The organism is Nocardia sp. NPDC058518 (assembly GCF_042719655.1).
GTDB lineage: Bacteria > Actinomycetota > Actinomycetes > Mycobacteriales > Mycobacteriaceae > Nocardia.
In genome coordinates, this window is record NZ_JBHXNJ010000001.1 from 1 (window position 1) to 115,343 (window position 115,343).

Genomic DNA, 115,343 nt, shown 5'->3' on the forward strand with positions numbered 1-115,343 from the left:
TATAAACACCTATCTTTCGCGGGGCTTCTTCTTTTTTTAAAACGATAAGTTTCGGGGGGCGGGGGTGGCCCCCTATTTTAGGGTTTGTGGGGGGGGGGGGGGCCCCCCCCCCCCCCCCCCCGCTACCGCAGTCCTATGCGGTGGTAGTACCGCAGTCCAATGTGTGTGCGGGCCTGGGCTTCCTACCGTTCGATCATGCGTAGCCGAACCTTCACCATGCCGATCCTCATCGCCGCTCTGATCCTGTCTGCCTGCACGACGAGCGAGGCCGAGCCTGTCGCTGTAACCCGCGTGGACAGCGTGCGCGGCGACCTCGACGCGATGGTCGGTTCGGGCGCCGTCGGTGCCATTGCCACGCTCACCGAGAACGGCGCGAGCACCGTCGTCGGCTCCGGTCTGAGCGATGCGGCCGAAGCGACTCCGATCGCTACCGACGTCGCCCAGCATGTGCGGGTCGGCAGCATCACCAAGTCCTTCACCGCCGCGATCGTGCTGCAACTGGTGGCCGAACACCGCGTCGACCTCGACCGATCCATCGACACGTATCTGCCCGGACTGCTCACCGGGGACGGTGTGGACGGTCGCACGATCACCGTCCGGCAGATCCTGAGCCACCGCAGTGGCCTGCCCGAACCGGCCCGATCCCCCGAACTCGACGAACACGAAGCGGCGAAGAACGGCCGCACCTTCACCCCGGCCGAGGAGATCGCATTGGCGCTGGCGCACCCCGCGAAGTTCGCGCCCGGCAGCCGATTCGAGTACACCAACATCAATTACATCGTCGCGGGCGTGCTGATCGAGACGGTGACCGGACATCGCTACACCGACGAGCTGCGCGACCGGATCCTGACTCCGCTCGGCCTGTCGAACACCTACCTGCCTGCCACCGGCGAAACCGGTCTGCGCCACCCCCATCCGACCGGATACACCACGGTCGAAGGGACCGTCACCGACACGACACGGATGGAGCCGTCGGTGCCGTGGACATCCGGCGCCCTGGTCAGCACCGGTGCCGATGTGAATCGGTTCTTCCTCGCGCTGCTGGCCGGTCAGGTCGTGCCCGAGCCACAGCTCCGGCAGATGCTCGACGGCATCGACATGGGCAACGGTGATGGCATGTCCTACGGGCTCGGCATCGGATACACCCAACTGCCCTGCGGTGCCCAGTACGTCGGCCACATCGGCGGCGTCCACGGCTTCTCCACCGTCGCGGGCGCCACCCGATCCGGCCGCGCGGTCACCATCGTCCACACCGGCGAATCGTCCTCGGTCGATCTCGGTGGGATGCTCACTCACGCGCTCTGTGAGTAAGCATCTGGTTGACCGTCAGTGCCCTGGTGGCACAGGATGCAAATCGGCATCGGGTGCATTGACGATCGCGTCACGGCAGCGCTCGCTCACCGTCCGCAGCGCCGTGACGAGCTCCGGCGGGTCGGTGACGGTGAATTCGATGTCCAGAGCGGTGATCATCCAGGCCAGCGAGGCCGGGGTGTCGGCACCCAGGTGCAGTAGGCAGCTGATGTCGTCGACCGCTTCGAGGACACCCATTCCCGGCCAGACACGATCGGCCAGCTCGGTAGCCGACCCGTGCAGGGTGACAACGGTGCGGCACGGCCACGACGCGACCGACAGCCTGCGTGACAGATAGGTCGCCGCGTCGCCGTCGGGCACCGGGCGCGGGATGAATCGTGGGCCCGTCGGGACACGCGGCTGGAGCCGGTCGATGCGGAACGACCGCCAATCCGCCCGGTCGACATCCCAACCGACCATGTACCAGTGTCTGCTCACATTGACCAACGAATCGGGTTCGACATCGCGGCGCGACGTGTGACCGGCGTGGTCGGTGTAGTCGAACCGCAGACGCTCGTGGCGCCGGCAGGCTTCCGCGATCGTCAGCAACGTCTCGGGCGCCACCCGCGGGGCTTCAGCGGCGACCCGCACCATCGATTGCTGCAATGTTGTCAGCCGATGCCGCAGCCGAGACGGCAGCACCTGTTCCAGCTTGGCGAGCGCGCGCAACGACGCGTCCTCGATGCCGGTGACGGTGCCGCCCGAGGTGGTGCGCAAGCCGACGGCGACAGCCACGGCTTCCTCGTCGTCGAGCAGCAGCGGTGGCATCGACGCACCTGCCCCCAACCGATAGCCCGCGCTGCCCTGCAACGCGTGCACCGGATAGCCGAGGCCGCGCAGTCGCTCCACATCGCGGCGCACGGTGCGCGCGGTGACATCGAGCCTGGTCGCGAGTTCGGCACCGGACCACGCGCGATGGGTCTGCAACAGCGACAGCAAGCGGAGCAGCCGGGCGGATGTTTCGGACATCTCTTCATCATGCCGTGTACTTAGGAACGATTCTGACCTAAGTGGTCCCTAGCGTTGTCGGTATGAGCGACATCGACACTTTCCGGATCGACATCCCGCAGTCCGACCTCGACGACCTGCACGAGCGGCTAGCCCGCACCCGCTGGGCCGAGGACCTGCCCGGTACCGGCTGGACCTACGGCCTGCCCACCGCCTACCTGCGCGACCTCGCCGAGTACTGGCGAACCGGGTTCGATTGGCGTGCCGCCGAAGCCGCACGCAACGCCCACCCGCAGTTCGTCACCGAGATCGACGGACAGCGCCTGCACTTCACCCACGTCCGCTCACCCGAACCGGACGCGCTGCCGCTGGTTCTCGTCCACGGCTGGCCGTTCACCGACTTCGGTGCGACGATCGGACCGCTGACCGACCCGCGCGCGCACGGCGGCGACCCGCGCGACGCCTTCGACGTCATCATCCCGACCCTGCCCGGTTTCGGCCTCTCCGGACCCACCCACCAGCCCGGCCAGGCCGCGACCGAGCGATCCGCGGAACTGATCGCTCGGCTGATGAGTGAACTCGGCTATGAACGCTACGGCGCGCAGGGCAGCGACGCGGGCTCGTTCATCGCGCCACAGCTGGGCCGCGTCGACACCGAGCGCGTCGCGGGCGTGCACCTCAACGCCGCGATCACCATCCCCGCCTGGAACGACGACGGCGCGGGATACACCGAGCAGGATCAGGAAAAGCTTGCCGCACTCCAGGATTGGAGCAGCAACGAGACCTCCGCCTACGCGGGCGTGCACAGCACCCGCCCCCACACCCTGGCCCACGCGCTCACCGATTCGCCTGCGGGTCTGCTCGCCTGGATCGTCGATGTCGTCAACACCTACAAAGACCCCGCCGCCGCGCTGCCCGAGGACTCCCTCGACCGCGACGCCATGCTCGCCGAAACAGCGATCCTGTGGTTCACCGGCACCGCAGGCTCCTCGATGCGCCTGTACAAGGAATCCCAGCAGTGGGGCGCCGACCTGCCCAGCTCCGGAGTGCCGACCGCGGTCGCGGTCTTCCCCGGCGACACCACGATTCGCGGCATCGCCGAGAAACAGAACAACCTCGTTCGCTGGACCGAATATGACCGCGGCGGTCACTTCGCCGCGATGGAAGCGCCCGACCTGCTGATCGAGGATGTGCGCGAGTTCTTCCGTTCGTTGCGGTAGGGGCTCAGTGGCCCCCGGGTCACGGCCGGGGGCCACTGCTGACTCGATGCCACGCGGCACCGATCTCGTTCAGCCGCTCGACCGCGTAGGCGGGGTCGAGCAATGCCTCGGGGGTGTGGATGCCCGGGGCGGGCTTTTCGCCGCGCAGGCCGAGCAGCCGCTCGACGCCGAGCGCTATGCCGAGGGCAGTCAGCGGTCGCTGCCCTTCCCGATGGACGAGATGCTGTGTCCTGGCATGCGCTTCGCCGGTCCGGTCGGTTCCGTCGAGATCGATCCGGATCTCGACGGAGGCGGGTTCGCCGCGACGTCTGCTCAGGGTCTCACCGACCGCGAAGTCGACTCGGACGTTCGGTGCGCCGGTCGCCAGCGCCAGGCTCGGCACATCGAGAACCGGGATGCTCTGACCGGGCAGCGTGGTGCCGTCGAGGGTGGGTACGTCGGCTTGCGCGTCGGCTTCGGCGAGCCAGGTGAAGACGCCGTCGCGCCGCACCAGACCCGCCGACGTGACCGCCGACCAGCGCTCCAGGTCGGCGATTCCCGCGGGTCCGCCGGTGTCGGTGTCATCGAGCGCGACGCCGACGCGGACCGTGTCGACTCGGTCGAATTCGCGCGCGGAATCCAGTGCGGCGAGCACGGCGATTCCCGCCATCAAGTGGCTGGCGACCAGAACCGGTGCCGCACTCGACCTTTGCGCGCCCGCGACGATCTCCGGGCCGATGTCGAGGAGGCCGCTGGAGATGCTGAGGTAGGGCAGTCCGCGGTCCTGGGCGTAGTGCAGGCCGTTGAGCCGGTCGTCCCATAGCGTCGCGACCACCGCCGAGAAGGTGGTCTCGGCGAGACCGAGATCGCGGCGGGACAGATCGATCGTTACCGCTGTCGCGGTGCCGAGTTCGTCGGCGACCCGTTGCGCGCGACCGAGATCGCGGCCCGCGATGGTCAACGGCAGGGTCGGATACCACCGGCGCAACAGCGCGGCGGTGTCCGACCCCGCCTGTCCCGACCCGCCCATGATCAATACCGATTGCTCCATGGTGAATTCCTCTCCGGCATCTAAGCTACAAGTTGTAACTTACTCTTTGTAGCTAAACTGAGGGAATGGCGCAAGGGAGGACGATGACGACACGATCGGGCAGACTGGCGAAGCCCGCCAGACGCGAGCAACTGCTCGACACCGCGTTGACGCTGGTCCGTGAGCAAGGCACTGATGGCCTGACCTTGGCCACCCTCGCCGAGGCCGCGGGCGTGAGCAGGCCGATCGTCTACGACCACTTCGGCACCCGCCCCGAACTACTGCTCGCGCTGTACCGGCAACTCGACGAACGCCACCGCCTGGCCTCGGAACAAGCCGTCCGCGACGCCACCCCCACCGTCGACGAGATCGCCCGGGTGATGAGTGCCGCCTACTTCGCCTGCGCCACCGACATGCCCGAGTTCGACGCGATTTCCGCCGCGCTGAAAGGAAATCCGGAGGTCCAGGCGATCCAGCACGACATGCTCGACAGCTACCGAGACTGGATGGCCGCCACCTTGCAACCGTTCTCGTCCCTCACCACCGCGGCGCTCCGGCTGCGCTGCGTCGGCGTACTCGGCGCGGCCGAAACACTGGCCGCGGAACTGAACCTGGGCGCGACGTCAGCCGTGGAAGCGGTCTCGGCGCTGACCGATCTGATCGTGGGCAGCATGGGCGCGGGAAAACGGACCTGACAAGACAGGAACTCTCGGGGCCGCAGCCCCGGCTGTCGAGAGGCCTGTCACCAGTCGTCCTTGTAGCTCAGATACACAGAGATTCGGGCGTCGTCGCGAAGCGCCACCCGCAGGCACGAGTCGTGACGGTCCAACAGCCAGCCCTCCATTCGGCAGGTGCCGTTCCACGAAGCCGAGGCGCCCCTTGTCGGGGTTCCTGGAGTGAATGTCCAGGCGGCGGTGTCTTCGAGGTGAAGCCGGACCTGGGCGGCGATCTCTTCGGGTGATTGATCGCCTCTCCCCTCGATGATGAATTCCCGGTCGCAACTGTTGTTCGATGATCGGGCGGCACACCCTGCGTCGATGGTCTCGCTGAGGACGAGGCTCTCCGGTAGCGACCCGATGGCGTCCACAGGTGGTACCCACGCCCATCGCCCCATCGCGAGAACGAGGAGAGTGCCGACGGCGAGTAGGCCCCCGCTCAGAACGCAGTATCCGCCACTGAGGAGCCATCCGACAGCTATGCGTGCCTTCGTAATTCCCTGTGGGGCAACATCATCTGTCGTTCCTGCTTCGATGATCGGCGCAGTCATCAGCACGACCATGACCAGCACAGCCAGCACCGCGATCCCGGTGAGCTGGAAATCGTGCCCCAGCCGGCCTGCGCCCAGCGCGACTTGGGCCGCCCCTATAGCGGCTAGAACCATGATCCCGACGATTCGCCCCCGGACGGTTTCCGCGACGAGTGACCAGCAGACCAGCGGTGCGACAAGCATCGAACAGAGGACGAGCACACGCGTGACAGTAGATGCCGAAACCGACAGGTTTCCGATGACCTCGTCGATGCCGTCCGCAGCCACAACTCCACCAACATTCCTCGAGCCGATTCGAGGTACGGTCCGAGTGTGCCCGTGTTGATCACGCCCTCTGCCGATCTGTACAGCGCATGGGTCGAGGCGCATTCGGAGTGGGGTCCCGGTGCTCATGAGGACGGCTTCGGCTTGCTGCCGAGTGATGACGTCGACTCGGTGGCGGGGTTCGAGAGCTGGGTTGCGCGGCTCACTGCCGCGTCGGTGGAGGGTGGCGACGGGCGGTGCTCGTATCGCTGGATAGTCGAGGGTGATCGGGTTCTCGGCGCGATCGCGTTGCGGCACGGGACAAGTGACTTCGTGCAGCGGGTCGGCCACGTCGGTTACGGGATCCGGCCCTCCGCACGCCGACGCGGGGTGGCTACCTGGGCATTGGGGGAGATCATCGTCGAGGCCGGATCGGCTGGTATGAGTCGCGTGTTGGCCGTATGTGCCGCCGAATCTCGGGTCGGTGAAGACGATAGAGCACCATGGTGGTGTCCTCGAAAGCATTCAGGACACCGAACTCGGTCCGGCACGGCGGTATTGGATCAGGGTCGGTGAGTCGGGCGCTTGAGTGCGCTTGCGGATCCTAGCTGCGACCAGGTTTCGTGCCGGTGCGCAGGTCTGTGTCGATATGCCGCGGGTCGGTTTTCGGCGGCCGGGTCAGTGGCTGGTGGGTGCCGGTGCGGTCGGGCTGGATACGTCGACGCGAGTTGGTCGCTGCAGATCTCCGTGAAATCGTCATATCGGCCACATCAGCAGCGGCGAGGGTTCAGCGCGCTGGCCGATCTTGTCCTCGGCAGTCCTCGGGGGCTTGTTCGGAAGGCGGATAGGCGCCGCGCAGACGGTGCATGGTCGCCGTCACGACGGCACGGATGTCCTTCTCGCGCAACGGGGCGGAGAATAGCGCCGAACTGAACGAGAAGCCCTCGATCAGGGTGAACAACAGGAGCGCCTCGCGGTGCAGCGCCTCCTCGTCGACAGCACGGTCGGCCAGCGCATCACGCAGCAGCGAGCGGATCACCTCCGCGCCCGCGAGGGAGGTCGCAGCGATGTCTGCCGCGAGCTCGGGGTCCGTGCGCGCCATGACGCGGTACTCGACCAGGGCGATGTTCTCCTTGCACTCCTGCTCGCTGGTGGGCGCGGCGAAGGCGATGACGTCCGCGATCCGTGTGGTCGGGTCGTCGGACATCGTCGTGGCGCGGCGCACGGCGCGCTGCATGAGGACGCCCAAGGTGAAACGCATGACCTCGCGGACGGTGTCGCCGAAGTAGTACCGGATGCTCCCGATGGCCAAGCCGGTGCGTGCGGCGATCCGGGCGAGGGTCACCGAGCGGAGTCCGTGCTCGGCGATCTCGTCGATCACGGCGTCGGCGACCTGTTCCCGGCGGATATCCGGGTCAACTCTCTTGGGCACGAACCTCACCTTAGTGCTTCTAGCATGCGCATGCTATTTTTTGTTTAGCATGGTCATGCTAGAAGATCTCGTCGCGATGTTCCTTCCTGTCCCACACCCCGGACAGGACCATGACCCGCGGCTCGACAAAAGGAAACGCATGCGATCACGTCTTCGACTCCCGAATCGATCCCGGCGCCTCACGACCGGGCTCGCTGCGGCCGCCACGCTCCTACTCGCCGGCTGTACGTCCGCTTCTCCTGCACCGGGTTCCGGCGCTGATGCGGACCTCGGCGCCTACCTCGGGCAAGAGCTCGACTGGGGCGGGTGCGAGGGCACCGCGACGAGCGCGGCGGACGCCGAGCTGTTCGCGAACCCCGCGCTCGAATGCGCCTCGGTGGCGGTGCCGCGCGACTACGACGAGCCAGAGGGCGCGAAGGTGAAGGTCGCGCTCCTGCGCCTGCCCGCCACGGGCGAGGCCGAGGGCTCGTTGCTGATCGACCCGGGAGGCCCGGGAGGCTCCGGTACCAGCCTCGTCGCGTCGACCGTGCCGCTGTGGCAGGCGAGCCCCGTCCACGAGCGCTTCGACATCGTCGGCTTCGACCCTCGCGGGACCGGATCGTCGACTCCTGCCCTCGACTGCTACACCGACGAGGAATCCGACGCCGGCGACGGGCCGCGATTCGGCGCCGTGTACGACATCACGAGCGCCGAACAGGCAGTTGAGCTCGCACAGCGCTGCGCCGACGGCTCCGGTGGGGTCGCGAACCTGGTGAACGCCGGGTCGAAAAACGTTGTGCGCGATATGGACATCATGCGAGCGGTGCTCGGTGACGACCAGCTGACCTACCTCGGCTACAGCTACGGCTCCGAGCTCGGCGCCATGTACACCACGACCTACCCCGAGAAGGTCCGCGCGGTCGTCCTCGACGGAGCCGTCGCGCCCGACCTGACGGCGAGCCAATTCCGCCTGTCCCAATTCAAAGGCCTGCAGGCCCGGTTCGACGACCTCGCCGCGCTCTGCGCCGAATCGCCCGACTGCGTACTCGGCACCGATCCCGCGGCCACGAACGATCGCCTGCACGAGATCGTGCGGCCGCTCATCGAGACGCCGGCGCCGACGGCCGGCGGCCGCGCCGCCAGCGTCTGGGACGTCTACCTCGGCATCAGCGGTGGCCTGTACTCGGAGGCGAAATGGCCAGAAGTCATCTCCGCCCTGACAGCGCTCGGAGCCGGGCGCGCCGACGAAGTGCTCGCCTTGCTCGACGGCTTCCCGGACCTCGACACCAGCATCGCCGTGCGTTGCATGGACTGGCCCCGCCTGACGCCCGCTGAACACACAGCGCTCGCACGCGAGATCGGGCACGTCGCACCGATGTTCGACCTCGACGTGTTCACGGCGGGGAATTACCACAGCGAGTGCGAGGCGTGGCCCGCACCGCCCACGCGTGACGAGCCCTGGCTCGCCGATGCCGAAGGCCTCCCCGAGACACTGGTCGTGTCGACCACCGGTGATCCGGCGACGCCACACGAGGGCGGCATCGCGATGGCGCAAGCCCTCGGGGCAAGCCTGCTCACCGTCGACGGCAAGCAGCACGGCGCCTACCTCCTCGGCGGTAGCGAGTGCGTCGACGACGTGGTCAACGCGTATCTCCTCGAGCTCGAAACCCCGCCCACCGACGCCCGCTGCAGCCTCTGACACGCTCGACTCCGATAGCAGCGCATCCAGTCACACCACCGGGCGACTTCTACTACGGATTCAGGTACCAGGTGACACGATTCTTACCTGCACCCCGTCTAGCCGGAGACGCGGATCTGTTGCATCATGTCGTGGTCCTCGTGGTCGAGGTTGTGACAGTGCCAGACATAGCCGCGGATCTCGGGCTGCGCATCAGCTGCGCCGTGGCCCATGGCGGCATGTGGCGCCACCGCCTCCGCACCGGCCGGGATCCGCAGCAGCTGATCCGGGTCGAAACCGAGTTCGTCGACCGAGGGCCAGTACACGTACACGCGGGTGACGGTGTCGGCCGGGCAATGCACGGTGTCCTTCCAGCCTGCCTCCCACGGTGCGGGCGGTAGGTCGGGGCCGAAGGCGAACCTGTCGGCGGGCGGGTTCCAGCGCACGCCGAGCTGGGCGGGCGGCGGGTTCGTCGCCCAGTAGGCCGAGCTGAGGATCATTTGACGGGAGCCGATCCGCTGCCGGGCCAGGTGCACGTGAACGGGGTGGTCGAACGGGGTCACATTGACGATGTCCCAACGCTCGACAGTTCCCGCCTCCGCCACTTCGATGTCGTCGGTGAGGAACGGCAGATTGTTGATCGCCATCATCGTCGGGAAGGTCGCGGCCACGCGGTCGGAGTCGTTCAAACCCATCAGCGTCATCGTGCGTGTGCGGATTGGATCACCCAGTGGCGGAAGTGGATCGGGCAGGCCGGGTCCGCCGCGCAACACGGCGGGCACCCGAGCGGGCGGGCCCTCGCCGCCCACCGTGAATCGCATGATGGGCCGCAATTCCGGGACCATGAACACGGTGTTGCCGAAGTCGTTGAGTTCGGTGTTGATCAACTCGAACTGCTCACCGTCGCGTAGGTCGCTGAAATCAATGAGGAGGTCGGCGCGTTCGCCCGGACCCAACCGAACCAGCGCAGTCGGCACGGGGGTGTCGAGCAGTCCGAGGTCATTACCGATCACCCAGAACGGCATCCCGTTGCTCAGCCCGAAGCCGTAGGTGCGCGAATTGGATCCGTTCAGCAGCCGGAAGCGGTAAAGGGTGCGGCGCACATCGAAGTTCGGCCACGCCACCCCGTTGACACAGGCCACGTCCCCGAACTGACCGGACTGGTTGTAGCCCTGCTGGATATACGTACCGACCATCGGCTGCAGGCTGCCGTCGGGGTTGAAGGTGCGGTCCTGCACGATCAGCGGGATCTCGAACTCACCGGTCGGCAATCCCAGCGGGTTGTCTGCGGCCCCGGTGTCGTACTCGTCGCGCAGGTAGTACAGCCCAGCCAAGCCGGCCTGGACATTGAGCCGGGTGATGCCCATCGCGTGGTCGTGATACCACAGCGTGGCGGCTTCCTGCCGGTTGCTGTAGACGTTGCGCTGGCTACCGCCGTTGCGCCACGAGATCATCGGGTGCCCATCGGAGTCCGGGGCGTTGACACCTCCGTGCAGATGCACCGTCGAGCGCGGGTCGGTGCGGTCGAGTTCGGTGGTGGCGTGCATCGTGACGTCGACGTGTGGGCCGAGCACGTGGCTACCGAGGTCGTTGCGGAAGGTGATGTGCGCCGGTCGGTCCCGGTGTCCTTCCAAGATCGGACCCAGTACCGGCTGCGAATAGCCCCACGTGCGGGTTTCGGGCAGGTCGCGGTGGTATCGGTGCATGCCCGACATCGAGACCAGTTCCCCTGCGGCGGGCCGGATTTCGGGAATCGGCAGCGCGTCGACGAACGGCTCAAGCGGCGGCGAATGATAGTTGAGCGGGGTGTAGGAGGGCGGCGGTAGCGGAGGCAATGGCAACGGTGCGGGTGGGAAGGGGGTGGTGTCGGCCTGCGCGAACCCCGTGGCGCCCAGCGCGAGCGTGCCCACCGCGCCGAACAGGAAGCCTCGCCGCGAAGCTGTCGGCGAGAAATTGAGATGGTTCCTCGAAGCCATCTCGTACCCGACCTCTCTCGTGATCATGCCCGGGATGGTGTGCTGCGGGTCTTCATACATACCACCTTCTGCCGGGTTCCCGCGGTAGCCCGGGGTCAGGTCCACCTGCGTGGTGTATCGAGGTGATCGCCTCGGTCCTCGAGGTGTCAGGTGCGGCAGCTCAGGTCGGTGAGAGCGGAGGTGAGTTGGGGCAGCGTCGCCGCGGTGTGGAAGGTGCCGCCGGAAAGGCGGGCGATCTCCCGCAGGGAGTCCGGGTCGGCGGGAACCCGGACTCGTGCGCGGCCGGTGTGGTCCGGGATCTCGACAACTCCGTCTGCGGTGCCGAGGGAGATCGCGGAGACGGGGGTGTGCACGGTGTTCGCCTCGCGGGCAGCGCTGTACGCGCCGCGGGGCTCGTCGAGGTCTAGGGGGATGGTTTGTTTGCCGTCCGAGATCAGGATGATCCGGCGAGGTCCTGTAATGGGCGCGACCCTGTCGACGGAGTCGATTGCCGTCAGCCCGGTGAATATGCCTTCGCCGGTTGCCGTGCGCTCGGCGAGTCGCACGCTGTCGAGGGCCGTGGTGAACGCGGTGCGATTGGTTGTCGGAGTCGTCTGCACCGATGCGGTGCCCGCGAAAGTGGCCAGACCGAGGTGTGTGCCCGGTGCCAGCCCCTGCGCGTATTCCTTCATCGCTTGCTTGGCGACAGCGAGGCGATTCGGTGCGACGTCGGTTGCCTCCATCGACAACGACACGTCGAGCACGAACATCACGACCGCGTCGCAGAGGTCCGGGCTCGGCGCCACGGGCTCGGCCTTCCCGGAAATCACCTGCCCACACCCGGAAACGACCACGACGATGCCGATCGACAGTCCTACCATCGCGGTTTGTATCCAGGATCGAAGCACCCGGCCACGCTACCGAACTCAGGCGCTGCGGCGGTAGCGGATCGAGGTCGGTGAGTAGTGCGGTTGTGGTGCGGAGGGGCGCTGGGGAACGGACGCTAGAAGCTCAACTTCTCTTCAGGTCAAGGCCCGGAGGATCTACCTGCGCACAATGGTCGCGAGCCAGGCGGGGGTGGAATCGTGGAAACGAGTTCGGAGATGTTCCGGGGCGATGGTCGTGATCTGCCATGCGGGATTGTCTGCGAAGGGGCTGGTTAGGGCCTTCTTGCTGACCGGATGGGTGCCCGTGTCGGCTCCGATGTCGCTGAAGCACAACACATACAGGGTGGCGCCGTCGTCGGCGACCGAGGCCAGGCTCGCAACGTATTCGATGCGTTCGACCTCGTCGAAGGTGTGGAAGAGGCCGCAATCGAGGATTGTTTCGAAGCGGCGGTACAGGCGTTGCAGGTGCAGGGCGTCGGCCATGGCGAAATCGACGTCGACGTCGCGGTCATCGGCTGCTTGCCGGGCGATGGCCAGCGCCGTTTCGGCCACATCGACGCCGAACACGGGCAGGCCACGGGCGGCGATGAACAGTGCGTTGTCGCCGGTGCCGCAACCTACGTCGAGGACAGGTCCGGAAAATCCGCCCACCTCCGCCAGACGGACGACAGCCGGTTGCGGGGCGCCGATGTCCCACGGTGCTGGGCCGTCGAGATAGGACGCGTTCCACGGTTGGCCGACATGGCGTTCGTGACTGGTCGGTGGGCGGGGGTCGGGCAGGGGAGTAGACGGCATCAGCGGATGAACAGGGCGGAGCGGTCGGCGAGATCGAGAACCGGCTGGGGGAAGATGCCGAGCAGGACCGTGGCGCCCGCGCTGAAGGCCACGACCAGGGTGGTGGCGAAAGGGGCGGTCACGGTGGGTGCGTCGGCCGGGGGGTCGGTGAAGAACATCAAGACGATGACGCGGACGTAGAAGAAGGCGGCGATAGCGCTGCAGAGGACGCCGATGATGACCAGTGCGGTGTAGCCGCCACCGGAAGCGGCCGCGAAGACGGCGAACTTGCTGACGAACCCACTGGTGAGTGGCAGACCGGCGAACGACAGCAGTAACAGCGCGAATGCCGAAGCGAGCCACGGGGATCGGCGTCCGAGGCCTGCCCACTGCGACAGCGCGGTCGCTTCGTCACCGGACGCGTCGCGGACCAGACTGACCACCGCGAACGCGCCGACGGTGCCGAGGCCGTAGGCCAGCAGGTAGAACAGCACGGCCGCGACACCGGCGGTGTCGGCGGCGACAATACCGACGAGCAGGAACCCGGCGTGGGCGATCGAGGAGTAGGCCAGCATGCGCTTCACATCGGTCTGGGTGATCGCCATGATGGCACCGACGACCATCGTCGCTACCGCGACCGCGGCGATGACCGGTCGCCAATCCGAGCTCAGCGCATTCACTCCCACCATCAGCACCCGCATGGTCGCACCGACAGCGGCGATCTTGGTGGCGGCGGCCATGAAGGCGGTGATCGGTGTCGGCGCGCCCTGGTACACGTCGGGCACCCAGGCCTGGAACGGGACGGCACCGATCTTGAACAGCAGACCGACAGCGAGCATCCCGATCCCGAGCAGGGCCAGTGTCGCGTTCTCGGACTGCTTGTCCAGTGCCGCGCCGATTCCCGGCAGTGACACCGTGCCGGTCTGCCCGTAGAGCATCGCGACGCCGTAGAGGAAGAACGCGGAGGAGAACGCACCGAGCAGGAAGTACTTCATCGCCGCTTCCTGCGAGAGCAACCGCCTGCGGCGAGCCAGCCCGCACAGCAGATACAGCGGCAGCGACAGCACTTCGAGCGCGACGAACATCGTCAGCAGATCGTTCGACGCGGGAAACAGCAGCAGACCACCGACCGCGATCATCGTCAGCGGGAACACCTCGGTGGTCGAGACACCGGAACGCACCGCCGCGAGTTCGTGCGCGCTGCCGGGCACCGCGGAAGCCTGCGGAGTGAACGCGTCGACCCCTCGATCCAACGCGGCCGCCGCCCGGTTCCACGTGCCCGGCCCGCTGCGAGCCCGCGGCACCGCGCCGCGCTCGGCGATCAAGAGCAGACCCAGCAGCGCGACCAGCAGGATCGTGCCCTGCAGGAACAACGTGACCCCGTCGATGGCCACCGCACCCACCACCGCCGTGCCCTCGGATCCCGCGAGCAGCACCACGGCCACCAACGCGCCGACAACACCGGCCAACCCGAGCACCAACTGCGTCAGATACCGGTAGGGCCGTGGCACGAACGCTTCGACGAGCACACCGACCACACCGACCGCGAACACGATCAGCATCGGGGCGAGCAGGTGGTATTCGATGCTCGGTGCGGGCGCGATGGCCGCGAGCTCGGTGATGGTCACGGAGTCCGTCCTCATTTGTGGCCGCCCGCGGGCGGGGTGGCCGCACCTGCTTCGGGAGCGCGGACCGTCGGAGCGGGATCGTGCTTACCGATCGTCGACAGGGTGTGTCCCACCGCGGGATCCACCAGATCCAGGATCGGTTTCGGGTAGAACCCGAGCACCAGCAAGGCGACCAGCAGCGGCACCACCACGGCCAGCTCGCGCGGCACCAGATCACGCAGGTGCTCGTTGCCCTGCTTCAGCGGGCCGGTCATCAACCGCTGATACAGCCACAGCACGTAGATCGCGGCCAGCACCAGAGCACCTGTCGCGATCACCGCCGCCACCTGATACTTCGGGAATGTGCCGACCAGGACCAGGAATTCGCTGATGAACGGCGCCAGACCCGGCAGTGAGAGAGTGGCCAGGCCGGCGATGAGGAACGTGCCCGCCAGTACCGGCGCGACCTTCTGCACGCCGCCGTACTCGGCGATCATCCTGGTTCCACGCCGGGAGACGAGGAACCCGGCGATGAGAAACAGTGCGGCCGTGGACAATCCGTGGTTGACCATGTACAGCGTCGCCCCGGATTGGGACTGGCTGGTCATGGCGAAGATGCCGAGGATGATGAATCCGAAGTGCGAGATCGAGGTGTAGGCGATCAGGCGCATCACATCGGTTTGGCCGATCGCGAGCAGCGCGCCGTAGACGATGCCGATCACGGCCAGGGTGATCACCAAGGGCGCGAAAGTGTCCGAGGCCAGCGGGAACAACAGCACGCAGTAGCGCAGCATGCCGAAGGTGCCGACCTTGTCGACGACCGCCATCATGAGCACCGCGCTGGACGGGGTGGCCGAGACCGCCGCGTCGGGCAGCCACGTATGCAGCGGCCACAGTGGCGCTTTCACGGCGAAGGCGAACAGGAAACCAAGGAAGAGCGCGTTGAGCACCGCGGTGCTGCCCCCGAGTTCGCCATTGTTGGCCGCGGCGACCACGACACGCAGATCGAAGGTGCCCGCGGATCCCTCACCGAGGCCTGCCGTGGCGGTCAGCACGTACAGCCCGATCACCGCGGCGAGCATGATCAGCCCACCGAACAGGTTGTAGAGCAGAAACTTCACCGCGGCGCGTGAACGTTGGGCGCGGATCGCGGCGTCGGTGGTGCGGGTGCCGAAACCGCCGATGAGGAAGTACATCGGGATCAGCATCGCCTCGAAGAACACGTAGAACAGCAGGATGTCGAGGGCGAGGAACGAGATCAGCACCATCGCCTCGACCAGCAGCATCAACGCCATGTAGATGTGGGTGGTCTTGCGGCCGTCGCCGGAGGCGGTGTCGTCGTTCCAGCCCGCCAGGATCAGCAGGGGCACCAGCACCGCCGTCAGCAGGACCAATGCGGTGGCGATGCCGTCCAGGCCCAGGGTGTAGCCGACACCGAATGCCGGGATCCATTCGTGGGATTCGACGAACTGGTACTGCTCACCACCGGGTTGGAACCGGACCGTCAGAACGACGGCGAGCGCGAGCACACCGATCGACACCGCGAACGCGATACCGCGCGCCACAGTGCGGCAGGCGGCGGGCACGACGAGCACCACACCCGCCCCGATCACGGGGGCGAGCCAGAGTGTCGTCAGCCAGGGAAACGAGTTCACCAGAACCTCACCGCCAGCAGGGCAGCGGCCACCAGGGCCGCGCCGGTGAACATGGACAGGGCATAGGAGCGCACGAAACCGGTCTGCACCTTGCGGATTCGCGCCGACAGCCCACCTATCGTGGCGGCGGTCCCGTTGACGATCCCGTCGACGCCCTTCGCGTCGAGGAACACCAGCGCCCTCGTGAGATGGCGACCGGGGCGCTCGAACACGGTTTCGTTGATCTTGTCGCCGTAGAGGTCGCTCCGCGCGGCTCCGGTCAGCATGCCGACCGGGTCCGGCGCGACCTCGGGAATGGGATCTTCGGCGTACTTGCGGTAGGCGATGGCCACGCCGATCGCGACAGCCGTCAGTGCCAGCCCGGTCACCACCGCCGCGGGGATCACCGGTTCCGCGTGATGAGAGCCGACGACGGGTTCGAGCCAGTTCACCAGCGACGAACCCCACACGAACAGTCCGCCCGCGAAGACAGATCCGAACGCGAGCAGGATCATCGGCCCGGTCATCACCGTGGGTGACTCGTGCGGATGGGTGTCGGGCTTCCAGCGGCGCTCGCCGAAGAACGTCATCAGCATGACCCTGGTCATGTAGAAGGCGGTGAGTGCGGCACCGAGGAGCGTGACCACGCCGAGCAGGATCCCGGTGTACCCGCCGTGATCGAAGGCCGCCTCGATGATCTTGTCCTTGGAGAAGAACCCGGAGAACGGTGGCACTCCGATGATGGCGAGATAGCCGAGGCCGAAGGTGACGAACGTGATCGGCATCAGCGTGCGCAGGCCGCCGTATCGGCGCATATCGGTTTCGTCGTTCATCGCGTGCATCACCGAACCGGCACCGAGGAACAGTCCGGCCTTGAAGAAGCCGTGGGTGAGCAGGTGCATGATCGCGAACGCGTAGCCGGCGGGGCCGAGGCCGACGGCCAGAATCATGTACCCGATCTGGCTCATCGTCGAGGCGGCGAGTGCCTTCTTGATGTCGTCCTTGGCGCAGCCGATGATGGCGCCGAACAGCAACGTCACCGCACCGACGGCGAGCACCGCGGTGCGAGCGTTCGGGGCGAGATCGTAGATCGGGTTGGAGCGGGCGATCAGGTACACGCCCGCGGTGACCATGGTGGCGGCGTGGATGAGTGCCGACACCGGGGTGGGGCCTTCCATCGCGTCACCGAGCCACGACTGCAGCGGCACCTGCGCGGATTTACCGCAGGCGGCCAGCAACAGCAGCAGTCCGATCGCGGTGAGGGTGCCTTCGCTCGCGCCGGGGCTCGCCGCGAACACGGTCCGGAAGTCGAAGGAACCGAACGTCGCGAACATGACCATCATGGCGATGGCCAGGCCCATGTCGCCGACCCGGTTCACCACGAACGCCTTCTTGGCTGCCGTTGCGGCCGAAGGCTTTTCGTACCAGAACCCGATCAGCAGATAGGACGCAAGGCCCACACCTTCCCAGCCCAGATACAGCACGAGGAAGTTGTCGGCGAGTACCAGCACCAGCATGGCGGCCAGGAACAGGTTGAGATAGCCGAAGAACCGGCGCTTGGCGGGGTCGTGGCTCATGTAGCCCAGCGAGTAGAGGTGGATCAGCGACCCGACACCGGTGATGAGCAGCGCGAAGCAGATCGAGAGCTGGTCCAGCTGCAAGCTGAATCCGACTTGGAGATCACCGACGGGCACCCAGTTGAACAGTTCCTTGTGCACGGCGCGGTCGGCATCGGGGCGGGCGAGCATGCCGAAGAACGCCACAAGGGCGACGACGAACGAGGCCACTGCGGCCGCGGTCCCCAGATAGGGGCCCCATCGGTCGGTGCGGTGGCCGAACAGGAGCAGGACGATCGCGCCTGCGAGCGGGAGGGCGGGCAGCAGCCACAGCATCGCGGTACCCATGTCAGAACTTCAGCAGGTTGGCGTCGTCGACCGAGGTCGACCGGCGGGCGCGGAAGATCGTCATGATGATTGCCAGGCCGACGACGACCTCGGCGGCGGCGACCACCATGGTGAAGAACGCGATCACCTGACCGTCGAGGTTGTCGTGCAACCGGGCGAAGGTGACGAACGCCAGATTCACCGCGTTGAGCATCAGCTCCACGCACATGAACACCACGATCGCGTTGCGGCGCAACAACACTCCCGCGGCGCCGATCGTGAACAGCAGCGCAGACAGGAACAGGTAGTTCTGGGGGTTCACCGCTTGCCTTCCTCGTCGGCCGTCGGGTTGTCGTCGCTGATCTCGTCCTCACGCAGCGTGCCGACCGAGGCCACGGCGGCTTCGGTGTGGGCGCGGGTGCGGCGATGACGCAGGATCGTGCTCACCGAGAGTTCGGCGAAGGAGCCGTCGGGGAGTTGGGCGGGGCTGTCGACAGCGTTGTGCCGTGCGTAGACACCCGGTGTCGGCAGCGGAGTCGCCCGTTCGCCCGCGGTGCGGAAGCGGTCGCGCGACATTTCGCGCTGCCCGCGTTTGGGGGTGAACTGCTCGCGGTGGGCCAGCACCATCGCACCGATAGTGGCCGTGATCAGGAGCGCGCCGGTGAGTTCGAATGCCCACACGTAGCGCAGGAAGATCAACTCGGCGAGTTCGGCGATCACGTCCCGGTCGCCGAAACCGCGGCCGGGGAAGCTGGTTCCGCTGTCGCGCAGAGCCGCGCCGATGCCGCCGATGAACAGCATCCCGAATCCGACCCCGACGATCGCCGCGGCAATGCGCTGACCGCGCAACGTCTCCCGCAGCGATTCCGCGGAGTCGACGCCGACGAGCATCAGCACGAACAGGAACAGCATCATCACCGCGCCCGTGTACACCACGATCTGCACGACGCCGAGGAACAGCGCGCCCTGCGCGATGTAGAACACGGCGAGCGCGATCATGGTGGCGGCCAGGCACATTGCCGAATGCACGGCCTTGGCCGCGGTCACCATGCCCAGTGCGCCGAGCACCGCGATCGGGGCGAGCACCCAGAACAACACGGCCTCACCGGTGGAGGTGTCGGCGATCTCGGCGGCCAGCACAGTTGCGGTGCTCATCGCAGTACCTCCTGCTCCGACGGTGCGGGACCGACCCGGCCCAGGTAGTAGTCGGCCGCGTCCGTGCCCGGTGCCATCGGGTGTGGCGCCGGAGTCATACCCGGCTGCATCGGGGCCAGCAGCTGGTCCTTCTCGTAGATGAGGTCGGCGCGGTTGTCGTCGGTCATTTCGTATTCGTTGGTCATCGTGAGTGCGCGCGTCGGGCAGGCCTCGATGCACAGGCCGCAGCCGATGCAGCGCAGGTAGTTGATCTGGTAGACCCGTCCATACCGCTCACCGGGGGAGAAGCGTTCGTCCTCGGTGTTGTCGGCACCTTCGACGAAGATCGCGTCGGCCGGGCACGCCCACGCGCACAGCTCGCAGCCGATGCACTTCTCGAGTCCGTCCTCGTAGCGGTTGAGCTGGTGGCGGCCGTGATACCGCGGCGCGGTCGGCACCTTCTCCTCGGGGTAGGACTCGGTGTTGGGCTTCTTGAACATCGTGGCCGCGGTGACCGCGAAACCGGCGAGCGGTTCGAACAAGCCGATCTGGGGCTCGTCGTTCGCGGGCCGTGGTGGCATCGGCGGGACCGGGAATCCGAGGAACACCGACGAGGTCGAGGGCTCCTGTGGCGGCAGCGGCGGTAGACCCTTGCTGCGGCCCGCGCGCAGGAACATCGCGATCATCGCGGCGGTGATCACCAGACCCACTCCGACCAGGATCAGGTTCTGTCCGGGGAGGCCCTCGAGATCGAGTACCCGTGCGGCGGCCACGACCATCACCCACACCAGCGAGGTGGGGATGAGCAGTTTCCAGCCGAGGTTCATGAACTGGTCGTAGCGCAGCCGGGGCAGGGTGCCGCGCAGCCAGACGAACACGAACAGGAACGTCCACACCTTGAGGGTGAACCACAGCAGCGGCCACCACCCGGAGTTGGCGCCCTCCCACAGGCTGATCGGGAACGGTGCGCGCCAGCCGCCGAGGAACAGCGTGGTCGCCAGCGCCGACACCGTTGCCATGTTCACGTATTCGGCGAGCATGAACATCGCGAACTTCAGCGACGAGTACTCGGTGTGGAACCCGCCGACGAGTTCACCTTCGGCTTCGGGCAGGTCGAAAGGCGCCCGGTTGGTTTCGCCGACCATGGACACGCAGTAGATGAGGAACGAGGGCAGCAGCAGGAAGACGTACCAGGTGCCCTCCTGCGCGCCGACGATCTCGGAGGTCGCCATGGTGCCAGACAGCAGGAACACCGTGGCGAAGGTCAGTGCCATCGCGATCTCGTAGGAGATCACCTGCGCCGTCGAGCGCAGGCCGCCGAGCAGCGGATACGTCGAACCCGACGACCAGCCGGCCAGCACGATGCCGTACACGCCGATGGAGGTGATGGCGAGGATGTAGAGCACTGCGACGGGCATATCGGTGAGCTGCAACGCGGTTCGCGTCCCGAAGATCGACACCTCCGGGCCCATCGGGATCACCGCGAACGCCATGAACGCCGGGATCACCGAGATGATCGGGGCGAGCACGAAGATCGGCTTGTCCACGATGGCCGGGATGATGTCTTCCTTGAGCGCCATCTTCACACCGTCGGCGACGGACTGGAGCATGCCGCCGGGCCCGATCCGGTTGGGACCGACCCGCATCTGCATCCACGCGACGACTTTGCGCTCGGCGTACACCGCGATCAACGGCACCAGCATCAGGTAGACGAACACGCCGAGCGCCTTGACCACCACCAGCCACAGCGGGTCGGTGCCGAAGACAGGTCCGGCGTCGGCCGCAAGGAGTAGCACTCGATCACTCATGACGGTGTTCCTTCATCCTGTCGTCGGCGCGGCGCAGGCGCACGACGGCGCCGGGTGTCACACCGAGTTCGGCGGCGACCGTCGAGCCGGGTGAGTGCAGCGGCAGCCACACCACCCGGTCGGGCAGGTCCGTGATCATCAGCGGCACCGAGATCTCGCCGCGATCGGTGGAGACGATGACGTGATCGGCATCGTCGGCTTCGATCTCGGCGGCGGTCGCGGCCGACAGGCGGGCGACCGGCGGGCGGGCGACGCCGGCGAGGTTGGGTTCACCGTCCTGCATGCGACCGGCGTCGAGCAGCATTCGCCACCCCGCGAGCACCGCCGTTCCGGGGCCGGGTACGGGGCGGGTCTGGCTGGTCAGTTCCGGTGCCGGGAGGGGGGTGCCGTTCCAGGGGCCGAGCGAGTCGAGTTCGGCGCGGGCGGCGGCAGTATCGGGCAGGTTGATCGGGACGCCCATCTGTGCGGCCAGCGATTGCAGTACCCGCAGGTCCGACAGCGGGGCGGCGACGCGGCGGGTGGTGTCGAGCGAGGCCGCGGTGAAGGGGCGCGGTCGGCCTTCCCAGGTGCGGAAGGTGCCCGACTTCTCCATCGCGGTCGCCACCGGGAAGACGACGTCGGCGCGTTCGGTGACGGCGCTGTGCCGCATTTCGAGGCTGACGACGAACCGGGCCGCGTCGATGGCGGCCAGTGCGGCCGCCGGGTCCGGCATATCGACCGGGTCGACACCACCGATGACCAGCGCACCCAGCTGGGCCGCGCTCGACAGGATCGCGGTGGCATCGCGCCCCAGCGTGACGGGGAGTTCTCCGGACTGCCACCGATGTCGAACCTGTTGGCGCGCAGCGGGATCCACCACGGGCCTGCCGCCGGGCAACAGGCCGGGCAGCGCGCCCGCTTCCAGCGCGCCACGTTCGCCGGCACGACGCGGCACCCAGGCCAGCGCGGCACCGGTGACATCGGCCAGCCGGGTCACCGCCGACAACGCGCCGGGGCTGCCCGCGAGACGTTCGCCCGCCATGACGACGGCGCCCGGCGTATTCAGCATCGCCATGAGTTCGGTGGCATCGGCGGAAGTTTCGGCCATGATCGAGGTGATGACATCGGCTTCGCCGCAGGGCGGGGTTTGGATGAGCGCGCCGGACATGCGTTCGAGGCCACGGGAGGCGAACGGCGCCAGCGACACCACCCGCTGCCCGCGTGTCCGTGCGGCCTTGCGCAGCCGCAGGTAGACGATGGGCGATTCTTCTTCCGGTTCGAACCCGACCAGCAGCACGACGGGGGCTCTGTCGAGTGCGGCGAAGTCGACCTGGACACCGCGTCCGGCGATGCGGGCGGCGAGGAATCGTTCCTCCTCTTCCGAGTGCACCCGGCTGCGGAAGTCGATGTCGTTGGTAGCGAGGACCATTCGCGCGAATTTGCTGTACGCGTAGGCCTCCTCCTCGGTGACTCGTCCGCCGACGAGTACTCCGGCATTGCCGATCGCGGCGCTCAGGCCCGCGGCGGCGGCGGTGAGGGCTTCGGGCCAGGAGGCGGGGGCGAGGACGCCGTCCCAGCCGCGCACCATCGGTGTGGTGAGGCGGTCGCGTTCGGTGGCGTAGGCGAAGGCCCAGCGGCCTTTGTCGCAGTTCCATTCCTCGTTGACCTGCGGATCGTCACCGGCCAAGCGGCGCAACACTTTTCCACGGCGATGGTCGGTACGTTGCGCGCACCCCGAGGCGCAGTGCTCACAGACACTCGGTGTGGAGACCAGGTCGAACGGGCGGGCCCGGAAACGGTAGGAAGTGCCGGTGAGCGCGCCCACGGGGCAGATCTGCACGGTGTTGCCGGAGAAATAGGAGTCGAGGGGCTCGGCCTGGGCGATGCCGACCTGTTGCAGCGCACCACGATCCATCAGCTCGATGAACGGGTCACCGGCGACCTGCTGGGAGAACCGGGTGCAGCGTGCGCACAACACGCACCGCTCCCGGTCCAGCAGCACCGCCGTGGACAGCGGGATCGGCTTCGGGTACGTCCGCTTCTCCCCGTCGAAGCGGGATTCGGCGCTGCCGGTGGACATCGCCTGGTTCTGCAGCGGACACTCACCGCCCTTGTCACACACCGGGCAATCCAGCGGATGGTTGATGAGGAGCAACTCCATCACCCCACGCTGGGCCTTCTCCGCGACCGGGGAGCTGATCTGGGTGCGCACGATCATGCCGTCGGTGACGGGGATCGTGCAGGAGGCGACCGGCTTTCGCTGCCCTTCCACCTCGACGAGGCACTGTCGGCACGCGCCGACCGGGTCGAGCAGGGGATGGTCGCAGAAGCGGGGGATCTGCACACCGATCAGCTCGGCGGCGCGGATCAGCAGGGTTCCGGCGGGCACCTCGATGGTGGTGTCGTCGATGGTGACACTCACCATGTCGGTGGGCACTACACCGCTGCTGTTGCCTGGCGCGATGGCTGTCATCGGTCCTCTTTCGCTGGTGCCCACACGGTCGAGGCGGCCGGATCGAACGGGCAGCCGCCGAGTCGCTGATGCGCGAGGTATTCGTCGCGGAAGTACTTCAGCGAGGAGAAGATCGGGCTGGCCGCGCCGTCACCGAGCGCGCAGAACGATTTGCCGTTGATGTTGTCGGCGATGTCGGCGAGCTTGTCCAGGTCGGCTTCGGTGCCATGGCCCGCTTCGAGCCGGCGCAGCAATTGCACGAGCCAGTAGGTGCCCTCACGGCACGGTGTGCATTTGCCGCACGATTCGTGGGCGTAGAACTCGGTCCAGCGCAGGACCGCGCGCACCACGCACGTGGTGTCGTCGAAGATCTGTAAGGCCTTGGTGCCCAACATGGATCCGGCGGCGGCGACACCTTCGTAGTCGAGGGCGACATCGAGGTGTTCGTCGGTGAACATCGGTGTCGAGGAACCGCCGGGGGTCCAGAACTTCAGGGTGTGCCCGGCCCGCACACCGCCCGCGTAGTCGAGCAGCTCGCGCAAGGTGATGCCGAGCGGGGCCTCGTACTGGCCGGGGCGGGCGACGTGTCCCGACAGGGAGTACAGCGTGAAACCGGGTGACTTCTCGCTGCCCATCGAACGGAACCATTCGGTGCCGTGGCGCAGGATCGAGGGCACGCTGGCAATGGATTCCACGTTGTTGACCACTGTCGGGCATGCGTACAGGCCCGCGACGGCGGGGAACGGTGGGCGCAGTCGGGGCTGTCCGCGCCTGCCTTCGAGAGAGTCGAGCAGGGCGGTTTCCTCACCGCAGATGTAGGCGCCCGCGCCGGCGTGCACGATCAGCTCCAGATCGAATCCCGAGCCGAGGATGTCGTGGCCGAGCAGTCCCGCCGAATAGGCCTCGGCGACAGCGGCTTGGAGTCGGCGCAGCACCGGCACCACTTCGCCGCGGACGTAGATGAACGCGGTCGCGGCCCGGATCGCATACGCGGCGATCACGATGCCTTCGATGAGGGTGTGCGGGGTGGCCAGCATCAACGGGATGTCTTTGCAGGTGCCGGGTTCGGATTCGTCGGCGTTGACGACGAGGTAGTGCGGTTTCGTCGTGCCGTCGGGGCCGGGGCCCTGCGGGATGAACGACCACTTCATGCCGGTGGGAAAGCCCGCGCCGCCGCGACCGCGCAGACCCGCGTCCTTGACGGTTTGGATCACCTCGTCGGGCGCCTTCCGCAAGGCGGCGCGGAGGCCGTCGTAGCCGCCGGCCGCGCGGTAGCTTTCGAGGGTCCAGGACCGCGGGGTGGCCCAGTGTTCACTGAGTACCGGGGTGAGCGTCGTCATCGCGATCCCCCTGCCGAGTCATCTTCTGCGGCGATTTCGAGCCCCGCCAAGGTGGGTGCGCCCGGTGCTCCTTCGAGCACGCCGGGGCGCTCGTCGGGGAATCCGGCGAGGATGCGGGCGGTTTCACGGAACGTGCACAGTGGTGCGCCGCGGGTGGGACGGACCTGGTGACCCGCTCGCAGGGCATCGGCGATGGCGAGCGCCGATTCTGGAGTCTGGTTGTCGAAGAATTCCCAGTTCACCATCATGACCGGCGCGTAATCGCAGGCGGCGTTGCATTCGATGTGTTCGAGGGTGATGGCGCCGTCGGGGGTTGTCTGGCCGTGTCCGATTTCCAGATGTTGTTGCAGTGCTTCGTAGATGGCGTCACCGCCGAGGATGGCGCAGAGCGTGTTCGTGCACACGCCGACGTGGTAGTCGCCGGTGGGGGTGCGCCGGTACATCGAATAGAAGGTGGCGACCGCGGTGACTTCGGCGCCGGTGAGGTTCAGGTGATCGGCGCAGAAGTCGATGCCGGTACCGGTCACGCAGCCTTCCTCGGCTTGCACCAGGTGCAGCAGCGGGAGCAGCGCGGAACGGGGGTGTGGGTAGCGGGTGATGATCTCCTTCGCGTCCAGTTCGAGGCGTTCGCGCACGTGCGGTGGATACGGTTCCGGGCGCGTGCTGAGCTTCAGGAGAATCGGTGTGCTGGAAGGCTGTTCGATGTTCATCTGTCCACTCCGCCCATGACGGGGTCGATGCTGGCGACCGAGGCGATGACGTCGGCGACCATGCCGCCCTCGCACATCGCGGCCACCGCTTGGAGGTTGGTGAACGAGGGGTCGCGGTAGTGCACCCGATACGGCTGGGTGCTGCCGTCGCTGACCATGTGCACACCCAGTTCCCCGCGCGGGGACTCCACCGCCGAATACACCTGTCCCGCAGGCACCCTGATGCCCTCGGTGACGAGCTTGAAGTGGTGGATCAGCGATTCCATGGAGGTGCCCATGATCTTGCCGATGTGCTTGTTCGAGTTGCCGAGACCGTCGGGGCCCAGTTCCAGGTCGGCGGGCCAGGCGATCTTCTTGTCGTCGATCATCACCGGTCCCGGCCGCAGCTTGTCCAAGCACTGTTCGACGATCTTGATCGACTCGGCCATCTCGGCGACCCGGATGATATAGCGGCCGTAGCAGTCACAGCCGGTAGTGGTCGGGATGTCGAATTCGTAGTTCTCGTAGCCGCAGTACGGGTCTGATTTGCGCAGATCGTGCGGCAGGCCGGTGGCGCGCAGGACGGGGCCGGTGATGCCGAGGGCCATGCAGCCGGTGAGATCGAGGTAGCCGATGTCCTGGGTGCGTTTCTTCCAGATCGGGTTGGCGCTGAGCAGGTGCTCCATATCGCGGAGGCGGCCGGGCAGGAGCTCGAGGAGTTCACGGACTTTGGTGACGCCATCGTCGGGGAGATCCTGGGCCAGGCCGCCGGGGCGGATGTAGGCGTGGTTCATCCGCAGGCCGGTGATGGTTTCGAAGACGTCGAGGATGAGTTCGCGTTCACGGAAACCGAACAGCATCGGGGTGAGCGCGCCCAGCTCCATGGCGCCGGTTGCGAGAGCCACCAGGTGCGAGGAGATCCGGTTGAGCTCCATCAGCAGCACCCGCACCACGGTGGCGCGTTCGGGGATCTGCTCGGTGATGTCGAGGAGTTTCTCCACGCCGAGGCAGTAGGCGGTCTCGTTGAAGAACGGGGACAGGTAGTCCATCCGGGTCACGAAGGTGACACCCTGGGTCCAGTTGCGGAATTCCAGGTTCTTCTCGATGCCGGTGTGCAGGTAGCCGATGCCGCAGCGGGCCTCGGTGACGGTCTCGCCTTCGATCTCGAGGATCAGGCGCAACACCCCGTGCGTGGAGGGGTGCTGTGGGCCCATGTTCACCACGATGCGTTCTTCGGCGCCGCCGTCGATCACTTCGCTGACCTGGTCCCAGTCCTGGCCTGCGACAGTCACAACCGGTGGTTCGTCGCGGCGGAAGTCGGTGTCGGTCATCAGCTGTAGCTCCTCCGCTCGTCGGGCGGCGGTATGCGCGCGCCCTTGTACTCCACCGGGATCCCGCCGAGCGGGTAGTCCTTGCGCTGCGGATGGCCGCGCCAGTCGTCGGGCATGGTGATGCGGGTCAGGGAGGGGTGCCCGTCGAAGAGGATGCCGAAGAAGTCGTAGGTTTCGCGTTCGTGCCAGTCGGTTGTCGGATACACCGAGAACAGCGACGGAATGTGCGGATCGGCATCGGGCGCGGACACTTCCAGCCGCACGCGGCGGCCGTGGGTGATCGACGTCAAGTGATAGACGGCGTGCAGTTCGCGGCCTTCGTCGTCGGGATAGTGCACGCCGTTGACGCCGAGGCACAGTTCGAATCGCAGGGAGCTGTCGTCGCGCAGCGCGCTCGCGACGGCGACGAGATGTTCGCGCTTCACGTGCAGGGTGAGTTCGTCGCGGAACACCACGATCTTCTCGATTACGGTGTCGAAGGCGATGACACGTCCGACGAGTGCGGCACGCAACGTACCGACGAACGAGTCGAACCAGCCGCCGTACGGGGGCGGGGTGCCCGCGGGCAGGGCGACCGGGGTGACCAGGCCGCCGTAGCCGGAGGTGTCGCCGGTGCCGCTGACGCCGAACATACCGCGCCGCGTGCCGATCACCTCGTCCTCGGGCGGTTTCGATTGCGGCTGTACGGGCGATTCCTCCGGAATCTCTTGTCCCGCAGGGCTGTCGGTGTTGTCGGGGGAGTCGAAGGTCATCGCAGCAGCCCCTCCATCCGGATGGTCGGCGTGCTGGCCAGCGCGGCCGTTTCGGCGGCGCGGATCGCTTCCTCGCGGTTGACGCCCATCGGCATCTCGGCGATCTTCGCGTGCAGCGCCAGGATCGCGTTGAGCAGCATCTCCGGGCGCGGCGGGCAGCCGGGCAGGTAGATGTCGACCGGGACGATGTGGTCGACGCCCTGCACGATGGCGTAGTTGTTGAACATGCCACCCGAGGACGCGCAGACCCCCATGGCCAGCACCCATTTCGGCTCGGTCATCTGGTCGTAGACCTGACGCAGCACCGGCGCCATCTTCTGGCTCACCCGGCCCGCCACGATCATCAGATCGGCCTGACGTGGGGAGGCGCGGAACGCTTCCATGCCGAAGCGGGCGATGTCGAATCGTCCGGCGCCGGTGGCCATCATCTCGATCGCGCAGCACGCCAACCCGAACGTCGCGGGCCAGACCGAGCCCTTACGCAGGTAGCCGGCGAAATCCTCGACCGTGCTCAGCAGGAACCCGCTGGGCAGTTTCTCTTCGAGACCCATTATTTCCCACTCATTCCCAGCTGAGGCCGCCGCGACGCCACTCGTAGGCGTAGGCGACAGACACATTGACGATGAACAGCGCCATCGCGGCGAGACCGAACAGCCCGAGCGTGTCGAAATGCACTGCCCACGGGTAGAGGAACACGATCTCGATGTCGAAGATGATGAACAGCATCGCCGTGAGGTAGTACTTCACCGGAAAGCGCTGTCCCGCTGCATTTCCCGGGCCACCGGCGATGGCGTGCGGGGTCGGCTCGATGCCGCATTCATAGGGTTCGAGCTTGGCCCGGTTGTAGCGTTTCGGGCCGATCAGCGACGCCATGATGACGGAGAACACCGCGAACGCCGCGGCGATGGCGCCGAGTACGAGTGCGGGCACCTCGATATTCACGACTGCACTTCCCCTCCTCGCTGGAGCAGGCCGAGCCGTGTGGCCCGGCCGCGGACGGCAGCTTTCGGCGAGACGGGGCCGACAACGTTGTCCGCCGAACGGGGGCTCGCGCAAGGCTGTGCAGCGATGGCGGAGCGTTATACAAGAGCCCGTGCTCGTGTGAGCTAGAGCACAGACTACCGCCGTTTCGGGGCTCCGCCGCACGTTTCCGGGGCGGGGTTTGATCGATATCGGTACCGCGATTCATGAGCGATACGGGGGTAATCGCCAACGGGCATGCGGCAGCGAACCACTGGCATTACCAGTGGTGATAGACAGAAAGGTACGAAGCGGACTATCCGACGGTTCGGGACGATGCCCGGACGCTCCCGTCAGCGGGCGAGCAGGACCCCGGCGACCGCGTTGGTGAGCTGCATGGGGTCGATCGGGTGCGAGACGGCGGCCTCGGCACGCGACCAGTTGGCCAGCCAGGCGTCATCGGGCCGACCGGTGAGCACGACCACCGGCGGGCACTGATCGATCTCGTCCTTGAGCTGCTTGGCGATACCGAGGCCACCGGTCGGGGCGGATTCACCGTCGAGGATGGCCAGATCGATCCCACCGGCATCCATCTGCTCGATGACCACCGGCGCGGTGGCGACCTCGAAGAAATCGAGCTCGGGTAGATCGGCACGCGGCCTACGGCCCAGCGCCAGGATCACCTGTTGACGGGTATCGGCATCGTTGCTGTAGACCAGCACACGCAGCGGGGTGGAACCTTTGGATTCGGCCACGCTCGGATCGTACGTCCGAGAATGGCGCCACCGTGGCGGGTTCGCCGGATCCGGCAGTTGGCCTGCGGCGCAAGAACCTCCGCCGCAGGCTTTCGGGAGCTACCAGTTGCCGTCTCCGACGGCGTTGTCGCCCAGCGGAATCGTCGGAAGGCCGTATCCGATGGGCGGATTCGGTTGTTCGTCGGCGAGCCAGCTGCCTGTCGGTTGCACGTCGGCGAGTTGGGACGAAGGTGGTAGGTCGTCGGAGTCGGTGGCGTAGTAGTCGAACCAGGGCAGGCCGTTGGCGGCGTATGCCTGGGCGGTGATCGGGGTGGGCGGTGCCGGTTCGCCGGTGATCTGTTGCCATTCGGCGGCGGAGGTGAGGTGGATGAACACTCGGCCGTCGGCACCGGCGCGGTAGTCCTCGATGGGGCGTTTGTCGGCGTAGATCTCTTGGCGCATTGTTCCGCCTGCGCCCATACCCATCACCCCAAGCGACCGCGCCCCTGGCGACGACCGTACCGACGGTGCTGACACCCGTCTACCGGGATCAGTGGCTCGCTGCGTCGTCCAGCTCGGCGAGGAGCTTCGCCTTGGAGCGGGCACCGACGAGAGTGCGCAGGAGTTGGCCGTCGCGGAAGAGCAGCAGCGTCGGGGCCGCCATCACTTGGTAATTGCGGGCGGTGAGCGGGTTCTCGTCGGCGTTGAGGGTGCGAACGGCGAGGGTGTCCGCACGTTCGCGGGCGACTTCGGCCAGCACGGGAGCGATCATTTTGCACGAAGGGCACCATGTGGCCCAGACGTCCACGAGGACGAGGCCGGGGTGGGTGAGGACGTCGCGGTCGAATGATTCATCGGTCACCGCAACGGTGCCGGCGATCGCGGAAATCTGGGTCATCATGATTCCTTCAGTTCGGTGGGGCGGTCGCGGCCCGACAGGGGCTGCCGCGCAAAGACCGCCTCCGGCCACGGGAGCGTTCGAGTGGTGCTGTGGCGATGCGCGGCGTCGCGGAGTCGATCGGCGAGGGCGTCTCTGCGGGCGGTGAGTGCTTCGATTTCCGCGTTCAATGCGTCGATGTTCCGCTGGTATTCGGCCAGTGAGGCGGGGCAGTCGTCCACGTGTTCGCTGCCTGTCGCCAGGCAGTCCAGGAACGGACGAGTCTCCTCCACCCGGATTCCCAGACGATTCAGGGATCGGATTTCCTGCACCAGCCGGACGGTGTGGTCGTCGTATTCGCGGAAGCCGTTGGGGTGACGTTCCGGCGCGACCAGCCCCAATGCCTCGTACCGTCTGATGGCCTTGGGGCTGAGCTGAGCCAGCCGCGCAAGCTCTCCGATCCTCATACAGCGAATGTAAACGCTGCCCCCAGGGGCATGGTCAAGCACGACGGCCGATCGAGGTGCAGCCCGTGTTGCCGGGCGGGTTCACATTGATTGCGAGCGTGTTGTGAGCCATTCTGGAAAGGGCAAGGGACACACCGGATTTCATAGGGGTTGTTGCCGGATGCCGAATGGACTGAAAACGCTTACTCGCTACACGATCGAGGAAGAACATCGGCATCCCGGTTCTTCGGGGGAGTTCTCCGCGCTGGTCAATGTGGTGGCCACGGCGGCGAAGATCATTGCCAATCAGGTGACGCGTGGGGCGATCATCGGATCGGGGGTCGACGACGAGTCGTCGGTGAGTGGGCGGCTCGATGTGCTGACCGATGAGATCATGGTGGGACAGACGCAGTGGTCCGGGCATTTGTCGGGATTGTTGTCCGAGCAGCACGCGACGGTGTTACCCGCTGCTCAGCGGCGGGGCAAGTATCTCCTGGCCTATGACGCGCTTGACGGGTCGAGCAACATCGACGTGAACCTGCCTGTCGGTTCGATCTTCAGCATTCTGCGGGCGCCCGACGAGGTTATCGCCGGCGACGCGGAACCCGCCGAATCCGACTTCCTGCAACCGGGTGTGGAGCAGGTGTGTGCGGGGTTCACGCTGTACGGGCCCGCGACCATGCTGGTGCTCACCACCGGCAGTGGGGTCGACGGGTTCACCCTCGATCGGGAGATCGGGGCGTTCGTGTTGACCCACCCGCAGATGCGTATCCCGCAGGACACTTCGGGATTCGCGATCAATGCCGCCAATGAGCGGTTCTGGGAGCGGCCGGTGCGCCGGTACGTGCTCGAATGTCTGGAGGGAGTGGAGGGGCCGCGCGGGCGCGATTTCAATATGCGGTGGGTGGCGTCGCTGGTGGCCGATACGTTCCACATCCTGACCAGGGGTGGGCTGTATCTGTACCCGCGAGATACCCGCAATCCCGCACTGCCGGGCCGGGTCTCGCTGTTATACGGGGCGAATCCGATCGCGTTCATCGTCGAGCAGGCGGGTGGGGCGGCGACCACCGGGCACGAACGCATGATGGAGGTCCCCCCGGCCCAGGTGCATCAGCGGGTGCCGTTCATCTTCGGGTCCCGCAACGAGGTGTTGCGTATCGAGCGCTATCACCGGGAACCGGACGCGGGCAAGCGGTTCGACAGTTCGCTGTTCGGGACGCGATCCCTGTTCCGGCCCGCCAAGCACGACCAGCGCACGTAGATGCGCGACCGGCCCAGCACCTTTCGGTTGATCAGGCCGGGTCCTGGTCGCGTTCTTCCTGTTGCCTGCGGGCCTCTCGACGCTGCTGTTCGGCGCGTTCGCGCAGGCCGCGGAGGAAGGCCTCATCATCGTCGGGATTCGAGGCGACCCGGCGGCCGGGACGATCGTATTCACCGAACCGGGTATTCGAGGCAGGTCGTGACTCGCCGACGGGCCTACCCGCGAACAACCACAGCAGCGCGCCGATCGTAGGGATCAGGACGACGACGATGATCCATCCCATTTTCGGTAGGTGCCGGATGCCCGCGTCGGGGCTGGTAATGATGTCGACCAGGCAATACACCCACAGGGCGAGAGTCAGAAAGCCGATGACGGCGTAAGGCATTCGGCGATTATTCCACGTCGGCTCGCACGGTGGATCCGCAGTGGTCGGCGCGGAGGAGCTCGGCGGGGTCAGTCGGGCAGTAGCGGGACCGAGATCCCTTCGCCGCTGCGCAGGAGGGCGGCTCGGGTGACGGCGGTGGAGCCGAAACGGCGGCGCAAGTCGTCGAGAGTGGCGTCGAGAGTGTTCTCGGCGCGTGCCTCCAGGGGCAGGGTGAGTTGCATGGTGTCGGCGTCGTCGAGGTTGGTCAGCGACAGGCCGATCAGGGTGATGCCGCGTTCGGTGATGAGTGGTTGGGCGGTGTGCAGGAGTAGGCGGGCGGCGTGGCGGATCGTGGCGGAGGTGTCGGTGGCTTCGACGAGGGTGTGGGAGCGGGTGGCTCGGGTGAAATCGTCGAAACGTAAGCGCAGCACCACTGTTCGGCACACGCGGTCGGCGGCGCGCAGGCGGCGGCCGAGCCGGTCGGTGAGGCCGTCGAGATAGGCGGCGATTTCCTCTGGCTCGCGTGGGCGTCGGCCGAGGGCGCGTTGGGCTCCGATCGAGCGCCGCCGTTTGCCGGTTTCCACATGGCGTGGGTCGCGAGCCCACGACAGCGCGAACAGGTGACGGGCCGCGGCGGGACCGAGGATCGCGCGCAGGTGGGGTTCGCCGAGTTCGGCGAGCTGGCCGATGCGGGTGATGCCGTTGGCGTGCAAGGTCGCCGAGGTGACTTTGCCGACGCCCCATAATCGCTCCACCGGCAGTGGGTGCAGGAAGTCGAGTTCCTTGCCGGGTTCGACGAGGCGTAAACCGTCGGGTTTGGCGACGGCGGAGGCGACCTTGGCGAGGAATTTGTTGCGGGCGATACCCACGGAGATGGGCAGGCCTACGCGCTCTGCCACCTGTGCGCGGAGCCGGTGGCCGATGTCGATCGGTTCGCCGCTGATCCGGCGTAACCCGCTGACGTCGAGGAACGCCTCATCGATCGAGATCCCCTCCACCACCGGGGTGGTGTCACCGAAGACCGCGAAAACCGCCTTGCTCGCCTCGGCATAGGCCGACATCCGCGGCGGCACGACGATCGCGTGCGGGCACAAGCGCAGCGCCTGACCCGCGTTCATCGGAGTGCGGATACCGAACGCCTTGGCCTCATAACTGGCCGCCAGCACCACCCCGCCGCCCACGATGACCGGTTTGCCACGCAGCCACGGCTGATCACGCTGTTCGACCGAGGCGTAGAACGAGTCGAGGTCGGCGTGCAGGATCGAGGCCTCGGCGCGGGACTGGATACGCGGGCGACGCGGGGCGGCGGAATCGGACACGAACATATGTTCGCATCGGGGTATGACGAGTTCGGCCGATCAGGGTGTGGCGGTAGTCCTGGCCCGCAGGTTCTCGGCGAACGCGCGGGCGGCCGTGATGTCGGTGGCGTCGGGGTGGCCTTTACGGATGCCACCGATAAGGCGCAGCGGTAGCCAGGTATCGAAGCCACGGCAGTCGAAGGCATCGACCACGTCGAAACCCTTCTTTTCGATGTTCCGGGTCAGGGTGGTGACATACCGGCGAAACGGTGGTTCCGGGAATCCGCTGGTACGGAACACGAACGCCTTGCCCTGGTGCCCGGTCGGTAGCGAGGCGATGAATCGGCGCAGTTCCGGGTGGAAATCCATGTTGTAGATGCCCGAGCCGAAGCCGACGAGGTCGCAGTCGGCGAGTTCGGCCGGATCGATGTCGGCGGGGGCGACGACCCGGCCACCGAGAACTCCGCTCATGGTCTCGGCGACGCGCTGGGTGTTGCCGTGTGACACCGATTTGCACACGAGGATGACCTTCATGGGGATGGTCCTTTCGTTCCGCTGCATTGCTGGACACTCTCGGAGACACCGCTCGCAGGCTCAGCGTGACACGACTGGGGTGTGTCCTGCGTCACCGACTGTGGTCAGGGCAGGTCGGCGGCGATGTCGAGGGTGCGGAGCACATCGATGGACCGCAGTTTGTCTGGGTTGCGGATCGCGTAGAGGCCGGTGATGAGGTCGTCGGCCATCTCGACCACCAGCACCGTGTCCAGCTCGCCGTTCGTCGATCGGGCGAGTACCGCGGGCTGCGCGTTGAAACTGCCGAATTCGACTTTCGCGCCCGCCATCGAGTTCTGGGTCAGCCCGATCAGGAACCGCGCGACGGGCTCGGCGCCGATGATCGGGCGACGTGCGGCGGAGACGCGGCCGCCGCCATCGGAGATCTCGACGACATCGGGAGCGAGCACCGCCATGAGGGCGCTCACGTCACCGGTGTGGGCGGCGAGCAGGAAACGGCCGATCACCGCGCGGCTGGTGTCGGAGTCGGGTTGGAAGCGGCGGCGCCGTGACGCCACGTGCGCGCGGGCCCGGTGGGCGATCTGCCGCACGGCCGTATCGGACTTGTCGATCATCTCCGCGATCTCGCTGTGGCTGTGCCCGAACACCTCCGACAGGACGAACACCGCACGTTCGGTGGGACCGAGGGTTTCCAGCACGAGCAACATGGCCATCGACACCGACTCCGCCAGCAACACATCGTGGCCCGCGTCGGGCGTGGTGCGGATCGGTTCGGGGAGCCAGGTGCCGACGTAGTCCTCGCGGCGCCGCCGGACCGAGCGGAGATGGTTGATCGCCTGACGGGTGACGATCTGCACCAGATACGCGCGCGGATGCGTCACCTCCGTCGCGTCGCGCCAGCGAAGGTAGCTGTCCTGCAACACATCTTCGGCATCGGCGGCGCAGCCCAGGATTTCGTAGGCGATCGTGAACAGCAGTGGCCGGAAGGTGGCGAACGTGTCGAGCTCGGTCATCGGGCCACCCCTGCGAACCTCATACGCCGATGATTCCGGGAGACAGCGAGTCGGCGCAACCACGTCGGCACGCAGGCAACCCCCGCTGGTGAGTCGGATGAGATCGCTGGACACGTCAGCGCGATGTGTCGAGGTCCGGTCGGCCGAACCAGACAGGCAGGTGGGCGAGCAGATCCTGTTGGTCTTCCCCGATCCAGGCCACATGCCCGTCAGGGCGAAGGAGCACCGCGGGGGCGTCGAGTTCTTCGCTGACATCGATGATGTGGTCGACCCGGTCTGACCATCCACGCACCGACAGGCGCCCGGTCCGGTCGAGCAGGAGTCCGCGGCCCGCGTGCATCTGCGCGTAGAGGCGGCCGCGTTTCAAGGCGATGTCGCGCAGTCGCCGACCGAGCAGTGGATCGCCATGGCCGAAGTCGTAGCGGATCCCGATGGCGATGATCTTCTCTGTGAGATAGCGACTCACCTCGTCGAAGTCCATCAATTGCGACAACAGCCTGCGCACCGCCTGCGGTCCCGGGTCGAGCGACATCAGTTCCATCTGGGCGCGGGTGTTGTCGAGCACGTCGGCGGCTACGGGGTGGCGTTCGGTCTCGTAGGTGTCGAGCAGGCCCGGTGGTGCCCAGCCGTTGATCCGCGCGGCCAGTTTCCAACCGAGGTTGAACGCGTCCTGGACGCCGAGGTTGAGGCCCTGTCCACCAGCGGGCGGGTGGATGTGGGCCGCGTCGCCTGCCAGCAGCACGCGGCCGACGCGGTAGTGCTCGGCCTGGCGGGTGCCGTCGCCGAAACGCGACAGCCAGCGGGGTGAGTGCGCTCCGAAGTCGGTACCCGCGGTGGCGATGAGCTGTCGCTTCAGTTCGTCGAAGGTGGGCGCGACCGCACGGTCCTCGGCGACGCCGTCCGCGGGGGCGATCACGCGATAGACCCCGCCGGCCAGCGGCATCGCGCCGAATCGCAGCTGGGTTTTGCGGACTTCGGTCATCACCTCGGTGATCGTTTCCGGTGACGCGGTCAATTCCATTTCGCCGAGCAGCGTCTCGACCCGGCTCGGCTCACCCGGAAACGCGACGCCGAGCAGCCTGCGCACGGTGCTGCGGCCGCCGTCGCACCCGACGAGGTAGCGCGAACGCAGCTGCGTGCCGTCGGCCAGTTCGACCGTGACCGCGTCGTCGTCCTGGCTCAGCCCGGCCACTTCGGTGCCGCGCCGGATCTCGGCACCGAGCTCGGTGGCGTGCTCGCTGAGCAGCTGATCGGTGAGCGGTTGCGCGATGCCGAGTACGTACGGGTGGGCGGTGTCGAGTCGCTCGGGTGCCGGTTTGGGGATCCCGGCGAAGAACCCGCCGACCGGATGCTTGCGACCGAGCGCGAGGAACCGGTCCAGCAGGCCGCGCTGATCCATGATCTCGATACTGCGCGCGTGCAGGCCGAGCGAGCGGACGATCTTCGTCGGCTCGGTGTCCCTCTCCAGCAGGACCACACGCACCCCGTGCAGCCGCAGTTCGGCGGCCAGCATCATGCCGGTCGGGCCACCGCCGGCAACGATCACCTCGATCATCGAATACTCCCCTTCGACAAGATTTCCGCAGGTTGCGGGCTCGCCGAGAGATTGTGCGGCACGACCGGGGTCTTGCCGCAAGCCCCGGGGTGCGCTATAGATTAGAAGTGGCAAGGAGTGGGTTTCCCTCCTTGCCATTGCCATGCTCGCGACTCTCACCGAGGCCGTGCCGGTACTGTGAAGCCGGTTCGGGCAAGGTGAAGGAGTCGATCGGCGGTGCGTGGTTTCGGGGATCTCGAGGCGGTCCTGATGGATCGGCTGTGGGACCGCGATGTTGACACGACCACGGTGCGCGAACTGTTCGACGAACTCGCGGCCGAACGCGACATCGCCTACACCACCGTGATGTCGACCATGGACAATCTGCACCGCAAAGGCTGGCTGGCCAGGCAGCGCGAGGGGCGCGCGTACCGGTACTGGCCGACGGTGACCCGCGAGGAACACAGCGCCCAGCTCATGCACGAAGCGCTCGGTGTCGGCGGGCGGTCCGACCTCGTTCTCAACTATTTCGTCGACCGGATCAGTGACGACGAATTCGCGGGATTGCGCGCGGCATTGCGCCGTGTCGCCACCCGGCGCACCGAGGCGAGCTAGCTCGAAGGTGTCGGAGTGATCTGATCTGATGGGGGTCCAGCTAGATCGGTCATGGGGATGGGGACGCATGCTCAGTGTCGGATGGGATCAGGTGTTCGCCTGGCGGCTGAGCCGCCAGTTCGTCGCGGCACCGACCGCGGGCTCGGTCGAGGATGTCGCGACCAGGCTGGCCGGGGTGCAGGCGCAGGTGGCCTCGGCGGCGGAGACGGCTGTCGCCTTACGCAGTTCCGATGCCCGTTCACGCGGTGTCGGCGCGGCGTTGGGCGCGGGCACGCTGATCAAGACCTGGGCGATGCGCGGCACCTTGCACGCGATGGTGCCCGAGCAGGCCGCGGCGGCGCTGTCGCTGATCGGATCGGCGCGCACGTGGGAGAAACCCGCGTGGCAGAAGACATTCGGTGCGACTCCCGATCAGGTGACCGCCCTGGTGGAGGTGGTGTCGGGCGTCCTGGCCGATCAGGTCCTGACCCGTGACGAACTGGTCGAGGCGGTGCTCGCCGAACCCGGCTTCGCCCACCTCGGCGAGCAATTGCGGTCCGGGTGGGGTGCGGTGCTCAAACCGTTGGCCTGGCAGGGTGCGCTGTGCCATGGTCCCGCGCGCGGCGGCAAGGTCACCTTCACCGCACCGGCCGCCCTGACCGGCGGGTGGCCGGGCATACCCGAACCTGACAGCGCCGCACCGACATTGATCAGCGCCTATCTCGGCGCGTACGGTCCCGCGACGCCGGAGGCGTTCGACGCGTGGCTCAGTCGCAACAACGTCCGCAAACCCGTGGTGCGTGGCTGGTTCGCGGCAATGGGCAACGCGCTGACCGAGGTCGACGTCGAGGGTCGGATCGGCTGGATTCCGAGCGAGTTCGCCGACGATCTCGCCGCGGCGACCCTCGACGGCGGCGTCCATCTACTCGGCCCGTTCGACCAGTACGTGCTGGGGCCGGGAACCGGCGACACCGCGTTACTGCCCGCCGAGCACCGGTCGAAGGTGAGCAGGACAGCGGGCTGGATCTCCCCGCTGGTGCTGGTCGGCGGCCGGATCGCGGGCACCTGGGAACAGGTCGGCGACGAGGTCGTGGTGTCGACGTTCGGCGCGCGCAGACCCCCGAAGCGCGAGCTGTCCGCAGCGGTGAACCGGCTGGCCGAGGCCATCGGTGCGCGCCGGCTCGGCCTGCGCGCGGGCTGAGATTTCGGATACCCCGGACGCCGAACCAAGCGCTTGCTACGGTGGCTCGATGATCCCCACGATCGTCTGGGGCACCGGAAATGTCGGCCGCGCCGCTATCCGTGCCGTGGCTGCCCATCCGGCGCTGGTTCTCACCGGGGTGCTCGTGCACAATCCCGACAAGGTCGGCCGAGACGCGGGCGTGCTCGCGGGCCTCGACACCGAATTGGGGGTGGCCGCCACTGACGACATCGACGCTCTACTCGGCGCCGGTCCGCGGGCGGTGGTGTACGCGGCGTCCGGAGAAATCCGGCCCGACAACGCGCTCGCCGACATCACGCGGGCGATCCACGCCGGGGCCGTCGTCGTCACACCCGCGCTCTACGCCCTCTACGACCCGCGCAACGCACCGGCCGAAATCCGCGAGCCGGTACTGGAAGCCATTGCCGCGGGCGGTGGTTCGCTGTTCGTCTCCGGCGTGGATCCCGGCTGGGGCAACGATGTGCTGCCACTGTTGATCAGCGGGCTCGCCGCCACCATCGAGGTGGTGCGCTGCCAGGAGATCTTCGACTACTCCACCTATGACCAACCCGACTCGGTGCGCTATCTCGTCGGGATGGGGCAGCCGATGGACTACGAGCCGCCGATGCTGATGGCGAGCGTGCCGACGATGGTGTGGGGCGGCCAGATTCGGCTGATGGCCAGGGCGCTGGGTGTCGAACTCGACGAGATTCGCGAAACCGTCGAACGGCGCGCCCTCGATACGACCGTGCAGACCGCGCAGATGGGAGCGTTCGACGCGGGCACGCAGGGAGCGGTGCGATTCGAGGTGCAGGGCATCATCGATGGGCAGGCGCGCATCGTGATCGAGCATGTCACCCGCATTCATCCGAGCTGCGCACCGGACTGGCCCACACCACCCGACGGCGACGGCGCCCACCGGGTGATCATCGAGGGCTCGCCGCGCATCGAGGTCAGCGTCGAAGCGACCGACGAGGGCGGCAATCGCGCGGCAGGCGGAAACGCCACGGCGGTGGGACGTTTGGTCAATGCCATCGACTGGCTGGTCGAGGCGCCACCGGGTCTGTATGACGCACTGGATGTGCCGCTGCGTGCCGCGGTCGGCAAACTCGGAAGGACACCACAATGATCATCGACATTCCCGAGGGCAAAGATCCCATCGGTTTCGTGTGGGGCGAGATGGTGCCCGGCATCGGGGTCGCCGCCGCGGCGTTCTCGCTGTCGGTCTACGAGCACTCCACCCTCGGCCTGCGGGAATTCGAAGCGGCTCGGCTGCGGATCGCCCAGATCAACGGGTGCCTGTTCTGTCAGGACTGGCGCACCGAACGCGACGGGCAGAAGGTCGAAGCGGAATTCGCCGATGCCGTCACCCACTGGCGTGACACCGACCGGTTCGACGAACGCACCAGACTCGCCGCCGAATACGCCGAGCGTTATGCCACCGACCATCACGGCCTCGATGACGAATTCTGGGCCAGAATGTTCGCGCAGTACACCCAGGCCGAAGTGGTGGAGCTGAGCATGAGCATCGGTTCCTGGCTGGCGTTCGGCCGCCTCAATCGTGTCCTCGGGCTGGACACCGTGTGCGTGCTGCCCGGTCACTGACCGGCGGATGCCGCGGGCGAAGCACCGTCTTGCCCGCGGCCGTGTGCAAGGGACTGGGCAACGCCCTCGCGCACGTGCCGATTAAGCTCCGGGCCGTGGTGGAACCTGCGCAACAGCAGCTCGTCGATACGGTGGCCTGGGTGCTGATCGAGAACGGTCGCATCCTGTGTGCCCGCCCACGCGGTAAGGACGTGTTCTTCATTCCGGGCGGTAAACGCGAGGGTGCCGAGACCGACCTGCAGACCCTGGTCCGCGAGGTCGCCGAGGAACTGACCGTCGAACTCGCGCCCGAGAGTGCGGTCCACGTCGGCACCTACGAGGCCGCGCTCGCCGACGGGCACCACGCTGTCGTCCGGATGGCGTGCTACACCGCCGACTACCGCGGGGTGCTCACGGCCAGCAACGAGATCGAGGCGCTGGCCTGGTTCGGGTTCGGCGACCGCGATCTGGTTCCGCCTGTCGACCAGTTGCTGTTCGACGACCTCGCGGCGGCCGGGTCGCTGCGGTGATCGGCGCGGTGGCACGGTCGGCGGTCTATGAACTGCTGGCATTGCCACTGGCGTTCACCCGCGTGCGGACCCGGCTGCGGGTACCGCGACTATTGCTGCGCGAACCTGTCGGCGCCCAGAATGTTTCGCTGGCGCGGTGCCTGATCCAGTCGGTGTTGTCCGGTGGTGTCGGGCTCCTCGGCTGGTTCCTCGCAATGCTCAGCGTGCTGGTTCTTGTCCGCGGTCTGGCCTATCCGCTGGTCGCCGCCGATGGTTACGAGAACTCCTGGGGCGGGCCCACCTTGGCGGGAGCGTGGGCGGTGCACGCGGTGCTCGGCGTGCTGATCGCGCCGGTGTTCGTCGGCATGATCGCCCTGTTCGGCCGGTTGCAGCTGCGGGTGACCCGGACGGTGCTCGGCGGTGACCGATCGTGGTGGGCGATACCGATCGCCCTGGTCCTCGCGGCCTCGGGCGCGCTGTTCTTCGTCGCGTGGGTGCATCAGACCTGAGGGTGGCAGCGCCTCAGCGGGAGTTCGGTCCGGGGATCCTCACACCTGCGGCACGGAGTTTCGCTTCGACGAGCGCGGACATCTTGGCCGCGGCCGATTCCGGCTCCTCACCGTGGTGACGGATCAATTTGTAGCGTGTCGCGGCCTCGGTGCGGGCTTGCAGTCCGGTCACGATCTCGAGGTGGTCGGGGTTGGTGAGGTAGTGCTCGGCGACCGCGCCGGCGACGTCGTCGATGCGTGGGTCGTCGGGCTCCCAGCTCATGGCCTCGGAGGCGCGCCGGTACACGGCGAGGAACTCGGGGTCCCCGATGGCGTTCTCGACGTTGGCGAGGTACTCGTCGAAGCCCTCCGGGACAAGGGCTTTGGCCAGCACCCAGCCCTCTCTGGCGGCGGCGATGTCTGCCGGGCCGATACCGAGTTCGGGCAGGCGGGCGAGCAGCGCCACCGCGCGGTCGGGCAGCAGCGTGCGGTCGCCGTCAGCGAGGCGATGCAGAGTGTCACGGCGGGCGATCAACTCCTCGATCCGTTCGGTGAGGCGCCGTTCGACATCGGCGAGCTCGGTCGCGAACGAAGCCGCGTCGGCGTCGAGCAGTGTTCCGATCTCGGCCAGCGGCACCCCGGCGGCGGCCAGGGTTCTGACCTGCACCAGCCGCAGCAGCTCGGCCGAGCGGTACCGGCGGTAGCCGGAGCTGTCGCGTGCCGGTTCGTCGAGCAGACCGTTCTTCTCGTAGTGCCGCACGGTCTTGATCGTGACGCCGGCGAATGCCGCGGCCTGGCCGATTGTGACGCCGTTGTTCATCTGATCGGTCCGCCTTGCTCGGGTAGTCCTACCGGGAAAGTTGACCTTGACGATGTCGACGCGGTCAAGTCTGCGGGCCGCGCTCGGTCGGACGCGGCCCGGTTCGCCATCGCCGATGCACTCAGGCCGCGGCGCCCTGTCCGCCGAAGACCTCCTCGACGAGCCGTTGGGTCGCAGCCTGGAACGCCGCGGCCAGGGACAGGTCGGCGTCGTCGACATAGTTGAGCGCGGCCGTCATGGTCTTGGAGCCGTCGGGCGTGCTGTACATCAGTGCCGCATGGCCACCGTGGCCGCCGTTGTGGGTGATGACGGTGCCGGTCTCGGTCTTCTGGACGAACACCCCGAGCCCGTAGCCGACCTTGGCTTCGGGGGTGAGCATCTCGGCCAGCAGCGGGGCGGGCAGCAACTTGCCGCTCAGCAGCGCGGAGATAAAGGTGTGCAGGTCCTTGCTGGTCGAGATCATGTCGCCACCGCTGGAGATCCAGGAGGGGTTCTGCGCGGTGACGTCGACCGTCTTCTCCACGCCCTCGTCGTCGTAGCGGTAGTAGGCGTGGGCGTGCGGTCCGCCGATCTCGGTCGAGGTCTCCGGTACCACGGTGTCCGACAATCCGAGTGGACCCAGGATCAGCCGCTGCATCTCCTCGGCCAGCGAGTGACCGGTGACCGCCTCGATGAGCAGCTTGGCCAGCGCATAGTTGGTGTTGGAGTAGCTCCAGTCCGTGCCCGGCTCGAACCGGGCAGGCTTGGCCAGGGCCAGACGCACCAGGTCATCGGCATGGTGGGTCCGGAAACGGTTGTCCACCCATTCCTTGCCACCCCAGGCGACGACTCCCGGCGCGGTCGTCCCGTCCTCGTAGACCTCGCCGGTGAAGTTGAAGATTCCGCTGGTGTGCTGCAACAGCATCCGCACCGTGATTCGCGGGTCGAGGGCGAACCGGGGCAGGTAGTCGACGGCGGGGGTGTCAAGGGCGATCTTGCCCTCGGCCACCAGTTGCAGGACCAGGGTCGCGAGGAAGGTCTTGGTGTTGCTGCCGATCCGGACGCGCCCGTTGATCGGCGGCGCCGCGGGCTCGCCCAGCACGCTGTGCCCGGCACTGCCGACCCACGCGCCGTGTTCGTCGTCGACCCGCAGGTGCAGGCCGACCAAACCGCTGTCGACGATCTCCTTAATGGTCTGCTGCAGGTTCGGATAAGCCTGTGCGGCAGTGGTTGTGGTGGTGGTCGCTGCGTTGTTCGCGTTCGAAGTCATGACATGAGCGTCCACCTTGACCCAAGGTCAACCGCAAGAGTGATCTGGGTCACTCACCCCGCAAAGTGTCGGCGATGACGGCGAGGGCTCGGTCCTCGGTCATTCGCCAGTGGGTCGCGTCCACGGGATGGTTGTCGACCGAGCCGGTCACCGCCTCGTCCCAGGACGACGCACCGGTGGTCCCGGTCGGATCGTCTTGGGCCGCGGTGAAATAGGTGATGGTGCCGTCGAAGCGGCGGGGGCGATAGGCGGCGTCGAGGCCGACCGAGGTGATCGCCGCGTCGACGATTCGGTCGATGCGGGCGGGGTCGAGTGTCGCTTGCGGGGCGGAGAGTTCGAACAGTGTTCGGGCGAGTTGGTGCACGTCGACCGGTTCGGCGAGGTTCACCTCGTCGACGTCGGCGAACCCGCCGAGCAGGTCGGCAGCGGTCACGGTGGTCGCGACGGTCGTCGACGCCGACGACAGGGTGCTGTCCAGCATGGCCAGCACCGCGACTTCCTCGCCGTCTTCCTGTAGCTGGACGGCCATGGCGTGGGCGATGACGCCGCCGAGGGACCAGCCGAGCAGGTGGTACGGGCCTTCGGCTTGCACGGCGCGGATTTCCTTGAGGTAGAGCAGAGCCCATTCCTCGATCGAATCCGGAAGTGGCTCAGTTGAACTCAACGCGGGTGATTGGAGTCCGTAGAGCGGGCGGTCGAGGTGGGCGGCGAGGCCGCTGAAGGACCAGGCGATGCCGCTGATGGGGTGAATACAGAACAGGGGCTCGCTGGTGCCCTCGGTACGCAAGGGCAGCAGGACGTCGAAGGCGGCGTCGGAGCCCGCACTGTCGGTGCCTTCGGAGCGCAACGCCGCGACGATGCCCGCTGGGGTGGGCGTGGTGAAGATCCAGGTGACCGGAATGGTGGCGGCCGTCGCGGCGCCGAGCTGGGTGGACAGGCGGGTGGCGCTCAGGGAGGTGCCGCCGAGTTCGAAGAAGTGGTCGTCCAATCCGACGCGGTCCAGGTGCAGGATGTCGGCGAAGATGTCGCAGACCGTGTGTTCGATGGCCGTGTCCGGCGCGTGGTAGGTGCGGGTGGCGAGTTCAGGAGCGGGCAGCGCTGCCCGGTCGAGTTTGCCGGAACTGGTCAGCGGGAGTTCGTCGAGGACCATGATCGTGGTGGGGACCATATAGGCGGGCAGGGCTTGGGCGGCCACGTAGCCGACGTTGTCCACGCTGACCTCGTGACCGTGCTCGGCGACCACGTAGGCCACCAATACTGTTGCCCCCGCCTGGTTCTCGCGGCCGACAGTGACTGCGAAGCTGACGTCGGGATGTGCGGCAAGGACGGCATCGATTTCCTCGAGTTCGATGCGGAAACCGCGGATCTTCAGCTGGAAGTCGGTGCGGCCGCGGTATTCGACTTCACCGTTGCCGTTCCATACGGCGAGGTCACCGGTGCGGTACATACGGGTGCCAGGATGGAACGGGCTGGCGACGAAGCGTTCCGCGGTGAGTTCGGGGCGGGCGAGGTAGCCGGTAGCGAGTTGGACGCCTGCCAGGTACAGCTCGCCGGGAACCCCTGCGGGGACCGGTCGCAGTCGGGCGTCCAACACGTAGACCTGACTGTTCCAGACCGGTGTGCCGATCGGGACAGTGGTCGTGTCTGTGGGGCTCACCCGGTGGTTGGTGATCGAGACCGCGGCCTCGGTGGGGCCGTAGACGTTGAACAAGGCGATGTTCGGGGCTGCGGCTTCGAAACGGCGGGTCAAGGCGACCGGGAGGGCTTCGCCGAGTGCCATGACACGACGCAACGACGGTGGCAGTCCCTCGATCAGCAGGGCGTCGAGCATCGAGGGCACCACGTGCAGGGTGGTCACTTCTTCGCGGCGCATCAGGTCGGCGAGGTAGGCCGGGTCGCGGTGGCCGTCGGGTGCGGCGATGACCAGTCGACCGCCGCAGACCGCCGGAGACCAGAATTCCCAGACCGACACGTCGAACGTCGCGGGGGTCTTCAGGATTACGGAATCGGCGGCGGTGAGCCCGAATTCGTTTGCCCTCCAGCGCAACTGGTTGACGATCGCGGAGTGCGAGACTGCCACACCCTTCGGCCGGCCCGTCGAACCCGATGTGAAGATCACGTAGGCGGTATTCGCCGGACGCAAGGGTGCACGGCGGTCTCGGTCGGCGACTGGGGCAGGGCTGTATGTCGACAGGTCCATCTGCTCGACAGCAAGAACTGGGGTCGCCGTCACGGTGTCGGAGCCAGAGCTGTTGCCTGCGGCGGAGCGTGTTGCCATCGCAGGGCTGCCGAGATCGCCGGATGCTGCGGTGGTGCGGCCGTCTCCGCTACTGCAGTTGACGGGCGAATCCGTGGCGCTGAGCCAGGTGTCGGCGCTGGTGAGGATCAACAGTGGCGCCGCTGTGTCCAAGATGTACTGGGTGCGTGCCTGTGGTTGGTCGGGGTCGATGGGGACGTAGGCGCCGCCTGCTGTGCTGACCGCGTACATCGCGACGACCAGGTCGACCGACCGGCGCATGGCCAGCGCCACTCGGGTTTCCGGGCCGACGCCTGCCGCGATGAGCGCGCGCGCCAGGCGGTTCACTCGGGCGTCCAGGTCGGCATAGGTCAGGCGCACGTCATCGGCGACGAGAGCTTCGGCGTTCGGTGCCGAGGAGACGGTGGCGTCGAGCATCGAGACGAGGGTGGTGTTCGGATCCGATTGTCGCGCGGTGTGATTCCAGGTGTCGAGGATCTGGGCTCGTTCGGCGGGGGCGAGCAGGTCGATGGTGTGCAGCGGTGCGCCGGGGTCGGTGACCACCGCGGTGATGAGGCGGGTGAGCCGGGCGAGGAAGCCCTCTACCGTGGCCGCGTCGAACAGGTCGGTGGCGTAGGTGCAGTAGCCGGAGATGCCGGCGGGTGAACCCTCGGCGGTGTAGCGGTCGGCCAGGATCAGGTGCAGGTCGAATTGGGACAGCTCACGGTCGAGCTCGACCGACGACACGCTCATGCCGGGCAGGTCCATCCGTACCTCGGCCAGGTTCTGGAACGACAGACCGACCTGGAACAGGGGATGGCGGGCGGTGGAGCGGGCCGGGTTGAGCACTTCCACGAGCCGTTCGAACGGGATGTCGGCGCTGGCGAAGGCGGCCAGGTCGGTTTCGCGTTGGCGGGTCAGCTGTTGCGCGAAGCTCGCACCGGCGTCGACCCGGGTGCGGAAGACCAGGGTGTTGACGAACATGCCGATCAGGTCGTCGAGGACCGCGTCGCCGCGGCCCGCGACGGGGGTGCCGATGGCGATGTCGGTGGTGCCCGACAGCTCGGCGAGCACCACCGCGAGGGCGGTGTGCACGGCCATGAACAGGGTCGCGCCGTGGGTGCGGGACAGTTCGGCGAGAGCGGCGTGCGTGGCGGTGTCGAGAGTGAACGGCACTCGGCCGCCCGCATAGGACTGGATCGCGGGTCGTGGCCGGTCGCGGGGTAGTTCGAGCTGGTCGGGCAGGTCTGCCAGGGCTTGCTGCCAATAGGTGAGCTGGGCAGCCGACATCGAGGTGGGATCGGCTTCGTCGCCGAGCAGGGTTTGCTGCCAGATCGCGTAGTCGGCGTACTGCACGGGCAGCGGTGCCCAGGTGGGGGCATTTCCGCGCGCGCGTGCGGTGTAGGCGAGGACGAGGTCGCGGGTGAGGGGGCCACCGGAGAAGCCGTCGCCCGCGATGTGGTGGACCGCCATTGCCAGGACGTAGTCGTCGGGGCCGAGTTCGAACAGGGTGGCGCGCAGCGGGACCTCGGCGGTGACGTCGAAGACTGTCGAAACCAGTTCTGCCACTGCGGTTGTCACGTCTTCGCCGCCGGTGTCATCGGATGCCGCGCTGTCGCCTCGGGCGATCGTGGTGACCTGGAGGCGTGGCACGTCCGGGTGGTCGATCGGCAAGACGATCTGGGCCGGGGCGTGGTCGACGGTCGGATAGATCGTGCGCAGGATCTCGTGGCGTGCGACGAGATCGGTGAATGCCCGCTGCATCGCGGTGGTGTCGAGCGCGCCGTTCAGGCGGAGCACGACCGGGATGTTGTAGGCGGCGGTCCCGGTGTCGAAGCGGTTGAGGAACCACATCCGCTGCTGGGCGGGTGAGAGGGGGATGTGGGCCGGTCGCGGCCGCGCCTGCAAGGCGGGACGATGGGCCGCGCGGGTCAATCCGGCGATCTCGTGCGCGCATTCGGCGACGGTGGGTGCGGCGAACAGCACACGCACCGGCACCCGGATGTCGACGGCCGCGCCCAGGCGTGCGGTCAGGCGGGTGGCGAGCAGCGAATTGCCGCCCAGGTCGAAGAAGTTGTCGTCGGCGCCGACGCGTTCGGCACCGAGCACCTCGGCGAACACCTCGGCGACCGTCCGTTCCAGCCCGGTCGCGGGCTCGCGGTAGGTGCGCGTCACGAATTCCGGTGCGGGCAGGGCGTTTCGATCGATCTTTCCCGCCGCGGACAGTGGGACACGGTCCAAGACGACCACGGCTGCCGGGACCATGTGCGCGGGCAGCATCGATGACGACCACCGTGCGATGGCACCGGGATCGATGTCGCGGCCCGTCACATACGAGACCAGCGCGGTGTCACCGGCGGGGTTCTCGGCGCCGACGGTGAGGGCGAAACTCACCTGCGGGTGCCGCAGCAGGACAGCGTCGATCTCGCCGGGTTCGATGCGGAAACCGCGGATCTTGATCTGGAAGTCGGTGCGGCCCAGGTACTCCAGCTCATAGGTGTCGCCGTGCACCCAGCGGACGAGGTCGCCGGTGCGGTACATGCGATCGCCGGGTCCTGCCCACGGGCAGGCGACGAAACGGTCGGCGGTGGCGGCGCTGCGGCCCCGGTACCCGCGTGCGAGTGCGGGACCCGCCAGGTACAGCTCACCGGTGGCACCCACCGGTACCGGGTGCAGGCGGGCGTCGAGGACGACCGCTCGCATGCCCGGTACGGGGCGACCGATGGTGACGCGGTCTCCGGCGCGCAACGCCGAGTAGGTCGCGCCGATGGTTGCCTCGGTGGGGCCGTAGCCGTTGAGGAAGCTGCGGCCGGGTTGCCAGGCGGCCAGGAGTTCGGCAGTGGTGGCTTCGCCGCCTGCCGACACACACTGGAGGTCGGGCAGGGCGGCCGGATCCAGGGTGCTCAGCAGGGCGGGGGTGATGATCGTGTGCGTCACCTGTTCGGTGCGCAGCAGGTCGTCGAGGTCGGTGCCGCCCAGGGTGTCCGGTGGTGCGATGACCAGGGTGGCGCCGCGGTGGAAGGCGGTGCCGAGTTCCTCGATCGACTGGTCGAAGCTGGGTGAGCAGACGTGCAGCATGCGGTGGTCGTGGCGCAGACGCATCAGGGCTGCCGAGTGGGCGACAAGGGCACCTAGCCCCGCATGGGTGACCGAGACGCCCTTGGGTGTGCCGGTGGAGCCGGAGGTGTAGATCACGTAGGCGATGTTGTCGCGGCGCAGGGGCGCTCGGCGGTCGCGATCACGCACCGGGGTCGACGAACAGGCGGCGATACGGCCCCGCACGGTCGGCTCGTCGAGGATCAACCAGCGCAGGGATTCGGGGAGTCCGTTCGCCCTGGCCGCGACGGTGAGGCCGATTGTCGCGCCGGAGTCGTCGAGCATGTGACGCACACGGTCTTCGGGGTAGTTCGGATCGACCGGGAGGTACACGCCACCGGCTTTGGCGACGGCCCAGAAGACCACGATCGACTCGTAGGAGCGCGGGACGGCCGAGGCGACGACTGTTTCCGGGCCGATCCCCTCGGCGATGAGAACTCGGGCCAGGCGTGAGGAGTCGGCGTCGAGGGTGCCGTAGGTGTAGCTGTTCGCGTTGTCGCGCACGGCGATTCGACGCTGGCCGTAGCCGGTGCCACGCACGAGCAGCTCGGGCAGGGTGCACGTAGCCGAGGAGGTTGTGCCGTCGCCGATGTGGGTGAGGAAGGTGTTCTCGGCGTGGTCGGACAGAGGAAGGTCGCCCGCCGGGGTGCGCGGTTGGGCGGCGATGGCGGTGAGCAGCCGGACCAGGCGCCGGACGAAGGTACCGGCCTCGTGGTCATCGAAAAGGGTTCGGGCGAACGACATCTCGATCGTCATGCTCGACTCGGACTCGACCACCGTCACGGCGAGCTCACCGGTTGTCTCGGCGTTGCCGTCGGGCAGTTGACTGTCCGCACCCGCCGATGAGCCCGCGCCGGAGCGGATCGTCAGCGACACCTGTCCCAGCGAAACGGGCTCGACGCCGAGCAGGTCGGCGAAATCCGCGAGCGGGATGCCGGCATGGGCCAGCGCTCGGGACTCGGCCTCGTGTGCCTGGGTGAGCAGATCGAGGAACGGCGCTGTGGGGTCGATGGCGGTGCGTAGCAACAGATCAGGAGCGCCGGTTCTGATCACGATGTCGTCGGAAGCGGTGAGTCGTGCGAGCAGCACGGCCAAGGCCGTGCGGATCAGTGACTGCAGGCTCACGTTCGCGGTGTCGGCGAGTTGGCGAAGATCGCGGTGCACCGTCGCAGGGATCGCCACCTGGGTGCGATCCTGCCGATGAGTCCGGGCGTTCTCGTGGCGATCGGCCGGGCGGCCCTGTGCGAGTGAGCTCGCGGGCCAACGGTCGCGTTGGGTGGGCGACGGGTTCGGCCGGGCGAGTGGGTGGTCTGTGGGCAGGGTCAAGCGGGTGGGCAGGTCGGCCAGGGTTCGGCGCCAGAACCGGGAACGCGTGATCGGGTCGGTGGGGTCGGCGGCGAGTTGTTCGGCGATGGTGGTCGCGGGGGTGTTCGGCGTCGCGATGAGGTGGTCGATGGCGGTGTGGAGCCGGTCGGTGATCGCCTGCGCGACGGCATCGGAGACGAGGTCGCGGCGGTACTTGATCTGCACCTGGGTGCGGGCGCCGAGGAAGACCAGGACCGTGATCGGGTAGTGGGTGTGGTCGGCGCCCTGCAGGTCGTCGATGCTCAGGTTGTCGAGCGCTCCGCCTGCCTGTTGGAGGCCTTCGACGTCGACGGGGTAGGACTCGAAAGCGAGCATGGTGTCGAAGAGTTCGCCGAGTCCCGCGACGCGCTGGATCGCGCCGAGGCCGAGGTGGTGGTGGTCGAGCAGGGTGGCCTGTTCGGCCTGGACGGCGCGGATCAGGTCACCGACGTTGCCGGCGGGATCGATGCGCACGCGCACCGGGACCGCGTCGACGAACAGGCCGATCATGTCGCCGACGCCGTCGAGCTGCGGCGGGCGGCCGGACACGGTGGCGCCGAACACGACATCGTCGCGCGCGGTGCTCGCGGCGACCACCAGGCCCCAAGCCGTTTGGAACAGAGTGTTCGCGGTGACCTCGGCGGCCGCGGCGAAGCCGGTCAGTTCCGAGGTGCGCGCGGCGTCGAGTTCGAACTCGCACAGGCCGTAGCCGTTGCCGGTCGCGGGCGGCCAGGTCAGCTCGGGGGCGATCATGGTGGTGCGCACCCCGTCGAGGACCTCCGACCATGCGCGCTCGGCGGCGGGGCGGTCCTGTCGGGTGAGCCATTCGAGGTAGTCGCGGTAGGGGCGCACCGGCGGTAGCGGGGTCGCGTCGCCGTGGGTGGCGTAGAGGACGAGCAGTTCCTTCATCAGCAGCGGCATGGACCAGCCGTCGAGGAGGATGTGATGGCCGGTCAGGACGAGGTGGCTGCGCCCGGAACCGGTGGTGTACACGGTGAATCGCAGCAGCGGCGCGATCGCGGGGTCGAAGCCGGCTCGCTGATCGGCGGCGAGCAGGGCGGGCAGCTCGGCATCGGTGGCTTCGACGATCCGGAACGGCGCTTCGACGGCATCGGCGACGAGCTGGACCGGGGTGCCATCGGGTGCGGTGACGAAGGCCGAGCGCAGGTTGGCGTGCCGGTTCAGCACGGTCGCGGCCGCGTGGCGTAGCCGGTCGGTGTCGAGCTCGCCGGTCAGTTCGGCCATGAGCTGGATGACGTAGGCGTGGACCGACTCGTCCAGCATGTCGCCCAGCGCGAGCAGCGAGTGCTGCAACGGCGACAGCGGCAGCACATCCGACAGGCCCGGATGGGTTCGGCGCCAGGTGTCGAGGTCGGTTTGCGAAACCTGTACCAGCGCAACGTCGGACGGGGTGAGCCCGCCCGCGGACGGGTGGAGGGTGTGGTCGGCGAGGGCGGTGAGCCAGCTCGTCCAGTCCTCGGCCAGTTCCTCGACCGCGGACTCGGTGAGGATGCCGGTGGCGTAGCGGAAGTTCGCCCGCAGTTGCAGACCGGTGTCGGTGGTGACGGCGATCGCGTTGATGTCGAGGGCGGTGTGCGCGGGCAGGGCAGGGTCGTAGTCGACCTCGATATCGCCGAGATCGGCGGTGGGCAGCCATGCGGCGTCGTCGGTGGGCTGGGCTGCGGTGGTCGCGCGGCCCAGGTAGTTGAAACCGATCTGGCCGATGTTGCCGGACACCAGGTTTCGGGTTTGCGGGTCGAGCCGCAACAGGCCGAAGCCGATGCCGTTGTCGGGCACAGCCAGGAGCTGCTCTTTGACGGTGCGGACCGTTGCGGCGAGGGCTTCATCGTCGAAGTTCGCGGGCGTGACGGCGCTGAGATCGAGGGCGACGGGGTAGACGGTGGTGAACCAGCCGACGGTGCGGGTCAGGTCAGCACCGGGGACGGCGTCCTCCTGTCGGCCGTGGCCTTCGAGTCGCAGTCGCAGCGTGGGAGAGTCGATACCGCGACGCGCACGCCAGACGCGCACGGCCAAGGCCAGCGCGGCGAGCAGTGGGTGGTCGGCGCCTGCCCGGTACTGCGCGGGCAGGGTCGTGAGCAGGGGTTCGGCGATATCGGCCGGAATCTGCACCGTGATCGACCGCATCGTCGCTTCGGTGTCGACGCGGCTGTCGACCGCGCGGGCGCCGAGCAACGGGTCGGGGGTGGACAGGACCTGTTGCCAGTGTTCGAGTTCGGCGGTGCGGTCGGCAGTGGCGAGACCGTGCGCCCAACGGCGGAACGAGGTGCCGACCGGCGGCAAGGTGATCTGTTGACCTGACGCGTGCTGGGCCCACGCCACGACGAGGTCGGGTAGCAGGATTCGCCAGGAGACGCCGTCGATGACGTAGTGGTGGGCGGCCACCGCGAGGACATCGCGTGCGCCGTTCCTGCGGATCCAGGTGAAGGCGATCATGCGGGCTTCGGCTGGATCCAGCGCGGAGAGCGCCGAATCCATTGCGGCGCTGCCGATTCGGGTCAGCGCATCTGCGATCGCCGTGTCGCTGGTAGAGAGTGATGTTTCGGTCTCGAACGACGAGTCCGTTGCCGCGCTTGCCATTCGGGCACCAGCGTCGCTCTCGGTGATCAGCGAGTCCACATCGATCGCGTGGGGCGGCAGGACCTCCAATCGCCAATCGTCGCCGTCGCGTCGCAGGCGTGAGCGCAGCATGTCGTGGTGGCGCAGGACCGCGGCGATGGTTGCCTTCAGGCCCGCACGGTCGATGTTCTCGGGTAGTGCCAGGACCATGGTCTGGGCGAAGCGGTCGCTCGAACCGGTGGTCAGGAAGTCGGCCAGTACCGGCGTCAACGCGACCTCGCCGATGCCGCCGCCGGGCAGTTCTGCCAGCACCGGCGCGTTCGGGCTGTCGAGGGCGGCGATATCGGACAGCTTTGCCACGGTGCGGTGTTCGAACACGTCACGGGTGCTGAAGACGATGCCTGCCGTGCGGGCCAGTGAGACCAGCTGGATAGACAGGATGCTGTCGCCGCCGATCGCGAAGAACGAATCGTGCACACCGACCTGGGGCACGCCGAGGACGCGGGCGAACAGCTCGGCCAGGAGGGTTTGCATTGTGCCCGTCGGCGCGGCGGCGGGCTCCGTCGCGATGGTCGGTTCGGGCAGGGCATTGCGGTCGAGTTTGCCGTTGGAGGTCAGGGGCAGCTCGTCGAGAACCACGATCGCGGACGGCACCGCATGCGCGGCCAGACGGTCTGTCGCGTACTCGGTGAGCGCCTGGGCGTCGGCCGAATGATCCTGTGCCGCGAGCACGTAGGTCACCAGCGTTGTCGATCCTGCGGGGGTCTGCCGACCCACGGTCACCGCGAACTCGACAGCGGGGTGGCTGACGAGCACGGCATCGATCTCACCCGGTTCGATCCGGAAACCGCGCACCTTCAACTGGGTGTCCGCGCGGCCGAGATAGTCGATGTCGCCGGTGATGCGAAGGCGCACCAGGTCGCCCGTGCGGTACATGCGGGTGCCGGGCGCACCCCACGGGTCGGGGACGAATCGGGCCGAGGTCGTCGTCGGCTGATTGCGGTAGCCGCGTGCCAACGCACGACCGGTCAAGTACAGCTCACCGGTGACGCCCGGCGGTACCGGGTTCAGGCGGGCGTCCAGGATTATCGCGTGCGTGCCCTGCACCGGGCTGCCGATCGAGATGGGTTGTCCGGCAGTGAGTTCGGCGTAGGACGAGATGATCGTGGTCTCGGTGGGACCGTACCCGTTGAGGTAGCGGCGACTGGGCTGCCATTTCGCGAGCAGTTCCGGGGTGGTCACGTCACCGCCGACAGACAACGATTCCAGTGCGTCCAGCCCGGCCGGGTCGAGGGTGCCGAGGACGGCGGGGGTGATGATGGCGTGGGTGACGGCCTCGGCGGCCAGCAGCTCCGCGAGTTCGACGCCGCCCGCGATATCGGACGGTACGACGACCAGCGTCGCTCCCGTGGCGAAGGCGCACAGCCATTCGAGGACCGAAGGATCGAACCAGGGGGCGCAGATGTGCAGGAAGCGGTGGTCGGACTCGAGGTGGTAGCGGTGGACGGCTTCGTCGACCAAGGGGGCCAGGCCGGCGTGGGTCACGGTGACGCCCTTGGGCAGACCTGTGGAACCCGAGGTGTAGATGATGTAGGCGGGGTGGTCGACACGCAGGGGTGCGAGGCGGTCCGCGTCGGTGATCGGTGTCGTCTCGTGCGCAGTGACGGCTCGGTCGAGGTCGTCGAGGGTCAGCCAGGTCAGGTCGTCGGGCAGGTCTTCGAGGTGCGCGGCGGCGGTGATGCCGAGCTTCGCACCGGAGTCGGTGACCAGGTGCTGGAGACGCTGGGCGGGATTGCGCGGGTCCATCGGCACATACACACCACCTGCCGCGGCGATGGCCAGTGCGGCGGCGACCATGTCGAAGGACCGGGGAAGGGCAACGGCGACAGCGACTTCGGGCCCGACACCACGGGCGATGAGCTCGCGGGCCAGTCGGGCGGTCTGCTCGTTCAGCTCGCCGTAGGTGATCGAGCGGTCCATGTACCGGACGGCGACCCGATCCGGACCGAGGGCTGATCCGCGCGAGACCAACTCCGGGAACAGTGCGGTGCCGCCTTCGGTATCGGCGCCCCGCTCGGTCAGTGCCGCGTGCTCCTCGGCATCGAGCAGCGTGAGGTCCCCGACGGGGGAACAGGGGTGCTCGATCGCCGCTGCCAGCAGACGAACCAGCCGTTGCGCGAACACCGCGATTGTCGCCGGGTCGAAAAGAGCACTGGCGTAAACGAACTCGGCGGCGATGGCACCTTCGCCGTTGGCGGCGTGGTGCGCGGTACTCGGCGCGCGCAGGAACAGCACGAGATCCCGATCGACCGCCTCCACGTCCGAGCGATCGTCTGACACCAGCATCGCCCGTACACGGGAATGCCCGTCCTGTGCGTCCGGCGACCCGCTTCGCGCGAATGCCCGCCGGGCAACCGTGGTCGCTTCGGCCAACAGTTCGTCGACAGGAGTGGCGCCGCGCACCGGTAGTCGTAACACCAGCCGGGCATCCGGGGACTGCGGGCAGGGGGTGTCGAGCGCGATGTCTTCGGTGCCGGACAGTCGGGCGAGGAGTACCGCGAAGGTCGTGTGCACGAGGCTGAACACGGTCGTTTCGTGGGACAGGGCGAAGTCGTGCATTCGTTGATGGAGATCCGCGGGGATCTCGAAGGAGATGCGCGCATCGGTTGCTACGGGAGTTGCGGGGCGGGCGCGATCGGTGGGGAGGTTCAGGTCCTCGGGGAGATCGGCGAGGACGGAACGCCAGTAGGTCGACTCCGCGATCGGGTCGTCGGATCGATCGAGTTCGTCCAGGAGCTGTGCGGCGGTGTGGTCCGGCGTCCGGACGAAGGCGTCGAGGGTGGCGCGCAGGCGGTGCGCGAGGGCTTGCGCGATGCCGCTGTCGATCAGGTCCAGCCGGTACTGCACACCGACACGGATCCCCTCGCCCACCTCGACACCGACGGCCACCGGATAGTGGGTGGCGTTGGCCGCTCGGACATCGACGATCTCGAGGCCGTCGATAGAGCCGTGCGCGCGGCGCATTCCCTCGGTGTCGACGGGGTAGGACTCGTAGGCCATCAGCGTGTCGAACAGCTCGCCCGCGCCTGCGGCCCGCTGGATCTCGGCGAGGCCGAGGTGATGACCGTCCAGCAGGGCGATTTGTTCGGACTGCAGCTGCGACAACATGTTTCGCAGTGGTTCGGACTTGTCGAAGTGGACTCGGACGGGGATGGTGTTGGCGAAGAGTCCGACCATGCCGTCGACGCCGTCCAGCTGCGGTGGGCGGCCCGAGACCACCGCGCCGAACACGACATCGCCGCGGCCGAACGCACCGGCCAGCACCACACCCCATGCCGCCTGGAACAGGGTGTTGACCGTGACGTCGTTGGCCGCGGCGCAGACCGCCAATTCCTCGGCCTCGGCCGGTGACAGCTCGACGGTGCACATGCCGTGCCCGTCGGTCGTCTCGTTCGGCGCCGTGACCGCGGCGGTGAGCAGGCTCGGTTCGTGTCCGGACAGTGCCTCGCGCCAATTCCGCAAGGCGGCGGAGCGGTCCTGGTCTGCGAGCCAGGCGAGGTAGTCACGGTAGGGGCGCACGCGCGGGAGCACCGCGGGGGCGCCGTCGGTGGCGTAGCAGAGGAGCAGTTCGCGCATCAGCAGCGGCATCGACCAGCCGTCGACGAGCAGGTGGTGCGCGGTCAACACCAGGTGCATGCCGTCGGCGCGGCGGTACAGTGTGAAACGCAGCAGCGGCGCTACGGAAAGTTCGAAACCGATCCGCGCTTCGGCGGCCAGGAACTCGTCGGCGTCGGCACCGTCGGTGTCGACTATCCGCCACGGCACCGTGACACCCTCGGCCACGAAACCGACCGGAGTCCCCGCTGCCGACGAGCCGAAGGCCGTGCGGAGGATCGCGTGGCGGTCGAGGACCGCTTGGGCTGCTCGGCGCAGGCGGTCGGTGTCGACCTCGCCGGTCAGCTCCACCGCGAGCTGGACCATATAGGGGTCGGCCGGAGACACCTGCGCGAGGAACATCAGACCGAGCTGCAAAGGTGCCAACGGCAGCACATCGGTCAGGCGCGGGCGTTCGCGATGCCAGGTATCGAGTTCTGTCTGGGTGACCTGGACCAGCGGCACGTCGGCGGGGGTGAGGCAACCCGCTGCAGGATCACGAAGGTGGTCGGCGAGGATCGACAAGGCCGCCGTCCAGCAGTCGGCCAGTTCGCGCACCGACTCCTCGTCGATGATCCCGGAGGCATAGGAGAACGACGCGCGCAGTCGCAGGCCGGTGTCGGTGCCGGTGGCTAGGGCGTTGATGTCGATGACGGCGGCAGCGGGCAGGGCGGGGTCCTGTTCCGCGACGGGCTCGCCCCAGTCGGCGGTGGGTAGCCAGCTGTGGTCGGCATCGGCCATATCGCCCGCGGAAACGCGTCCCAGGTAGTTGAAGCCGACCTGGCCGAGGGAGCCATCGAGCATCGCGGCGGATTCGGGGTCCAGATGGCGCAGTATGCCGAAACCGATGCCCTTGTGCGGCACCGCGCGGAGCTGTTCCTTGATCGCCTTCACCACGGCGGCCGTGGCATGGCCACCGTGCCAGGCGGCTTCGTTGTCGACTCCGCTCAGATCCAGCGCGACCGGATACATGCTGGTGAACCAGCCGACAGTGCGGGTCAGATCGGCACCGTCGACCGTCGATTGTTCGCGGCCGTGACCTTCCAGACGGACTCGTGTCGCGGGTGCGTCGACATCACGTCGGGCCCGCCACGTGCGCACGGCCATGGCCAAGGCGGCGAGCAGGCCGTCCTCGGCGCCCGCACGGTACATCGTCGGCAGGTCGTTCAGGACCGCCTGGGTGATGTCGGCGGGCACTTCGACGCTGATGGATCGCACCGTGGACGCGGTATCGATGGGGCCGAGCGGACGATCGCCCAGCAGCGGGTCGGGCACCGACAAGGTCTGCTGCCAGTGGTCCAGTTCCTCGCGCCTGCTCGTCGCCGCGTCGGTCAGGCCGTGCGCCCATCGCCGGAACGACGTGCCGACCGGCGGCAAGACAACCCGTTGACCGAACTGGGCCCACGCGGCGACCAAGTCCGACAACAGGATTCGCCACGACACACCGTCGATCGCCGCGTGGTTCGCCGCGACGATCAGCCCGTCCGGGCCGTCCTCGCGGGCGAGCCAGGCGAAGCCGATCATCCGGTACGCCTGCGGATCCAGCGATGCGAGCACGGTATCCATCGCGCTGTCGGCGATGTCATCGAGTTGGTCGGTGCCTGCCGGGACATCGAGGCGGATGAGCAGGTCGTTCACATCCACCGCACCCGGCGGCAGTGCGTGCAGCTCCCACGTGCCCTCGACCTGTCGCAGACCGGCACGCAGCATGTCGTGGTGGTCGAGCACCACGGTGAGGGTGTCCACCAGGGCTTTTCGATCGATACCTGCAGGCAGGGCCAACACCATCTGCTGGGTGAACCGGCCGAACACACGCCCACCGGCCAGCGAGGCGGCCAGCACCGGCGTCAACGGCATCTCACCGACACCACCGCCGGGCAGTTCGGTCAAGGTGGGCGCGGACTCGGCACCCAGCACCGCCACCCGCGCCAACCCGGCGACGGTCCGGTGCTCGAACACCGCCTGCGGGGTGAAGGAAATGCCGGCAGCGCGTGCTCGCGACACGAGCTGGATGGACAGAATACTGTCGCCGCCTGCGGCGAAGAACGAATCCTCGGCACCGATCTGCTCCAGCCCGAGGATCTGAGCGAACAGTTCGGCGATGGCGGTCTCGACCGGACCCTCGGGCGCACGGGAACCGACCGCTCCGAAAACCGGGGCGGGCAGGGCATTTCGGTCGAGTTTGCCGTTGGGGGTCAACGGGATCTCGTCGAGGGTCATCAGGACCGTCGGCACCATGTGGCCGGGCAGTGACGTGCCGACGAAGCGGGCAACTTCGTCGGTATCGATCGACATGCCGTGCCGTGGGAGCACATACGACACCAGCACGGTCGCGCCCGAGTCGGCTTTCGTGCCGAGGGTGACCGCGTACTCGATGTCGGGGTGGGCGGTCAGGGCGGCGTCGATCTCACCGAGTTCGACGCGGAAACCGCGGATCTTCACCTGGAAATCGGAGCGGCCCAGGTACTCGAAATCGCCGTCCGCGGTGCGCCGGACCAGGTCGCCGGTCCGGTACATGCGGGAACTGCTGAAGGGTGAGGCGACGAATCGTTCGGCGGTGAGAGCGGGCCTGCCCTGGTAGCACTGGGCCAGCGCGGGACCGGACAGATACAGCTCACCGGCCACGCCCGCGGGGACCGGGCGCAGGCGCGAATCCAGTACTGTCGCACCGACTCCGGCGAAGGCCGAACCGATCGTGATGAGCCGGCCCGGCGGTAGTTCTGTCGTGCCGGTGGCGAGGATGGTGGCCTCGGTCGGGCCGTAGCCGTTGAAGAAGGCGCGGTTCACGGCCCAGCGGTCGACGAGGGTCGGGCCGAACGCGTCGCCCGCTACGACTACTACCCGCAGGGATTCGAGGTCGTGCGCGTCGACAGATTCCAGCGCCGCCGGGGTGATCAGCATGTGGGTCACCCGTTCGCGGCGGAGCAACTCGGCGAGTTCGGGGCCGCCGAAGACCGTCGACGGTGAAACAATCAGCGTGGCACCGGAATTGAACGTCAGCAGCAGCTCGAGTACCGAGACGTCGAAGTTCGGGGAGCACACGTGCAGGACGCGGTCGCCGCCGTCGACCGAATAGCGTTCCCTGGCGGCCGCGACCAGGGCGCCCAGACCGGTGTGGGTGACGACGACACCTTTGGGTCGGCCCGTCGAACCCGAGGTATAGATGACATAGGCCGGGTGCTGATCGGTCAGCGGGCGGACCCGGTCGAGGTAGGAGATCGGGTGGGCGGGGTGCGCCGCGATGCGGTCGCGGTGGGCCGTGGCATCGATATCGAGCCACTCGACGGAGTCGCCGAGTGCGTCCCGATGGGCCGTGCAGGTGAGTCCGAGGATCGTGCCGGAGTCTTCGAGGAGGTAGGCGATCCGCTCCGCGGGCAGCGCCGGATCGACGGGGACGTACGCGGCACCGGTCTTGGCCACGGCCCACACCGCCGCCACCGATTCGATCGAACGGGTGAATCCGAGCGCGACGACATCGTCGGGGCCGATCCCGCGTTCGAGCAGGTCTCTGGCCAGCCGTGACGAGTACTCGTCGAGCTGGGTGTAGGTGAGTTCGCGGCGCTCACCGTCGACGGGCGAGTAGGACACGGCGACGGCATCGCCCGCGGTGTCGACCGCGGCGGTCAGCAGCTGGGTGAAGAGAGGAGTACTCGACTTCCGGTTGCCTCGACCGCGCAGCGCACGACGAGCTTCACGTGGAGAGGTGCGCACTTCACGCATTCGAGTACAACATCCTTCATCTGTCCGGCCCACAGCTCTGCGATGACCCACGAACCCTGTCGGATTCGGCCTACCGGGGCGGACCAGTGTCGAACAAGCAAGAAGGAGTCGATATCGGGGCGTTCGGCGACCATGACACCACATGTCACGCTGTCACGACCACATGACCGGTTTGTTTACCGACGCCCAGACCGAATCGATCAGAAATTTGTGCTGATGGCACAATCATCCCGACGGTTTTTGTTCAACGAATGGAAGCGGCCGTGGCAGCGTACGGATCTCTGGTGTGGGTGGGACAGGCTCTCGGTCCACGTGTCGACGCCATCACCGAGGACCTCATCCGGGTGACCGAGCAGATGATCCCGCTCAACGACGTCGCCGCCGACCTGGCCGAGATGCGCGCCGCCAGCATCGCGGAGAACATCGCCGCCGTGCAGTACGTACTGGCGAACAGTATCGACCCGGCCACCGTCGGCCCGCCCGCCGGTGCTGCCGCCTACGCCCAGCGCCTGGCCAGGCGCGGCGTACCGCTGACGATTCTGCTGCGCGCCTACGGGCTGGGGCAGTACCGGGTCCTCGACGCGGCGATCGGGCTGATCCTCGCCGTTCCGGGCCCTGACCAACCCGCTCGGATCGCGGAGTTGCTCAAATTCGCGGGGACCTACCTGGATCGGCTCAATTCGTCGATGGGCCGGATCTACGAGGCGGAACGGGATCGCTGGCTCAGCCGTCGCCAAGCCGCTCGACAGCAGTGGATCGCCCGTCTGCTCGACAACGACGATGTCGACGTCGCGGCAGCCGAGGAGGTGCTGGGCTATCGACTCGACCAGCGCCACCACGCGGCCGAAGTGTGGTCGACGGTCACCGGCACGGACGCTGTGCGCGCGCTCGAGCAGGCACGACAGCTGCTGTCCGCGGCGATGCGGACCGGTGGCACCGAATTGGTCGCGGCGTCCGGGGACCGCGCCATGTGTATCTGGTTCCCGGTCGAGGAACCGTGCGTGCTCGGCGAACTCACCGAACAGGTCGAGGCCTCCGGCTTGCCGGTGCGGGTCGCTCTGGGCCCGGTCGGCGACGGGCTGCCCGGGTTCCGTCGCTCGGCCCGCAGTGCGGCACGAGCGAAGGCGCTGGTCATTTCGGCCGGGGAGACCGCACCCACGGTCATCGACTACGACACGATCGCACCCTTCGCGCTGTTGTCCGACGACCCGGACGAACTGGCCGGCCTCGTACACCGCGTTCTCGGCCCGCTGGCAGGCGATGGTGCCAAGGTGGAGCTACTGAGGAACACCCTCGACGTGTTCCTCGCCGAAGGCGCCAGCTACTCACGCACCGCCCGCGTCCTCGACGTCCACCGCAACACCGTCCAGTACCGCATCCAACAGGTCACCGGCCGCTACGGCATCGCGGTCGACACAGACACCTTCGAACTTCGCTTCGCCTTGGGCGTCTGCCGCTGGTACCGCCACATCCTTACTCGGACAATCTGAGTCCGGGCGGTTTGTGCGTGCCGCACAGCCGGTCCAGGGACGAATCCCGGGAATCAGGACGATCGAGCAGGCTTGATGTTGGCGTTGCGGTGAAACACGTTGGCGGGGTCGTACCGGTACTTGATGTCGGCGAGCCGCTCGTACTTGGCGCCGTAGGCGGCTCGGACGCGGTCGTCGTCGGTCTCCGCCATGAAATTCACGTAGCCGGCGGAGTTCGACGCCAGGGGACGCAGCGCCTCCCAGGTCTCACGGACCCAGGTCCGGTCGATCGAGAGCGTGTCGTTGTCCGGCGCGGCAGCCACGATATTGCACACATAGTGCCGAGTGCGCGCACCGCCGAACGAGGTCTCGTCCTCGCCAACCGCTGCGAACGCGCCGTCGAGGATGAAGATCGGCATGAACGACATGGGCGACGTCTTCTTGCCTGCGTGCTCGGTGATCACCGCGATCACCTCGTCGGAGAGTTCGGTGATATCGAGTGCCTTCTCATAGCCGCGGATGCCCCATGGCGCGGAATCGTCGAGTAATTGCTGCAAACCGGCGTAGGGGAGCGGGGACACGAATTCGAACAGCGGCGGGAGCGAGTCCCGGATCGGCGCGACCATGGCGGCATGCTCGGCCGCAGTGCCGTATCCGGCGACGATCAGGGCATATCCGGGGGCGAAATGATATTGCTCGGGAACGAACGGGGCAGGCGGCGCGGACATCCCGGCACCGATCACGGCTCCTGCTCGGGCGGGCAGTGTGGGAAGGAGTTCCCGGGCCAGACGAAGCGCGGCCGACCCGTTGTCCATGGACCAGAAGAATAGTCCGACATGCACTTCGGGCCCGAGTCGCTGAGTGCGGTATTCGAATTCGGTGACCACGCCGAAATTGCCGCCGCCCCCGCGCAGCGCCCAGAACAGGTCGGGATGCTCGTCGGCGGACGCGCGCACGATGCTGCTGTCGGCCAGGACGACCTCGGCCGAGACCAGGTTGTCGATCGCGAGCCCCATCAGGTGGGTCAGCCAGCCCATCCCGCCGCCGAGCGTGAGGCCACCGACCCCGGTGTGGCTGATGACGCCGCCGGTCACGGCGACCCCGTACGCCTGGTTCGCCGCGTCCATGTCGGCCATCGTCGCGCCGCCACCGACGCGCACCCGCCGGGCCTCCGGATCGACGACCACCTGATTCATTCGAGCGAGGTTGATCATCATGCCTGCCTCGCCTGCGGAGGCTCCGCTGAACGAATGTCCACCGCCGCGGACCGATATCTCGAGCGCCTGTTCCTGGGCGAACGTCACCGCCGCGGCGACGTCGGCGGCGGACAGGCACTCGACGATGACCGCGGGTCGTCTGTCGATCTCACCGTTCCAGAGGGTGCGTGCCTCGTCGTAGCCCGGATCGCCGGGGACGAGGACCCGGCCATCGGTCGCGGAATTCAAGGAATCGAAGCTCACTGTTTGTGTCATGCCATTCTCCATCTATCAGACCGGTTGTGGCGAGGACTACGAGGTTCAATTCGCTGACTGTCTGATGGCCCGTCGCCTGCAACGAAAATGCGCGTCCGGGATTTCGACGCTGGGAGACGATTCCAGTCTGAACCGTGTCAATTGGATCGGCAACGAGTATCGGACTACCCGTTTTACTTGCACGGGAATAGGTACAAGAAGCATTTTCTCGGTCTCTCGGACAACGTGAGCTTCCCGCTGGCGTTCCCGATGAGCGGGAAGCCGGACCCGCGGTGACCTCGTCCCGGTCGTACGGTGGCGGCCGCGGGACGTAGGAGAGGAAGCGGACGCTCACCGGCCACTTCGAGCTCCTTCACGTCTGATCTGTCGAGTCGACCAAGGAGCTTCATGTCCGCAACACCGCACCCCGACGACTTGACCAGGTACCTCGCGCGGTCGGCGGCGATCGAGGCGATCACCGCGCTCAAGCACCGCTATTTCCGTGCCTGCGACGCCAAAGACCCGGTCGGGTTCCGTGACTGTTTCGTCGCGGTCGGCTCGGCGCTGGACTACGGCGAGCTCGGTGCGATGGATGCCGACGGAATGGCGGCGGTCTTCGCGTCGATCGCGTTGCAGCAGGTGGACGGCAAGCACGCGATTCTCGACATGCATCACGGTGTGCACCCCGACATCACCGTGCGCGAGGACGGCACCGCGAGCGGCCGGTGGACGCTGCGCTTTCGTCAGGTCAACCTGATCGAGCGCACCGAAACCGTCTCCACCGGCGAGTACACCGACGAATACCAGGTGCAGGACGGTCGCTGGAAGATCGCGACGTGCACATTCCACCAGTTGTGGGCGATCACCCGCCCGCTCGATGACGCCACCCGGATCGCACAGTAGGAGTGAGCATGTCGAAGATCGCTCTGGTGACCGGCGCCAGCCGTGGCGTCGGCAAGGGAATCGCGCTGGCGCTCGGCGCCGCCGACTGGACGGTGTATCTGACCGGCCGCGGCACCGCGGGTGACGGCGGACCACTGGAGGTCGCCGCCGCCGAGGTGAGCGCTCGCGGCGGCACCGGCATCGCCGTGCACTGCGACCATCGCGACGACGCGCAGATCGCCTCGCTGTTCGCCCGCATCGCCGCCGAGCACGACGGGCTCGACCTGCTGGTCAACAACGTCTGGGCCAATCCCGACGGGTTCGCCGGTTTCAGTGATCCGTTCTGGCGGCGGCCCGTCACCGACTGGGACACGCTGATCGGGGTCGGACTGCGGGCCCACTACGTGGCCTCGGTCGAGGCGGCGCGGCTCATGGTGCCGCGCGGCAGTGGCGTGATCGCCAACATCTCCTCGTTCGGTACCCGCGGATACCTGCACTCGGTGCTGTACGGGATGTCCAAGGCGGGGCTGGACAAGATGGCGGCCGACATGGCCGTGGAACTGCGCGGCACCGGTGTGAGTTCGCTGTCGCTGTGGCCCGGGATCGTACGCACCGAGCAGGTGCTGGCGATGGGTGTCGAGGACATCGAGGGGTTCCCGATCGCGGGTGCGGAGACACCGGAATTCGTCGGCCGGGTCGTGCTCGCCCTGGCCACCGATCCCGAAGTCGGCGCGCGCAGCGGCAGCACGGTGATCACCGCGGAGGCGGCCGTCGAGTACGGGATCACCGATCTCGACGGTGGACAGCCGGTGTCGCATCGCGCGGCATTCGGTGGCGGCGCGATCTTCGGCGTCCGATGAGTAAGCGTCCGATGAGCAAGGAGGAATCTGTGATGGACCTTTCGGGAAAAGTTGTGCTGGTCACCGGTGGTGCGCGTGGGCTGGGAGCGGCTTTCGCTCGCGGGATCGTCGCCGCGGGAGGCAGTGTCGTGATCGGTGACCTCCTCGAGGAGGATGGTGCCGCGGTCGCGGATGAGCTGGGGGCGCGCGCTCGGTTCGTGCCTCTCGATGTCACCGATCCCGCGGCGTGGCAGCACGCGGTCGACACCGCCGTCGGCGCCTTCGGGTCGTTGACCGGCCTGGTCAACAATGCCGGGGTGACCGCATCGGGTGTGCCGCTGGTGGAGGAGCCGCTCGAGACATTCCAGCGGGTGATCCAGGTGAATCTGGTGTCGGTGCACATCGGCATCCACGCGGTGGTGCCCGCGCTGCGGGCCGCGGGCGGTGGATCCATCGTCAACATCTCCTCGGCTGCCGGGCTGGTCGGTCTGGCACACACCGGTGCCTACGGTGCCGCCAAGTGGGGCGTGCGCGGGCTCACCAAGGTGGCGGCGGTCGAGCTCGCGCGCGACCGGATCCGGGTGAACTCGGTGCATCCCGGCATGGTGCTCACCCCGATGACCGCGCCAACCGGTATCAGCCTGGCGGAGGGCGGTTTTCCGAACGCGCCGCTGGCCAGGGTGGGCCGCCCCGAGGAACTCGCCGGTGCGGTGACGTATCTGCTCAGCGACGCCGCGTCGTACACGACCGGCGCCGAGATCGCCGTCGACGGCGGCTGGACCGCGGGACCACCGGTCGTCGACCTGAACGGCTGAGTCGCTACGTCCGTGGCTCCCGGTGTGTGGGAGCCACGGACGTAGCGAAAGAAGTCGCGGCGCAAGCCTCCCGCATGAACGCAGCCGACTCGTCGCGCCGGCCGATGGAGTCAGTCCGCGGCGAGGCCGGGTCGAACGATGATCTTCACGTGTTCCTGCGGGGTCCGCAGGGCCGTGAAAGCGTCAGCGACACCGTCGAGGTCGACGCGGCCGGTGATAATCGCTTCCGCGTCGATCGACCCGGCGGCCAGTCGCCGCAGCGTGATGTCATAGGCGTCCTGGTAGGACCCGTGACCGAAATTGATGGCGATGCGCCGGAATTGGGGAACGACCGGGGTGATGGATTCGGCCGTGAACCCGGCGGCGAGAACCTGGATACGCGAATTGAACGGCATCTGATGGGTGAGCTCGTTCAGGATCCCGGCGCGCCCACTGCATTCGTAGGCGATGAGGATTCCGTTCGCTGCCGCGCCGACGACGGAGTTACCGTCGGCGATCAGGGCGTTCCACACGTCGATGGGGTTCCGCTCGGTGGGGTCGACGACGATGTCGGCGCCCATGAGCGCGGCCAGTTCCCGGCGCCGAGGTGAAGGCTCGGAGGCGATCACCATCTTCGCGCCGCCGGCCTTGGCCGCGACGATGGCGCCCAGACCGATGGTGCCACAACCGATGACCAGCGCCGAGTCCGCTGCGGTGAGCCCCGACTGCTGGACATGCATCTCACCCACGTGCAGGGGTTCGGCGAGGGTGGCATGGTCCAGCCGCAGGCCGTCGGGGACTTTGCGCACCCAGAAGGCATCGACGACGATCGCCTCGCCGAACGCCCCGTGATAGGTGTTCGAGTACCCGATGATGGTGGGGATGCCGGTGGCCGCATCGGTAGCCAGGCCGATGCCCGCCACCCTGTCGCCCACCGCGAAATCCGTGACGCCGGTGCCGAGTTCGGTGATCACCCCGGCGTACTCGTGCCCGAGCACCACCGGTCGCTCGGCGTCGAACGAGGCCAGCGGGTAACCGCCTGCCTGCGCGACATCGACGAACCGGCAGGCATCCTTGGACACCGACAGGTCGCTGCCGCAGATTCCGCAGGCGGCCACCGCGATTCGAACCTGGCCGGGACCGGTCTCTGGCAGGTCGGGCACATCGCCGACGGTGAATTCTCCGTCGAGGAATCGCACGGCGCGCATGCTCACGCTCCTGTCACGGCGTCGGAGCCGTAGTAGTCGGTGTTGGCCTTGGTGATCGCGGTGACCAGCTGCCCGATCAGCAGATCGCGGTGGTCCTCGGCGAACTGGAGGCTGGCCGCGCGTCCGGCATTGCGATTCTTGAAATGCGGGACGACCTCGGCGGCGAACAGTTCGTAGCTGCGTTTGGTGTCTTCCCAATCGGCCATGTCCACGTGCAGTACCAACAACGTGCCGAAACCGCCGGTCTTGTCGATCAACCGCTGGATCTGCGCGATGGCCTCGTCCGGTGTGCCGATGATGGCCTGCCCGAATTCACCGAGCGTGTCGTTGCGCCACTGCTCGACGATGCCGTGGGAAGTGTCCGCCCAGTCCGGGCGCTGCCCGGTCTGCCGGTTGACGTAGGCCGCCATGGACCCGATGCGCCGCGATACCGCGCGCTCGGCCTCGGCGCGCGATTCGGCCAGGAACATCGGGGTGACCAGTCGCCAGTTCGCGCGATCGGCGAGATGGCCGTGCTCGGCACAGGTCTTCTCGTAGACGCCCCAATTGCGGTCCAGCGCTGCGAAACCGGTGGGTGAACCCGCCGCCAGCGACAGCAGCGACAGTCCGTGCGTGCCCGCAAGTACCGATCCGTTCGGTGAGATGGTGGAGGCGGTGGCCACCTCGATGCCTGCCGGGTCGTAGGTGGGCAGTTGGGCCCGCGCGTCGCGCAGCGTGAACCAGTCGGTCCGCATGTCGACCACGTCACCGCGGAGCAGCCGCAGGATCGCTTCCAGGGCTTCGCCTTGGCGGCGCCGCTGGTCAGAGGGGTTGATGCCCATCATGTGGGCGTCGAGGGGGATCTTGCCCGGCCCGGTGCCGAAGATGACCCGGCCGCGGGTCTGCAGGTCGAGTTGGGTGATGCGGTCGACGGTGACCAGCGGGTGATGGTAGGGCAGCGACACCACGCCGGTGCCGAATCGGATGCGGTGGGTGCGTTCGGCGGCCGCGGCGATGAACAGGTCTGGAGCGGGCACGATCTCGGCGCCGGTGGAATGGTGTTCGCCCATCCACGCCTCGTCGAAACCGAGATGGTCGAGGTGCTCCATCAGGTCGATGTCGCGCCGCAGCTGGAGGGCTGGGTCGGCGTCGAGTGGGTGATAGGGGGCCAGGAAAGCGCCGAATCTGATCGAACTCGGTCTCCACATGGTGGGTCTCCTCATCGAAACGGTGCGGTGAGCTCGGCTCACGGCGTCGTCTCAGCTTCGACATGGATCAATTGATCCAGAAGTGGTCGTCCCGTTCAGCGGGAGATCCTGCGATTCGCCGAAGAGGTATCCGTTCTGACCGTTGACATCGGCGGGACCAGACCTCGATGATTGGATCATCTGATCCAAGTTTCCGGCGGTCGCAGACGTCGATTCCCGAGGAGTTCCCCACCATGTTTCTCGACATCGATCCACGGAGGGAACCACCCGTCACGCTGGCCGAGTCCGCGGACTTCGCCTCGCTGTCGGTGCTCGTCCGTGCGACACCGGAGGCAGTTCGGCTACAGGATGTGCTCATCGGCTGGGGAGAGTTCGACGGCACCCACGTGTGGCTGAGCACGCAGCGCTTGGAAGACGAACTCGGCGACCACTTCGGCTCCGACTTGACATGGCGGGAGCGATTCACCGACATGCTCGACTTCGCTCTGGCCGAGGGCTGGTTCGACGAGTCCGGCCTGAGCGTGCGCGCGCACTGCCGGTGGCAGCCGCAATGACAGAGATGGTCGACGCGAATCCGGCAACCCCTGCCGCCAATCGCCAGGGAAACGCGACCCGCACCCGTTTGGTGAAGACCGCCGAACGGCTCTTCGCGACGCACGGCGTCGACGCTGTCTCGGTCCGTGCGGTCAACGCCGCCGCCGGGCTGGGGCCCGCATCGGTCAACTACCACTTCGGTACGAAGGACGACCTGCTGGCCGCGGTGCTGCTCGACCTCGGAGCCGGTGTGCGCGACCGTATTCGCGCCAATGTGAACGCGCTGGCCGACCGCGAGCACGCGCCGACCGTCGACGAGCTCGTCGACGCGGTCACCGTCCCGTATCGGGAACTGTTGTCGCGCCATCGCACTCGCGGCATGCGCTGGATCAATATCGTCGCCCAGATATCGGCCCAGAACCATCCCGCGCTCGCTGCCGCCGAACAGGACCTGCGCTCGGTCCTGCTGCAGCAGGTCCGCCGCACATTTCCCGACACCGACCAGACTCGGCTCGAACAGCGCTGGGCGATCGCGCTCATGGTCTTCCTCCAGGCACTGAGCAGAGCAGAGGAATGGAATCACCGGCGCGGCGCGATCCCCAGCGCCGACGACCTGGTCCGCTTCTTCGACGACCAGGTCATCTACCTGGCAGGCGGCCTGATCCGCCTACTGACCTGACCCCGATTCGATCGGGCGGAAATCGCCTCTGGCGCTGGCAGTCTCGGCCACCGACGTCCATGATGGTGGAGAAGGGGAGTTCACGCGCGGGGCGGGATTCACCACCAGTGAGGTGAAGGTAGAACATGAACAACAAGCTCATCGCTGCGGCCGCGGCTCTGTCGGCGGGTGTCATCGCAGTCACCGGGTGTTCGAGTGACGCCGACGTGGTGTCCAAGAACCTGTCCAAAGAGTCGGACCAGTTCAAGATCGACCGTCGCGTGGTGTTCTTCAACGGAATCACCGACAAGTATCTGCTGTCCATCGAGGGCAAGTGCTCGATCAAGGACGAGAACAACCAGCTCGAGGTGACGTGCAAGACCGGTGACGACGAATACAAGAAGCACTTCCTCGGCCTCTCGGACAACGTGAGCTACTTCGTCGAACAGCTCGAGGCCGCCGAGGTGAGCCGTTACCACTACAAGGTGATCTTCAAGCCCGAGACCATCATTCGCGACGTCGACCGTCCCTGAGCTGGTTGGCGTTGAAGCGCGCCTTCTTCTGACGATTCCCGCACGTGTTCATGTCGCACCATTTGCGGGTGCGGCTCTGACTGGTGTCGAAGAAGGCGGCTCGGCACGTCGGCGATGCGCACAGGGCCAATTTGCCGTCGCGTTCGCCCGCGATAATGCTGATCGCGTCGGCGGCGATGACGCCCAGGGCATCTTCTACGCAGGAAGCCGAACTGAGTCGCCATTGCCGGGCGCTCTCGGGTGTCAGGACCGCCGCCGCCCGACCCTGAATGCTGCGGTCATTGATGACTTCGACAGCAGACGCGGGGGGAGTGTCTCCGATCGCGGTCGCTGTCGCGGCGGCGTGAATTGATTCCCTCAGTTCTCGAGCGAGTTCGAGCTGGGCGGGGGTGCAGGAGTCCACGGCGAGGCCGCTCACTGCCAGCCAGTCGACGAGTCGCTGCGGCGTGGGAATGCGCTCGACCGCGTCGCCATGACGCTCCGTCAAGGTCGCCGTGAAGCTGGTCGCCAACACATTACCGAGGCGAAAATCAGGGAACTCGGAGCGCATGGAACCACCTTAGCCGGTTGCGCACAGGCATCGACAACTGTTAGAACCGTCTAAGCCGGTTCGTTAGGTTCTAGCCGGTTCCGCGATGGCCAGGAGGTCTCATGAACCGTCCAACCAGCGACGTTCACGCATTCGAAGCCCACGCAACCGACGCCGACCTCGACGATCTGCAGGCGCGACTAGCCGCCGCACGACTACCGGAAGCCGAGACGGTCTACCGCGCCGCGCCCGACCCTCGCCGATGGGAACAGGGCGTTCCCCTCGCCGACCTCGTCGATGTCGTGCACTACTGGCGTACCGAGTACAACTGGCGGTCGTTCGAAGAGCGCCTCGACCAGATCGGCCAGTTCCGTACGACCATCGATGATCTGGGAATCCACTTCCTGCACCGCCGATCCGCGCGTGCGGACGCCACACCGCTGATCTTGACGCACGGCTGGCCGGGCAGCATTGCCGAGTTCATCGATGTAGTCGACGAGCTGGCCGATCCGAAAGCCGCGGACGCGCCGGCGTTCCACGTCGTGGTCCCGTCGCTACCTGGCTTCGGTTACAGCGACAAGCCGGCCACCACCGGGTGGGGAACCGAAAAGATCGCGGCCGCATGGGTGGAACTGATGGGAAGGCTCGGCTACCGCGAGTTCGCAGCCCACGGCGGCGACTGGGGAGGCAATATCACCACGGTTCTCGCCGGCCGGTTCCCGGCGCACGTTCTCGGCATTCACACAACGTTCGCGGAGGCACCGCCCGGGCTGACAACGGACGGCCTGACGGCGGTCGAGCGCCGGTGGACCGAGGAAACCCGCGATTTCTGGCACCACCGCGCGGCATACGCCAAGCAGCAGGCAACCCGACCGCAGACCATCGGCTACTCGCTCGTCGACTCACCGGTCGGGCTTCTCGCCTGGATCCTGGACAAGTTCGCTGACTGGACAGATACCGAAGACAGCCCGTTCGAGACGATTTCCATGGACCGGGTTCTCGACGACGTCACCCTGTACTGGCTGACGCGGACCGGCGCATCGGCGGCCCGCATCTACTACGAAAGCCACAACTCCCTCGATCCCGAACTTCGGGTCGATGTCCCGTCGGCGATCACGATGTATCCCCGCGATATCGAGAAGTGCCCGCGCCCCTGGGCACAGGAGCGGTACCGGCAGATCGTCCGATGGAGGTCGCCGGAAGCCGGGGGACATTTCCCGTCGCTGGAGGTTCCCGAGTATTTCGTCAAGGACCTACAAGAAGGGCTCGCGGCAGTGCTGGCCGCTGATGTCGGTTCGCCCTCGGCGACACAGCCGATGTAATAGGGTTCTCGTTCTCGCCGATGGTAACGGTGAGATAGCTGATTGTGCGAGCTGAGGACTTTGCGTGTGGATGACATCGAATCGTTTATCGGGGCGGTGTCACGGTTCGCCCGGCTGCCGGTCTCGAACGACACCGATGCGGTGTTGCTCGATCTGACCCAGACCGTCACCGGGCTTCTCGACCTGACGGGAGCCGGAATCAGTTTGGCCACCGACGGACAATTGCGTTACGTCACCGCCGCGTCCGAACCCGCCGCCGAGCTGGAGCGATGTCAGGAGCAGTTTCGGTCGGGGCCGTGCTGCGTCGCGCACACAACCCGTGTGACGGTGCCGGTCACCGATGTCGGGGAATACACCGTGCGGTGGCCGGGCTACGTGGCCGCCGCCCGCCGAGTCGGTATTGCCGCGGTGGCCGCCATCCCGATCACCCACGGCACCGAAGGGGTCGGGGTGCTCGACCTCTACGCCGCTCAACAGCGAACATGGTGGAGAGCCGACCTCGAGGCGGCACGGGTGCTGGCCGATATCGCCGGCGGGTATCTGGTCAACTCCGCCGTCCAGCACCACCAGCGGCAGCTCACCGAGCAGCTTCAGCGTGCCCTGGACACACGGATCGTGATCGAGCAGGCCAAGGGCATCCTCGCCAACGAGAACACCATCGATATGGTCCAGGCGTTCGCGCTGATCCGCAACCATGCCCGCAGCCACCACGTCACCGTGCAGGCGGTGGCAAGGGCGATCGTCGAACTTCATCTGCGATTGTGAGTGGCTGTGACAGCGGCCAGAACAGCTGTGCGGGTGGCCAGCCCGCGCACACCGTTCTCTCGCAGCCCGAGCACCCCGCACAGTGCGGCAGTCCGGGGACCTAGGACGGGCAGGCGGCACAGCGGGCAGTCGCCGGGTCGGTGCCCGAGCAGCGCGGCGCACGCTTGGGCGAATCCGGACTGGTAGGCGCCCCTGGTCAGCGGAATCCGTGCGGCGCGCACCGTGTCGTCCGCGTTGCGTGGCGCTCGTGAGATCACGGCCTCGGCGAAGGCCGGCAGGTCTTCGGCGGTGTCACCGACAGCCAGCGCGACATGACCGCCGAGCCGAGTCGACAGTGCGCGCAGACCGGTGCCCTTGTCCATCCCGTTCGGGACGAAATCTGTTTGTCCCGCCCCGACGACGATGCGCACCGCCCCGCCGGTCATCGCGGTGATCGCGCGGGTCAGCTCGGCGGGGATCGGTCCGCGCCGCGACCGGGCGCGCACGCTGTAGCGGTAGCGCCGGTCCACCTCGATGGCCTCGTGCGCGTCGAGGTAGCGGCGAACCTCGAGCATGGTCTGCGCGGCGCTGCCGTCACGCAGGTCGGCGCAGTGCCGATTCCGGTGGTCGTAGATCGCGGTGCCATACTCCACCACCGCGCCGGCCAAGCCGAACTGTCTGCACCGGGTCGCCGCCTCGGGCAGGCTGCGTCCGGTCACCAGGACCGGCCGGTACCCGTGCACGAGCAGGGCCCGCAAGCTGAACGCGGCGGTCGGCGTGGTGCACGGAAAGCCGAGCGGATCGGTCTCGAGGACTCCGTCGAGGTCGAGTGCACAGATCGGCGCCGACGTGGTGGTGCTCGTCGGCTGGGGAACGGCGAAGACCGCGGACAGGTAGTCGTGCACGGCCTCCGCGCAACGGTCCTCGATGTGGGGACCGGCCAGCTCGTCGGCCCGGCCGAGCCCCCACAGGTGCGTGAGCCGATACAGCAGCCACTTTTCGGGATCGATCGTTTCGCCGGTCTGCGCGAGATAGGCGCTGCGCAGCTGGGATTCGAAGGTGCTGGAGGGGGGATCGGCGGCGGCGCCGGCGAGGTCGAAAATCGCGTCGTAGCACGTCATTTCGAGGTTGCTGAAGGAGAACTGGTGAAAGTCGACCTTGCGCAGTGCTCCGGTCGGCTCGGCGCGTAGCCAGTAGCGGGCATGGGTGTGGCCGTCGGCGATGCTCGCCGTGTCGACCCGCAGCAGGTTCCGGACGATCCGATCGATGAGCACGGTTTGCCCGGCGGGCCCGAGTCTGCCGAACTCCCCGCTCAGCAGCCCGGCCGCGACCTCCCAGGCCGGCCTGCGCCCACGCAAACGGGTGGTCGGGTCGGTGCCGACCCGCAGCGCGCGCCGACGGTCGACCACATAGCGGGTGATCTGCTCGGCCACCGCGACTTCGCCGGGTGGATCGGCGCTTGGGACCCAGTCGCGGTAGAGCAAGCCGTCGACGAGCCCGTACACCGGAGGGAAATGGCCGGGCAGGGCGGCTGCCACCGCCACTGCGTGCCGCCCGAAGTAGCCGAGACCCGCGCCTTCGACGGCGATCTCGCGGCGCGTTACGCCGCCATCGGTGGCGATCTCCACCGCGTACCGTTCGCGCACGCGAGCCCGGCTGCGTCCGTGCGCTCCTGGCCGATGCCGGGCCACCACTTCGTGTCCGGGACCGAGCAGCCCGGCCAGCGTCGCACCGACAGCCTCGTCGGTCAGCCGCTGGTGCACACTCCACTGGGGCCATGGCAGCGTGATCGTGTGCCACCGGCGGATCGGCGTCGGCGGATCGGTTCCGGCCAAGGCCAGCAGAAAGACGATCGCGCGGGTGGGGATACCGAGCTCTTCGACGGCTCGTCCCGTCTGGGCCAACGCGGTTCCGGTGACCGGTGGATCGTCGATCACCACGATCGTGCCGCCCGCCGCCACGACCGCGCGCAGCTGCGCGACCTCGGCGCGCCGCCATGGGCGGCCGGGGCGGTAGGTGCACACGGACACTGCCGTCGCTCCGGCCAGCTCGAGCGCGGCGGCGCACAGCGGAGCCAGATAGCTTCCCGAGGTCCGAACGCCGACAACGCAGATCGGCGTCGAGCGATCGGCATCCTTCAGCAACCGGTGAGCGAGCTCGACGACATCGTCGGGGTGCTGGTCGAAGCTGCGAAAACACGTGGGAATCCGCAGGATTTCCCCGCGTAGCCGCCGGGTTGTCGGCAGTGCCATGGTGCGGCCGATCGACTGGTCGGCGGCGGGATCGAGGACAGTGTGTCCGCACCGGGTCGACGTGTCACCGAGCGCATCGCGCAGCCGCCGCAGCTCGCCCGCACCCGGGCCGACGGCGATCGGGCGCAACACCAGCGCCGCACCGCGGGCCAGGGCGGCGGCGAGGTGAGCGCCCCTGGCGGCGCTGTCGTCGAGAAAGTCCGCGACGCGGTGCAATTGGAGTGGATCGGGATGGAGACGGTCCTCGACCAGCTGGTTCAATCCGGCGGTGAGCAGGAAGGTGTCGAGCCGGTCCCGGTCGGCGATCGCCCGGCCCAGCAGGTCGGTGACCGTCTGCGCGGTGCAGAGCAGATCCAGCGGTGCCACCCGCTCACTCATGGGCGAGGCCGATCCGCGGCGTGGTCCAGCGCGAGCACGCGCCGCTCGACGTAGCCGCGCAGGGCGATGCACCCACTGTCGAAGCGACTGAGCGGAACCCGCTCGAAGGCGTACTCGGCGAGGTGCTGTCTGGTGCCGCCGAGCCGGTCCTTGACGTGGGCGAGCGTGCTGACTCCGCCCGATTCGCCCATGTCGAAGTAGCGGCACCCGATCCGGCAGGCATGTTCGACGGCCAGAAACTGCATCAACTCGTGTGCCCGCAGCGGCCCGGCCAGCTCGCGGTCGCTGAAGGCCCGCCAGCCGACACCGACCCCGCCGTGGAAGACCGCGATGGCGGCGGCGATCGGAATCCCGTCCAGGCGCGCCACCCAGATCCGGCACTGATCCTCGAATGCCGCTGCGACGGTGCGGAACCGGCGCAGCGGTTCGGCTCGCATCGCCCGTAGCCGGGCCATCCGGCGCGGCAACCGCCGCTGCACTGCCCGCCGGGCCACCCACCGCAGGTACACGTCGTACAGGTCATCGACCAGCTGGGGGGAACTGCCGACCTCGATAACCAGCCCGGCATTGTCGGCCTTACGGCGGGCGCTGCGAATGCCGGTGCGCGCCTTCGAACTGAGCCGCCGCGACCAGACCTCGTCGAACCCGCCGCTGAGGTCGAGCACATGGGTCTGCACCGGAATACGAACCGGGACACGGCCACTCGCCCCCGACCACGCCTCGCGCCAGGCCGCGGCCGCGGCGAAACCGGGCCGCAGCAGCGTCTGGAGCTCCCGGCCCGCGGCGAGATCGGCCAAGACCACCGCGACATCGCCGACCCTGGGGCCGCCGGGTGCCACGATTCCGCCCGACCCCCAGCCGTGCGGGAACGAGGCCTGCACGGTGAGCAGCTTCGGGTCACCGGGTGACCCGGCGAAGGCGCGGCGAACCAGCGGTAGCACGGCCTGCCTGCCGCAGGGCAGTTCGTAGAGCCTGCTGGCCTCGGTCCATCCGTCGGCTCGGCACACGGAGTCCGACCAGGAGGGCAGATGTGACGGTCCCGCAAGGGGATCGGCGGCGACGATCTCGTCCCACACCTCGCGCGGAGCCGGACTGGTCACCCGTGCTGGGCCCTGCGGTGTCCGCACGTCCCACTTCAGCGTTGTCATCGTCTCAGTACCGTTCCCCGGGATAGACCCGGACGTAGTCGACGAGCATCCGGGCCGGGAACACGGTGTCGCGGTCCGGCGATCCCGGCCACTCGCCACCGACGGCGAGATTGAGCAGCAGGTAGAACCGGTGATCGAAGACCCAGCCGGGACCGGCTTCGGCCCGGGTCAGCGTGCGCGTGGCTTGTCCGTCCACCAGCCAGGTGATCCGGTCCGGCGCCCACGCGACGGCATAGGTGTGCCAGTCCGTCACCGACTGTCCGGCCGGGAGGCGGAATTCGGCACCGAAGTCGAGTCCGGGCCCGTGCACGTGCTGCTCCACCGAATCGGTGCGCGCGCCCAGCGTTTCGACGATATCGATCTCGCCCGCCTCCGGATGTCCGACGGCGTCGATGTTCTCGCCCAGTAGCCAGAAGGCGGGCCAGAGCCCGGCCCCGCTCGGCATGCGGATCCGTGCTTCGAACGTGCCGTAGCTCTGGGCGAAGGCGACACCGCGCCGTTGCCGGGTCGTCAGCTTTCCGCTGGTGTAGCGGCAGCGCCCGTACCAGCACGAATGCCCGTCCGATCCTTCGCGGGCCTCGATCACGAGGTTTCCCCGGCCGTCGAGGGCGGTATTGGCGCCGCGGGTGTAGTACTGCAATTCCTCGTTGCCCCAGCCGGTTCCGCCGACATCGGGGCGCCAGATCGACGGATCGGGTGCTGCGCCGGGCGGGCCGTCGAACTCGTCGGCGAATGTCGGCCGGGTTTGGTCGACGGTCGTCGAGGCCTGGCCACAGCCGGCACCGAGCAGGGCGACGGCCACCGCGATGCCGAGGCGCGAGGACGCACGGTGGTGCCGCACGGTCATGTCGCCACCACCGCGATGCCTCGTGGGGTCCGGCCGACCGGGCCCGAGCCGGTTGCCCGCAGTGTCCGGGTGTCGATCACGGTCACATCGTCGGAGTACACATTGGCGACATAGAGCAGGCGCCCGTCCGGGCTCGTCGTCATCTGGGCGGGCGCGGCGCCGGTCTTTATCGGTTCCCCGATCACCCGCAGTGTTCTCGTATCGATGACGCGCACATCGTTGGAGTTCTGGCTCGCGACGAAGACGCGCCTGCCGTCGGTGCTGGTGACGATCCCGGTCGGATAGCTGCCGACCGGAATCGGCTCCCCGACGACCCGCCGGGTTTCGGTGTCGACGACCGAGACATCGTCGGAATTGGCGTTGGCGATATAGACGCGACGCCCGTCCGGGCTCACCGCCGCGCGCGCCGGTGCCTTGCCGACGACGATCGGGTTGCCCACGACGGCCAGCGCTTCGGTATCGATCACGCGCACGTCGTTCTGGTACTGGCTGGTGGCGAAGATCCACCGTCCGTCCGCACTGATCGCCAGACCGCCCGGCGCGTCGCCGATCTTCATCGGCTTGCCGAGCATGCGATGGGTGGTGGTGTCGTAGGCGCGCACGTCGTCGGTCTCACCGCCCGCGACGTAGAGGCGACCCCCGTCCGGGCTGACAACCACGCCCGCCGGGTAGGTGCCGACCCGGATCGGGTCACCGACGGTGCGCCGGGTGGCGATGTCGACCACCGTGACCACGCTGGCCGTGGGACTGACGACATAGGCCCGGTCGCCGGTCGGGCTCACCACCACGTCGGACGGGATGGGACCGACCTCGATCGGTTCCCCCTGCCCGGCCCAGGTCGACGCGTCGAGCACGCGCACATCGCTGGTCTGCGCGTTAGCCAGCAGGACATAGCGGCCGCTCGGTAAGGGATCGACAGGGTCGGGCGCGCTTGTGCCACACGCGGCCACAGTCGCGGCGACGACACTCACCAACAGCGCCGCACGCACGCGCGCCCGGAGCGCGGGCCTAGACATCGCGGAAACCGATCACGCGTTTGACGCAGCCCCGCAGAGCCTGGTCGGCGCGGTAGACAGGGACACGCTCGAGCCAGTACTCGCAGTAGTCGTAGGGTTCGGCGCCGAAGTAGCCCTTGAATCGGGCCAAACCGGGCGAGGCACCGGACTCTCCCATGTGGTAGCTGCGACAGCCGCTGCGGCACGCGTCTTCGATCGCCACGGTGTGCAGCAGCCGGTTCGCCGTCGGGAAGGCATGCGATTCGTCCATCGCTCCGCGGGTGTAGTGCGCGTTCGCTCCGCCGCGCAGGACAAGAATCGCGGCCACCGGAAGTGCCTCGAACCACGCCACCGACACCTGACATCGCCCGCCGAGGTGCGCGGCGATCGTGGCGAACTTGGCGGCCGGATCCCGATGTCGCCCACGGAGTCTGGCGAGCCGCACCGGTTCGTGCTGCTGCCGCGCCCACCGATCGAAGCAGCGTTGCAGCAGGTCGTAGAACACCGGAACGAGGCGACCGGTGGTGTCGGTCTCGACCGTCACCCCGGCCCGCTCGGCGCGCCGGACGGCGGTGCGCGTCGCGGCCTTGAATCGGTGCTGCCACACGTGCTCGAAACCGCCGTCCAAATCCAGGATGTGCGCGCGTGCGGGAACGGCAGTGATACCGGTGTGCGCCGAGGCAGCGTCAGCCCACGCGGCGGCGTGCAACGGATTGGGGCGAAGATGTATCCGCAGCGCGGGTGTCGCGGACAGGTCGTCGAACACCGCGGACACGAGATCGGGTGTGACGCCGTCGGGCGCGATCAGCCCGCCGTACCCCCAGCCCTTGGGCAGCGACTGCAGGACCGACGCCCCGCCGGTCGGATAAGTCCGTCGAACCAGCGGAAGCAGCGCCTGGCGGCCGTCGGGCATTTCGTACAGTCTGCTCGCGTCCCGGTAGCCGCCTGAAGCGACAAGGCAGTCCAGCCATTCCGGCGTCTGGGTGGGCACAGCGTGCGCGTCCGCCCGGTGCAGCTCGGCCCACACATCGCGTGACACCCCGACGGTCACCCGAGGTGCCGATGAGCCGATCGTGCTTGTCGTTGGCGCCATGTCCAGCTCCGTTCACGCGGTGACAGTCGCGCTGCCGCTGAGATCGAGGGTGTCGCGCAGCCAGGCGATGGTGTGATCGATCCCGGCGGTGATGTCGACATGCGGATCCCAGCCCAAACGCTGGTGGGCCGCGGTGTGATCGAGCGCGATGGCCTGGATCTCCCCGGTCCGTGCCGGTGCGTACACCGGGGGATCGTCGATGCCCAGCGCCGCCGCCATCATGCCGTGCAATTCGGTGGTGGTGGTCTGCACTCCGGTGCCGATATTGAAGGTGCCGGTCAGCGATTCCGGCGCCGCGCCCGCGCTCCTGAACGCGTCGACAACGTCACCGACGTAGACGTAATCGCGGGTGGCGGTGCCGTCGCCGTAGATGGTCCCCGGATGTCCGTGCAACAACGCATTGCCGAAGATCGCGACGACGCCGGCTTCCCCGCGCGGATCCTGGCGTGGCCCATAGACATTCGACAAGGCGAGGCTGATCGGCGCCATCCCGTACATGTCGGCGTACGCGGCGAGGTAGAGCTCACCGGCGACCTTGGCGGCCGCATACGGCGAGAGAGGGTGAGGCGGTGCGTCTTCGCCGATCGGCAGTGCGGTGGGTGTGCCGTAGCGGGATCCGCCGGAGGCGGCGAAGACAACGCGGCGAGTCCCGGCCTGCCTGCACGCCTCGGCCACATTGATGGTGCCCAGCACGTTCGTGCCCGCGTCGGAGCAGGGATCGCCGACCGATTTGCGGACGTCGACCTGGGCTGCGAGGTGGAACACCACGTCCGGGGCGACATCGCGCACGATCTCGGCGAGCTCGCGTTGCGCGACGCCGGTCTCGACGAAGACGAACGTGTCGTGCCGAAACGCACTGTCCAGGTTGCCTATTCGACCGGTGGCGAGATTGTCGATACCGACGACGGTGTGGCCGTCGGCGAGCAGGCTGTCGACCAGATTCGAACCGATGAATCCGGCAGCGCCGGTGACGAGGGTGCGCATGGTCAGATACCTCCTGGTGGTCGCGATGGCCGGACGGGCATCGTGATGATTCCGCGCGTCGAGCGGTGACCGCGCAACCGGCGGTAGGTTCGCCACGCCTTGGTTCGCCACGCCTCCGGAAACGGCGCGACAGCAGCGTCTCGGCCCGCCAGCCAGGCCCTCAGCTCATCGATGGTGGTCGTCGAGCGAATCGTGAGCCGGGCCAGCGCGAAGGGATCGTCGGCAGTCGAGCTGAAAGCATTGCCCACCGCGGTTGCCGAGGTGTAGCCCGCGACGTGCGCCTGGCGCTTGACTCGTGTCGAGTGGAAGCCGTGGGGGTAGGCGAAGCTGCGGACTTCCCGGCCCAACGCGTCCTCGAGCAGGTCCTTGCACTCGCGGATCTCGGCCGCTGCCACGCGTTCTCGCAGGGTGTCGAGCTGCGGGTGGGTGTGGGTATGGGCGCCGATCTCGACATCGTGCTCGGCCAGCTCGGGAAGTTGCGACCACGCCAGCATCCGGGCGGGCGGCAGGCACAGCCGCGAGGACTGGTGCGGTCCGCGTAGTGCGCCGGTCGTCACATAGAGCGTGCACGGGATCTGATGGGCGGCGAGCACTGTTGCGGCGTCGGCGAAGTCGGCGAAGCCGTCGTCGAAGGTCACCAGCAGCGGGCGTGCGGGCAGCTCTCGTCCATCGCGGAGCGTGTCGATCAGAGTGGTGACGGTCATCGGCGTTCGGCCACTCGCCACCAACAACTCGACGTGCCGGGCGAAAGTCCGTGGCGACACGGCATAGGGCGCGATCCACCCTGCCGGATCGTCCGACACAGAATGGTAGAGCAGGATCGGGACGATGGTCATGGCCGCGCCGATCGAAAGATCTGCACCGCGGCCGCCGCGGTGGTGATGACCGCCAGCGACACCAGCCGCGACGTCGTCGAATCATTGCGCGCCGCGGTGAACGCGACAGTGACCAGCAAGCCGAAGGACATACTCAACGCGATCCCCACCACCCAGACCTCGATGTCCTCGCGCAGTGGCAGCAATCTCGCGACGGCGAGACCGGGGCACAGCAGCACGAACGCGAAGGTGACGAGCGTCCGCAGCACCGACAGCGGTGAATCGGGGGAGATGACGTGGACGGCCAGCAGCGTGACCCATCCCGAACCGGCCAGTACCCAGGTGGCGGCCGGCGTCGCACGCAGACCACGTCGCAATGCCGCGGGATCGGGAAGCCGATACCGGCTGAGGCCGACGGGAATTCGCGTCATCTTCTCACTCCGGTGCTGGTTGGGTCAGGGTGAACACCACGGCGTGCGTATTCCGGTAGAGCTCGGTGAATCTCGGTGACTCGGACAGGGTCTGCTGGATCCGCGCGAGCGCGTCGACCGGGAGGTCACCGGACAGCGTCATCCCGGCGCTCTGGCTGCGGGTGAGGATGAGATACGAGTGGTGATGGCGTTGCGCGGACATCATGTCGGCCAACTGCGAAACCGGCTCCGCGACAATGGCTTCCCGGTCATCGGCGTCGAAGGTGGCGAACCACATGTGGTCGTAGAACTCGAAATTCTTGAACGCCCAGGGAAATCCGCTCGTCGCGCCGATGACCAGCGACCCGCGCGGAGCGATGCCGTAGACGAACTGAGCCGCCGCGTATTCCTCCGGCGCGAAGTAGGCCGTTTGCTCCTTGCCGTAGTAGCCGAAACCGAACCCCGTCACCAGCAGCAGCAACACCACCGGCAGCGCCAACCGGCCGAGCCGGCGTCCGCGCGAGCGGGGCGCGTCGACGGCCGGGCGTGGGAAGAAGGCGGCCGCCGCGTAGAAGGCCACGAAGGGCAGCCCGAACAGGTAGACCCGGAAGACCATCTCGCCGCCGTAGTCGTTGCTGAGGATCAGCGGCAGCGGTGCGACGGCCAGTAGCGGCAGTGCGAGTTCACCGCGCCCACGGAAGCGCCGGGCGAATCCGATCACGGCCATGAGCCAGATCGCGGCGCTCAGCGCACGGTCGACCTCTGCGACCACGACTTGACTGCGGCTGCCCGCATCCAGATCGATGAAATTCGCCCCGGCATTCGACTCGGCGTTGCCGAAGTTCGCCAGCAGGCCGGAAAGGTTCTCGCTCAGCCAGGGCCCGGCGACGAGCAGATCCCAGCCGACCGTCATCGCGACCATGAGGACCGTCAGCACGAAAACTCGCCGCACGCGGAACACGGCGAGCAGACCCAGAGCCAGGATGACCATCGGCGCCGTCAACTGATGGGTGGGCACGATCGCCGCCATCATCGGCACGATCGCGACCACCGCGATCACCCGCCGGTCGACGGCCAGAGACTCCCGGCGCAGATACCGCAAGACCAGCGCCACGATCGTGAGGTACAGGAAGTTGGCACATGCCTGCGGGGCGAAATAGTCCTGGCCCACCCACGCGCCGAGGACGTAGATCACGATCGCCGACCAGATCAGGCGCCGGTCGGTGCTGAAGGTCGTGAAGATCAGATACAGCGGGCCGATCAGCAGCAGGTTGAACACCGGCGGCGCCCATGCGGCGTAGCCGAGCGAGGACTCCAATCCACCGGCTTTCACCAGCATCGCGTTGAGATTGAAGAACCCCGGCCAGAATTGGTACACCGCCAGCTCGTTCAGCGTGGTGTCGACGCCGTTGTGCCGCTGGAAGAAGTCGACGATGCCCACGTGCTTCCACGCCCACGAATAGCGGAGCGTTTCGTAGGTCACCGACGGCGTCGCATGCAGTATCGCGATCAGGACGACAACATGCGCGGCCAACAGCCGCGTCGTCGCCTTTGCTTGCACCAGCACACCGAAACTCACGAGGAGCACAGCCAGCGCCGCCCAGAAGGTGAACGGCAGCAGCGGCAGCAGGCCGTAGTCACCGATGCGATCGAGCTCGATGCGGGGCAGCGATACCAGCCACAATGCTGTCGCTACCGCCACGCCGGTGTAGCGCCAGGCCCCTGCCTGCCGAGAGGTGGGCCGCGGCGCCGGTGGGCGATGTCCCGCGCGGGTGCCTGCGGCATAGCCGATCGCGGTGGCCATGACCCCCACCAGCATCACGACCGCGGTGACGAAACCCCAGAGGCGCCCGCGCAATCCGGCACCGAGGTTGCGCAGCACCCCCAGCGGCACCGTCGACTTCAGATAAGACCGTTCACTGGCCAAGGCTCGATCGGAGCCCGCCAGAACGCTGACTCTCGCCTTGGACAGACCTTCGGAATAGCAACGTGAGCGGAAGTACGACCACGTGGCGCGCGTGCCGGGGACGCTGTGCCACACCCGCGCCGCGGGTTCGTACATGTGCACGCCATTCGGGTGACCGCGCTGCAGGCGGATGCACAGCTCGGTCTCCTCACAGCCGAGTGGCCGTGCCCCCACCCGGCCCAGATCCGTGTGGAATCCGCCCGATTCGACGAGCAGCTCACGCCGAAACGACATATTGGCGCCGATCATGTTGCGCACCGCCGCGCGCCCGGTGGCCATGCCGCGGTAAGTGCAGCCGACCACCCAGTCGAATTCTGGGGGAAACCAGGACGGCCGTGCGGTGAGCCAGTTCGCGGTGACCAGGCCGCCGACGCCGAGCACAGTGGGGTCGGCGTAGGGCGCGGCGAGTTCGGCCAGCCAGTCGGCGTCGGCGAAGGCGTCGTCGTCGAGGAACGCCACGATATCGCCTGTGCTGACCGCTGTTCCGGTGTTGCGGGCGCCGGACAGCCCTGACGCGTTGCGGTTCGGAACGACAGTCACGCCGGGCAGGGCGCGTGCGCGATCAAGTAGCGCTGTGTTGTGGTCGATCACCACCACGATTTCCTCAGTGGGACGCGACTGCGCCTGGACCGAGGTGACCGCGAGAACCAAAGTGTCCCAACGATCCTCGGCATAGGAGCAGATGACGACCGAGACGCTGAGCTGATCGGACCGCCCTCCGCAATCCGGTACCGGGGCCGGGGTGGTGTCGGGGTCCCATTCGGCTTCGAATTCCGCGAGATCCGCCGGTGCCGCAGCGGCTGCCGATACCGGCCGATCCGATCGATCGACGGCACCGACGAGTTCCATGGCGCGCTGTTGCGCCTCGAGTTTCGGAGCGAGGTCGGCGAACGCGCGCAGCACGGGTTCGGCATTGAGCGCCCACCAGACGCGGTGCTCACGATAGACGCCGCATTTGCGGGACAACGCCGCGACATGATGCAGCCAGGTCAGCAGGATCGCTATCCGCTCGTCCAGCGGGTCGCCGCGCGCCGCGGCACCGCCGACGAGGTCGAGCCGACGACGTTCGCGCTCGGTGAAGCCGCCTGCGCGCAACCGCCTGGCCAGCACCGAGCCGAGTTCGCGCTGTTCGACCGTGCAGGATGCCGTCAAGACCAGGTGGTAGGCGTCGAGCGCGCAGAGCCATTCCGGCCGGGCACCACCCCAGTCGATGATGGCGGTGACGCGCCCGGATTCCAGCATGACGTTGCCGCCGTGGAAATCTCCGTGCGCCCAGCCGGTCACCAGGATGTGGCCGGTCAGTGCGGCGCGCACCACGGTCCTGATCCGTTCGGCAGCGTCGATCGATGCGGGGGAGAGGGTCCGGCACATCTCGGTCAGAGTGTGCACGGGCTCGTCGACCCACTGGGTGAGCATGGTGTCGTCCACCACGGCGAGGCGTCCGGTGCGGCGGTGCAACTCGTCGATCGAGGTGAGCGCGAGCGTCGTCAGGGGCTCGAACCGCTCCGGGTGCGTGGTCAGGACCGTGGTCAGATCTCCTCGCGGATGGTACGTCTCGATGGAGGCCACCCCGTCGGCGTCGTCGCCGAACGCGAGAACGCGGGGGAGCAGGGGCCAGTCGGCGAGCGGCGAGTCGACGGACAGAGTCGCCAGGATCTCCCGTTGCCGACGCAGGTCGGCGGCGGCCAGCGGCGACCTGGCGACTTTCAGGACCGCGGTCGGCGGGCCGTCATCGTGACCGAGGTAGGCGACCGCGACATCGGTAACTGTCCGGACGGTCCGGGCGCGGGTCCATGCCTTCGAGGGCGGATCGGTGTCGAGCTGTGCGGCCCGGCGCACCAGGTCGCGACTCGCGTCGGCGGAATCCTGCCTGCGCAGCACTGCCCTCGCTCGGTCCAGAGTCTTCCGTCGGCGTGTGGCTCCGGCCGCCCTGAGCACGAAAAGTGCTGCCGCGCTGTGCAACCGGACCGGCAACGGCACTGTGACAGTCCTGCGGGGCGCGTCGACGGACCACCAGAGATCACGGCGCACGAGCAGTGCGCAGGCGATCGAGGTCTGGCTCAGCAGGCAGGCCACCCCCGCTCCGACCACGCCGACGAGGTCGAGCAGCACCCAGGCCAGACCGACGGTGAGAACGAAGTTCGATGCCTGGATCGTCAGGAGCAGACCCAACCGGCGATTCGCCCGCGCCGAACTGATCGCCGTCGAGACCAGCAGACCGGGGACGGCCGCGAACGCCAGCACGCGCAGCACATCGGCGCCCGCGCGGTACTCGCTACCGAAGATGGCGAGCACGACCGGGGCGAGCACGAGCACCGCGGCCACGATCGGGAGCACCAGCTTGGCGCCGTGGACCAGGATCTGGTGCACATTGCGGGCCAGCTGTGATGGATCGGTGGCGGATTCCGCGACAAGGGAAGTGCCGAAGTTGACGTTGATCAAGTGGATGACGTTCGCGATGGCCCAGGCGATCGAGAAGTAGGCGGTCGGCACGGGGCCCAATGCGTGGAGCACGAGGATGGGCAACAGCATCGCCGCACCGATCGAGCACACCGATCCGACATAGTCGACCCCCACGAAGCGAGCGATCTGCGGCATCGGCGGCAGCGTCTCGGTGGCATCCGCCGCCCGGACCCGGCGGGGGACAGCCCACAGGAACAGGTAGGCGCCGACGAGCACGACGACGGCCGCCGACGCCACCGTCCACGACGCGAAGATGCCATAGCGAGGCAAAGTCGCCGCCACGGCTACGACCAGCACCAGCTTGGCCACCGCGAACACGATATTGGCCAGCGGGACAACGGGAGTGCGCCGCAAGCCGACCAGCACACCGTCCTGCAGGACGAACAGGGTGACCGCGACCGTACCTGCGACGAACAGCACCTGGGCCCGGTCGTCGGACAGGAAAGTGGTGCCGGGCGCGATCACGCCAACCGCCAGCACCGAACCCACAGCGATGATCAGAGCAAAGGTCGCACTGACCACGTGCGCCCCCGCGATCAGCGAGGTCGTGCGGCGCCCCGCGGTCGGCACGAACCGGACCATGGCACTGGACAGGTTCAGCTGAGCGACCGTGGCTGCGAGCACCGCCATCGAAATCGCGGCCGCGTTACTGCCCACCGAGGCGGCGTCGTAATGCCGTGCGACGAGCGCCCAGAAGGCGAACCCGATCAGCGCCGACAGCCCGGAGCTGGCCGTCAGCAGTAAGCCGTTGCGCAGCAGCGGCTTACGCCAATCCCGGGCGAAGGTGCCGAGCATGGTCGGTGCGGGCGTTGCCGAAGCCGACAGCGCCCGTCGCCGTGCCATCCCGACACTCACTGCCGACCGCCCCGGCTACCCGCCGTAGTGCTCGCCCCGCGGGTACGCCACCGGCTGATCGCGTACGCCACCGGCCCGAACAACACTCCACGCTTCTCCAAACACGCGAGATCGCCCGGCAGCCCGTCGTAGCGGCCACGATTGCGATCCGAGGCCGCGCCGAAGGTGTACCCGAGCCCACGAGGCAATCGCCGCACCAGCCCCGCGACCATCGCGGGCTCGTGAATCAGCGCACTGGTCAGGTACGCGCCGAGCCCGACGCCATAGCCGTAGGCCTGATTGCGCAGCGCTGCCATATCCCGGTGGTGGCGGTGCCACACCACCGCGCTGGGCTGGTACACCAGCTGATGCCCGGCGACGACGACACGGAAGAACCCGGCCAGATCGTCACCGCCACGGGCGAACGTGCCTGCCCCGATCGCCGGGTCGAACCCGCCGAGCCTGCGCAAGACCGCGGTATCGAACGCCATATTGGCGCCGGAACCGAACCTGCCCGCGGTAAACGGGAACAACGGATCCGCGGGCCGGTTGAGGCTGGTGTCGAAGACGTGGAGTTCGAAGCCTTTGTCGAACCCGCCGTGCTGCTCGAGCAACAGCTGCGCAGGCGTTTCGAGTTGAGCGGGCAGGATCAAGCCGGTGACGCAGGCGACGTCGGGTCCGGAGGCGAAGCCTTCGGCGATCCCGGTCAGCCAGTGGCGGTCGACAACCACATCGTCGTCGACGAAGGCCACGATCTCGCCGCGGGCCGCGGACAGTCCCCGATTGTGTGCCGCCGCCAGACCACGCCGGTTCTCGCGGACATACCGCACGCGCGCACCGAAACGCCGCGAGATCGCCCTGGCAGTCTCCTCGGTGGTCGGATCGTTGTCGACGACAACGATCTCGAAGGCCGGATACTCCATCAGCAACAGCGCGTCCAGGCACTCGCACACACTGTCCGGCCGATCCCGGGTGGCGACGACGACAGTGATCACCGGAGCGTGCAGCAGCAACTCCTCATGCCAGCGCAGACACTGCGCCGACACCACCGGCTCGCACGCCACCTCCGCCAGGCACTCCACTCGAGGCAGCCCGTCCGCGGCCAAGTGCGCGTTGACGGCGCCGCCGACCGCCGCCCAGACCTCCGGGACATGCCTGTGCCAGGACAGGCCCAGCCGCCCATCCAGCACCGCGATCCCGACCGGGTGCCCGTGTAACCGCAGCAGCGCCAAGATCTTCGCAGGCCGCACCGACGGATCCGCGAGCACGAGTTCGCTATCCGGCACGCTCAGCTCGACATCGGTTCGCCCGATCGGCAGATCGGTCTGCTCGAGCGCACGGGCCGCACCCGCCTCCTTGAATTCCCTGTGCGGCTTCAGGTGCTTGGTCACGGCGATCATGACGATCCCATCGCGACGCCGGGAGGTGTGTTCGGCGCCGGTTGAGCACCACTTGCCCGCACGGTCTCCAGCCGATGACCACGCACCACAGTCCGCAGGACCCGGGTACCGTCGTGGATCGCGCGCAGGTTGGACTGGCCTGCCCGCCGCGGTAGCTCCAGGCTGGGCACCTCCGCGATCCGCAAACCCGCCTGCATCGCGCGCACAGTCATCTCGGCCTCGATCTCGAAGCCGGTCGCACACAGATTCAGATGCTCGAGATAGCGCCGATGAAACGCGCAATACCCGTAGCACAAATCGGTGAGGCGCGTGTGATAGATCGCGTTGAACACCATCAGCAGGAACCGGTTGCCCCAACGCCGGATCCGGGTGATGTCGAGTGAACCGCCGCCGCCGATGAACCGTGATCCCTTGACGAAGTCGTAGCCGTTTTCCAGGAAGTGCACGTAATGCGAGATCTCCTGCGGCGACATACTGCCATCGGCATCCATCATCACGATCACATCGCCTGTCGCGGCGAGAAATCCGGCGCGCAGCGCGCAACCCTTTCCGCTGCCCTGCTGCGGCACTACCTTGATATCGGGCCGGGAGCTGCGGGCGGTGATCAGCGTCGCGTCCGTCGAGCCGTCGACAAGGATGATTTCGGTAATACTGTCCGGAATCTGTTCCAGCACCCACGCGATATTGCGTGCTTCATTGCGCGCTGGAATGACCAGACTGACAGCAGTTTTCGGGGGACTGCTCGACCATTGATCCAGCGAGGGAGCTGATCCGCTGTCGGGATCGATCGCGGGGGATTGTTCAATCATGGGACACACCTCATCTGAGGACGCCGGTCATCACAACGGCGGCCGACGCAATAGGTAGTGAAAGCAAGTCTGACGCCGTGCCGTGCGAGCTGTGCACGGTGCGGCAAGGCTGCAGAATGCGAAATATCGCCTATCAGTTCAGTGGCGGTGAGTGCTCACCGTGATTGCCGCTGCGATGGCAGCGCGGGCGCTCTTGGCGCATTCGGGAGAATTCTTGAGCCATCTCCACTAACCCTTCCCGCGATGAGGTGGTCGAGAGCACCGGCGGGGTCTGGGACGGTGTGTGCTGACTGAATTGTCGCAACGACGGTGACGAATGTTACACCGGCTCGACCCGAGTGGACCGCGTGACGATCGGTCTCGCCGAACACACCGAGGCCGAACCGGTTTCGCCGGACGCGAGCCCGACCAGCGGCGCTGTGGTCAGTGGCTGGTGGCAGGGCCGTAGGCGACGACGGTGTCACCGGTCTCGCTGATGACGGTGACGTAGGGCCGGATGTTGACCGAGCCGACCGCGCCGGTCACCGAGGCGTGCACCGCGGACAGCTGGATGAATCCGGCACTGCCCGAGATCGAGCCGGTGGCGCAGTCGACGTCGATGATGCCGGGTCCGAACCCGAGCTCCATCTCTACGCCGGCTCTGGGCAGAAGGCTGTTGACCGAAAGGCCGGGGGAGCTGCCCCCGATCGACAGGCCGAGATCAGGGGTCATCCACTCGAATTTCAGCCTCCCGGCGAAGGACGCCGGGTAGCCGACTTGATAGCCGATGGTGATTCGGCCGCGAAAATCATCGGCGCCGGGACCGGATATTTGATAGCCGGCCTTACCGGAGTGGAACCACTCCCTGGTGAGGGGATTCCCGTCGAGCGGGGCCACGAAGTCGATTCTGGTGTCCGATTCGACCGCCTGTACGGTGCGTCCGGAGCTGTCGACAAGCTGGTTCGCGTACCCTGCCGCAGTTCCGGTGCCGGCGACCACCGTCGCCGATGCGAGGGCGGCCGTTACGACCATCGCATGGAACGCGCGGGTCAGCCATACATGTGTATCTATCATCGAGATCCTCGGTTCGCCGGTCGGCAATCGCACGCGCGAAGGCACACGACAGCTCGACACATTGATCCAATGCGCAAGAACGACAACGGTTCCGCACACCGGATTGGATAACTCGCGGGGACCCCGATCACCCGCATCATGCCCGGACGTCGAAACACCCGAACGGTGGCCGAGAACAATGCCACTGAAATGAGATCGCGCAGAATTTAATCCGCGCCCGGTTCAACGCTCCCGTCGCCGTCGGCAATTGCTCGCACATAGTCGTCGGGGTTAGGGACGACCATGGATCAGGGCGACGGGGCGGGGTCTCGGCGGCGTGCACCTAGGCGTCCTAGAATACCCAATCACCGCGCGATGGAAAAGCACTTTCAGCAACTGCGAATAAAACTGAACCGTGTGCCAGTTATCCAGCGGCGGTGGAAGATCCGCTACCGGCACGGCGGCTGTCGCAGCGGTGCAGGGGGATGCCAGGCGGCCGAACCTGATCAGCACGAGCTCAGCGGGGGTGCGGTACGCACCGCTCTACTTGACATAATGTGCATTATCGGCGTTTGAAGGCGGCCGGTCACGGAGGGTTTCGCGGGATGTTTTGCGGCGAGTGCCGAGTCGCACCGCGCGCTGAGTGCCGCTCCGCTGTCGCCGGTCCGGATTATCGTTCTCTGCGCACTAGCATTCGCTGCGCTTGTTTACGGCATTTCGCGATGCGGGACGAAAGTTGACGAAATTCGGGTGATTCTAGGATTCGGTCGATAAATGACCGTTCGGGCTGAATGTGCCAATCGGCAGATCTGGGCCCGATATCCCCGGAAATCCGATGCGGCCACCTGAAGGCTGACACTCCCCCGTCCACTTCCCCGGCCCCAATTCGTCACAGTGACGAAAGTATCGAGAGTTCCCGTGTGGCGCACCACACCGAAATGATGCGGTGCGCCATAAGTATCAGGCCAGGACAGGGGTGAGGCGGCGAGATTCGGCGGCTTTTTCGGAGCTGGTTTCCGGGGCGTCGTCGGCGTCCGCGGTGAGGTACTTATCGGGCAGCGAAAGTTTCGCGATGGTGCGCAATGTCAGACCATATTGACGGACCAGGCTGCCGGTGGTGTACGGCAGCCGATATTCGGCCGCGAGTTTGCGCACTTCACGTTGAATTTCGGGGAGTCGGTTGCTCGGCAGGTCCGGGAACAAGTGGTGTTCGATTTGATGACTGAGCGTGCCGGAAAGTATCCGCATCAGGGGACCGACCTCGATATTGGCGCTGCCCAGGTATTGGCGCAGATACCATTCGCCGCGAGTCTCGCCCTCGATGTCGCGTTTGGTGAACTTCTCCGCACCGTCGGGGAAATGCCCACAGAATGTGATGATCTGCTCCCACACGTTTTTGGTGAGGTTGGCGGTGACGTTCGCACGCATGGTCGATTTCCAGTTCCGGCCGGTCATCGCCGGGAAGACGACGTAGTCCTTGAGCAGCTGCTTTCCTGCCTTCTGGACGATTTCGTCACGAGCCTGCCGGAACTTCTTCTTGTCCTTCTTGCCCGCCAGCACGCGCGGGATCTCCAGGTGGTACACGCACATGCCGAGCTCATACAGGAGCGACACCGGGACAAGGTAGACGAAGTTCCCCAGGTGGTACGGGCGCCAGCGCCGGTCACGAGTGATGCGGAGAAGCCCGTATCCTTCGTCGGGGTCCAGCCCGAGCACGTTGGTGAATACGTGATGGCGGTAGTTGTGCGCTTCTTTCCAGTGCGCGGCGGGCATGGAATGGTCCCATTCCCAGGTGGTGGAGTGGATTTCCGGGTCGTTCATCCAATCCCACTGGCCGTGCATGACGTTGTGCCCGATCTCCATGTTCTCGAGCACCTTCGACAAGGTGAGCAGGCCTGTCCCCCACCACCAACTGCTTTTCCGGCCGGAGTCGAGCAGTACCAGGCGGGCGGCGATCTCGCACGCTCGCTGAACGCGGATGACGGTCTTGATGTATTGCGCGTCGCGCTCGCCCAAGCTGGATTCGATCCGCCCGCGCAACGCGTCCAGGCGCTGCCCGAACTCTTCGATATCGGTCGGCGAGAGATGTGTGTACGCCTCGACGTCAGATATAGCCATCTGCTGTTTCAACCTCTGTTCCGGTGCCGCACGCTGGGCGCGCGATCCTGGTGAGAATACGAACTCGAGGGGTCGATCCGGTGCGGTAAGCGGTAATTGGTTAGACATTACAGAAGGGGGCCGGGATTGCGGTGTCAGTGACCAGTGGCGCCCTGCCGTCAGTTGGCGGAGAAGTAATGGCCGTTGTCCAAATCAGCGAGCAGGCCGGGCTGAGTGGGTTCCCAGCCGAGGGTCCGGCGGGTGATGAGGTTGGACGCCGGGTAGCTCTGCGTGACTATGTTCGCGAGGAACCCGAAGTATCCCGGCACCATCAGTACGTCCGCGGGAACGCTCACGACGGGCAGGCCAAGACGGCTGCCGATGGCCTCGGCGATCTCGCGGAGCGGGATGGCCCCGTCCCCCACCGCGTGCCAATATTTGCCGGCCGGTCCCTTCTCCAGTGCCAAGCGGAACACGAAGGCGACATCGCGGATGTGCACGGCGTTCCATAGGTTCGCGCCGTCTCCGGGGTAGCCGACAAAGCCCTTCTCCTTCGCCAGCGCGATCAGCTGTACGAGGAAGCCGGCACGATCGGTTGTGCTGTGCGCGATGTTGGCAATCCGCACGATCGAAGACCGCACCCCCCGCTCGGCGAGGTCGATTACGGCGGTTTCCACGACGTTGCGAACCCGCAGAGTGCCCGTGTACTCATCGCCGCCGGGAAGGGCCGGGTCCTCCTCGGTGGCCGGTCGGCCAAGGTTCCCGGGCGAACCGATGCTCCCCGCCGCTACCAGTGGCTTTCCGGTTCCCGCGAGAGCCTCGCCGTAAGCGAGCATGATCGGGAGCTCCGCGGCGGCCACGGCGTCGAGCCCGCCGGACGGAAGCAGGTCCTGCCTGTGCGCGACGTGGATGACGCCGTCGGATTCCGCGGCCGCCTCCTTCAGTCCGTCGAGATCCTCGAGGTCGCCGCGACGCACCTTCGCACCGAGCGCGGACAGGGCCGCCGCGGCCGTGTCCGACCGGGCCAGGCCGGTGACCTCGTGTCCCGCGCTGATGAGCTCGGGGATGATGTACGAACCGGAATGGCCGGTCCCGCCAGTGACGAAAACGCGCATGCTGCTGTCCTTCTGAGGATGTGTGGTCTCGTGCCGTAGATCGACTGACACACGAGAAGTGGTGGTGCGGGTGCGCTCAGCCGCGAAGGTTGACGCCGAGCGAGAAGTTGAAGTCCCCCACGCCATTACGGGCCAGGCTGATCATCAGCACGGCTACCCCTTCCATCCAGCGCGCCACTTCCAGGCCGCCGGCATCCAGCGGGCGCAGCCCGAGGCTCTCGATGAACGCCGACACGCTCGCCTTTGCCCGCGCGTGGTCACCAGCGAAGAGCACGTCCAGCGGGCCGCCCTGGGCCAGGATGTGGCCGAAGACGGTGTTGAACGCCTTCACGACGTACGCGCCCGCCGGGGCGGCCTCGGCGATCTCCTGCGCGCCGGAAGTGCCGTCAGGGGTGACCAGCCCGGTGGCGTCGGCGTTGGCGGTGTTGGAGATGTCGATGATGACCTTGCCGGCCAGCGCGTCCCCGTACTTGGCGACGATCGGCACGGCGCCGGCGTACGGCACGGCGAGGATGACGAGGTCGCCGACCGGGGTGGTGCCGAATGTCCCGGCCGTGGCACCACCGCCGAGCGCGGCGGCCATTTCCTTGGCTTTGGCCGGATCGCGGCCGATGATCTCAACGGCGTTGCCGCCGGCGAGCGCCCGGTCAGCCAGAGTGCGGGCCATGTTCCCCAGGCCGATAATGCTGACGCTACTCATTGGTGTGCCTGCTTTCTGGAGCTGGATAGGACGCCGTGCCCATACCGTCCTTGTCAACGTTTGTCGTCGAATGACGTAATGAGCCCGGCTGAATTCATGAAATGTGCGTTCGGATTCCGGGCCCGGAGATCAAGTCCCGATGTCGAATACCAATACCGAATTCGATTGGGCCTCAATAGGTGCCGATCAAGTAGGTACCTATTGAGGATGCCATTCGACCCGAGTGGGCGTCCAAGACCTATTTCAGCCGTGGTGATACCTTGAAGGCATCACCGGACAGGGAGGTTCCATGGATCTGGACCCGCGCAAACTGCGCTACTTCCTCGCCGTCGCCGACAGGCTGCACTTCGGCCGCGCCGCTGAAGAGCTGCATATCGCGCAGCCAGTGCTCAGTCGGCAGATCCGCGCGCTGGAACAGGATCTCGGCGCCTCGCTGTTCACCAGGGATCGCCACGGCGTTGCGCTGACCGACGCAGGCAGACAACTGCTGGCCGACGCCGGTCCGCTGCTCGCCGCCGCGGACGCGGTCCGCCACCGGGTGACCGTGGCCGCCCACGGAGGCCGGCGGCTGGCGGTCGGCTTCCGGACCGGCATTCCCGTCATACCGGCGGCCCGGGCGTTCGGGGCACGACATCCGGACGTGGTCGTCGACGTGCAGCGGATCGAATGGGATGACCAGGCCTCGATGCTGCTCGACGGCCGCATCGACGTCGGCTATGTGCGGCTGCCCATCGACGAGACCGGCCTGCGCATAACCCCGCTGTACACAGAGCCGCTCATGGTGGTGCTGCCGGTAGGCCACCGGTTGGCCGGCAAGGAGGAGGTCACCGAAGCCGACCTAGCCGGTGAGCCGCTGGTCTGGCATGCCGACCCGAGCACGCAGCCGACCAGGCGCCCGCACCCGGACTCCGGGCTCCGGGTGCGCGGCGTGGAGGAGAAGCTCGAGCACGTCGCGGCAGGCCGGGGCATCTCGTTCGTGGCGCGTTCGGAGACACTGTTCTACTCACGTCCGGACATCAGCTACATACCTATTCCGGAACTCGAGCCCGACCAGGTGTGCCTAGCGATGGCGGCATCGCGCACCTCGCCGCTGGCCGACGACTTCTTCACCGCGGCGCAAGCGACTGCCGAGATCACGGCAGAATGCGGGGACTACGAGGCTCATTCAGGCGGTCGCGTAGAAGCGTAGGAAGCACTACTTGCCGTGGCTGGGTCATAGATCTTGTCCACCTCGGTGGCGTACTTCTTCATGACCGCTGCGCGCTTGAGTGACATTTTGGGCGTCAGTTCGCCGGTTGCCTCGGTCCAGTCGACCGGCAGAATGCGGATCTTCTTGATCGCCTCGGCGTGTGACACCTTCTTGTTGGTGTCGGCGACCGCCGCGTCGATCTCCGCGGCGAGATCGGGGTTCTCGATCAGGGCCTCGTTCGAGGTGTCGGCGGGCAGGTTATGGCTTTGCTTCCATGCCGGGAGTACCTCGGGGTCGAGGGTGATCAGAGCACCGACGAACGGGCGGCCGTCGCCGACCACCATCGCCTGGCTGATCAGCGGGTGGGCGCGCAGCGAATCCTCCATCAGTCCCGGGGAGACGTTCTTTCCGCCCGCGGTGACGATGATTTCCTTCTTGCGGCCGGTGATGGTGAGGTAGCCGTCGCGGTCGATGGTGCCGAGATCGCCGGTCTCGAACCAGCCGCCGGCGAAGGCGTCCTCGGTGGCCTGGGGGTTGCCCCAGTATTCGTGGAATACGACCGGGCCGCGCAGCAGCAGCTCGCCGTCCTCGGCGATCTTGACGGCGTGGCCCTCGGTCGGGCGGCCGACGGTGCCGACCCGGGTGTTCGTGGGGGTGTTCACCGTGATCGCGGCGGTGGTCTCGGTGAGTCCGTAGCCCTCGTAGATCGGGATACCGACGCCGCGGAAGAAGTGACCCAGCCGCGCGCCGAGTGGTCCGCCACCGGACACCGCCGCCTCGCATCGTCCGCCGAGCGCGAGGCGCAGTGTGCGGTAGGCGAGTTTGTCGAACAGGGCGTGGCGGAGTCTGAGCACGACACTTGGGCCGCCGGTGTCCAGCGATTCGCTCCAAGCGATGGCAGTCTCGGTGGCCAGGTCGAAGATCTTGCCTTTACCGCCGGCGTGCGCCTTCTGCTTCGCGCCGTTGAAGACTTTTTCGAACACGCGTGGCACCGCGAGGATGAAATGCGGGCGGTAGCTGCCGAATTGGTCGACGAGCGTGGACCAGTCGGAACTGAATGCGACGACCACCTTGGCGTCGAGCGCGGCCAGCGTCACCGCGCGCGCGAAGACATGAGCGAGCGGCAGGAACATCAGTGTCTTGTTGCCCTGGGTGACGAACTCGCCCAGCGCGATGCGGTCGGATTTCGACTCCGCGTAGAGGTTCCCGTGTGTGAGGATGACGCCTTTGGGGCGGCCGGTGGTACCCGAGGTGTAGATCAAGGTCGCCGGGGAGCTCGCGCCGACCTCCGCGCGGCGGGTGTGGACGGTCGCGTCGTCGAGATGGGCGCCGCGAGTGGTCAATTCCTCGACGATGCCTTTGTCGATCTGCAGGATTTCGCGCAGCTCGGGCAGTGCGCTCGCGTCGATTTCCTCGATGATCCTGCGGTGTTTGTCGCTGTCGACGATCAGGAGCTTCGTCGCGGAGTCCTGCAGGATCCACTTGGCCTGTTCGGCGGCGGAGCTGTCGTAGATGGCGACGGTGCAGCCTCCGGTGGCCCAGATCGCGTGGTCGAGCACGACCCACTCGTAGCGGGTGGGTGCCATGATGGCCACGCGGTCGCCCGGTTCGATGCCGGTGGCGATGAGACCTTTGGCCACGTCGGTGACTGTTCGCGCGAATTCGGCAGCGGTGACGTCGGTGAGGCCGCCGCTGCCGTTCGAGACGTTGAACAGCACCGTGCGGGGTGAGTGCTCGGCGTGCAGGAACACACTGTCGGAGTTGTTCGCGTGTTCCGGAATCGTGTAGGAAGCCGGGGCTTCGAACTCATGCATCACAGGGGGCCTTCCACGTGGGTTGATCAGTTACTGCGCGGGCGCGTGCTCGATGCCCAGACGCAGCATTCCGCGCAGGTCGTAGGCGTTGGTGGCGACCACACCGACGATCAGGCCGATCGCGAGTCCGGCGAGGGTCATCCACAGACCCTGGGCCATGCCCGCTTCGAGGTGTCCGTCGAAGAACAGGATGGCGCGCACGGCCAGGTAGATCTGGTGCATGGGTTCGAAGGTGGCCATGTCGGCGATCCAGCGCGGGGTCGCCTCGAGCGGGATGGTGCCCGAGGACGACGGGATGCCGAGCACCACGAACACGATGAGGTTGATCATCAGGCCTGCCGTGCCGAAGGCGGCCATCACCGACAGGGCGGTGACCGCGATGGCGGCGACCGCCAGTGTGCCATAGAGAAACAGCATCAGTGGTCGCTCGATCGCCATGTTCAGCAGGGTGCCGACGCCGAGGAACACACCGGATGCCAGAGGGGCGCTGATGGCGGCGATCCCCCATTTGACGAGCAGGGTGCGCCATCGGCTGATCGGGGCAGGCGAGGTGGTCTTGTGCCATGGGCCGTATTCGGCGGGGATGTAGCCGAGTGAGGCGTCGACCAGCGAATTGATCATCATCGCGCCGCTGAAACCGACGATCAGCAGGACCAGGGTGTAGAAGAACGCCGCCAGGCCTTGGCCGGTGCCTTCGGGGAGCGGGTGATAGGCGGTGACCACGACGGCGATCGGCTCGGTGAGTTGCAGTCGGGCCGCGCCGCTGAGTGGTGTGGTGCCGACAGAGGCGCTGACCTGCTCGGCGAGTTGGGCGCCGACGGTGCTGTTCACCTGTGTCATGGCTTGGTCGGCGACGGTGTTCATGATCTGTGCGGCGAGAGTGCCCGCTCGTGGGTTGGTGAGCACGGAGATGATCGGCTGCTCGACCTCGCCCGGGACGATCGAGGCGGCGCCGAGGATGGCGACTCGCTTGGTGAAGTCGCCGGGGATCACGATGGCGCCGTAGACCTCGCCGTTCTGCAGCTGTCGCTGGGCTTCGTTGATGCCGAGTGGGCGCAGGTCGATCTTGTCGGCGGGGATGTCGTCGCTCAGTGCCGAGGCGATCTGTTCACCGATGTTGGCGGGCTTGCCCCCGACGGTGTCGCCGACGTCCTGGTTGACCAGGGCGATCGGGAAGTCGTGCAGATGCTTCTCGGGGTCGGCGGTGTAGCCGAGGTACATGGTGCCCAGCAGCGCCGCCAGGATGGTGACCAGGGTGATCGGGGCCAGCCATTCGCGGATCGGCATGCTGCGCTGCTTGCGGGTGGGCGCGGTGTTGTCAGTCATGGCCTACGTCAATGTAGTCAGCGACAACAAAGTAGTCAACGCAAACATTGGGTGGCCGTCGGATATCCTGCTCGTACCATGTCCCTGCACACCCCCTACCACCACGGCGACCTCCGCGCCGCGCTGCTGACGCGCGCCGAGGCGACGCTGCGCGAGGCCGGTGTGGATGGGCTGTCCCTGCGCCAGCTGGCCCGCGACACCGGCGTCAGCCATGCGGCGCCGAGTCGGCATTTCCGCGACAAGCAGGCACTACTGGACGCACTCGCGGTCACCGGGCTGGAGCGTCTCGGCGCCTGCTTCGAACAGGCCGTGATCGATGGGCCGATCACGGCACGCCTGCAGACGGTCGCCTATGCCTACCTGCGATTCGCCGTCGACAACCTCGAACTCCTGCCGCTGATGTTCGCGCGCCGGCACAATTCCACGTCCGCCGATATCCAGCAGGCCGTCGACCGCGCTTTCGCGGTCCCGATCGCCCTCATCGCCGAAGGTCAGGCCGCGGGCGAGATCGTCGCGGGCGACCCGAAACGTCTCGGTGTCACCGCCCTGGCCGCCCTGCAGGGCCTGGCCACCTTCGTCGGCTCCGGCTACACCGCCGACTACGACTCCGAACAGCTACTCGACGACCTGGTCCGGCACCTCACCCTTGGCCTACTCCCCCGGTCCTCCCCCAGCTGACGATCACAGAATGCGGCGCGGGCCGTCGACAGTGATCACATGTGAACGGATCCCTGTCAGTTGGATCCGGCGAGGACTACCGGGCGGCCGTTGAGCGGCTGCGTCGGTCGGTTGCTGTGCGGGAACAGTGCGCGGTAGTTGTCGACGTCGGCGACGGTGACCGGGGCGGGGTGGCGCAGGACGATCCACTCGACACCTTCGGTGCACGGGGGCGTGGTCAGGGAGCCCTGGTAGCGGAATTGGGCGAGGTCGGTGGGCAGGAATTCGCGCGGGTCGACGGTGGTGACAGCGCGGGTGAGACCTGAGCGGTTCGGTGTGGCGGTGAGTATTCGGCTCAGCGGGGTGGGCCCGGTGTGCGCGTTCAGGAGGACGGCGAGAACTGCCAGGCGGCCCGACCGGGCGGTGTGGACGAGATGCAGCTCCATGGCGGTGACGGTGCCGTCGACTGTGTGCTCACTGGGCAGGTGGAAGTGGAACTGGGTCAGGGTGAACGGTGTGCCGTCGACGACGATGTGATTGCCGGAGTCCGCCGGTACGGCCGCCTGGATCGTGTGCCCGTTGTTCAGCAAAGGCACCGCCGACATCGGCCGATAGTCGATCTCGATGTGGTCGGACGGGTGCAGTTCGGTGGGGCTGTCCAGGTCGATCGGTGATTGGGCGTGCCCGACTCGACATGTCGCGAAGCCACGATCGAGATCGGCCCAGCGCTCGGGCCCCTCGCCGTTGTAATCCCAGTGCGGCGTGCTGGTTGTAGCCGCTACCGAACCACCACACCCGGCGACGCCGAGCAGTGCCAGCGCGGCGAGCGCACTGCGGCGGGTGATCACAGGGCTGAGGTCATTGCGACGAACCGACACGGTACAGCTCCTTGCCAGGATTCTGCCGTCGGCCCGAGCCGATGACGTCCCGGGACGGCAGTCCGCGCATACCGAAATCAGCGAGCCGTCAACCTGTCCGATTTGCACCGAATATCCTTCTAGTGCAAGAGATTTCGACTACGCGCGGGATCACAGGCTATGCCCCTGATCCCTGCCCAGACCAGGCTCGACAACGGCGAGATACATCACATCGGCAGTGGCCGCGACCTGCCGAACGCACCTAGGGTCGGATCATGATCGACATTCCAGAGGTTTTCGCCCGCGAAACGATCAGTCGCGAAGGGGAACCCGGGCGGGCATGGATCGCGGCACTCCCCGGCCTGGCGGATGAGTTACTGCAACGGTGGTCGTGTACACCGGACGGGCCGGTCATGCACGGCAACGTCGGGATCGTCCTACCGGTGCGGCATCTGGATCTGCCGCCCGCGGTCGTGAAGATCTCTTTTCCGCACCCGGGCAATGTGTTCGAGCCCGACGCGTTCGCTACCTGGAACGGACGGGGTGCGGTGCGGTTGTTCGAACGCGATGACGAACGGTTCGCGATGCTCCTCGAGCGGACAGGACGCGGCACCCTGGCCGATATCTCCGACTTCGACGAGGCTGTCGGCACGCTCGGGCAACTGTCGCGTCGTCTGGCTATCGATGCTCCGGCCGGGCTGCCACGCTTGAGCGAGGTGGTTGCCGACTGGCCGGACGAGATCCGCACGACCGCCACCGAACTGGGCGATCCGATCCCCCGTCGCGTTCTGGATGCAGTCGCGGAGACCTTGCGCGATCTCGGTCCAGATCAGCCCCAGACGCTCGTCCACGGTGACCTCCACGATGCGAATGTCCTGGCGGGAGAACGTGAGCCTTGGCTCGCGATAGATCCCAAGGGATATGTCGGTGACCCTGCGTACGACACGATCACCGTGATCCGCAGCTATCGGTTCGCACCCCTGCTGTTCGCACCTGATCCGGCCGCCGGTATCGGTCGCGGACTGGACTTGTATTGCGAGGCGGCAGGGATCGACCGTGATCGTGCTCGTCGTTGGGCGCAGGTGCGTGCGGTCAAGGCTGCGCTCTGGGGCCGTCGCCACGGCGATCCCGGCTGGTTGATCCAAGCGACCGACCAGCTGATCGAGATCCTGAGCTGATTGCGCGATCGGCGGACTCCCGATTCGGCGAGTGGTCGGTTGCGGTTCAGGCGGGGTTGGTCGGCCAGTTCTTTTCCATCCACTGGTCCGGTTTGGGGTGGGGGGTGAAGCCGTAGGGGCGGTATAGGTCGTGGGCGTCGCCGGTTGCCAGGGCCATGCGACGTAGGCCCCAGGTGTCCGCGTCTGCCATGATGCGGTCGAGGAGGAGTTTGCCGATGCCTTTTCCGCGCTGGGGGCGGTCGACGTAGACGTCGGAGAGCCAGGCGAAGGTGGTGCGGTCGGTGACCAGGCGGGCGAAGGCGATCTGGGAGCCGTCCTGGAACACGCTGTAGGGCAGGGAGTTCTCGACCAGGCGTTCGATGCGGTCGCGGCTGCGGCCGAGGGCCCAGTAGGCGTCGGTGGACAGGCGATGGTGGAGCCAGTCGAGGTCGACGGCGGCGGGATCGGTGGAGATCTCGAGCATCGGTCCAGAGTAAGTGCGGCCGGGCTCGAGGTGAGTCCGGCCGCACTCGGTCAGGCGCCTACGTAGGTGGCCAGGTGTTCACCGGTGAGGGTGGAGCGCGCCTCGACGAGGTCGGCGGGAGTGCCTTCGAAGACGATGTGGCCGCCGTCGTGGCCTGCGCCGGGGCCCAGGTCGATGATCCAGTCGGCGTGGGCCATCACGGCCTGGTGGTGTTCGACGACGATGACGGACTTGCCGGATTCGACGAGTCGGTCGAGCAGGCCGAGGAGTTGTTCGACGTCGGCCAGGTGCAGGCCGGTGGTCGGTTCGTCGAGGATGTAGACGCCGCCCTTGTCGGACATATGGGTGGCGAGCTTGAGGCGCTGGCGTTCGCCGCCGGACAGGGTCGTCAGTGGCTGGCCGATGGTGAGATAGCCGAGCCCGACTTCGGTGAGGTGGGTGAGGATCTTGTGGGCGGCGGGAGTGCGGGCTTCGCCTTCGCCGAAGAAGTCGCGGGCATCGTCGACGGGCATGGCGAGCACTTCGCTGATGTTCTTGCCCGCGAAGGTGTACTCGAGGACCTCGGCCATGAAGCGTTTGCCCTCACACACCTCACACATGGTCGAGACGCCGGCCATCATCGCCAGGTCGGTGTAGACCACGCCCGCACCGTTGCAGTTGGGGCAGGCACCTTCGGAGTTGGCGCTGAACAGGGCGGGTTTGGCGCCGGTGGCCTTGGCGAAGGCTTTGCGGATGTGGTCGAGCAGGCCGGTGTAGGTGGCGGGGTTGCTGCGCCGCGAGCCCTTGATCGGGGTCTGGTCGATGTTGATGACGCCTTCGTCGGTCGGGATCGAGCCGTGGACCAGCGAGCTCTTGCCCGAGCCCGCGACGCCGGTGATCGCGACCAGGATGCCGAGGGGGATGTCGACGTCGACCTTGTCGAGATTATTGGCGGTGGCGCCGCGAATCTGCAAGGCGCTGTCGGACTTTCGCACCGAGTCCTTGACCGAGGCGCGGTCGTCGAAGTGGCGGCCGGTGACGGTGTCGCTGGCGCGCAGCCCCTCGACGGTGCCTTCGAAGCAGATGGTACCGCCCTTGGAGCCCGCAGCAGGCCCGAGATCGACGATATGGTCGGCGATCACGATCGTTTCGGGCTTGTGCTCGACGACGAGCACGGTGTTGCCCTTGTCGCGCAGGCGCAGCAGCAGCCCGTTCATCCGCTGGATGTCGTGCGGGTGCAGGCCCGCGGTGGGCTCGTCGAAGACGTAGGTGACGTCGGTGAGGGAGGAGCCGAGATGGCGAATCATCTTGACGCGCTGCGCTTCACCGCCGGACAGGGTGCCCGAGGAGCGCGACAGCGACAGGTAGCCGAGGCCGATCTCGACGAACGAGTCCAGGGTTTGGCGCAGCGATTCCAGCAGCGGCGCCACCGACGGGTCGTCGACCTCCTTGACCCATTCGGCGAGGTCGGTGATCTGCATGGCGCAGGCGTCGGCGATGCTGATGCCGTTGACCTTCGACGAGCGCGCTTCGGCCGAGAGCCGGGTGCCGTCGCAGTCGGGGCAGGTACCGAACGTGACAGCGCGTTCGACGAAGGCGCGCACGTGCGGCTGCAGCGCTTCGACGTCCTTGGACAGCATCGACTTGCGGATCTTGGGAATCAAGCCCTCGTAGGTGAGGTTGATGCCCTCGACCTTGACCTTGGTCGGTTCCTTGTAGAGCAGGTCGGCGAGCTGCTTCTTGGTGTACTTCTTGATCGGCTTGGCAGGGTCGAAGAAGCCGCTGCCCTTGTAGATACGGCCCATCCACCCGTCCATGCTGTAACCGGGGATGGTGAACGGGCCCTCGTCGAGTGACTTGTTCTCGTCGTAGAGCTGGGTGAGGTCGATGTCGTTGACGTGACCCTTGCCCTCACAGGTGGGACACATGCCGCCGGTGATGGAGAAGCTGCGGCGTTCCTTGACGGTGACACCGTGCTTCTCGACCTCGACCGCACCCGCGCCGCTGATCGAGGCGACATTGAAAGAGAACGCCTGCGAGGACCCGATGTGCGGGTCGCCGAGGCGGCTGAACAGGATTCGCAGCATCGCGTTGGCGTCGGTGACGGTGCCGACTGTGGAGCGCGGGTTCGCGCCAAGGCGGGACTGATCGACCAGGATGGCTGTGGTCAGTCCCTCCAGCACGTCGACGTCGGGGCGCGATTGGCTGGGCATGAAGCCCTGCACGAACGCGCTGTAGGTCTCGTTGATCAGGCGCTGTGATTCGGCGGCGATGGTGCCGAAGACCAGGGAGCTCTTGCCGGATCCGGAAACGCCGGTGAAGACGGTCAGCCTGCGCTTGGGGATCTCGATGCTCACATCGCGCAGGTTGTTGACGCGTGCGCCGTGCACACGGATCAGGTCGTGGCTGTCGGCCGGCTCTATGGTGGTGCCGGTCTTCTTGGCCGTGCTCATGGGTCTCCCTCGATCAGTCGACATCGCCGGATATCGAATCTACCGGCGCGGTGGCCTACTTGGCCTGCTGGATCCGGACCATATTTCCGGCGGGGTCACGGAAGGCACAGTCGCGGACACCATAGGGCTGATCGGTGGGTTCCTGGACGACCTCGATCTCGCCTGCCTGCAGCTTTTCGAACAGGCCGTCGAGGTCTTCGGTGGCGAGGTTGATGGCGGCGTAGGTGCCTTTGGCCATCATCTCGCTGATGACGCGGCGTTCCTCGTCGGTGATGCCGGGGTCGGCGGCCGGTGGATGCAGCACGATCGAGGTGTCTGGCTGACCCGCGGGGCCGACGGTGATCCACCGCATCCCGTTGTAGCCGACGTCGTTGCGCACCTCGAAGCCGAGCGCGTCGCGGTAGAAGGCGAGGGCGGCGTCGGGGTCGTCCTGCGGCAGGTAGGTCTGGTGAATGGTGAGGTTCATGGCGACCACGCTAATTGCCGGTCGGAGCCGAAGCTTCTCGATTCCTGATCGGTCTGGTCACCTTCTTGACCACGCACGACGGCATCCCCGCGGTCTGTTCGTCCTGCTGCTGCTTGTAGACGCTGGGCGGCACGCCCACGAGTTCGGTGAAGCGGGTACTGAAGGTGCCCAGCGAGGACGACCCGACCGCGAAACACACCTCGGTGACACTCAGATCGCCGCGACGCAGCAGTGCCATGGCACGTTCGATACGGCGGGTCATGAGGTAGGAATACGGCGATTCGCCATACGCGAGCCGGAACTGGCGGCTGAGGTGTCCGGCCGACATGTGTACGCCGCGGGCGAGCGCTTCGACGTCGAGTGGCTGGGCGTATTCGCGGTCGATGCGGTCGCGCACGCGACGCAGCAGCGCGAGGTCGCGCAGATGCTGTGGTTTCGCGGGGGTGCCGGTCATATCCGCGATCGTCCCACGTCGGGGCGATTTTCAGGACAGCGGCCCGCGGCGGGTGTCGAGGACCATGGTGAGTTCGGCGCGGAAGTGGGGGCAGGTGCGGAAGTCCTCGGCGTCGCACTCGAGGACGTGGGTGACGGCATCGAGGGCGGAGCGGGTGCGGGCGATCTTTTCGGTGAGGCGGTCACGGTGGGCCTCTAGTACTTCGCGGCGGGTGGTGCGGTCGGGGGCGTGGGTGAACAGGACGGCGAGATCGTCGAGGGACAAGCCGGCCTTCTTGCCGAGCACGATCATCGCGATGGTGTCGATATCGGTGCCGCGGTAGTGGCGGCGTCCGGCCGAGTCACGGAGTGGACAGAGCAGTCCGCGGTCTTCCCAGTGGCGCAGGACGTGGGTCGCCAGCCCGAACCGCGCCGCCACCGCACCGATCGTGGTGTGTTCCTCGGCCATCCGCCGAGCCTATGCGGTGACGCGGAAGCAGGTGATCACGGCGGCGGGATGCCATGGCAGACGGACTGTTTCGGTGTCGACCGAGCCGAAGACCGCACCGAGGACGCGTCGGATCTCGCGGGTTCGGGCGAAGCGGAAATCGTAGATCCCGGCGGTGCCGCCCGGCCGGAGCACGCGACGCAGTTCGGTGGCGGCAGCGGGCAGGTCCGGCCATTCGTGCATGCTCAGGCTCGAGACGGCGAGGTCGATGCTCGCATCGGGGTGGGGCAGGTCGCTGACGTCGGCGACGGCCAGTTCCACCGTGTGCCCGGCGAGCGTGCGGCGGGCGATCTCGATCATGTGCGGGGACAGGTCGATCCCGTGCAGGTGCAGGTCGGGTCGGCGAGCTGCCAAGTGCGACAGGAGCTTTCCCGGACCCGTACCGAGGTCGATAACGGTGGCCGAGTCGGTGGTGCGGGCGTCGATGTCGGTGGCGATCCGGCGGTACAGGCCGGTGAGGAGCCGGGTGGCGCGACGGTCGTAGCCAAGGCTCTGTTCGTATCCGAAGGTGGTCATGGGACCACCGTGCGTGTTCAGGCCGACCTGAAGTCAAGCTCTCCGGTCGGGCGGACGGTGGCGGTGCGCCCCGGCGCTTGCTGGAACTGCCAGTACAGGTTCGTATGGGCGATGACATCCTCGGGTTTCGGTGCGCCCCAACGGGTCTTGTCCGAGGTGGTGTGGGCGTCGGCGACGAGAGTGACGTCGTAGCCGCGGACGAAGGCGCCGTGGATGGTGGAGCGGACACACGCGTCGGTGTCGGCGCCGGTGACGACCAGGTGGCCCGCGTTCGCGGCGGCGAGGAGCACCTCGAGCTCGGTGTCTTCGAACGAGTCGCCATAGCGTTTGTGGACCAGCGGCTCGCTGTCGGCGCGGGCGAGTTCGGGGACGTAGCGCCAGGGGTCGGTGCCCTCGACCAGGTCTTCGGAGCGGTGCTGGATCCAGATGATCGGGAGATCGGCGATGCGTGCCCGGTCGACCAGAGTGTTGATGTTGGCGACGACCTCGTCGCGGCGGTGCGCTTCGTCGACGACACCGTTCTGGACGTCGACGACGAGCAGTGCGGTGTTCGGACGGTTGGGCAGCGTGGTCATGGCGATTCCTTGGCGGTGGTCAGAGCGGGCGCAGGACGACGATGCCGGGAACGGTCCGCAGGTAGTCGGTCAAAGGAGTGTCGACGACCTGGTTGTTCGCGGCGAGGGAGGAGGCGTTGCGGAAGACGGGGCCGGTAGCGGTTTGGACGATGAAGCCGACGTGGGTGACATCGAGGCCGGCATCCGGGGTGTAGGCACCGAGGTAGTCACCCGTGCGAAGGGCGCCCGACACTGCCCCGTCGACAGCAGCCGAGGGGATATGGGTGACCGCGCGCTCGACCACGGGAACACTGGGCAGGTAGGTGCTGCCGTCGGCTTTCGCGTTGAGATGCTTGGTGGTGGTGACGGCTGCGGGACTCAGACTCGCGGTGATGTCGGTCGCCGCCAGGCGCTCCCGGGTGGCCCAGTCGGTGAAGAAGTGCTTGCGCTGGGCGAACTCGACGCGGCCGTCGATATAGCGGGTGGCGATCAGGTTGGTGAGGAACTGGTCGCGGTCGGCGGAGCGGGAGGCGGCGTCGATGTAGTCGAGGTAGGTGAAGCAGTCCACGCGGCGCAAGTCGACGACGAGCTGTTCGGGCTCGGTGGCCGAGCCGATCAGCATATTCGCGCCATAGGGGGTGCCGAGCAGGCGTGCGGAGAGGCGTTCGATGAGTTCGCCACGGCCGAGATTGCCGGATTCGGCGCGCACAGTGAGCAGTTCGTCGATCTTGCGGGCAGTGGCATCGTCGACGGACGGGGCGGCCGAGGCCGGTGCGAGCGCGCACACGAGCGCGGCGAGCACGAGCAGGATCCGGACGATGATGCGCAAGACGCCTCCAGCTGGCCACGGGTCGATCGGTGCGAGCGCTGTCCACCGTAGCCGAGGCGGCCGACACGATTGCTGTGTCGGAGATACCCGGTGCCGTCACGAGTGTCGCGTACGTGCGGCGGCGGTCGATGATGCCGATTGTTCGCGAATGGTCTCGTATCGACCGATCGGTGGGTTGTTCGCGTACCGTTGCCGCAGGTAGTCCGTGTTCGCGGCGAGTTCGCGATGGGGTGCTCCCCGGGTGTCGTGGATGTGGTTCGTGCAGACGTCGACCGTTGGCCCGTGCGGGCGGAAGGGATGCCGAAATGCGTGCGTTGACCGTGGTTCCCATGCAGAAGCAATCATTGCTGGTGGAGGACGTACCCGATCCGGACGTCGGCCCCGGCGAGTTGCTCGTCGACGGGATCTCGCTGGGCATCTGCGGTACCGACCGCGATATCGCGCAGGGCAACTACGGCTGGCTGCCCCCGGGCAAGTCACGGATGGTGCTCGGCCACGAATCTCTGGGCAGAGTGAAGACGGTGCCAGAGGGCAGCAAGTTCGCTCCGGGCGATCTCGTCGTCGGGATCGTGCGCAGGCCGGATCCGGTGCCGTGTGGGGCGTGCGCGCGCGGGCAGTGGGACATGTGCCGCAACGGGCTGTATGTGGAGCGCGGGATCAAGGAGATCGACGGGTACGGGTCGACGGTCTGGGCTGTGCGCGAGGACTTCGCGGTCACGCTCGATCCGGCGTTGGAGAAGGTCGGCGTGCTGTTGGAGCCGATGACAGTGGTCGCCAAAGCGTGGGATCAGATCGAGAAGATCAACAACCGCGCCTGGTTCGATCCGCGCACGGTCCTGGTCACCGGCGCCGGGCCGATCGGCTTGTTGGCGGCCTTGCTCGGGCAGCAACGCGGACTCGACGTGCACGTCCTCGACCGCGCGCGTAGCGGATTGAAAGAAGATCTGGTCACAGCGCTGGGCGCCACGTTCCACACAGGGACGGCGGCGGCCGCCGCGGCGGCGATCCGGCCCGACATCGTGATCGAGGCAACCGGTGCGCCCGCGGTGGCGTTGCAGGCGATGGAGATCGACAATCCCGGGGTGATCATCTGCTTGACCGGGGTGACGACGCCCGGTGTCGACACCGAAGTCGATGTGGGCGGGTTGAACCGCAATATCGTGCTCGGCAACACACTGGTGTTCGGTTCGGTGAACGCGAACCGCCACCACTACGAGCAAGGTGCGGAGGCGCTGGCCAAAGCGGACGCGTCGTGGCTGGAACGGCTGATCACCCGGCGACTGCCGCTGGAGAAGGCGATCGAGGCGTTCGACCCGGGTGGGTCCGATATCAAGGTCGTCATCGACCTGGCGTGACTCCGTCAGTCCGCGGTGCTCAGTCGACCGCCGCGGATCCGGTGGCGGGGACCGCGCAGCCGTCGGGGCCGCAGGCGTCGCCGTCGGCGATGAGCTGGGGGGTGGGTCGATCGTTCCACGCGGTATTCAGTGCCCGGGTGAAGGTTTCGGGCGGCTGAGCGCCCGAGACCGCGTACTTGCCGTCGAAGACGAAGAACGGGACACCGGTGGCGCCGAGCGCGGCGGCTTCGGCTTCGTCGCGGCGGACCGCGTCGGCGTAGGCGTCGGGGTCGGCCAGCACCCCGCGTGCCGAGTCCTCATCCAGGCCCGCGCGTACGGCCAGCGCCACGAGACGTTCGGTGTCACCGAAGACGGGGTCGGGCTCGGCGAAGTTGCCTGCGTAGAGCGCGTCGAGCATGGCATCCTGTTTGCCCTGGTCGAGGGCGAAGTGCAGGAGCCGGTGCATGTCGAAGCTGTTGCCGGAGTCGCGGCCCGAGGTTCGGTAGGGCAGACCCATCGCCGCGGCTTGGGCACCGATGCCGCGTTCGTTGGCGGCGGCCTGGTCGACGGTGATGCCGTATTTCTCGGCGATCGCCGCGATGACCGGGCGCGTGGAACCGGCGGGCAGCGTCGGATCGAGTTCGAAGGACCTGTGCACCACCTCGACGTCGTCACGGTGCGCGAAGTCGGCCAGCGCTTGTTCGAAGCGGGCCTTACCCAGGTAGCAGAACGGGCAATTGATGTCGGTCCAGATCTCTACTGTGGTGGACAAGCGGGCCTCCTGCGGCACATCTCGAGTGCGGCGGCGGTCCGCCGAACAGTTCTGGACAGGCGTTCGAATTCGGGGAGTGCAACGCCGGCAACGAAGCCGCTATTCCCCTGGCGCGTCCGGGCACGACGGGACGAGCGCGAAGGACATCGATGGGGTTCGAGCAGCGGAGGGGGTGGGTGCAGGTGCCCGAAGGATTGGTGGTGCCGCGCGCGCTGGGTGGGCTGTGGGCGGTGCGGCACGCGCAGAGTGAGGCCAACGCCTGGTTCGCCGACCCGGCGACCGAGCAGCGGCCGATGCGTGGGACCGACTCCGGGGTGGAATTGACCGAGTACGGGCAGTGGCAGGCGCAATGTCTCGGAGACTGGCTGGCCGGGTTGGCCGGAGTGCAGCGGCCCACGCTGGTGGTCTGCTCCCCCTACCTGCGCACCCGAGTCACCTGGGCGGTGATGGCCGAGGCGGCCGCCACCCGCAATCGGCACCTGCGCCCGATCCGCACCCTGGTCGACGAGCGGTTGCGCGATCGGGAGATGGGGGTGTTCGAACTGCATCCGTATCGGGCGATCCGCCGACGCGCACCCGAGGAGGGCGCGCGCCGTGAATTGGTCGGCAACTGGGTGTATCGCCCGCCGGGCGGGGAATCGTTGGCCGATGTGGCGTTGCGGGTGCGCAGTTTCCTCGACGAGCTGGATGTGGTCGCCGCGGGCGAGCAGGTGCTGGTGGTGACCCATGACGCGGTGGTGGTGTCGTTGCGCTACATCCTCGAGGGACTCGGTGCGCCGGTACCGGATTCGCTCGAACCGGTACCGAACGCGTCGGTGTCGCAGTGGCGGCGCGAGGGCCCGCGACTGGCATTGCGTGTCTGGGGCTCGGTCGACCATCTGGAGATCGACCGCCTGGAGATCGACGAGGAAACAGGATAGGGCCCATCCGGCACGCGGCTGCCGTGGGCGGCGTCGACGGACTGACCGGTCTGTCGATGGGAGAATGCGCGGGTGGATGTCGCGATCGGTCTGGTTGTCCTCATCGGCTCGGCGACCGCGCTGGCGGCGCTGGCGCGGCGATTCGGGGTGTCCGAGCCTCTGGTGCTGACGTTGGCCGGGGTGGCCGCGTCCTATCTGCCGATGGTGCCGCAGGTGCATCTCGAGCCGGAGGTGGTGCTGCTGGGGTTGCTTCCGCCGCTGCTCTACACCGCCGCGCTGCGCACATCGCTGGTCGATTTCAAGGACAACCTGCGCACCATCGCGTCGCTGTCGGTGGGGCTGGTGCTGTTCAGCACGTTCGCGGTGGCATTGGTGGTGTGGTGGTTGCTGCCGGTGCCGTTCGCGGCGGCGGTCGCGTTGGGTGCGGTGGTCGCTCCCCCGGATGCCGTGGCCGCGACCGCGGTGGCGCGACGCACCGGGATGCCGCGCAGCATCGTGACGGTGCTCGAGGACGAGTCGCTGTTCAACGACGCGACCGCGCTGGTGGCGTTGCGCTCGGCCATCGCGGCGATGGCCGGTGCGGTGACCGCGTGGCAGATCGGGGGTGATTTCCTGCTCGCGGCCGTCGGTGGCGGTGTCATCGGGGCCGTGGTGGCGGCGGCTTTGGTGATGTTGCGCAGGCGGATCACCGACCCCGTGCTCGATACCTCGGTGTCGCTGCTCGCCCCGTTCGTGGCGTATCTGCCTGCCGAGCATTTTCACGCATCGGGAGTGATCGCGGTCGTGACGTGCGGGATGATCCTCGGGCACGGCGCGCAACGGTGGCAGGGGGCGGCCTCACGGGTCGCCGAGACCACCAATTGGCGCACCATCCAGTTCATTCTGGAGAGCGCGGTGTTCTTGATCATCGGGTTGCAGGTGCGCTGGATCGTCGAGGGCGCCTGGCACAGCGGGTTGGATCACGGCACCCTCGTCGTCACGGCGGTGGGTGTGCTGGCCGCGGTGATGCTTGCGCGCCCGGTATGGGTGTTCACACCGGTATTGGTGGCCAGGCTGTTCGGGCGCACGACCGAGCCGTTGAGCCACGCGGCGGTGGTGTCGTGGGCGGGGATGCGCGGGGTGGTGACGTTGGCGGCGGTGTTGCTGCTGCCCGACTCGACGCCGCAGTTGCCGGTCCTCGAACTGCTCGCCCTGGTGGTGGTCGGCGGCACGCTGCTCGTCCAGGGCAGTTCGTTGCCGTGGCTGGTGCGATTGCTGCAGTTGCGCGGGCCCAGTCGCGAGGAGGACGCGCTCGCGAAAGCCGATCTGCTGCAACAGGCTTCGACCGCCGGTCTGGCCGAACTCGACCGCAAGATCGGACCGGACACCCCCGAACCGGTGATCGAATCGCTGCGGCAACGGCTGACCTGGCGTTCCAATGCCGCGTGGGAACGGCTGGGCCGCCCGGAAGCGGAACTGGTGACACCGACCGCGGAGTACCGACGGCTACGGCTGGCGATGCTGGGTGCCGAACGCGATGCGGTGCTGAAGGTCCGCGACGCGGGAGCCGTGGATTACGAAGTGCTGCAACATGTGCTGGCCCGGCTGGACCTCGAGGAATCGATGATCGACCGCTTCGACGAAAGCGATGACGAGCGCCGCGCCGAACCGCTGTCGACCGCGGCCGGTGCGCTGGGGTGCGCGCACCTCGACGAGGCTCCGATACTGGCGGAGCCACCTGCCGGTGAGCTGGTGTGCCGGACATGTCTGGACGAGGGTCTGCGCTGGGTGCATCTGCGAATGTGCACCGACTGCGGGAACATCGGCTGCTGTGAGTCCTCGATCGGCAACCACGCCAGCGCGCACTTCCAGACCTCGACACATCCGGTGATGCGCAGTGTGGAGCCGGGCGAAGCATGGCGATGGTGCTACGTGGACCAACTGCTCGGGTAACTCACGGGAGTGCCCGGCCGGCTGTGCGGCACAGAGGACAGGCGTCGAGCCGTGCTCGGTCAGCCGCGGTGGGAGTAGATCAGCCGGGCGTACTCGGCGAGCAGGTGGTCGAGTTCGGTGGGTTCACCTGCGGCGGCGAGCTGTTGGTAGCCGATGATCATCGCCATGCCGAATTCGGTGACGACGGTGGCGGTGGCCGCGTCGTCGACCACGCCGTCGATCACGCGGTGCACGGTGCGCCGCCGCGACTCATCGACCCGTTTGACGGTGACGTGTACCGATTCGTCGTTGGCCGCCCAGGCGCGCAGCGCGGCTTCGGCGCCGTGTTCGAGTCCGCTGGCGAGCACCGACATGGCGCGCACGTCGGCGTCGGCGTCACCGTGGCCGACGTCGAGCGCGCGTAGCTCGACCATCTGACGGTTCTCCCAGTGTTCGAGCAGGGTGTCGACGAAGCCTTGCCAGGAGCCGAAGTGGTGATAGAACGAGCCGCTGGTGACGCCGAGGCGGCGGCAAAGCACCCCGATGTTGAGACCTTTGAAACCGAACTCGGCGAGCACCGCCACCGCGGTGTCGAAGTACTGCTCCTTGGTGACCACTCGGGACATCGCGATGCCGTTCTGTTCGTGCGGGCAGGGGCCGAAGAATGCGAACAGTACCCCATCGTATCGAGCCCCCGCGCATACATAACGTTGTCTACGCTGTGCCAAAACCGGCACATCGAGCGACGAAATACCAAGTGGCGGAACGAAATACGTGCACAACGGCCCAAAACCGCATCCGAATGGAATAGCAGAGCAGACGCTCTGTAAACTTTTGTTCATGCCGAGACCGCGCACGCACGACCCGCAGACGGTGCTGGACGCCGCCGAAAAGCTCGCGGCCCGTTCCGGTCCCGCCGCTGTCACGGTGCGCGCAGTCGCCGCCGCTACCGGAGTATCCAACGGCGCGCTCTATCACACATTTCAGTCTCGACAGGTTGTACTGGCGCGCACCTGGTTACGCGCCGCGCACCGATTCCTCGCCCTCCAGTCGGCCGACATCGACCGCGCCGTCACCGCAGCCGACCCCGAGACCCGCATCGATGCCGTCCTCGACGCCGCCGAGGCCCCGGCGCGGCTGGCCGAGGCCCATCCCGACTCCGCGCGCCTGCTCCTGCTCGTCGATCGCGCCGAACTGCTCGCCGGCGACATCGCGCCCGTGCTGGCGCAGGAGATCGCCGACACCGAGAAGGCACTCGTCGCCGCACTCAACCGGCTCGCGCGTGCCCTGTGGGGTCGCGCCGACCGGCGCGGCGTCGCCACCGTCACCACCTGCCTGGTAGACCTGCCCACCGCGCTGCTGCTGCGCCGTGACCGGCTCACCGATCCCTTGGCCCGCGCGCAGCTCCGTGCTGCCGTGCGTGCCGTCCTCGACCTCGGTCCCCACTGAAAAGGAAATCCTGTGCCCACACTGCGCCACCACGATTCGATCGCCGTACTCGACCTCGGCGACGGCGAGAACCGCTTCTCCCCCGACTTCCTCACCGAAGTGCAGACCCACCTCGACACCGCCGTCGCCGAGGGCGCACACGCGCTGGTGACCACCGCCACCGGCAAGATCTACTCCAACGGCCTGGACCTGGACTGGCTCTCGGCCAACGGCGACCGGGCCGCCGAATACGTCGAAGCGGTGCACAACCTGTTCGCCCGGGTCCTCACCTTGCCGATGCCGACGGTCGCCGCCATCGGCGGACACGCGTTCGGAGCGGGTGCGATGGTGGCCATGGCGCACGACTACCGGGTGATGCGCGCCGACCGCGGGTACTTCTGCTTCCCCGAGGCCGACATCCGGATCCCCTTCACCAACGGCATGGCCGCGCTCATCCAAGCCAAGGTGACGCCCAAGACCGCCGTCGCCAGCATGACCACGGCCCGCCGCTTCGGTGGCGCCGACGCACTGGCCCTCGACCTGGTCGACGCCACCGCCGCCGAAGGCGAAGTCCTCGATGCCGCACTGGCATTGGTCGCGCCGCTGGGCGGCAAGGATCAAACCACGATGACGGCGATCAAATCGGTGATGTTCGCCGGTGTCCTCGACGCGCTGCGCGGCCGGGACTGAACTGGGCGCCTGAACCGATCAGGGCAGCCGGGGGCCCTTGCCCAGGTAGATGTCACCACGGTCATCGCCTGCCCAACCGCCCCCGGTGTAGTCGCCCAGCACGAAACACGCGTCACAGAACTGCTTTCCGAACACCGTCAGGTAGATGCTGCGGTAGGAGCTGATCGCCCGCATCTTCACCGACTTGTACGCCGCCTGCGCCGGCGGCTGCGCTTCGAGGAACGCGTAGCGGCGGAAGTCGGCGACCGGTTCGGTGGAGAAGCGGACCAGCCCGAGGCGACTCAGGTTTCCCAGGTAGTGGTGATCACGATCGGGCAGCGCACACCCGGCCATCGCGGCGATCATGTTGATGCCGTCGGCCAGCCGTTGCGAGCCGATCCCGAACGGCGCCTTGGTGCGGATGTCGATCGCGGGCTGCGGTCCGGCGACAGCGAGGAAACGCAGGATCCGCGCTTCGTCGGGCGTCAGGTCGTGCAGGATCGGCACGAACGAGGGGTGCAGGTCGCGCGGTTGCTGCGCGCAATCCCAGCCCTCGGTGATCATCGCGTCGCCCATCGCCTTGAGGTCGGCGGCATCGACTTTGGTTTCGACCGGACCGTAGACACCGGTGGCGGTGCTGGTCAGGCCGAGCACGCTCAACGCGGTGCGGCGCAACACGTCCACGCGTTCGTCGAGGATCTGCGATATCGGCTCGCCCGAGCGGAGGTCGTCGACGAGATCGGTCGCGGTGTGCACGGCGCCTTTGGTCACCGCTCCGGCGATGTGGCGCAACGACAGTCCCGCGATCCGGGCCAATCCGAGCAGATCGGTGGGGATGCCGGGTTCGCGATCAGGCGCGGGCTCCATGCTCACACTCCGAAGATCAGCAGGTGCAGTGCACCGATGAAGGCACCGAGCACGCCACCGTGCAGATACAGCAGCCAGGCGTCCTGTTCGATGGCGGTGTAGAGCATTTCGACGAACTCCTCCGGCGGCAGTTCGCGCAGTTTCTCGGTGGCGAGCCCGTCGACGCTGGCCGCGGTGGTCTGGGAGAACTCGACGTCTTCGACCAGCCACGGCTTCATCTCGGTGGCCAGGCTCGCGCCCGCGTTGGCCTGGATGGCGTCGAAGTGGCGTGGCCCGATCGCGAGCCGGGTCACCGAGCGCAACGGGCCGAGGATTCGGTCGATCTCGGCCTCGAGGAAGTGGGCGATGACCGCGCGGGTCTTGTCGCCGCTCGGCCCGTCGAGCAGTTGCTCGGTGACGACGTCGAGGGTGACGATCTGATATCCGATCGCGTGCCCCAGATCCGCCGCGGCCTGGTACTGCCGTTTCGCGAATTTCGCGACCCGCCACGGATATCGGTAGCGCGGTTGCGGCGCGGCGGGTTCGAACACCACCTTGATCGCGATGATGTTGACCAGCACACCCACCACCGCGCCACCGGCGATCACCCACGCCCACGCGGGCAGGAAGTGCAGGAGGTCGTAGAGCCAGCCGGGCAGCGAGATCACCGCGGGGGTGTCGCCATGGGGAGTGCTGTAGTGCAGCAACGACAACCACAGCGCCACGATCACCCCGAACGGGAACCCCAGCACCCCGCTGCGGACCATGAACCGCAATTCCGGTGCACCGAGCCCGTAGATCACGTCCTTCAACAGTTCGGGCCTGCGCCGCAGATAACCGACGACCATCAGCTTCACATCGAGGAGCTGGTCGATGTTCGCGCCGATGAAGTCGAACGCGCGATCGGTGATCGCGGGCAGCTCGGCCTCCACCCGCGTGTAGACGGCTTCGCGTGCGCGCGGTGGCATGTCGGCCCACAGCCGCGGGTGCTCGGCCACCATGATCGAGTCGACCATCGAGCGCACGTTCGGCAGCGCCACCTGCGCGACCTGCGCGGAGATCTTGCGTGGATCCATCTGATCGAAGAAGTCCTTGGCGGTGCCGATCTTGGCTACCGCGTTGTCGACCATCAGGCTCGCCATCTTCTCCGAGCGGGCCGGAATGAACCCCTGGAAGCCGAGAATGCCGCCGGGAGCGAAGGTCGGCAGGATCTGTACCTTGCGCGGCAGCAGCGGGAAGATCGTTTTCAGCCCCGGCACGTAGAAGCCGGTGAAGCGCACCGGCGCGAACAGCATGATCACTCCGGTCCAGTTGGTGATCAGACCGGCCAT

95 protein-coding genes (1 of these 95 running past the window's edge) are annotated in these 115,343 nt (G+C 67.3%); 29 read left to right on the forward strand and 66 right to left on the reverse strand.

Annotated elements, in window-relative coordinates:
- Positions 1 to 195 precede the first annotated feature (195 nt).
- Positions 196 to 1,311 (forward strand): serine hydrolase domain-containing protein, encoded by a 1,116-nt coding sequence (locus ACFWPX_RS00005; protein ID WP_378924445.1) that lies wholly within the window; start codon positions 196 to 198, stop codon positions 1,309 to 1,311.
- Positions 1,312 to 1,326: 15 nt separating this feature from the next.
- On the opposite strand, the gene ACFWPX_RS00010 is transcribed toward ACFWPX_RS00005, so the two are convergent.
- Positions 1,327 to 2,319, reverse strand: coding sequence for a helix-turn-helix transcriptional regulator (locus tag ACFWPX_RS00010; protein ID WP_378913714.1), 993 nt, complete (start codon positions 2,317 to 2,319; stop codon positions 1,327 to 1,329).
- Between the two features lie 62 nt (positions 2,320 to 2,381).
- Here ACFWPX_RS00010 and ACFWPX_RS00015 point away from each other — a divergent pair, with 62 nt between their 5' ends.
- A complete protein-coding gene (locus ACFWPX_RS00015; protein ID WP_378924447.1) occupies positions 2,382 to 3,518 on the forward strand; it encodes an epoxide hydrolase family protein in 1,137 nt (378 codons plus the stop codon).
- Positions 3,519 to 3,537: 19 nt separating this feature from the next.
- Here the strand turns inward: ACFWPX_RS00015 and ACFWPX_RS00020 are convergent, their stop codons facing one another.
- Positions 3,538 to 4,548: a saccharopine dehydrogenase gene (locus ACFWPX_RS00020; protein ID WP_378924449.1), complete on the reverse strand. Its 1,011-nt coding sequence runs from the start codon at positions 4,546 to 4,548 to the stop codon at positions 3,538 to 3,540.
- A gap of 83 nt (positions 4,549 to 4,631) precedes the next feature.
- Between ACFWPX_RS00020 and ACFWPX_RS00025 the strand changes: the two genes are divergently transcribed.
- Positions 4,632 to 5,222 (forward strand): TetR/AcrR family transcriptional regulator, encoded by a 591-nt coding sequence (locus ACFWPX_RS00025; RefSeq protein ID WP_378924451.1) that lies wholly within the window; start codon positions 4,632 to 4,634, stop codon positions 5,220 to 5,222.
- Between the two features lie 47 nt (positions 5,223 to 5,269).
- Here ACFWPX_RS00025 and ACFWPX_RS00030 read toward each other — a convergent pair whose 3' ends face one another.
- Positions 5,270 to 6,061, reverse strand: coding sequence for a hypothetical protein (locus tag ACFWPX_RS00030; RefSeq protein ID WP_378924452.1), 792 nt, complete (start codon positions 6,059 to 6,061; stop codon positions 5,270 to 5,272).
- A 213-nt stretch (positions 6,062 to 6,274) separates the two neighbouring features.
- Between ACFWPX_RS00030 and ACFWPX_RS00035 the strand changes: the two genes are divergently transcribed.
- On the forward strand, positions 6,275 to 6,613 hold the full coding sequence (locus ACFWPX_RS00035) for a GNAT family N-acetyltransferase (protein ID WP_378926061.1): 339 nt from the start codon (positions 6,275 to 6,277) through the stop codon (positions 6,611 to 6,613).
- 211 nt (positions 6,614 to 6,824) lie between these two features.
- Here the strand turns inward: ACFWPX_RS00035 and ACFWPX_RS00040 are convergent, their stop codons facing one another.
- Positions 6,825 to 7,469: a TetR/AcrR family transcriptional regulator gene (locus tag ACFWPX_RS00040; protein ID WP_378924454.1), complete on the reverse strand. Its 645-nt coding sequence runs from the start codon at positions 7,467 to 7,469 to the stop codon at positions 6,825 to 6,827.
- A gap of 139 nt (positions 7,470 to 7,608) precedes the next feature.
- Here ACFWPX_RS00040 and ACFWPX_RS00045 point away from each other — a divergent pair, with 139 nt between their 5' ends.
- A complete protein-coding gene (locus ACFWPX_RS00045; RefSeq protein WP_378924456.1) occupies positions 7,609 to 9,147 on the forward strand; it encodes an alpha/beta hydrolase in 1,539 nt (512 codons plus the stop codon).
- Positions 9,148 to 9,245: 98 nt separating this feature from the next.
- On the opposite strand, the gene ACFWPX_RS00050 is transcribed toward ACFWPX_RS00045, so the two are convergent.
- The 20 genes from ACFWPX_RS00050 to ACFWPX_RS00145 all read right to left on the reverse strand — a co-directional run bounded on the left by ACFWPX_RS00050 (position 9,246) and on the right by ACFWPX_RS00145 (position 30,389).
- Positions 9,246 to 11,129: a multicopper oxidase family protein gene (locus ACFWPX_RS00050; RefSeq protein ID WP_378924458.1), complete on the reverse strand. Its 1,884-nt coding sequence runs from the start codon at positions 11,127 to 11,129 to the stop codon at positions 9,246 to 9,248.
- A gap of 119 nt (positions 11,130 to 11,248) precedes the next feature.
- Positions 11,249 to 11,962, reverse strand: coding sequence for a VWA domain-containing protein (locus ACFWPX_RS00055; RefSeq protein ID WP_378924460.1), 714 nt, complete (start codon positions 11,960 to 11,962; stop codon positions 11,249 to 11,251).
- A 162-nt stretch (positions 11,963 to 12,124) separates the two neighbouring features.
- Positions 12,125 to 12,763: a class I SAM-dependent methyltransferase gene (locus ACFWPX_RS00060; RefSeq protein WP_378924462.1), complete on the reverse strand. Its 639-nt coding sequence runs from the start codon at positions 12,761 to 12,763 to the stop codon at positions 12,125 to 12,127.
- On the reverse strand, positions 12,763 to 14,385 hold the full coding sequence (gene nuoN / locus ACFWPX_RS00065) for an NADH-quinone oxidoreductase subunit NuoN (protein WP_378913703.1): 1,623 nt from the start codon (positions 14,383 to 14,385) through the stop codon (positions 12,763 to 12,765). Before nuoN ends, ACFWPX_RS00060 begins: the two co-directional genes overlap by 1 nt.
- The gene (locus tag ACFWPX_RS00070; RefSeq protein ID WP_378924464.1) at positions 14,382 to 16,004 is read right to left on the reverse strand and encodes an NADH-quinone oxidoreductase subunit M; all 1,623 of its coding nucleotides are present in this window, start codon (positions 16,002 to 16,004) and stop codon (positions 14,382 to 14,384) included. The genes nuoN and ACFWPX_RS00070 overlap by 4 nt, the downstream gene beginning before the upstream one ends.
- On the reverse strand, positions 16,001 to 17,887 hold the full coding sequence (gene nuoL, locus ACFWPX_RS00075) for an NADH-quinone oxidoreductase subunit L (protein WP_378924466.1): 1,887 nt from the start codon (positions 17,885 to 17,887) through the stop codon (positions 16,001 to 16,003). The genes ACFWPX_RS00070 and nuoL overlap by 4 nt, the downstream gene beginning before the upstream one ends.
- Before the next feature lies 1 nt (position 17,888).
- A complete protein-coding gene (gene nuoK, locus ACFWPX_RS00080; protein WP_056819797.1) occupies positions 17,889 to 18,188 on the reverse strand; it encodes an NADH-quinone oxidoreductase subunit NuoK in 300 nt (99 codons plus the stop codon).
- Positions 18,185 to 19,021, reverse strand: coding sequence for an NADH-quinone oxidoreductase subunit J (locus ACFWPX_RS00085; protein ID WP_378913700.1), 837 nt, complete (start codon positions 19,019 to 19,021; stop codon positions 18,185 to 18,187). Before ACFWPX_RS00085 ends, nuoK begins: the two co-directional genes overlap by 4 nt.
- A complete protein-coding gene (nuoH, locus tag ACFWPX_RS00090) occupies positions 19,018 to 20,808 on the reverse strand; it encodes an NADH-quinone oxidoreductase subunit NuoH (protein WP_378924469.1) in 1,791 nt (596 codons plus the stop codon). Before nuoH ends, ACFWPX_RS00085 begins: the two co-directional genes overlap by 4 nt.
- Positions 20,801 to 23,260: an NADH-quinone oxidoreductase subunit G gene (locus ACFWPX_RS00095; protein ID WP_378924471.1), complete on the reverse strand. Its 2,460-nt coding sequence runs from the start codon at positions 23,258 to 23,260 to the stop codon at positions 20,801 to 20,803. Before ACFWPX_RS00095 ends, nuoH begins: the two co-directional genes overlap by 8 nt.
- On the reverse strand, positions 23,257 to 24,579 hold the full coding sequence (gene nuoF, locus ACFWPX_RS00100; protein WP_378924474.1) for an NADH-quinone oxidoreductase subunit NuoF: 1,323 nt from the start codon (positions 24,577 to 24,579) through the stop codon (positions 23,257 to 23,259). The genes ACFWPX_RS00095 and nuoF overlap by 4 nt, the downstream gene beginning before the upstream one ends.
- On the reverse strand, positions 24,576 to 25,289 hold the full coding sequence (gene nuoE / locus ACFWPX_RS00105) for an NADH-quinone oxidoreductase subunit NuoE (protein ID WP_378924476.1): 714 nt from the start codon (positions 25,287 to 25,289) through the stop codon (positions 24,576 to 24,578). The genes nuoF and nuoE overlap by 4 nt, the downstream gene beginning before the upstream one ends.
- On the reverse strand, positions 25,286 to 26,599 hold the full coding sequence (gene nuoD / locus ACFWPX_RS00110; RefSeq protein ID WP_378924478.1) for an NADH dehydrogenase (quinone) subunit D: 1,314 nt from the start codon (positions 26,597 to 26,599) through the stop codon (positions 25,286 to 25,288). Before nuoD ends, nuoE begins: the two co-directional genes overlap by 4 nt.
- Complete coding sequence (locus tag ACFWPX_RS00115; RefSeq protein WP_378924479.1) at positions 26,599 to 27,351, reverse strand: NADH-quinone oxidoreductase subunit C; 753 nt, start codon at positions 27,349 to 27,351, stop codon at positions 26,599 to 26,601. The genes nuoD and ACFWPX_RS00115 overlap by 1 nt, the downstream gene beginning before the upstream one ends.
- Positions 27,348 to 27,902, reverse strand: a complete 555-nt coding sequence (locus ACFWPX_RS00120) for a NuoB/complex I 20 kDa subunit family protein (protein ID WP_378913693.1) — start codon at positions 27,900 to 27,902, stop codon at positions 27,348 to 27,350. Before ACFWPX_RS00120 ends, ACFWPX_RS00115 begins: the two co-directional genes overlap by 4 nt.
- A gap of 10 nt (positions 27,903 to 27,912) precedes the next feature.
- Positions 27,913 to 28,293, reverse strand: a complete 381-nt coding sequence (locus ACFWPX_RS00125; protein WP_056819816.1) for an NADH-quinone oxidoreductase subunit A — start codon at positions 28,291 to 28,293, stop codon at positions 27,913 to 27,915.
- Positions 28,294 to 28,664: 371 nt separating this feature from the next.
- Positions 28,665 to 29,066 carry a hypothetical protein gene (locus tag ACFWPX_RS00130; RefSeq protein ID WP_378913692.1) on the reverse strand — a complete coding sequence of 134 codons (402 nt, stop codon included), beginning with the start codon at positions 29,064 to 29,066 and terminating at the stop codon, positions 28,665 to 28,667.
- Positions 29,067 to 29,165: 99 nt separating this feature from the next.
- A complete protein-coding gene (locus ACFWPX_RS00135; protein ID WP_378924480.1) occupies positions 29,166 to 29,507 on the reverse strand; it encodes a hypothetical protein in 342 nt (113 codons plus the stop codon).
- Between the two features lie 88 nt (positions 29,508 to 29,595).
- Complete coding sequence (gene trxA / locus ACFWPX_RS00140) at positions 29,596 to 29,943, reverse strand: thioredoxin (RefSeq protein ID WP_378924481.1); 348 nt, start codon at positions 29,941 to 29,943, stop codon at positions 29,596 to 29,598.
- Entirely contained in the window at positions 29,943 to 30,389 is a 447-nt protein-coding gene (locus ACFWPX_RS00145) for a MerR family transcriptional regulator (RefSeq protein WP_378924482.1), read from the reverse strand. Before ACFWPX_RS00145 ends, trxA begins: the two co-directional genes overlap by 1 nt.
- Before the next feature lie 160 nt (positions 30,390 to 30,549).
- Between ACFWPX_RS00145 and ACFWPX_RS00150 the strand changes: the two genes are divergently transcribed.
- Positions 30,550 to 31,629 (forward strand): class 1 fructose-bisphosphatase, encoded by a 1,080-nt coding sequence (locus ACFWPX_RS00150; protein ID WP_378924483.1) that lies wholly within the window; start codon positions 30,550 to 30,552, stop codon positions 31,627 to 31,629.
- Between the two features lie 31 nt (positions 31,630 to 31,660).
- On the opposite strand, the gene ACFWPX_RS00155 is transcribed toward ACFWPX_RS00150, so the two are convergent.
- The 5 genes from ACFWPX_RS00155 to rox all read right to left on the reverse strand — a co-directional run bounded on the left by ACFWPX_RS00155 (position 31,661) and on the right by rox (position 36,372).
- Positions 31,661 to 32,014: a PLD nuclease N-terminal domain-containing protein gene (locus ACFWPX_RS00155; protein WP_378913687.1), complete on the reverse strand. Its 354-nt coding sequence runs from the start codon at positions 32,012 to 32,014 to the stop codon at positions 31,661 to 31,663.
- Positions 32,015 to 32,082: 68 nt separating this feature from the next.
- On the reverse strand, positions 32,083 to 33,318 hold the full coding sequence (gene dinB / locus ACFWPX_RS00160) for a DNA polymerase IV (RefSeq protein WP_378913686.1): 1,236 nt from the start codon (positions 33,316 to 33,318) through the stop codon (positions 32,083 to 32,085).
- A gap of 33 nt (positions 33,319 to 33,351) precedes the next feature.
- Positions 33,352 to 33,825: a flavodoxin family protein gene (locus ACFWPX_RS00165; protein WP_378924485.1), complete on the reverse strand. Its 474-nt coding sequence runs from the start codon at positions 33,823 to 33,825 to the stop codon at positions 33,352 to 33,354.
- Between the two features lie 104 nt (positions 33,826 to 33,929).
- Entirely contained in the window at positions 33,930 to 34,817 is an 888-nt protein-coding gene (locus tag ACFWPX_RS00170) for an RNA polymerase sigma-70 factor (RefSeq protein WP_378924487.1), read from the reverse strand.
- A gap of 115 nt (positions 34,818 to 34,932) precedes the next feature.
- Complete coding sequence (gene rox, locus ACFWPX_RS00175) at positions 34,933 to 36,372, reverse strand: rifampin monooxygenase (protein WP_378924489.1); 1,440 nt, start codon at positions 36,370 to 36,372, stop codon at positions 34,933 to 34,935.
- Between the two features lie 216 nt (positions 36,373 to 36,588).
- On the opposite strand from rox, the gene ACFWPX_RS00180 reads away from it, so the two are divergent.
- From ACFWPX_RS00180 to ACFWPX_RS00205, 6 genes are all read left to right on the forward strand, one after another.
- Positions 36,589 to 36,966 carry a BlaI/MecI/CopY family transcriptional regulator gene (locus ACFWPX_RS00180; protein ID WP_378924491.1) on the forward strand — a complete coding sequence of 126 codons (378 nt, stop codon included), beginning with the start codon at positions 36,589 to 36,591 and terminating at the stop codon, positions 36,964 to 36,966.
- Positions 36,967 to 37,033: 67 nt separating this feature from the next.
- Complete coding sequence (locus ACFWPX_RS00185; protein ID WP_378924493.1) at positions 37,034 to 38,146, forward strand: winged helix DNA-binding domain-containing protein; 1,113 nt, start codon at positions 37,034 to 37,036, stop codon at positions 38,144 to 38,146.
- 49 nt (positions 38,147 to 38,195) lie between these two features.
- Positions 38,196 to 39,275 (forward strand): dihydrodipicolinate reductase, encoded by a 1,080-nt coding sequence (locus ACFWPX_RS00190; RefSeq protein ID WP_378924495.1) that lies wholly within the window; start codon positions 38,196 to 38,198, stop codon positions 39,273 to 39,275.
- Complete coding sequence (locus ACFWPX_RS00195) at positions 39,272 to 39,751, forward strand: carboxymuconolactone decarboxylase family protein (RefSeq protein ID WP_378924496.1); 480 nt, start codon at positions 39,272 to 39,274, stop codon at positions 39,749 to 39,751. The genes ACFWPX_RS00190 and ACFWPX_RS00195 overlap by 4 nt, the downstream gene beginning before the upstream one ends.
- A gap of 95 nt (positions 39,752 to 39,846) precedes the next feature.
- A complete protein-coding gene (locus ACFWPX_RS00200; protein WP_378924499.1) occupies positions 39,847 to 40,260 on the forward strand; it encodes an NUDIX domain-containing protein in 414 nt (137 codons plus the stop codon).
- 8 nt (positions 40,261 to 40,268) lie between these two features.
- The gene (locus ACFWPX_RS00205; RefSeq protein ID WP_378924501.1) at positions 40,269 to 40,748 is read left to right on the forward strand and encodes a hypothetical protein; all 480 of its coding nucleotides are present in this window, start codon (positions 40,269 to 40,271) and stop codon (positions 40,746 to 40,748) included.
- A gap of 13 nt (positions 40,749 to 40,761) precedes the next feature.
- On the opposite strand, the gene ACFWPX_RS00210 is transcribed toward ACFWPX_RS00205, so the two are convergent.
- From ACFWPX_RS00210 to ACFWPX_RS00220, 3 genes are all read right to left on the reverse strand, one after another.
- Positions 40,762 to 41,547, reverse strand: a complete 786-nt coding sequence (locus ACFWPX_RS00210; protein ID WP_378924503.1) for a MerR family transcriptional regulator — start codon at positions 41,545 to 41,547, stop codon at positions 40,762 to 40,764.
- Positions 41,548 to 41,668: 121 nt separating this feature from the next.
- The gene (locus tag ACFWPX_RS00215) at positions 41,669 to 42,796 is read right to left on the reverse strand and encodes a serine hydrolase domain-containing protein (protein WP_378924505.1); all 1,128 of its coding nucleotides are present in this window, start codon (positions 42,794 to 42,796) and stop codon (positions 41,669 to 41,671) included.
- 49 nt (positions 42,797 to 42,845) lie between these two features.
- Complete coding sequence (locus ACFWPX_RS00220) at positions 42,846 to 59,423, reverse strand: amino acid adenylation domain-containing protein (protein WP_378924506.1); 16,578 nt, start codon at positions 59,421 to 59,423, stop codon at positions 42,846 to 42,848.
- Positions 59,424 to 59,686: 263 nt separating this feature from the next.
- Here ACFWPX_RS00220 and ACFWPX_RS00225 point away from each other — a divergent pair, with 263 nt between their 5' ends.
- Positions 59,687 to 60,913 (forward strand): PucR family transcriptional regulator, encoded by a 1,227-nt coding sequence (locus tag ACFWPX_RS00225; RefSeq protein WP_378924508.1) that lies wholly within the window; start codon positions 59,687 to 59,689, stop codon positions 60,911 to 60,913.
- A gap of 53 nt (positions 60,914 to 60,966) precedes the next feature.
- On the opposite strand, the gene ACFWPX_RS00230 is transcribed toward ACFWPX_RS00225, so the two are convergent.
- The gene (locus tag ACFWPX_RS00230; RefSeq protein WP_378924510.1) at positions 60,967 to 62,364 is read right to left on the reverse strand and encodes an FAD-binding oxidoreductase; all 1,398 of its coding nucleotides are present in this window, start codon (positions 62,362 to 62,364) and stop codon (positions 60,967 to 60,969) included.
- Positions 62,365 to 62,751: 387 nt separating this feature from the next.
- On the opposite strand from ACFWPX_RS00230, the gene ACFWPX_RS00235 reads away from it, so the two are divergent.
- The 3 genes from ACFWPX_RS00235 to ACFWPX_RS00245 are packed head-to-tail and all read left to right on the forward strand — an operon-like array spanning position 62,752 to position 64,879.
- Positions 62,752 to 63,246, forward strand: a complete 495-nt coding sequence (locus tag ACFWPX_RS00235) for a nuclear transport factor 2 family protein (RefSeq protein ID WP_378924512.1) — start codon at positions 62,752 to 62,754, stop codon at positions 63,244 to 63,246.
- An 8-nt stretch (positions 63,247 to 63,254) separates the two neighbouring features.
- Positions 63,255 to 64,085 (forward strand): SDR family NAD(P)-dependent oxidoreductase, encoded by an 831-nt coding sequence (locus tag ACFWPX_RS00240; RefSeq protein ID WP_378924513.1) that lies wholly within the window; start codon positions 63,255 to 63,257, stop codon positions 64,083 to 64,085.
- A gap of 32 nt (positions 64,086 to 64,117) precedes the next feature.
- Positions 64,118 to 64,879, forward strand: coding sequence for a glucose 1-dehydrogenase (locus tag ACFWPX_RS00245; protein ID WP_378926064.1), 762 nt, complete (start codon positions 64,118 to 64,120; stop codon positions 64,877 to 64,879).
- A gap of 110 nt (positions 64,880 to 64,989) precedes the next feature.
- Here the strand turns inward: ACFWPX_RS00245 and ACFWPX_RS00250 are convergent, their stop codons facing one another.
- Positions 64,990 to 66,066 (reverse strand): alcohol dehydrogenase catalytic domain-containing protein, encoded by a 1,077-nt coding sequence (locus tag ACFWPX_RS00250; protein ID WP_378924515.1) that lies wholly within the window; start codon positions 66,064 to 66,066, stop codon positions 64,990 to 64,992.
- Positions 66,067 to 66,068: 2 nt separating this feature from the next.
- Positions 66,069 to 67,253, reverse strand: coding sequence for an LLM class flavin-dependent oxidoreductase (locus ACFWPX_RS00255; RefSeq protein ID WP_378924517.1), 1,185 nt, complete (start codon positions 67,251 to 67,253; stop codon positions 66,069 to 66,071).
- Between the two features lie 233 nt (positions 67,254 to 67,486).
- Here ACFWPX_RS00255 and ACFWPX_RS00260 point away from each other — a divergent pair, with 233 nt between their 5' ends.
- From ACFWPX_RS00260 to ACFWPX_RS00270, 3 genes are all read left to right on the forward strand, one after another.
- The gene (locus ACFWPX_RS00260) at positions 67,487 to 67,807 is read left to right on the forward strand and encodes a hypothetical protein (protein WP_378924519.1); all 321 of its coding nucleotides are present in this window, start codon (positions 67,487 to 67,489) and stop codon (positions 67,805 to 67,807) included.
- Positions 67,804 to 68,466: a TetR/AcrR family transcriptional regulator gene (locus ACFWPX_RS00265; RefSeq protein ID WP_378913666.1), complete on the forward strand. Its 663-nt coding sequence runs from the start codon at positions 67,804 to 67,806 to the stop codon at positions 68,464 to 68,466. Before ACFWPX_RS00260 ends, ACFWPX_RS00265 begins: the two co-directional genes overlap by 4 nt.
- A gap of 125 nt (positions 68,467 to 68,591) precedes the next feature.
- Positions 68,592 to 68,978: a hypothetical protein gene (locus tag ACFWPX_RS00270; RefSeq protein ID WP_378924521.1), complete on the forward strand. Its 387-nt coding sequence runs from the start codon at positions 68,592 to 68,594 to the stop codon at positions 68,976 to 68,978.
- On the opposite strand, the gene ACFWPX_RS00275 is transcribed toward ACFWPX_RS00270, so the two are convergent.
- Positions 68,953 to 69,528 carry a CGNR zinc finger domain-containing protein gene (locus tag ACFWPX_RS00275; RefSeq protein ID WP_378924523.1) on the reverse strand — a complete coding sequence of 192 codons (576 nt, stop codon included), beginning with the start codon at positions 69,526 to 69,528 and terminating at the stop codon, positions 68,953 to 68,955. The genes ACFWPX_RS00270 and ACFWPX_RS00275 overlap by 26 nt on opposite strands.
- A 101-nt stretch (positions 69,529 to 69,629) precedes the next feature.
- Here ACFWPX_RS00275 and ACFWPX_RS00280 point away from each other — a divergent pair, with 101 nt between their 5' ends.
- Complete coding sequence (locus ACFWPX_RS00280; protein WP_378924525.1) at positions 69,630 to 70,829, forward strand: epoxide hydrolase family protein; 1,200 nt, start codon at positions 69,630 to 69,632, stop codon at positions 70,827 to 70,829.
- Between the two features lie 66 nt (positions 70,830 to 70,895).
- A complete protein-coding gene (locus ACFWPX_RS00285; protein WP_378924527.1) occupies positions 70,896 to 71,594 on the forward strand; it encodes an ANTAR domain-containing protein in 699 nt (232 codons plus the stop codon).
- Here ACFWPX_RS00285 and ACFWPX_RS00290 read toward each other — a convergent pair.
- From ACFWPX_RS00290 to ACFWPX_RS00360, 15 genes are all read right to left on the reverse strand, one after another.
- Positions 71,579 to 74,203 (reverse strand): HAD family hydrolase, encoded by a 2,625-nt coding sequence (locus ACFWPX_RS00290; protein WP_378924529.1) that lies wholly within the window; start codon positions 74,201 to 74,203, stop codon positions 71,579 to 71,581. The genes ACFWPX_RS00285 and ACFWPX_RS00290 overlap by 16 nt on opposite strands.
- Positions 74,200 to 75,351: a GNAT family N-acetyltransferase gene (locus ACFWPX_RS00295; protein WP_378924531.1), complete on the reverse strand. Its 1,152-nt coding sequence runs from the start codon at positions 75,349 to 75,351 to the stop codon at positions 74,200 to 74,202. Before ACFWPX_RS00295 ends, ACFWPX_RS00290 begins: the two co-directional genes overlap by 4 nt.
- 4 nt (positions 75,352 to 75,355) lie before the next feature.
- On the reverse strand, positions 75,356 to 76,198 hold the full coding sequence (locus tag ACFWPX_RS00300) for a family 16 glycosylhydrolase (RefSeq protein ID WP_378924533.1): 843 nt from the start codon (positions 76,196 to 76,198) through the stop codon (positions 75,356 to 75,358).
- The gene (locus ACFWPX_RS00305; protein WP_378924535.1) at positions 76,195 to 77,214 is read right to left on the reverse strand and encodes a beta-propeller fold lactonase family protein; all 1,020 of its coding nucleotides are present in this window, start codon (positions 77,212 to 77,214) and stop codon (positions 76,195 to 76,197) included. Before ACFWPX_RS00305 ends, ACFWPX_RS00300 begins: the two co-directional genes overlap by 4 nt.
- Positions 77,207 to 78,286 (reverse strand): GNAT family N-acetyltransferase, encoded by a 1,080-nt coding sequence (locus ACFWPX_RS00310; protein ID WP_378924537.1) that lies wholly within the window; start codon positions 78,284 to 78,286, stop codon positions 77,207 to 77,209. The genes ACFWPX_RS00305 and ACFWPX_RS00310 overlap by 8 nt, the downstream gene beginning before the upstream one ends.
- 12 nt (positions 78,287 to 78,298) lie before the next feature.
- A complete protein-coding gene (locus ACFWPX_RS00315; protein ID WP_378924539.1) occupies positions 78,299 to 79,270 on the reverse strand; it encodes an NAD-dependent epimerase/dehydratase family protein in 972 nt (323 codons plus the stop codon).
- A 2-nt stretch (positions 79,271 to 79,272) separates the two neighbouring features.
- Positions 79,273 to 80,106, reverse strand: a complete 834-nt coding sequence (locus ACFWPX_RS00320; protein WP_378924540.1) for a polysaccharide deacetylase family protein — start codon at positions 80,104 to 80,106, stop codon at positions 79,273 to 79,275.
- A complete protein-coding gene (locus tag ACFWPX_RS00325; protein ID WP_378924542.1) occupies positions 80,103 to 80,516 on the reverse strand; it encodes a hypothetical protein in 414 nt (137 codons plus the stop codon). Before ACFWPX_RS00325 ends, ACFWPX_RS00320 begins: the two co-directional genes overlap by 4 nt.
- A 4-nt stretch (positions 80,517 to 80,520) precedes the next feature.
- Positions 80,521 to 85,767 carry a glycosyltransferase gene (locus ACFWPX_RS00330; protein WP_378924544.1) on the reverse strand — a complete coding sequence of 1,749 codons (5,247 nt, stop codon included), beginning with the start codon at positions 85,765 to 85,767 and terminating at the stop codon, positions 80,521 to 80,523.
- Between the two features lie 8 nt (positions 85,768 to 85,775).
- The gene (locus ACFWPX_RS00335) at positions 85,776 to 87,158 is read right to left on the reverse strand and encodes a glycosyltransferase (RefSeq protein ID WP_378924546.1); all 1,383 of its coding nucleotides are present in this window, start codon (positions 87,156 to 87,158) and stop codon (positions 85,776 to 85,778) included.
- Complete coding sequence (locus ACFWPX_RS00340; RefSeq protein WP_378924548.1) at positions 87,155 to 87,967, reverse strand: glycosyltransferase family 2 protein; 813 nt, start codon at positions 87,965 to 87,967, stop codon at positions 87,155 to 87,157. The genes ACFWPX_RS00335 and ACFWPX_RS00340 overlap by 4 nt, the downstream gene beginning before the upstream one ends.
- Positions 87,968 to 88,390: 423 nt before the next feature.
- Positions 88,391 to 89,020 carry an MspA family porin gene (locus ACFWPX_RS00345; protein ID WP_378913650.1) on the reverse strand — a complete coding sequence of 210 codons (630 nt, stop codon included), beginning with the start codon at positions 89,018 to 89,020 and terminating at the stop codon, positions 88,391 to 88,393.
- A 939-nt stretch (positions 89,021 to 89,959) separates the two neighbouring features.
- Entirely contained in the window at positions 89,960 to 91,117 is a 1,158-nt protein-coding gene (locus ACFWPX_RS00350; protein WP_378924550.1) for a fatty acid desaturase family protein, read from the reverse strand.
- Positions 91,118 to 91,275: 158 nt separating this feature from the next.
- Positions 91,276 to 92,211 (reverse strand): SDR family oxidoreductase, encoded by a 936-nt coding sequence (locus ACFWPX_RS00355; protein ID WP_378924552.1) that lies wholly within the window; start codon positions 92,209 to 92,211, stop codon positions 91,276 to 91,278.
- 76 nt (positions 92,212 to 92,287) lie between these two features.
- On the reverse strand, positions 92,288 to 92,911 hold the full coding sequence (locus ACFWPX_RS00360) for an NADPH-dependent F420 reductase (RefSeq protein WP_378924554.1): 624 nt from the start codon (positions 92,909 to 92,911) through the stop codon (positions 92,288 to 92,290).
- Positions 92,912 to 93,200: 289 nt separating this feature from the next.
- On the opposite strand from ACFWPX_RS00360, the gene ACFWPX_RS00365 reads away from it, so the two are divergent.
- Positions 93,201 to 94,100 carry a LysR family transcriptional regulator gene (locus ACFWPX_RS00365; protein ID WP_378924555.1) on the forward strand — a complete coding sequence of 300 codons (900 nt, stop codon included), beginning with the start codon at positions 93,201 to 93,203 and terminating at the stop codon, positions 94,098 to 94,100.
- Here the strand turns inward: ACFWPX_RS00365 and ACFWPX_RS00370 are convergent.
- Together ACFWPX_RS00370 and ACFWPX_RS00375 are read right to left on the reverse strand one after the other, a co-directional pair.
- On the reverse strand, positions 94,073 to 95,914 hold the full coding sequence (locus ACFWPX_RS00370) for an AMP-dependent synthetase/ligase (RefSeq protein WP_378924557.1): 1,842 nt from the start codon (positions 95,912 to 95,914) through the stop codon (positions 94,073 to 94,075). The two genes, ACFWPX_RS00365 and ACFWPX_RS00370, sit on opposite strands and share 28 nt — an antisense overlap.
- 30 nt (positions 95,915 to 95,944) lie before the next feature.
- A complete protein-coding gene (locus ACFWPX_RS00375; protein WP_378924559.1) occupies positions 95,945 to 97,240 on the reverse strand; it encodes a DUF3533 domain-containing protein in 1,296 nt (431 codons plus the stop codon).
- 78 nt (positions 97,241 to 97,318) lie between these two features.
- On the opposite strand from ACFWPX_RS00375, the gene ACFWPX_RS00380 reads away from it, so the two are divergent.
- Complete coding sequence (locus tag ACFWPX_RS00380) at positions 97,319 to 97,918, forward strand: TetR/AcrR family transcriptional regulator (RefSeq protein WP_378924560.1); 600 nt, start codon at positions 97,319 to 97,321, stop codon at positions 97,916 to 97,918.
- Positions 97,919 to 97,974: 56 nt separating this feature from the next.
- Here ACFWPX_RS00380 and ACFWPX_RS00385 read toward each other — a convergent pair whose 3' ends face one another.
- The gene (locus ACFWPX_RS00385; RefSeq protein WP_378924562.1) at positions 97,975 to 98,775 is read right to left on the reverse strand and encodes a carbonic anhydrase; all 801 of its coding nucleotides are present in this window, start codon (positions 98,773 to 98,775) and stop codon (positions 97,975 to 97,977) included.
- A 254-nt stretch (positions 98,776 to 99,029) separates the two neighbouring features.
- Here ACFWPX_RS00385 and ACFWPX_RS00390 point away from each other — a divergent pair, with 254 nt between their 5' ends.
- Positions 99,030 to 99,932, forward strand: a complete 903-nt coding sequence (locus ACFWPX_RS00390) for an aminoglycoside phosphotransferase family protein (protein ID WP_378924564.1) — start codon at positions 99,030 to 99,032, stop codon at positions 99,930 to 99,932.
- A 46-nt stretch (positions 99,933 to 99,978) separates the two neighbouring features.
- Here the strand turns inward: ACFWPX_RS00390 and ACFWPX_RS00395 are convergent, their stop codons facing one another.
- From ACFWPX_RS00395 to ACFWPX_RS00430, 8 genes are read right to left on the reverse strand one after another with little or no spacing between them, the layout of a single operon-like run.
- Positions 99,979 to 100,395: a GNAT family N-acetyltransferase gene (locus ACFWPX_RS00395; protein WP_378913640.1), complete on the reverse strand. Its 417-nt coding sequence runs from the start codon at positions 100,393 to 100,395 to the stop codon at positions 99,979 to 99,981.
- Positions 100,396 to 100,445: 50 nt separating this feature from the next.
- A complete protein-coding gene (locus ACFWPX_RS00400) occupies positions 100,446 to 102,827 on the reverse strand; it encodes an ATP-binding cassette domain-containing protein (RefSeq protein WP_378924566.1) in 2,382 nt (793 codons plus the stop codon).
- Between the two features lie 55 nt (positions 102,828 to 102,882).
- A complete protein-coding gene (locus ACFWPX_RS00405) occupies positions 102,883 to 103,293 on the reverse strand; it encodes a VOC family protein (protein WP_378924568.1) in 411 nt (136 codons plus the stop codon).
- Between the two features lie 10 nt (positions 103,294 to 103,303).
- Positions 103,304 to 103,747: a helix-turn-helix transcriptional regulator gene (locus ACFWPX_RS00410; RefSeq protein WP_378913637.1), complete on the reverse strand. Its 444-nt coding sequence runs from the start codon at positions 103,745 to 103,747 to the stop codon at positions 103,304 to 103,306.
- A gap of 30 nt (positions 103,748 to 103,777) precedes the next feature.
- Positions 103,778 to 104,194 carry a MerR family transcriptional regulator gene (locus ACFWPX_RS00415; protein WP_378924570.1) on the reverse strand — a complete coding sequence of 139 codons (417 nt, stop codon included), beginning with the start codon at positions 104,192 to 104,194 and terminating at the stop codon, positions 103,778 to 103,780.
- Positions 104,195 to 104,203: 9 nt separating this feature from the next.
- Positions 104,204 to 104,749 (reverse strand): class I SAM-dependent methyltransferase, encoded by a 546-nt coding sequence (locus ACFWPX_RS00420; protein ID WP_378924572.1) that lies wholly within the window; start codon positions 104,747 to 104,749, stop codon positions 104,204 to 104,206.
- A gap of 17 nt (positions 104,750 to 104,766) precedes the next feature.
- Positions 104,767 to 105,324: an isochorismatase family protein gene (locus tag ACFWPX_RS00425; RefSeq protein WP_378924574.1), complete on the reverse strand. Its 558-nt coding sequence runs from the start codon at positions 105,322 to 105,324 to the stop codon at positions 104,767 to 104,769.
- Positions 105,325 to 105,343: 19 nt separating this feature from the next.
- A complete protein-coding gene (locus tag ACFWPX_RS00430) occupies positions 105,344 to 106,132 on the reverse strand; it encodes a DUF1460 domain-containing protein (protein ID WP_378924575.1) in 789 nt (262 codons plus the stop codon).
- Between the two features lie 305 nt (positions 106,133 to 106,437).
- On the opposite strand from ACFWPX_RS00430, the gene ACFWPX_RS00435 reads away from it, so the two are divergent.
- Entirely contained in the window at positions 106,438 to 107,487 is a 1,050-nt protein-coding gene (locus ACFWPX_RS00435; RefSeq protein WP_378924577.1) for a glucose 1-dehydrogenase, read from the forward strand.
- A 19-nt stretch (positions 107,488 to 107,506) separates the two neighbouring features.
- On the opposite strand, the gene ACFWPX_RS00440 is transcribed toward ACFWPX_RS00435, so the two are convergent.
- Positions 107,507 to 108,238: a DsbA family oxidoreductase gene (locus tag ACFWPX_RS00440; RefSeq protein WP_378924579.1), complete on the reverse strand. Its 732-nt coding sequence runs from the start codon at positions 108,236 to 108,238 to the stop codon at positions 107,507 to 107,509.
- Between the two features lie 176 nt (positions 108,239 to 108,414).
- On the opposite strand from ACFWPX_RS00440, the gene ACFWPX_RS00445 reads away from it, so the two are divergent.
- Positions 108,415 to 109,158 (forward strand): histidine phosphatase family protein, encoded by a 744-nt coding sequence (locus ACFWPX_RS00445; RefSeq protein WP_378913630.1) that lies wholly within the window; start codon positions 108,415 to 108,417, stop codon positions 109,156 to 109,158.
- 72 nt (positions 109,159 to 109,230) lie between these two features.
- Positions 109,231 to 111,090: a Na+/H+ antiporter gene (locus ACFWPX_RS00450; protein ID WP_378924581.1), complete on the forward strand. Its 1,860-nt coding sequence runs from the start codon at positions 109,231 to 109,233 to the stop codon at positions 111,088 to 111,090.
- 59 nt (positions 111,091 to 111,149) lie between these two features.
- Here ACFWPX_RS00450 and ACFWPX_RS00455 read toward each other — a convergent pair whose 3' ends face one another.
- Complete coding sequence (locus ACFWPX_RS00455; protein WP_378913628.1) at positions 111,150 to 111,695, reverse strand: TetR/AcrR family transcriptional regulator; 546 nt, start codon at positions 111,693 to 111,695, stop codon at positions 111,150 to 111,152.
- Positions 111,696 to 111,909: 214 nt separating this feature from the next.
- Here ACFWPX_RS00455 and ACFWPX_RS00460 point away from each other — a divergent pair, with 214 nt between their 5' ends.
- Both ACFWPX_RS00460 and ACFWPX_RS00465 read left to right on the forward strand, forming a co-directional pair.
- Entirely contained in the window at positions 111,910 to 112,518 is a 609-nt protein-coding gene (locus tag ACFWPX_RS00460; protein WP_378924583.1) for a TetR family transcriptional regulator, read from the forward strand.
- 12 nt (positions 112,519 to 112,530) lie between these two features.
- Positions 112,531 to 113,187, forward strand: coding sequence for an enoyl-CoA hydratase-related protein (locus tag ACFWPX_RS00465; protein WP_378913626.1), 657 nt, complete (start codon positions 112,531 to 112,533; stop codon positions 113,185 to 113,187).
- A gap of 18 nt (positions 113,188 to 113,205) precedes the next feature.
- Here ACFWPX_RS00465 and ACFWPX_RS00470 read toward each other — a convergent pair whose 3' ends face one another.
- Both ACFWPX_RS00470 and ACFWPX_RS00475 read right to left on the reverse strand, forming a co-directional pair.
- Positions 113,206 to 114,033 (reverse strand): Abi-alpha family protein, encoded by an 828-nt coding sequence (locus tag ACFWPX_RS00470; RefSeq protein WP_378924585.1) that lies wholly within the window; start codon positions 114,031 to 114,033, stop codon positions 113,206 to 113,208.
- A gap of 2 nt (positions 114,034 to 114,035) precedes the next feature.
- Positions 114,036 to 115,343: the 3' portion of a hypothetical protein gene (locus ACFWPX_RS00475; protein WP_378924587.1), read on the reverse strand. Its footprint extends 111 nt past the window's final position; the window shows 1,308 of its 1,419 coding nt (coding positions 112-1,419); the start codon falls outside the window, past its right edge — the gene reads right to left on this strand; the stop codon is at positions 114,036 to 114,038.

Coding starts and splice junctions, on each gene's coding strand:
- ACFWPX_RS00005 (WP_378924445.1), top strand. CDS start 196: ATGCGTAGCCGAACCTTCACCATGCCGATCCTCATCGCCGCTCTGATC.
- ACFWPX_RS00010 (WP_378913714.1), bottom strand. CDS start 2,319: ATGTCCGAAACATCCGCCCGGCTGCTCCGCTTGCTGTCGCTGTTGCAG.
- ACFWPX_RS00015 (WP_378924447.1), top strand. CDS start 2,382: ATGAGCGACATCGACACTTTCCGGATCGACATCCCGCAGTCCGACCTC.
- ACFWPX_RS00020 (WP_378924449.1), bottom strand. CDS start 4,548: ATGGAGCAATCGGTATTGATCATGGGCGGGTCGGGACAGGCGGGGTCG.
- ACFWPX_RS00025 (WP_378924451.1), top strand. CDS start 4,632: ATGACGACACGATCGGGCAGACTGGCGAAGCCCGCCAGACGCGAGCAA.
- ACFWPX_RS00045 (WP_378924456.1), top strand. CDS start 7,609: ATGCGATCACGTCTTCGACTCCCGAATCGATCCCGGCGCCTCACGACC.
- ACFWPX_RS00050 (WP_378924458.1), bottom strand. CDS start 11,129: ATGATCACGAGAGAGGTCGGGTACGAGATGGCTTCGAGGAACCATCTC.
- ACFWPX_RS00055 (WP_378924460.1), bottom strand. CDS start 11,962: ATGGTAGGACTGTCGATCGGCATCGTCGTGGTCGTTTCCGGGTGTGGG.
- ACFWPX_RS00060 (WP_378924462.1), bottom strand. CDS start 12,763: ATGCCGTCTACTCCCCTGCCCGACCCCCGCCCACCGACCAGTCACGAA.
- nuoN (WP_378913703.1), bottom strand. CDS start 14,385: ATGAGGACGGACTCCGTGACCATCACCGAGCTCGCGGCCATCGCGCCC.
- nuoL (WP_378924466.1), bottom strand. CDS start 17,887: ATGGGTACCGCGATGCTGTGGCTGCTGCCCGCCCTCCCGCTCGCAGGC.
- ACFWPX_RS00085 (WP_378913700.1), bottom strand. CDS start 19,021: ATGAGCACCGCAACTGTGCTGGCCGCCGAGATCGCCGACACCTCCACC.
- nuoH (WP_378924469.1), bottom strand. CDS start 20,808: ATGAGTGATCGAGTGCTACTCCTTGCGGCCGACGCCGGACCTGTCTTC.
- ACFWPX_RS00095 (WP_378924471.1), bottom strand. CDS start 23,260: ATGACAGCCATCGCGCCAGGCAACAGCAGCGGTGTAGTGCCCACCGAC.
- nuoF (WP_378924474.1), bottom strand. CDS start 24,579: ATGACGACGCTCACCCCGGTACTCAGTGAACACTGGGCCACCCCGCGG.
- nuoE (WP_378924476.1), bottom strand. CDS start 25,289: ATGAACATCGAACAGCCTTCCAGCACACCGATTCTCCTGAAGCTCAGC.
- nuoD (WP_378924478.1), bottom strand. CDS start 26,599: ATGACCGACACCGACTTCCGCCGCGACGAACCACCGGTTGTGACTGTC.
- ACFWPX_RS00115 (WP_378924479.1), bottom strand. CDS start 27,351: ATGACCTTCGACTCCCCCGACAACACCGACAGCCCTGCGGGACAAGAG.
- ACFWPX_RS00120 (WP_378913693.1), bottom strand. CDS start 27,902: ATGGGTCTCGAAGAGAAACTGCCCAGCGGGTTCCTGCTGAGCACGGTC.
- ACFWPX_RS00135 (WP_378924480.1), bottom strand. CDS start 29,507: ATGCGCCAAGAGATCTACGCCGACAAACGCCCCATCGAGGACTACCGC.
- trxA (WP_378924481.1), bottom strand. CDS start 29,943: ATGACCCAGATTTCCGCGATCGCCGGCACCGTTGCGGTGACCGATGAA.
- ACFWPX_RS00145 (WP_378924482.1), bottom strand. CDS start 30,389: ATGAGGATCGGAGAGCTTGCGCGGCTGGCTCAGCTCAGCCCCAAGGCC.
- ACFWPX_RS00150 (WP_378924483.1), top strand. CDS start 30,550: ATGCCGAATGGACTGAAAACGCTTACTCGCTACACGATCGAGGAAGAA.
- ACFWPX_RS00155 (WP_378913687.1), bottom strand. CDS start 32,014: ATGCCTTACGCCGTCATCGGCTTTCTGACTCTCGCCCTGTGGGTGTAT.
- dinB (WP_378913686.1), bottom strand. CDS start 33,318: ATGTTCGTGTCCGATTCCGCCGCCCCGCGTCGCCCGCGTATCCAGTCC.
- ACFWPX_RS00165 (WP_378924485.1), bottom strand. CDS start 33,825: ATGAAGGTCATCCTCGTGTGCAAATCGGTGTCACACGGCAACACCCAG.
- ACFWPX_RS00170 (WP_378924487.1), bottom strand. CDS start 34,817: ATGACCGAGCTCGACACGTTCGCCACCTTCCGGCCACTGCTGTTCACG.
- rox (WP_378924489.1), bottom strand. CDS start 36,372: ATGATCGAGGTGATCGTTGCCGGCGGTGGCCCGACCGGCATGATGCTG.
- ACFWPX_RS00185 (WP_378924493.1), top strand. CDS start 37,034: ATGCTCAGTGTCGGATGGGATCAGGTGTTCGCCTGGCGGCTGAGCCGC.
- ACFWPX_RS00190 (WP_378924495.1), top strand. CDS start 38,196: ATGATCCCCACGATCGTCTGGGGCACCGGAAATGTCGGCCGCGCCGCT.
- ACFWPX_RS00195 (WP_378924496.1), top strand. CDS start 39,272: ATGATCATCGACATTCCCGAGGGCAAAGATCCCATCGGTTTCGTGTGG.
- ACFWPX_RS00210 (WP_378924503.1), bottom strand. CDS start 41,547: ATGAACAACGGCGTCACAATCGGCCAGGCCGCGGCATTCGCCGGCGTC.
- ACFWPX_RS00215 (WP_378924505.1), bottom strand. CDS start 42,796: ATGACTTCGAACGCGAACAACGCAGCGACCACCACCACAACCACTGCC.
- ACFWPX_RS00220 (WP_378924506.1), bottom strand. CDS start 59,423: ATGCGTGAAGTGCGCACCTCTCCACGTGAAGCTCGTCGTGCGCTGCGC.
- ACFWPX_RS00230 (WP_378924510.1), bottom strand. CDS start 62,364: ATGACACAAACAGTGAGCTTCGATTCCTTGAATTCCGCGACCGATGGC.
- ACFWPX_RS00235 (WP_378924512.1), top strand. CDS start 62,752: ATGTCCGCAACACCGCACCCCGACGACTTGACCAGGTACCTCGCGCGG.
- ACFWPX_RS00240 (WP_378924513.1), top strand. CDS start 63,255: ATGTCGAAGATCGCTCTGGTGACCGGCGCCAGCCGTGGCGTCGGCAAG.
- ACFWPX_RS00245 (WP_378926064.1), top strand. CDS start 64,118: ATGGACCTTTCGGGAAAAGTTGTGCTGGTCACCGGTGGTGCGCGTGGG.
- ACFWPX_RS00250 (WP_378924515.1), bottom strand. CDS start 66,066: ATGCGCGCCGTGCGATTCCTCGACGGAGAATTCACCGTCGGCGATGTG.
- ACFWPX_RS00255 (WP_378924517.1), bottom strand. CDS start 67,253: ATGTGGAGACCGAGTTCGATCAGATTCGGCGCTTTCCTGGCCCCCTAT.
- ACFWPX_RS00260 (WP_378924519.1), top strand. CDS start 67,487: ATGTTTCTCGACATCGATCCACGGAGGGAACCACCCGTCACGCTGGCC.
- ACFWPX_RS00265 (WP_378913666.1), top strand. CDS start 67,804: ATGACAGAGATGGTCGACGCGAATCCGGCAACCCCTGCCGCCAATCGC.
- ACFWPX_RS00270 (WP_378924521.1), top strand. CDS start 68,592: ATGAACAACAAGCTCATCGCTGCGGCCGCGGCTCTGTCGGCGGGTGTC.
- ACFWPX_RS00275 (WP_378924523.1), bottom strand. CDS start 69,528: ATGCGCTCCGAGTTCCCTGATTTTCGCCTCGGTAATGTGTTGGCGACC.
- ACFWPX_RS00280 (WP_378924525.1), top strand. CDS start 69,630: ATGAACCGTCCAACCAGCGACGTTCACGCATTCGAAGCCCACGCAACC.
- ACFWPX_RS00290 (WP_378924529.1), bottom strand. CDS start 74,203: ATGAGTGAGCGGGTGGCACCGCTGGATCTGCTCTGCACCGCGCAGACG.
- ACFWPX_RS00295 (WP_378924531.1), bottom strand. CDS start 75,351: ATGACAACGCTGAAGTGGGACGTGCGGACACCGCAGGGCCCAGCACGG.
- ACFWPX_RS00300 (WP_378924533.1), bottom strand. CDS start 76,198: ATGACCGTGCGGCACCACCGTGCGTCCTCGCGCCTCGGCATCGCGGTG.
- ACFWPX_RS00305 (WP_378924535.1), bottom strand. CDS start 77,214: ATGTCTAGGCCCGCGCTCCGGGCGCGCGTGCGTGCGGCGCTGTTGGTG.
- ACFWPX_RS00310 (WP_378924537.1), bottom strand. CDS start 78,286: ATGGCGCCAACGACAAGCACGATCGGCTCATCGGCACCTCGGGTGACC.
- ACFWPX_RS00315 (WP_378924539.1), bottom strand. CDS start 79,270: ATGCGCACCCTCGTCACCGGCGCTGCCGGATTCATCGGTTCGAATCTG.
- ACFWPX_RS00320 (WP_378924540.1), bottom strand. CDS start 80,106: ATGACCATCGTCCCGATCCTGCTCTACCATTCTGTGTCGGACGATCCG.
- ACFWPX_RS00325 (WP_378924542.1), bottom strand. CDS start 80,516: ATGACGCGAATTCCCGTCGGCCTCAGCCGGTATCGGCTTCCCGATCCC.
- ACFWPX_RS00330 (WP_378924544.1), bottom strand. CDS start 85,767: ATGGCACGGCGACGGGCGCTGTCGGCTTCGGCAACGCCCGCACCGACC.
- ACFWPX_RS00335 (WP_378924546.1), bottom strand. CDS start 87,158: ATGATCGCCGTGACCAAGCACCTGAAGCCGCACAGGGAATTCAAGGAG.
- ACFWPX_RS00340 (WP_378924548.1), bottom strand. CDS start 87,967: ATGATTGAACAATCCCCCGCGATCGATCCCGACAGCGGATCAGCTCCC.
- ACFWPX_RS00345 (WP_378913650.1), bottom strand. CDS start 89,020: ATGATAGATACACATGTATGGCTGACCCGCGCGTTCCATGCGATGGTC.
- ACFWPX_RS00350 (WP_378924550.1), bottom strand. CDS start 91,117: ATGGCTATATCTGACGTCGAGGCGTACACACATCTCTCGCCGACCGAT.
- ACFWPX_RS00355 (WP_378924552.1), bottom strand. CDS start 92,211: ATGCGCGTTTTCGTCACTGGCGGGACCGGCCATTCCGGTTCGTACATC.
- ACFWPX_RS00360 (WP_378924554.1), bottom strand. CDS start 92,911: ATGAGTAGCGTCAGCATTATCGGCCTGGGGAACATGGCCCGCACTCTG.
- ACFWPX_RS00365 (WP_378924555.1), top strand. CDS start 93,201: ATGGATCTGGACCCGCGCAAACTGCGCTACTTCCTCGCCGTCGCCGAC.
- ACFWPX_RS00370 (WP_378924557.1), bottom strand. CDS start 95,914: ATGCATGAGTTCGAAGCCCCGGCTTCCTACACGATTCCGGAACACGCG.
- ACFWPX_RS00375 (WP_378924559.1), bottom strand. CDS start 97,240: ATGACTGACAACACCGCGCCCACCCGCAAGCAGCGCAGCATGCCGATC.
- ACFWPX_RS00380 (WP_378924560.1), top strand. CDS start 97,319: ATGTCCCTGCACACCCCCTACCACCACGGCGACCTCCGCGCCGCGCTG.
- ACFWPX_RS00390 (WP_378924564.1), top strand. CDS start 99,030: ATGATCGACATTCCAGAGGTTTTCGCCCGCGAAACGATCAGTCGCGAA.
- ACFWPX_RS00395 (WP_378913640.1), bottom strand. CDS start 100,395: ATGCTCGAGATCTCCACCGATCCCGCCGCCGTCGACCTCGACTGGCTC.
- ACFWPX_RS00400 (WP_378924566.1), bottom strand. CDS start 102,827: ATGAGCACGGCCAAGAAGACCGGCACCACCATAGAGCCGGCCGACAGC.
- ACFWPX_RS00405 (WP_378924568.1), bottom strand. CDS start 103,293: ATGAACCTCACCATTCACCAGACCTACCTGCCGCAGGACGACCCCGAC.
- ACFWPX_RS00410 (WP_378913637.1), bottom strand. CDS start 103,747: ATGACCGGCACCCCCGCGAAACCACAGCATCTGCGCGACCTCGCGCTG.
- ACFWPX_RS00415 (WP_378924570.1), bottom strand. CDS start 104,194: ATGGCCGAGGAACACACCACGATCGGTGCGGTGGCGGCGCGGTTCGGG.
- ACFWPX_RS00420 (WP_378924572.1), bottom strand. CDS start 104,749: ATGACCACCTTCGGATACGAACAGAGCCTTGGCTACGACCGTCGCGCC.
- ACFWPX_RS00425 (WP_378924574.1), bottom strand. CDS start 105,324: ATGACCACGCTGCCCAACCGTCCGAACACCGCACTGCTCGTCGTCGAC.
- ACFWPX_RS00435 (WP_378924577.1), top strand. CDS start 106,438: ATGCGTGCGTTGACCGTGGTTCCCATGCAGAAGCAATCATTGCTGGTG.
- ACFWPX_RS00455 (WP_378913628.1), bottom strand. CDS start 111,695: ATGTCCCGAGTGGTCACCAAGGAGCAGTACTTCGACACCGCGGTGGCG.
- ACFWPX_RS00460 (WP_378924583.1), top strand. CDS start 111,910: ATGCCGAGACCGCGCACGCACGACCCGCAGACGGTGCTGGACGCCGCC.
- ACFWPX_RS00470 (WP_378924585.1), bottom strand. CDS start 114,033: ATGGAGCCCGCGCCTGATCGCGAACCCGGCATCCCCACCGATCTGCTC.